Annotated in this window: 104 protein-coding genes (1 of these 104 running past the window's edge); 51 read left to right on the top strand and 53 right to left on the bottom strand. The window is 73.2% G+C overall.

Going from position 1 to position 98,942, the window contains the following annotated elements; translation table 11 throughout:
* Positions 1-300 carry the start of a helix-turn-helix transcriptional regulator gene (locus ACFWI8_RS03610; protein ID WP_387085102.1) on the bottom strand. The gene continues 657 nt to the left of window position 1, outside the view, so 300 of the gene's 957 nt are visible here — the first part of the coding sequence; the start codon lies at positions 298-300; its stop codon lies off the left edge, out of view.
* A 120-nt stretch (positions 301-420) separates the two neighbouring features.
* Between ACFWI8_RS03610 and ACFWI8_RS03615 the strand changes: the two genes are divergently transcribed.
* From ACFWI8_RS03615 to ACFWI8_RS03625, 3 genes are all read left to right on the top strand, one after another.
* The gene (locus ACFWI8_RS03615) at positions 421-1,107 is read left to right on the top strand and encodes an alpha/beta fold hydrolase (protein WP_387085104.1); all 687 of its coding nucleotides are present in this window, start codon (positions 421-423) and stop codon (positions 1,105-1,107) included.
* 191 nt (positions 1,108-1,298) lie between these two features.
* On the top strand, positions 1,299-1,739 hold the full coding sequence (locus ACFWI8_RS03620) for a MarR family winged helix-turn-helix transcriptional regulator (protein ID WP_387085106.1): 441 nt from the start codon (positions 1,299-1,301) through the stop codon (positions 1,737-1,739).
* A gap of 305 nt (positions 1,740-2,044) precedes the next feature.
* A complete protein-coding gene (locus ACFWI8_RS03625; protein ID WP_387085108.1) occupies positions 2,045-3,286 on the top strand; it encodes an AMP-binding protein in 1,242 nt (413 codons plus the stop codon).
* Positions 3,287-3,398: 112 nt separating this feature from the next.
* On the opposite strand, the gene ACFWI8_RS03630 is transcribed toward ACFWI8_RS03625, so the two are convergent.
* A complete protein-coding gene (locus ACFWI8_RS03630) occupies positions 3,399-5,066 on the bottom strand; it encodes an FAD-dependent monooxygenase (RefSeq protein ID WP_387085110.1) in 1,668 nt (555 codons plus the stop codon).
* Between the two features lie 312 nt (positions 5,067-5,378).
* On the opposite strand from ACFWI8_RS03630, the gene ACFWI8_RS03635 reads away from it, so the two are divergent.
* From ACFWI8_RS03635 to ACFWI8_RS03655, 5 genes are all read left to right on the top strand, one after another.
* The gene (locus ACFWI8_RS03635; protein ID WP_387085112.1) at positions 5,379-6,503 is read left to right on the top strand and encodes a ScbA/BarX family gamma-butyrolactone biosynthesis protein; all 1,125 of its coding nucleotides are present in this window, start codon (positions 5,379-5,381) and stop codon (positions 6,501-6,503) included.
* 41 nt (positions 6,504-6,544) lie between these two features.
* Positions 6,545-7,231 (top strand): HAD family hydrolase, encoded by a 687-nt coding sequence (locus ACFWI8_RS03640; protein WP_387085114.1) that lies wholly within the window; start codon positions 6,545-6,547, stop codon positions 7,229-7,231.
* The gene (locus ACFWI8_RS03645) at positions 7,228-8,268 is read left to right on the top strand and encodes a 3-oxoacyl-ACP synthase III family protein (protein WP_387085115.1); all 1,041 of its coding nucleotides are present in this window, start codon (positions 7,228-7,230) and stop codon (positions 8,266-8,268) included. The genes ACFWI8_RS03640 and ACFWI8_RS03645 overlap by 4 nt, the downstream gene beginning before the upstream one ends.
* A 73-nt stretch (positions 8,269-8,341) precedes the next feature.
* The gene (locus tag ACFWI8_RS03650) at positions 8,342-9,775 is read left to right on the top strand and encodes an MFS transporter (protein WP_387085117.1); all 1,434 of its coding nucleotides are present in this window, start codon (positions 8,342-8,344) and stop codon (positions 9,773-9,775) included.
* 29 nt (positions 9,776-9,804) lie between these two features.
* On the top strand, positions 9,805-10,794 hold the full coding sequence (locus ACFWI8_RS03655; protein ID WP_387085119.1) for a cyclase family protein: 990 nt from the start codon (positions 9,805-9,807) through the stop codon (positions 10,792-10,794).
* A 21-nt stretch (positions 10,795-10,815) separates the two neighbouring features.
* Here ACFWI8_RS03655 and ACFWI8_RS03660 read toward each other — a convergent pair whose 3' ends face one another.
* Positions 10,816-11,247 (bottom strand): MarR family transcriptional regulator, encoded by a 432-nt coding sequence (locus ACFWI8_RS03660; RefSeq protein WP_311599494.1) that lies wholly within the window; start codon positions 11,245-11,247, stop codon positions 10,816-10,818.
* A 162-nt stretch (positions 11,248-11,409) separates the two neighbouring features.
* Here ACFWI8_RS03660 and ACFWI8_RS03665 point away from each other — a divergent pair, with 162 nt between their 5' ends.
* The 3 genes from ACFWI8_RS03665 to ACFWI8_RS03675 are packed head-to-tail and all read left to right on the top strand — an operon-like array spanning position 11,410 to position 14,187.
* Positions 11,410-12,117: a DUF2271 domain-containing protein gene (locus ACFWI8_RS03665; RefSeq protein ID WP_387085121.1), complete on the top strand. Its 708-nt coding sequence runs from the start codon at positions 11,410-11,412 to the stop codon at positions 12,115-12,117.
* A gap of 10 nt (positions 12,118-12,127) precedes the next feature.
* The gene (locus ACFWI8_RS03670) at positions 12,128-13,012 is read left to right on the top strand and encodes an FAD:protein FMN transferase (protein ID WP_387085123.1); all 885 of its coding nucleotides are present in this window, start codon (positions 12,128-12,130) and stop codon (positions 13,010-13,012) included.
* The gene (locus tag ACFWI8_RS03675; protein WP_387085125.1) at positions 13,009-14,187 is read left to right on the top strand and encodes a ferric reductase-like transmembrane domain-containing protein; all 1,179 of its coding nucleotides are present in this window, start codon (positions 13,009-13,011) and stop codon (positions 14,185-14,187) included. Before ACFWI8_RS03670 ends, ACFWI8_RS03675 begins: the two co-directional genes overlap by 4 nt.
* 39 nt (positions 14,188-14,226) lie before the next feature.
* Here ACFWI8_RS03675 and ACFWI8_RS03680 read toward each other — a convergent pair whose 3' ends face one another.
* The 3 genes from ACFWI8_RS03680 to ACFWI8_RS03690 all read right to left on the bottom strand — a co-directional run bounded on the left by ACFWI8_RS03680 (position 14,227) and on the right by ACFWI8_RS03690 (position 17,174).
* Positions 14,227-15,051: a hypothetical protein gene (locus ACFWI8_RS03680; RefSeq protein WP_387085127.1), complete on the bottom strand. Its 825-nt coding sequence runs from the start codon at positions 15,049-15,051 to the stop codon at positions 14,227-14,229.
* A gap of 89 nt (positions 15,052-15,140) precedes the next feature.
* Entirely contained in the window at positions 15,141-16,355 is a 1,215-nt protein-coding gene (locus ACFWI8_RS03685; protein ID WP_387085129.1) for a glycosyltransferase, read from the bottom strand.
* Positions 16,356-16,505: 150 nt separating this feature from the next.
* Positions 16,506-17,174, bottom strand: coding sequence for a TetR/AcrR family transcriptional regulator (locus ACFWI8_RS03690; protein WP_387085131.1), 669 nt, complete (start codon positions 17,172-17,174; stop codon positions 16,506-16,508).
* 154 nt (positions 17,175-17,328) lie between these two features.
* Here ACFWI8_RS03690 and ACFWI8_RS03695 point away from each other — a divergent pair, with 154 nt between their 5' ends.
* The 6 genes from ACFWI8_RS03695 to ACFWI8_RS03720 all read left to right on the top strand — a co-directional run bounded on the left by ACFWI8_RS03695 (position 17,329) and on the right by ACFWI8_RS03720 (position 26,125).
* Positions 17,329-18,360, top strand: a complete 1,032-nt coding sequence (locus ACFWI8_RS03695) for a medium chain dehydrogenase/reductase family protein (protein ID WP_387085133.1) — start codon at positions 17,329-17,331, stop codon at positions 18,358-18,360.
* Positions 18,361-18,582: 222 nt separating this feature from the next.
* The gene (locus tag ACFWI8_RS03700; protein ID WP_387085135.1) at positions 18,583-20,301 is read left to right on the top strand and encodes a cellulose binding domain-containing protein; all 1,719 of its coding nucleotides are present in this window, start codon (positions 18,583-18,585) and stop codon (positions 20,299-20,301) included.
* A 225-nt stretch (positions 20,302-20,526) separates the two neighbouring features.
* A complete protein-coding gene (gene fxlM, locus ACFWI8_RS03705) occupies positions 20,527-21,714 on the top strand; it encodes a methyltransferase, FxLD system (protein WP_387085137.1) in 1,188 nt (395 codons plus the stop codon).
* A 72-nt stretch (positions 21,715-21,786) separates the two neighbouring features.
* A complete protein-coding gene (locus tag ACFWI8_RS03710) occupies positions 21,787-21,966 on the top strand; it encodes a hypothetical protein (protein ID WP_311603758.1) in 180 nt (59 codons plus the stop codon).
* Positions 21,967-22,077: 111 nt separating this feature from the next.
* Positions 22,078-24,906 carry a lantibiotic dehydratase gene (locus ACFWI8_RS03715; RefSeq protein WP_387085139.1) on the top strand — a complete coding sequence of 943 codons (2,829 nt, stop codon included), beginning with the start codon at positions 22,078-22,080 and terminating at the stop codon, positions 24,904-24,906.
* Positions 24,899-26,125 (top strand): lanthionine synthetase C family protein, encoded by a 1,227-nt coding sequence (locus ACFWI8_RS03720; protein WP_387085141.1) that lies wholly within the window; start codon positions 24,899-24,901, stop codon positions 26,123-26,125. Before ACFWI8_RS03715 ends, ACFWI8_RS03720 begins: the two co-directional genes overlap by 8 nt.
* Before the next feature lie 84 nt (positions 26,126-26,209).
* Here the strand turns inward: ACFWI8_RS03720 and ACFWI8_RS03725 are convergent, their stop codons facing one another.
* Entirely contained in the window at positions 26,210-26,416 is a 207-nt protein-coding gene (locus ACFWI8_RS03725; protein WP_387085143.1) for a DUF397 domain-containing protein, read from the bottom strand.
* Positions 26,413-27,246, bottom strand: a complete 834-nt coding sequence (locus ACFWI8_RS03730; RefSeq protein WP_387085145.1) for a helix-turn-helix domain-containing protein — start codon at positions 27,244-27,246, stop codon at positions 26,413-26,415. Before ACFWI8_RS03730 ends, ACFWI8_RS03725 begins: the two co-directional genes overlap by 4 nt.
* 184 nt (positions 27,247-27,430) lie before the next feature.
* On the opposite strand from ACFWI8_RS03730, the gene ACFWI8_RS03735 reads away from it, so the two are divergent.
* The 3 genes from ACFWI8_RS03735 (at position 27,431) to ACFWI8_RS03745 (ending at position 29,595) form a co-directional block, all read left to right on the top strand.
* On the top strand, positions 27,431-27,856 hold the full coding sequence (locus ACFWI8_RS03735) for an ATP-binding protein (RefSeq protein ID WP_387085147.1): 426 nt from the start codon (positions 27,431-27,433) through the stop codon (positions 27,854-27,856).
* 121 nt (positions 27,857-27,977) lie between these two features.
* Entirely contained in the window at positions 27,978-29,144 is a 1,167-nt protein-coding gene (locus ACFWI8_RS03740; protein WP_387085149.1) for an ABC transporter substrate-binding protein, read from the top strand.
* A gap of 82 nt (positions 29,145-29,226) precedes the next feature.
* Complete coding sequence (locus tag ACFWI8_RS03745; RefSeq protein ID WP_387085151.1) at positions 29,227-29,595, top strand: PPOX class F420-dependent oxidoreductase; 369 nt, start codon at positions 29,227-29,229, stop codon at positions 29,593-29,595.
* Positions 29,596-29,623: 28 nt separating this feature from the next.
* On the opposite strand, the gene ACFWI8_RS03750 is transcribed toward ACFWI8_RS03745, so the two are convergent.
* Positions 29,624-30,805: a hypothetical protein gene (locus tag ACFWI8_RS03750; protein WP_387085153.1), complete on the bottom strand. Its 1,182-nt coding sequence runs from the start codon at positions 30,803-30,805 to the stop codon at positions 29,624-29,626.
* A 197-nt stretch (positions 30,806-31,002) separates the two neighbouring features.
* On the opposite strand from ACFWI8_RS03750, the gene ACFWI8_RS03755 reads away from it, so the two are divergent.
* Positions 31,003-31,395: a VOC family protein gene (locus ACFWI8_RS03755; RefSeq protein ID WP_387085155.1), complete on the top strand. Its 393-nt coding sequence runs from the start codon at positions 31,003-31,005 to the stop codon at positions 31,393-31,395.
* Here ACFWI8_RS03755 and ACFWI8_RS03760 read toward each other — a convergent pair.
* The 5 genes from ACFWI8_RS03760 to ACFWI8_RS03780 form a co-directional block, all read right to left on the bottom strand.
* The gene (locus ACFWI8_RS03760) at positions 31,389-31,778 is read right to left on the bottom strand and encodes a VOC family protein (protein WP_387085157.1); all 390 of its coding nucleotides are present in this window, start codon (positions 31,776-31,778) and stop codon (positions 31,389-31,391) included. The genes ACFWI8_RS03755 and ACFWI8_RS03760 overlap by 7 nt on opposite strands.
* Positions 31,779-31,838: 60 nt before the next feature.
* Entirely contained in the window at positions 31,839-31,967 is a 129-nt protein-coding gene (locus tag ACFWI8_RS03765; protein ID WP_311603743.1) for a DUF6126 family protein, read from the bottom strand.
* Positions 31,968-31,984: 17 nt separating this feature from the next.
* Entirely contained in the window at positions 31,985-32,590 is a 606-nt protein-coding gene (locus ACFWI8_RS03770; protein ID WP_387085160.1) for a helix-turn-helix domain-containing protein, read from the bottom strand.
* 143 nt (positions 32,591-32,733) lie between these two features.
* Positions 32,734-33,534: a MerR family transcriptional regulator gene (locus ACFWI8_RS03775; protein WP_387085162.1), complete on the bottom strand. Its 801-nt coding sequence runs from the start codon at positions 33,532-33,534 to the stop codon at positions 32,734-32,736.
* 114 nt (positions 33,535-33,648) lie between these two features.
* Positions 33,649-34,305 (bottom strand): transglycosylase SLT domain-containing protein, encoded by a 657-nt coding sequence (locus ACFWI8_RS03780; RefSeq protein ID WP_387085164.1) that lies wholly within the window; start codon positions 34,303-34,305, stop codon positions 33,649-33,651.
* A gap of 478 nt (positions 34,306-34,783) precedes the next feature.
* Here ACFWI8_RS03780 and ACFWI8_RS03785 point away from each other — a divergent pair, with 478 nt between their 5' ends.
* The 4 genes from ACFWI8_RS03785 to ACFWI8_RS03800 all read left to right on the top strand — a co-directional run bounded on the left by ACFWI8_RS03785 (position 34,784) and on the right by ACFWI8_RS03800 (position 37,916).
* Positions 34,784-34,996 carry a ferredoxin gene (locus tag ACFWI8_RS03785; RefSeq protein ID WP_387085166.1) on the top strand — a complete coding sequence of 71 codons (213 nt, stop codon included), beginning with the start codon at positions 34,784-34,786 and terminating at the stop codon, positions 34,994-34,996.
* 52 nt (positions 34,997-35,048) lie between these two features.
* The gene (locus ACFWI8_RS03790; RefSeq protein ID WP_387085168.1) at positions 35,049-36,272 is read left to right on the top strand and encodes a cytochrome P450; all 1,224 of its coding nucleotides are present in this window, start codon (positions 35,049-35,051) and stop codon (positions 36,270-36,272) included.
* Between the two features lie 91 nt (positions 36,273-36,363).
* Complete coding sequence (gene wrbA / locus ACFWI8_RS03795) at positions 36,364-36,981, top strand: NAD(P)H:quinone oxidoreductase (protein WP_311603732.1); 618 nt, start codon at positions 36,364-36,366, stop codon at positions 36,979-36,981.
* A 98-nt stretch (positions 36,982-37,079) separates the two neighbouring features.
* A complete protein-coding gene (locus ACFWI8_RS03800; protein WP_387085171.1) occupies positions 37,080-37,916 on the top strand; it encodes an EamA family transporter in 837 nt (278 codons plus the stop codon).
* Here the strand turns inward: ACFWI8_RS03800 and cutA are convergent.
* From cutA to ACFWI8_RS03840, 8 genes are all read right to left on the bottom strand, one after another.
* Entirely contained in the window at positions 37,903-38,229 is a 327-nt protein-coding gene (cutA, locus tag ACFWI8_RS03805; RefSeq protein WP_387085173.1) for a divalent-cation tolerance protein CutA, read from the bottom strand. The genes ACFWI8_RS03800 and cutA overlap by 14 nt on opposite strands.
* Before the next feature lie 25 nt (positions 38,230-38,254).
* A complete protein-coding gene (locus ACFWI8_RS03810; RefSeq protein WP_387085175.1) occupies positions 38,255-39,238 on the bottom strand; it encodes an alpha/beta fold hydrolase in 984 nt (327 codons plus the stop codon).
* Positions 39,239-39,353: 115 nt separating this feature from the next.
* On the bottom strand, positions 39,354-39,944 hold the full coding sequence (locus ACFWI8_RS03815) for a Uma2 family endonuclease (RefSeq protein ID WP_387085177.1): 591 nt from the start codon (positions 39,942-39,944) through the stop codon (positions 39,354-39,356).
* An 88-nt stretch (positions 39,945-40,032) separates the two neighbouring features.
* Positions 40,033-40,416, bottom strand: a complete 384-nt coding sequence (locus ACFWI8_RS03820) for a VOC family protein (RefSeq protein WP_387085179.1) — start codon at positions 40,414-40,416, stop codon at positions 40,033-40,035.
* Between the two features lie 23 nt (positions 40,417-40,439).
* Positions 40,440-40,862 carry a protein-tyrosine phosphatase family protein gene (locus tag ACFWI8_RS03825; protein ID WP_387085181.1) on the bottom strand — a complete coding sequence of 141 codons (423 nt, stop codon included), beginning with the start codon at positions 40,860-40,862 and terminating at the stop codon, positions 40,440-40,442.
* On the bottom strand, positions 40,859-41,437 hold the full coding sequence (locus ACFWI8_RS03830) for a CGNR zinc finger domain-containing protein (RefSeq protein ID WP_387085183.1): 579 nt from the start codon (positions 41,435-41,437) through the stop codon (positions 40,859-40,861). Before ACFWI8_RS03830 ends, ACFWI8_RS03825 begins: the two co-directional genes overlap by 4 nt.
* 66 nt (positions 41,438-41,503) lie before the next feature.
* Positions 41,504-42,223, bottom strand: coding sequence for an ABC transporter permease (locus ACFWI8_RS03835; protein WP_387085185.1), 720 nt, complete (start codon positions 42,221-42,223; stop codon positions 41,504-41,506).
* Between the two features lie 38 nt (positions 42,224-42,261).
* On the bottom strand, positions 42,262-43,146 hold the full coding sequence (locus ACFWI8_RS03840) for an ABC transporter ATP-binding protein (protein WP_387085187.1): 885 nt from the start codon (positions 43,144-43,146) through the stop codon (positions 42,262-42,264).
* Positions 43,147-43,279: 133 nt separating this feature from the next.
* On the opposite strand from ACFWI8_RS03840, the gene ACFWI8_RS03845 reads away from it, so the two are divergent.
* The 4 genes from ACFWI8_RS03845 (at position 43,280) to ACFWI8_RS03860 (ending at position 46,484) form a co-directional block, all read left to right on the top strand.
* Positions 43,280-44,416: a sensor histidine kinase gene (locus ACFWI8_RS03845; protein ID WP_387085189.1), complete on the top strand. Its 1,137-nt coding sequence runs from the start codon at positions 43,280-43,282 to the stop codon at positions 44,414-44,416.
* A 26-nt stretch (positions 44,417-44,442) separates the two neighbouring features.
* A complete protein-coding gene (locus tag ACFWI8_RS03850; RefSeq protein WP_387085191.1) occupies positions 44,443-45,045 on the top strand; it encodes a response regulator in 603 nt (200 codons plus the stop codon).
* 70 nt (positions 45,046-45,115) lie between these two features.
* Positions 45,116-45,559, top strand: coding sequence for a pyridoxamine 5'-phosphate oxidase family protein (locus tag ACFWI8_RS03855; RefSeq protein ID WP_387085193.1), 444 nt, complete (start codon positions 45,116-45,118; stop codon positions 45,557-45,559).
* A 127-nt stretch (positions 45,560-45,686) separates the two neighbouring features.
* Positions 45,687-46,484 carry an SGNH/GDSL hydrolase family protein gene (locus ACFWI8_RS03860; protein WP_387085195.1) on the top strand — a complete coding sequence of 266 codons (798 nt, stop codon included), beginning with the start codon at positions 45,687-45,689 and terminating at the stop codon, positions 46,482-46,484.
* Between the two features lie 316 nt (positions 46,485-46,800).
* On the opposite strand, the gene ACFWI8_RS03865 is transcribed toward ACFWI8_RS03860, so the two are convergent.
* Positions 46,801-49,200 carry a helicase-associated domain-containing protein gene (locus tag ACFWI8_RS03865; RefSeq protein WP_387085197.1) on the bottom strand — a complete coding sequence of 800 codons (2,400 nt, stop codon included), beginning with the start codon at positions 49,198-49,200 and terminating at the stop codon, positions 46,801-46,803.
* Positions 49,201-49,413: 213 nt separating this feature from the next.
* Between ACFWI8_RS03865 and ACFWI8_RS03870 the strand changes: the two genes are divergently transcribed.
* Positions 49,414-50,268: a helix-turn-helix transcriptional regulator gene (locus ACFWI8_RS03870; RefSeq protein ID WP_311600097.1), complete on the top strand. Its 855-nt coding sequence runs from the start codon at positions 49,414-49,416 to the stop codon at positions 50,266-50,268.
* 23 nt (positions 50,269-50,291) lie between these two features.
* Here ACFWI8_RS03870 and ACFWI8_RS03875 read toward each other — a convergent pair whose 3' ends face one another.
* Positions 50,292-51,212 carry a DMT family transporter gene (locus ACFWI8_RS03875; protein ID WP_387085199.1) on the bottom strand — a complete coding sequence of 307 codons (921 nt, stop codon included), beginning with the start codon at positions 51,210-51,212 and terminating at the stop codon, positions 50,292-50,294.
* Positions 51,213-51,276: 64 nt separating this feature from the next.
* Here ACFWI8_RS03875 and ACFWI8_RS03880 point away from each other — a divergent pair, with 64 nt between their 5' ends.
* Complete coding sequence (locus ACFWI8_RS03880) at positions 51,277-52,110, top strand: AraC family ligand binding domain-containing protein (protein WP_387085201.1); 834 nt, start codon at positions 51,277-51,279, stop codon at positions 52,108-52,110.
* Positions 52,111-52,122: 12 nt separating this feature from the next.
* Here ACFWI8_RS03880 and pstS (ACFWI8_RS03885) read toward each other — a convergent pair whose 3' ends face one another.
* The 6 genes from pstS (ACFWI8_RS03885) to ACFWI8_RS03910 all read right to left on the bottom strand — a co-directional run bounded on the left by pstS (ACFWI8_RS03885) (position 52,123) and on the right by ACFWI8_RS03910 (position 58,474).
* Positions 52,123-53,211, bottom strand: coding sequence for a phosphate ABC transporter substrate-binding protein PstS (pstS, locus tag ACFWI8_RS03885; RefSeq protein ID WP_387085203.1), 1,089 nt, complete (start codon positions 53,209-53,211; stop codon positions 52,123-52,125).
* Positions 53,212-53,245: 34 nt separating this feature from the next.
* Positions 53,246-54,025, bottom strand: a complete 780-nt coding sequence (pstB, locus tag ACFWI8_RS03890; RefSeq protein ID WP_387085205.1) for a phosphate ABC transporter ATP-binding protein PstB — start codon at positions 54,023-54,025, stop codon at positions 53,246-53,248.
* Between the two features lie 26 nt (positions 54,026-54,051).
* Entirely contained in the window at positions 54,052-55,152 is a 1,101-nt protein-coding gene (pstA, locus tag ACFWI8_RS03895; RefSeq protein WP_387085207.1) for a phosphate ABC transporter permease PstA, read from the bottom strand.
* On the bottom strand, positions 55,152-56,096 hold the full coding sequence (pstC, locus tag ACFWI8_RS03900) for a phosphate ABC transporter permease subunit PstC (RefSeq protein ID WP_387085209.1): 945 nt from the start codon (positions 56,094-56,096) through the stop codon (positions 55,152-55,154). Before pstC ends, pstA begins: the two co-directional genes overlap by 1 nt.
* Before the next feature lie 176 nt (positions 56,097-56,272).
* Positions 56,273-57,385 (bottom strand): phosphate ABC transporter substrate-binding protein PstS, encoded by a 1,113-nt coding sequence (pstS, locus tag ACFWI8_RS03905; protein WP_387085211.1) that lies wholly within the window; start codon positions 57,383-57,385, stop codon positions 56,273-56,275.
* Positions 57,386-57,634: 249 nt separating this feature from the next.
* Positions 57,635-58,474, bottom strand: a complete 840-nt coding sequence (locus tag ACFWI8_RS03910) for a response regulator transcription factor (RefSeq protein WP_387085213.1) — start codon at positions 58,472-58,474, stop codon at positions 57,635-57,637.
* 242 nt (positions 58,475-58,716) lie between these two features.
* Here ACFWI8_RS03910 and ACFWI8_RS03915 point away from each other — a divergent pair, with 242 nt between their 5' ends.
* Positions 58,717-59,646 carry a hypothetical protein gene (locus tag ACFWI8_RS03915; protein ID WP_387085215.1) on the top strand — a complete coding sequence of 310 codons (930 nt, stop codon included), beginning with the start codon at positions 58,717-58,719 and terminating at the stop codon, positions 59,644-59,646.
* 286 nt (positions 59,647-59,932) lie between these two features.
* On the top strand, positions 59,933-60,559 hold the full coding sequence (locus ACFWI8_RS03920; RefSeq protein WP_387085217.1) for an HAD family hydrolase: 627 nt from the start codon (positions 59,933-59,935) through the stop codon (positions 60,557-60,559).
* 143 nt (positions 60,560-60,702) lie between these two features.
* Here ACFWI8_RS03920 and ACFWI8_RS03925 read toward each other — a convergent pair whose 3' ends face one another.
* Complete coding sequence (locus ACFWI8_RS03925) at positions 60,703-61,425, bottom strand: nitroreductase (RefSeq protein WP_387085219.1); 723 nt, start codon at positions 61,423-61,425, stop codon at positions 60,703-60,705.
* 98 nt (positions 61,426-61,523) lie between these two features.
* Between ACFWI8_RS03925 and ACFWI8_RS03930 the strand changes: the two genes are divergently transcribed.
* Positions 61,524-62,117: a TetR family transcriptional regulator gene (locus tag ACFWI8_RS03930; protein WP_387085221.1), complete on the top strand. Its 594-nt coding sequence runs from the start codon at positions 61,524-61,526 to the stop codon at positions 62,115-62,117.
* Positions 62,118-62,137: 20 nt separating this feature from the next.
* On the opposite strand, the gene ACFWI8_RS03935 is transcribed toward ACFWI8_RS03930, so the two are convergent.
* Positions 62,138-62,371 (bottom strand): hypothetical protein, encoded by a 234-nt coding sequence (locus ACFWI8_RS03935; RefSeq protein WP_387085223.1) that lies wholly within the window; start codon positions 62,369-62,371, stop codon positions 62,138-62,140.
* Positions 62,368-63,063 carry a hypothetical protein gene (locus ACFWI8_RS03940; RefSeq protein ID WP_387085225.1) on the bottom strand — a complete coding sequence of 232 codons (696 nt, stop codon included), beginning with the start codon at positions 63,061-63,063 and terminating at the stop codon, positions 62,368-62,370. Before ACFWI8_RS03940 ends, ACFWI8_RS03935 begins: the two co-directional genes overlap by 4 nt.
* Positions 63,064-63,264: 201 nt before the next feature.
* On the opposite strand from ACFWI8_RS03940, the gene ACFWI8_RS03945 reads away from it, so the two are divergent.
* Positions 63,265-64,098: a helix-turn-helix transcriptional regulator gene (locus ACFWI8_RS03945; protein WP_387085226.1), complete on the top strand. Its 834-nt coding sequence runs from the start codon at positions 63,265-63,267 to the stop codon at positions 64,096-64,098.
* A complete protein-coding gene (locus ACFWI8_RS03950; protein WP_387085228.1) occupies positions 64,095-64,301 on the top strand; it encodes a DUF397 domain-containing protein in 207 nt (68 codons plus the stop codon). The genes ACFWI8_RS03945 and ACFWI8_RS03950 overlap by 4 nt, the downstream gene beginning before the upstream one ends.
* Before the next feature lie 16 nt (positions 64,302-64,317).
* Here the strand turns inward: ACFWI8_RS03950 and ACFWI8_RS03955 are convergent, their stop codons facing one another.
* Positions 64,318-64,542 carry a hypothetical protein gene (locus ACFWI8_RS03955; RefSeq protein ID WP_387085230.1) on the bottom strand — a complete coding sequence of 75 codons (225 nt, stop codon included), beginning with the start codon at positions 64,540-64,542 and terminating at the stop codon, positions 64,318-64,320.
* Between the two features lie 166 nt (positions 64,543-64,708).
* Here ACFWI8_RS03955 and ACFWI8_RS03960 point away from each other — a divergent pair, with 166 nt between their 5' ends.
* Positions 64,709-65,089, top strand: coding sequence for a cold-shock protein (locus ACFWI8_RS03960; protein ID WP_132929506.1), 381 nt, complete (start codon positions 64,709-64,711; stop codon positions 65,087-65,089).
* 7 nt (positions 65,090-65,096) lie between these two features.
* Here ACFWI8_RS03960 and ACFWI8_RS03965 read toward each other — a convergent pair whose 3' ends face one another.
* Genes ACFWI8_RS03965 through ACFWI8_RS03980 form a run of 4 tightly spaced genes read right to left on the bottom strand, consistent with a single transcriptional unit; the run spans position 65,097 to position 68,705 of the window.
* Positions 65,097-65,978 (bottom strand): 1,4-dihydroxy-6-naphthoate synthase, encoded by an 882-nt coding sequence (locus tag ACFWI8_RS03965; RefSeq protein ID WP_387085232.1) that lies wholly within the window; start codon positions 65,976-65,978, stop codon positions 65,097-65,099.
* Positions 65,975-66,703: a futalosine hydrolase gene (locus ACFWI8_RS03970; protein ID WP_387085234.1), complete on the bottom strand. Its 729-nt coding sequence runs from the start codon at positions 66,701-66,703 to the stop codon at positions 65,975-65,977. Before ACFWI8_RS03970 ends, ACFWI8_RS03965 begins: the two co-directional genes overlap by 4 nt.
* Before the next feature lie 36 nt (positions 66,704-66,739).
* A complete protein-coding gene (locus ACFWI8_RS03975) occupies positions 66,740-67,324 on the bottom strand; it encodes a hypothetical protein (protein WP_387085236.1) in 585 nt (194 codons plus the stop codon).
* Between the two features lie 28 nt (positions 67,325-67,352).
* Positions 67,353-68,705, bottom strand: a complete 1,353-nt coding sequence (locus tag ACFWI8_RS03980; RefSeq protein WP_387085238.1) for an MFS transporter — start codon at positions 68,703-68,705, stop codon at positions 67,353-67,355.
* 336 nt (positions 68,706-69,041) lie between these two features.
* On the opposite strand from ACFWI8_RS03980, the gene ACFWI8_RS03985 reads away from it, so the two are divergent.
* The 7 genes from ACFWI8_RS03985 (at position 69,042) to ACFWI8_RS04015 (ending at position 76,790) form a co-directional block, all read left to right on the top strand.
* Positions 69,042-69,824, top strand: a complete 783-nt coding sequence (locus ACFWI8_RS03985; RefSeq protein ID WP_387085329.1) for a DUF3027 domain-containing protein — start codon at positions 69,042-69,044, stop codon at positions 69,822-69,824.
* Between the two features lie 52 nt (positions 69,825-69,876).
* Positions 69,877-73,026 carry a sacsin N-terminal ATP-binding-like domain-containing protein gene (locus ACFWI8_RS03990; protein ID WP_387085240.1) on the top strand — a complete coding sequence of 1,050 codons (3,150 nt, stop codon included), beginning with the start codon at positions 69,877-69,879 and terminating at the stop codon, positions 73,024-73,026.
* A gap of 110 nt (positions 73,027-73,136) precedes the next feature.
* Positions 73,137-73,973 (top strand): endo alpha-1,4 polygalactosaminidase, encoded by an 837-nt coding sequence (locus tag ACFWI8_RS03995; RefSeq protein WP_387085242.1) that lies wholly within the window; start codon positions 73,137-73,139, stop codon positions 73,971-73,973.
* Between the two features lie 134 nt (positions 73,974-74,107).
* Positions 74,108-74,512 (top strand): GntR family transcriptional regulator, encoded by a 405-nt coding sequence (locus ACFWI8_RS04000; RefSeq protein ID WP_387085244.1) that lies wholly within the window; start codon positions 74,108-74,110, stop codon positions 74,510-74,512.
* A gap of 17 nt (positions 74,513-74,529) precedes the next feature.
* Complete coding sequence (locus ACFWI8_RS04005) at positions 74,530-75,426, top strand: ABC transporter ATP-binding protein (protein ID WP_387085245.1); 897 nt, start codon at positions 74,530-74,532, stop codon at positions 75,424-75,426.
* Entirely contained in the window at positions 75,423-76,391 is a 969-nt protein-coding gene (locus tag ACFWI8_RS04010) for an ABC transporter permease (RefSeq protein WP_387085247.1), read from the top strand. Before ACFWI8_RS04005 ends, ACFWI8_RS04010 begins: the two co-directional genes overlap by 4 nt.
* Before the next feature lie 72 nt (positions 76,392-76,463).
* Positions 76,464-76,790 carry an antibiotic biosynthesis monooxygenase gene (locus ACFWI8_RS04015; RefSeq protein WP_311600135.1) on the top strand — a complete coding sequence of 109 codons (327 nt, stop codon included), beginning with the start codon at positions 76,464-76,466 and terminating at the stop codon, positions 76,788-76,790.
* On the opposite strand, the gene ACFWI8_RS04020 is transcribed toward ACFWI8_RS04015, so the two are convergent.
* Positions 76,681-79,092, bottom strand: coding sequence for an HAD-IC family P-type ATPase (locus ACFWI8_RS04020; protein ID WP_387085250.1), 2,412 nt, complete (start codon positions 79,090-79,092; stop codon positions 76,681-76,683). The genes ACFWI8_RS04015 and ACFWI8_RS04020 overlap by 110 nt on opposite strands.
* 27 nt (positions 79,093-79,119) lie before the next feature.
* Entirely contained in the window at positions 79,120-79,410 is a 291-nt protein-coding gene (locus tag ACFWI8_RS04025) for a DUF2530 domain-containing protein (protein ID WP_387085252.1), read from the bottom strand.
* Positions 79,411-79,547: 137 nt separating this feature from the next.
* On the opposite strand from ACFWI8_RS04025, the gene ACFWI8_RS04030 reads away from it, so the two are divergent.
* On the top strand, positions 79,548-79,991 hold the full coding sequence (locus ACFWI8_RS04030) for a MarR family transcriptional regulator (RefSeq protein WP_311600139.1): 444 nt from the start codon (positions 79,548-79,550) through the stop codon (positions 79,989-79,991).
* Between the two features lie 94 nt (positions 79,992-80,085).
* Entirely contained in the window at positions 80,086-81,423 is a 1,338-nt protein-coding gene (locus tag ACFWI8_RS04035) for an MFS transporter (protein WP_387085255.1), read from the top strand.
* Between the two features lie 610 nt (positions 81,424-82,033).
* On the opposite strand, the gene ACFWI8_RS04040 is transcribed toward ACFWI8_RS04035, so the two are convergent.
* The 4 genes from ACFWI8_RS04040 to ACFWI8_RS04055 all read right to left on the bottom strand — a co-directional run bounded on the left by ACFWI8_RS04040 (position 82,034) and on the right by ACFWI8_RS04055 (position 83,857).
* A complete protein-coding gene (locus tag ACFWI8_RS04040) occupies positions 82,034-82,561 on the bottom strand; it encodes a GNAT family N-acetyltransferase (RefSeq protein WP_387085258.1) in 528 nt (175 codons plus the stop codon).
* Between the two features lie 125 nt (positions 82,562-82,686).
* Positions 82,687-83,079, bottom strand: coding sequence for a VOC family protein (locus tag ACFWI8_RS04045; protein ID WP_387085265.1), 393 nt, complete (start codon positions 83,077-83,079; stop codon positions 82,687-82,689).
* 3 nt (positions 83,080-83,082) lie between these two features.
* Positions 83,083-83,436 (bottom strand): ArsR/SmtB family transcription factor, encoded by a 354-nt coding sequence (locus ACFWI8_RS04050; RefSeq protein WP_387085268.1) that lies wholly within the window; start codon positions 83,434-83,436, stop codon positions 83,083-83,085.
* A complete protein-coding gene (locus ACFWI8_RS04055; RefSeq protein ID WP_387085271.1) occupies positions 83,423-83,857 on the bottom strand; it encodes an SRPBCC domain-containing protein in 435 nt (144 codons plus the stop codon). Before ACFWI8_RS04055 ends, ACFWI8_RS04050 begins: the two co-directional genes overlap by 14 nt.
* Before the next feature lie 148 nt (positions 83,858-84,005).
* Between ACFWI8_RS04055 and ACFWI8_RS04060 the strand changes: the two genes are divergently transcribed.
* A complete protein-coding gene (locus tag ACFWI8_RS04060; RefSeq protein WP_387085275.1) occupies positions 84,006-84,995 on the top strand; it encodes an aldo/keto reductase in 990 nt (329 codons plus the stop codon).
* A gap of 81 nt (positions 84,996-85,076) precedes the next feature.
* Here the strand turns inward: ACFWI8_RS04060 and ACFWI8_RS04065 are convergent, their stop codons facing one another.
* Positions 85,077-85,568 (bottom strand): hypothetical protein, encoded by a 492-nt coding sequence (locus ACFWI8_RS04065; protein WP_387085278.1) that lies wholly within the window; start codon positions 85,566-85,568, stop codon positions 85,077-85,079.
* Positions 85,569-85,699: 131 nt separating this feature from the next.
* Positions 85,700-86,233 (bottom strand): hypothetical protein, encoded by a 534-nt coding sequence (locus ACFWI8_RS04070; RefSeq protein WP_387085281.1) that lies wholly within the window; start codon positions 86,231-86,233, stop codon positions 85,700-85,702.
* Positions 86,234-86,343: 110 nt separating this feature from the next.
* Between ACFWI8_RS04070 and ACFWI8_RS04075 the strand changes: the two genes are divergently transcribed.
* The gene (locus ACFWI8_RS04075) at positions 86,344-87,423 is read left to right on the top strand and encodes a hypothetical protein (protein WP_387085284.1); all 1,080 of its coding nucleotides are present in this window, start codon (positions 86,344-86,346) and stop codon (positions 87,421-87,423) included.
* A 7-nt stretch (positions 87,424-87,430) separates the two neighbouring features.
* Here ACFWI8_RS04075 and ACFWI8_RS04080 read toward each other — a convergent pair whose 3' ends face one another.
* The gene (locus ACFWI8_RS04080; protein ID WP_387085287.1) at positions 87,431-88,189 is read right to left on the bottom strand and encodes a TetR/AcrR family transcriptional regulator; all 759 of its coding nucleotides are present in this window, start codon (positions 88,187-88,189) and stop codon (positions 87,431-87,433) included.
* Positions 88,190-88,265: 76 nt separating this feature from the next.
* Between ACFWI8_RS04080 and ACFWI8_RS04085 the strand changes: the two genes are divergently transcribed.
* Both ACFWI8_RS04085 and ACFWI8_RS04090 read left to right on the top strand, forming a co-directional pair.
* Positions 88,266-89,270, top strand: a complete 1,005-nt coding sequence (locus tag ACFWI8_RS04085; RefSeq protein WP_387085290.1) for an ATP-binding cassette domain-containing protein — start codon at positions 88,266-88,268, stop codon at positions 89,268-89,270.
* A complete protein-coding gene (locus ACFWI8_RS04090; protein WP_387085293.1) occupies positions 89,267-90,082 on the top strand; it encodes an ABC transporter permease in 816 nt (271 codons plus the stop codon). The genes ACFWI8_RS04085 and ACFWI8_RS04090 overlap by 4 nt, the downstream gene beginning before the upstream one ends.
* A gap of 210 nt (positions 90,083-90,292) precedes the next feature.
* On the opposite strand, the gene serC is transcribed toward ACFWI8_RS04090, so the two are convergent.
* The 6 genes from serC to ACFWI8_RS04120 form a co-directional block, all read right to left on the bottom strand.
* A complete protein-coding gene (gene serC / locus ACFWI8_RS04095) occupies positions 90,293-91,411 on the bottom strand; it encodes a phosphoserine transaminase (protein WP_387085296.1) in 1,119 nt (372 codons plus the stop codon).
* Between the two features lie 81 nt (positions 91,412-91,492).
* Entirely contained in the window at positions 91,493-92,821 is a 1,329-nt protein-coding gene (locus tag ACFWI8_RS04100) for a cytochrome P450 (RefSeq protein WP_387085299.1), read from the bottom strand.
* Positions 92,818-93,453, bottom strand: a complete 636-nt coding sequence (locus ACFWI8_RS04105; RefSeq protein WP_387085302.1) for an ATP/GTP-binding protein — start codon at positions 93,451-93,453, stop codon at positions 92,818-92,820. Before ACFWI8_RS04105 ends, ACFWI8_RS04100 begins: the two co-directional genes overlap by 4 nt.
* Positions 93,434-93,790 carry a DUF742 domain-containing protein gene (locus tag ACFWI8_RS04110; protein WP_387085305.1) on the bottom strand — a complete coding sequence of 119 codons (357 nt, stop codon included), beginning with the start codon at positions 93,788-93,790 and terminating at the stop codon, positions 93,434-93,436. Before ACFWI8_RS04110 ends, ACFWI8_RS04105 begins: the two co-directional genes overlap by 20 nt.
* Positions 93,787-94,248: a roadblock/LC7 domain-containing protein gene (locus ACFWI8_RS04115; protein ID WP_311600161.1), complete on the bottom strand. Its 462-nt coding sequence runs from the start codon at positions 94,246-94,248 to the stop codon at positions 93,787-93,789. The genes ACFWI8_RS04110 and ACFWI8_RS04115 overlap by 4 nt, the downstream gene beginning before the upstream one ends.
* Positions 94,245-95,861 carry a sensor histidine kinase gene (locus tag ACFWI8_RS04120; protein WP_387085308.1) on the bottom strand — a complete coding sequence of 539 codons (1,617 nt, stop codon included), beginning with the start codon at positions 95,859-95,861 and terminating at the stop codon, positions 94,245-94,247. The genes ACFWI8_RS04115 and ACFWI8_RS04120 overlap by 4 nt, the downstream gene beginning before the upstream one ends.
* Positions 95,862-96,056: 195 nt before the next feature.
* Between ACFWI8_RS04120 and ACFWI8_RS04125 the strand changes: the two genes are divergently transcribed.
* Entirely contained in the window at positions 96,057-98,912 is a 2,856-nt protein-coding gene (locus ACFWI8_RS04125) for an FAD-binding and (Fe-S)-binding domain-containing protein (RefSeq protein WP_387085311.1), read from the top strand.
* Positions 98,913-98,942: the final 30 nt, after the last annotated feature.

The following is a 98,942-nucleotide window of genomic DNA, read 5'->3' on the forward strand; positions in this document are numbered from 1 at the left end:
GCCGCCGTCGACGGCGGCCGGCTGCCCGTCGAGCACGGCCATGACAAGCCCCAGCGCCTCGGCCTGGGTGAAGACGATCGGGGGCAGCCTGGTGCCGCGCCCGAGCCGGTACCCGCCGTGCGGTCCCCGGCTCGACTGGACCGGTATGCCGGCCTCCCGCAGGATCCCGACGTACCGGCGCGCGGCGCGTTCGCTGACGCCGAGGCGCTCGGCGAGTTGGTCCGCGGTGGTGCCGGGGCGGGTCTGGAGCAGCTCCAGGACGCGCAGGGCCCGGGCGGTGGGGCTGGTCTCGATCGGCACGGGGGCAACCTAGACGGTTCGGTCACATACCGGAAGTGGATCGTCCGGAATCGGTCCTAGGGTGACGTGCGCGATCGCGTTCGGCGGCCGGCCGACCGCGGGGGAGAACGGAGAAGGATCATGGACATCCTGCTGATCGGGGGACTGTGGCTGGACGGGTCCGCCTGGGACGACGTCGCCGCCGGGTTGCGGGCGCTCGGGCACCGCCCCGTGCCGCTCACCCTCCCCGGGCAGGGGGACGGCGCCACGTCCGCCACGCTGGACGACCAGCTGGCCGCGGTACTGGCCGCGGTGGACGCCGCGGCCGAACGGCCCGTCGTGGTGGGGCACTCCGCCGCCTGCACGCTGGCCTGGCTGGCCGCCGACGCGCGCCCGGGGCGGATCGCCCGCGTGGTCCTGGTCGGCGGTTTCCCGGCCGCCGACGGGCGGCCCTACGCCGACTTCTTCGCCGTCCGGGACGGCGCCGTGCCCTTCCCCGGCTGGGCGCCCTTCGAGGGGCCCGACGCCGCCGACCTGGACGAGGCGGCCAGGCGGCGCTTCGAGTCCCGCGCGATCCCCGTCCCCGAGGGGGTGGCCACCGGGGTGGTGCGGCTGACGGACGAGCGCCGGTTCGGGGTGCCGGTGGCGCTCGTCTGCCCCGAGTACACGCCCGCCCAGGCCAGGGAGTGGATCGACGCCGGCGAGATCCCGGAGCTGACCCGGGTCGAGCGGCTGGAGATGGTCGACCTGGACTCCGGCCACTGGCCCATGTTCAGCAGGCCGCGTGAGTTCGCCCGGCTGCTCGCGGAGCTGGCCGGCGGGGCCTGACGGGCCGTCGGTCGGGCGAGGGGAGCGCCGTCCGCCCGCGGGCATCCGCCCAGGGCGGACGGCATTGCCGTTGATACTCTTTGCCTTATCCTTACCTGAAGCCCCATCCCACATGCACCCATTCCCTGGCATCCGGCACCGGTCGAACGCGGTCTTGTCCAACGGGAAACCATCTACATAGCGTGGTTGATATGCCCCCTACTGTTAACGAGCGCATCGGCCACCGCATCAAGAGGGTCGAGCAGGAGCTGGTCTCGGCGAAGCACTCGGCGCTGCGCCCCTTCAAGGTCAGCGTGCCGCAGTACAACGTGCTGCTCGCGCTGGGCCAGGAGGCCGGGCTCTCTGGTGCGGCGCTCGCTCGCCGGTGCATGGTCACGCCGCAGACCATGTCCTCGGTCCTCGCCACGCTGGAGAGCCGGGGTCTGGTGGAGCGCAAGCCCCACCCCGTGCACCAGCACGTCCTGGAGAGCCGGCTCACCCGGGCCGGGCGCGCGCTGCTCAACCGCGCCGACGCGGCGGTCACCGAAGTCGAACAGAAACTGACCGATGCCTTCACGGCGCCGGAGGCGGAGCTTTTCCTCACGCAATTGGACCGATGTCTGGAAGCACTCGGTGACGGGTCGGCCGGCTAGCCGCCTCCGTGTGACCTGGCGGGCTTCCGCCGCGCAGCGTGCACGGGCCCGTGAAGTGGTACGGACCTAAACCGTGAGGTATCGAGGCCATGAAGGAATTCCAACGGCCTCACCCGGGGGAAACCGGACGGTAGATCTCCGTTTTGCAACATGGCGCTGGATGTTTCCTCGCGCGATTCGCCAGCCGCGCACAAGATGCACCTATCGGAAACCAAATCCAGCCATCCGAAGGGTATCTTCTCCATAGCTGTGAGGGGCCGTTGCTGCCGGTCCGCCCGTTCGTCAGTGGTGGAGGTCTTAAGAGAATGTCGTCCACGAAGCAACCACCCAGGGAATCCCAGGCGGAGATATCGACCACCCACCTACGGTTGATCCTTCGTGGGGCGCGACGTATCCCCTCGCTCCACCGCAAGTACCTCGACAACCTCGACCCGCAGCAGCCGTTGTCCCTCGCAAACCTGCCGGTGCTGACGCCGCACGAGTTGTCGGTCGCGACCGGTGAACTGCTGCGCGACCGGGGCCCGGACGACGGCTCGGTCATCTACGTGGGCGGCGGCACGCACGCGAGACCCAGCATGAGCCTGTTGCCCCAGGGCATGTTCGTGGAGGAGATCCACGGTTCCTGGGGCGCCCTGAAACCCGGCGACGTGCTGGCCAACTTCTTCCCGGCCGGGCGGACGTTCCCCACCCACTGCTTCTACAACCGGCTCGCCACCCACGCCGGCGCCTCCGCGCTCTCCGTCGGCGACGTGCAGGAGGGCCAGTTCGACCGCTGGTTGGACTTCTGCGCCGAGTACGGGGTGAGCGTGATCGCCGCCCCGCCCGACATCGTCGGCCGGCTGCTGCGGCACGTCGCGGCCGGCCACTCGGTGCCGTGGCTGCGGAAGCTGCTGATCGGCGGCGCGTTCCACGACCCCACGCCGCAGCGGGAGATCGCCGAGCGGCTGCCGGACGTCGAGGTCTGGCAGCTCTACGGCTCGGCCGAGGCCTGGATGGTCGGCCATCGCGGCCCCGGCTGCGCCGAGGGGGTCTTCCACCTGCTGCCGCACCAGTACGCCGAGATCGACGGCGGCCGGATCCTGGTCACCACGACCGGGGTGCACCGGGCGCCGCCGTTGATCCGTTATCTCATCGGCGACCGCGGGGCGTTGGCCGACTGCGGGTGCGGGCGTCCTGGGCGGGTGATCCGGGTGCTCGGCCGGATCACCCCCGCCGTCGTCTACCAGGGGCGGCCGATCCGGGCCCGCGAGCTGGTGGACCTCGCCCTGGAGACCGGCGAGGTGACCGCCGCCCAGGTGGCGGTCGTCACCACCGAGGGCGGCGACGAGACCACGGGGGCCCTGGAGTTAAGGGTCGTCCTGGCGGACGGGGTGCCGGACGACCACTACACGCGCGAGTGGATCAGGTTCCAGGCGCTGAGCGGCCACCTGGCCCTGGACCCCAGGGCCGCCGAGCACGCCGAGGGGTTCCAGGTGGTCGTGGTGGACAGGTTGGCCGACGACGGCTCGGGCGAGCCGCCGGCGCTGGTGGTCGAAGAAGCAGGGTGACGCCGACACGTCGGCGTGCGTACGGGGGTACGCGGCTCACGGTCGCGCCGGTTGGGCGCGGTGAGCCGCCTCTCGCTGTCGCGGGAGGGCGGCCGGTGGGACACCGGCCCGGTCAGGCCGTCAACGGCCGGGCCGTGACGCGGCCGTGGGCCGCGGCCCCGGGCAGCGTCTTCCGCGAGGCGTCCGGCTCCCCGAGCAGGACGGTCAGTTCGGTCCGCAGCCGGTCCACGTCTCCCGAGTGCCCGTGCGCCGCGATATGACCGTCGGGGCGGACCAGGTAGTACCCCTGCTTCCCGCAGCCGGTGACCCGACGCGCCGTGTGGGCCGGCAGTTCGACCAGGCCGAGCCGCTTCCGGTCCGACACCACCGCGTCGAGCCGCGCGTGCCAGGCGGCCGCGCCGGCCTCGGCGACCGCGACCAGGCTCCAGCCCATCGGGTCCGCGTCGGGTCCCGCGATGCCGAGCGACACCGCCAGCTCCCGGGGGAAGACGGCGCCGATCCGCACCCGTCCCGGGAGCCGGCCGAGCAGGCGGCAGGACGACTGGCGGCCGCCCGGGCGCTGGGTGTCGCGCACCGGCGGGTAGGCGATGCGGCGGCCGGCCATCACCGGCGCGTAGAAGCGGGACATCGCCCCGGTGCGGTCCCCGATCCGGAACGCGGCGTCGCGGACGACCACCTCGGAGCGCCGCTTCACCATCCAGGCCCGCGTCTGGATGTCGGTGTCCCTGACCACCTGCCGCGCCACGGCCGCGCGTTCCGGGCCGTAGCTGAGCAGCAGTTCGGAGGGCGCCTCGTCGTGGATGACCGCGGCCAGCTTCCAGGCCAGGTTGTGGGCGTCCTGCATGCCGGTGTTGAGGCCCTGACCGCCGGCCGGGCTGTGGATGTGCGCGGCGTCGCCGGCGATGAACACCCGGCCCAGCTGGAAGTCGTTGGCGTGCCGCGCGTGCACCCGGAAGACGCTCTCCCAGACCGGGTCCGTGATCCGCACGCCCCGCGGGCCGCGTTCGTCCACGATGCGCTGCATGCTCGCCACACTCACCGGCTCGCCCGGGGTCAGGCTGCTGAAGAAGCGGAAGACGCCGTCCGGGAGCGCCACGATGACCAGCGCGCCGGCCGGCGACTGGTAGTACAGGGCCTGGTCCTCGGGGAGCGAGCCCTCGATGCGCGCGTCGACGAGCGCGAAGGCCGACTCGTAGGTGGAGCCGGTGAATCCGGTGCCGATGAGGCTGCGGACCGTGCTGCCGGCGCCGTCGGCCCCGATCACGAACGGCGCCCTGGTGCGCTCGATCCGGCCGTCGGCGTGCTCGAGGATCGCGGTGGGGCCCGACACGCCGTCGATGCGTCCTGAGAAGTCGAGGCCGTCGAAGTTGAGCAACCGCACCCCGCGTTCCACGGTGCCGCCAAGGCCTTCCAGGGCGCCGCGCAGGATCCGCTCGGTCTCGTTCTGCGGCAGGCACACCGGTACCAGCGGTGCGGGGAAGTCGAAGGTCGCCAGGCGCTGACGGTCCGAGAAGTAGCTGAAGGCGTTGATCGCGAGGCCGGCCGCGCGCAGCTCGTCCAGCGCCTCCAGGTCCTCGAAGAGGTCGAGGCTGCGCGGCCACATCAGCAGTGCCTTGGGGAAGGGCGAGGGCTCGGGCGCGCGGTCGATGATCCGCACCCGGACGTCGCGGCGCAGCAGCTCGCAGGCGGCCATCATGCCGACCGGCCCGCCGCCGACGATCAGGACGTCGTACTCCTTCTCCGGTGTGTCGTCGTGCGGTGTCTCATCAGCGCTCGACATGCCCCGTGACTCCTATCCGATTGACGACGACCATCAGATCTCTTATGGTCGTACGCGATCATATGACGTATCGACCCCTGAGGCTAGGGAGCGTCTCGACGTCCGACCAACGTCGAGGCAGGGGGTCTGATCGTCGGCCCGGTCGACGCGGACCGGGCGAGAAACGGGGAACAGCGGCGCAGCGCACGGCTCGACCAGCCGTGGCCACGCGCTGCCTCGGCGCCTTGACGTCGCCCCGGGATCACCCTGCTCAAACCAAGTACGGCCAGTACCAGTGGTGAAGGACTACCCCGGACAGAAAGGTCGCACGTCATGAGCACCACCTCGTTCACCCGCCGGCAACCGCAGGCGGCGACCCCGCTGGACGATCTCGATCTCGACTTCAGCCGCACGGTGGACCGACTCCTGGTCCACCGGGACGCGCTGGGCGAGGTCTTCCTCACCGACCTCCGGCGGATCGACGACGAGAGCTACGCGGCGGCGGCCCAACTGCCGCGGTCGCACGCCTACTACGGGGACCACCAGCTGCGCCCCAGCTTCCACGACCCGCTGCTCCTCCTGGAGGCCTGCCGGCAGGCCAACCTCGCCGGCGCGCACCGCTTCTACGGCGTGGCCGAGGACGACAAGTTCATCCTGACCCACCTGCGGCTGACCCTGACGCACCTGCCCTCGCTGGTGGTCGGCCCGGCGCCGCTCCCGCTGGTGATGCGGGTCCGGGTGGTCAACCGCAAGGAGCGGGACGGCCGGGTCACCGGCCTGGACTACGCGATCGAGCTGTGGGTCGACGACACGGTCGTCGGCACCTCGGAGATGGGCCTCCGCTTCAAGACGCCCACCGACTACCTGACGCTCCGGCTGAACAACCGCGGCGGCCGCGCCCTGCCGTCGTCCGCCACCCTCCCGCACGTCACCCCCGGCACCCCCGTGCCGCCGCACCTGGTGGGACGGCACGCGGCGCAGAACGTCGTCCTGGTCGACGCGGCCACCACGGGCGCGACGGGCCACGCGGCGCTGCGCACCCCGGCCGACCACCCCAGCATGTTCGACCACCCGCAGGACCACCTGCCGGGGATGGTGATCGCCGAGGGCGCCCGCCAGCTCGCGCTCTTCACCGCCCTCGACGTGTGCGGGATGTCCGCCGCGAAGGTCTTCCCGACGGACATCGACGTCCACTTCACCCGCTTCGGCGAGCTGGAGGACGAGACGGTCCTGACGGCGGAGGCGAACGAGCGGGTGCGGATCCCGTCCGAGCCGACCGACCCGGGGGTCTACTACACGCAGGGGGGCCTGCTCGAACTCCCCGAGTCCGGCGAGGAGTCGCTCTGGAACGGCGGGGGCGCCGCGCTGGAGCAGCTGCCGGTGCGGGTGGAGGCGCGGCAGCGGGACGAGCTCCTGTGCGTCGTCAACCTCACCCTGACCCGGGTGTCGCTCGGCTGACGACCGGCCAACGAGGCAGAAGCGCGGAAGGGGAGAAGCAGATGCCGAATTCGATGGTGTTCTCGGACGTCGACGAGACCGTGATCCGGATCAAGAGCATGTTCCGGTTCCTGGAGTTCTACCTGTCACGCCGTGGCGAACCGGCCGGCACGTACGACCGGTTGCTCGGCGAGATACGGCGCGGGGCCGACAGCGGCGTGCCGCGCCAGGAGATCAACCGCAGGTACTACCGCTTCTACGCGGGCGAGGAGGCCGACCGGCTGGCGGCCGTCGGCAAGGACTGGTTCGCGCACGAGTCGGAGCGGGGGCTCTTCGTCCCCGGGACGCGGCGCGCCCTCGACGCGCACACCGCGGCGGGCGAGCCGATCGTGCTGATCTCCGGTTCCTTCTTCGCCTGTCTCGACCCGATCGCGGAGGCCACGGGGGCCGAGTGGGCGATCGGCACCCGGCCCGTGATCCGCCGGGGGCGCCTCACCGGGGAGGTGCTCGTGCCGATGATCGGCGCCGCCAAGGGGCGGGCCGTGCGCGTCGCGGCCGCCGTGCGGGGCGTGGACCTCGCCGACTGCACCGCGTACGGGGACCACATCAGCGATCTCGACCTCCTGGGCGCAGTGGGGCACCCGGTGGTCGTGGGCGCCGATCCCGCGCTGAACGCCCATGCGCGGGAAGCGGGTTGGCGACGCCTTCCCGTGGACGACGTGCCGTTCGGAGAACTGGAGACCGCATGAGCGCCATAGGAATCCTGGGCACCGGATCGATGCTGCCCAGCGTGGTCGTGACCAACGAGGAGATCGGCAACGGCGCCGGCGTCACCGACGAGTGGATCATCAGGAAGACCGGGATCCGCGAGCGGCGCAGGGCCCAGAAGCACCAGGCCACCTCGGACCTGGCCGCGGCGGCGGCCGAACGGGCGCTGCGGCAGGCGGGGGTGCTCCCGCACGAGGTGGCGTACATCGTCCTGGCCACCTCCACACCCGACCAGCCGCAGCCGCCGACGGCCAGCTTCGTCCAGCACCTGATCGGCGCCGTCAACGCGGTGGCGTTCGACGTCAACGCCGTGTGCAGCGGCTTCGTCTACGCGCTGTCCCTGGTGGAGCGGGTGCTGCGCACCGAGCCGGCGACCGAGGCCAGGTACGGCCTGGTGATCGGCGCCGACATCTACTCCCGCATCCTCGACTACTCGGACCGCAGGACGGCCATCCTCTTCGGGGACGGCGCCGGCGCCGTGGTGCTCGGCCGGACCACGGAGGGCGACCGCAGCGGCATCCTCGCGACCAGCCTGGTCAGCCGCGGCGACCAGCACCGGCTCATCGGGGTGCCGGCCGGCGGCAGCCGGATGCCGGCCACCGCCGACACCGTCGAACAGGGCGCGCACTTCTTCCAGATGGACGGCCGCGGGGTGCGGAGCTTCGTCCAGGAGAACCTGCCCAAGGCGGTGCACAAGCTGCTGGCGGACGCCGGGATCGGCGCCGACGAGGTGCGGCACTTCGTCCCGCACCAGGCGAACGGCGTGATGCTGCGCGAGGTGTGGCCCGAGCTGAAGCTCATCAACGCCGAACTCCAGCTCACCGTCGAGCTGCACGGCAACACCGGCGCGGCCTCCGTGCCCATCGCCCTGGACGCCGTGCACCGGGGCGGCGAACTCGCCGAGGGGGACGTGGTGTTGCTCTCCGCGTTCGGCGGCGGCATGGCGATCGGCTCCGCCCTGGTCAGCTGGGGCAGGACCCGGCACGCGCGGCCGGTACGCGAACTGCAGAGCACGTGACGCGGGTCCGCACGAACACAAGGTGTCTCATGTCCGTAAGAAGTCTTATGCCCGCCCGTGAGGGGTTGACCTCATGACGTCCGAATCCGCGCGTGAGCCATGGCCGGTGGCGGCCGTGGTGTGCCTGGCCGCCGCGCTGCTGCCCATCTCGCTGACCGGCGGCGCGCTGGCCGCGCCGGAGGTCGGCTCCGAGTTCGGCAGCGGCGTCGCGGCGACCCAGTGGGTGGCCAACGCCTACATGCTGACCTTCGCCGCGTTCATGGCCGTCACCGGTTCGCTGGCCGACCGGATCGGCCGGCGCCGGGTCTTCCTCGCCGGCCTCACCACCTTCGCGGCGGCGCTCTTCCTGGCCGCGGCCGGCCCCTCGGTGGCCGTGGTCGACCTGGCCAGGGCGCTCGCCGGCGCCGGCGCGGCCAGCGTCATGACCTCGGGCAGCGCGATCCTCGCCGACGCCTACACGGGACCCCGGCGGGCCCGGGTCTTCGCCATGCTGGGCACCGGCATCGGCCTCGGACTCGCGCTCGGCCCGCTGATCGGTGGCGGGCTGATCGCCCTGGGCGGCTGGCGGACGCTGTTCGCCGTGATCGCGGCGGTGGCGACCGTGGTGCTGCTGGTCAGCCCCATGGTGGTGCGGGAGTCCCGCGGCCCGGAAGGCGATGTCGACTGGGCCGGCGGCCTCACCTTCACCGCCGGTCTCTCCGCGCTGATCTTCGCCCTGGTCGAGGTCCAGCAGCGGGGCTGGACCGACCCCCTGGTGCTGGCCGCCGTGGCCGCCGCGGTCGGGCTGCTCGGGGCGTTCGGCGCCGTCGAACGGCGCCGCCCCGAGCCGCTGTTCGACGTCTCGCTGCTCGCCGTGCCCAGGTTCGCGGCCGTCTGCGTGGTGCCGACCGTGCTGGCCTTCGGCTTCGTCGCCCTGCTCGTGGTGCTGCCGCCGTACCTGGAGTCGGTGGAGGGCGCCGACTCGGGCCAGATCGGCCTGTCGCTGGCGATCATGACCATCCCCGCCCTGGTGGTGCCCATGTTCGCCGGGCTCATCGCCGCCCGGCTCGCGCCCCGCACCATCCTCATGCTCTCCCTGGTGGCCCAGGGCCTGGGCGCCGCCTGGCTCACCACCGGCTTCAACCCCGCCGCCGTCGCCCTGGTGGGCGCCGGCTTCGGCTTCTCGCTCGCCGTCCTGGACGGCACCGCCGTCTCGGTGGTGGACCCGGGACGGAGCGGCATGGCGGCCGGTCTGTTCAACACGGTCCGGCTCACCAGCGAGGCGGTCGGCATCGCCGCCGTGGGCGCCGCGCTGTCGACGTTCCTGCACGGCAGGGTCGGCGAGGAGTCGGCGGCCGCCCTGCTGCGTGGCGAGGCCGTCGAGGGGCTCGCCGCCGACTACACCGGAGCCCTCGCCGTCGTCCTGTGGGCGGTGGCCGGGCTCTCCGCCGCCGGAGCCGCCGTCGTGTGGCGGCTGCTGTCCCAACCCACCGCCGAGCCGGTCCCCGAGCCGGCCCTCCAGCACTAGCCCGCACCCGTCACAGCGAAGGAAAGCCCATGTGCAGTCCAGCCCTGATGCGTCAGGTCCACATGCCCGCGCACGTCACGCCGCCGCACGTCCACGGCGCGGTGGTGGCGGAGCGCGCCCACCCCGAGCCGCACGAGGAGCACGAGGAGCACGGGCCCGACGAGGGCGGCGCCGAGCTCGCCGCCGCCGCCCCCGGGCGGCGGGTCGGGCGGCGCGCGCTGTTCCGGATGTCCGCGATCGGCGGCGCCGGCATCGCCGCCACCACGGCGCTCGGCGGCGTCGCCAGCGCGGCGACCGCGACGGGCCGGGGCGCCGGCCCGAGCGGGCGCTCGCCGCGGGTCGTCGACCTGACGCACGAGCTCGGGGAGGACTTCCCCGTCGTCTACAAGCTCGTCGAGCAGCCCGAGATCGAGCAGATCAAGTTCCTCGACGTCGACGGCTTCAACGCCAACCAGCTCACGGTCAACGAGCACTCGGGCACCCACATCGACGTCCCCGGGCACTTCAGCCCCGGCGCGCCCACGCTCGAACAGCTCTCCGCCGAGCTGCTCGTGGTCCCGCTCGTCGTGATCCGGATCGCCGACCGCGCCTCCCGGGACCACGACGCCCGCCTCACGGTGAACGACATCCGGAAGTGGGAGAGCCGGTACGGGCGGCTGCCGGCCCGGTCGTTCGTCGCGGTGGACTCCGGCTGGTGGCGCCGGGTCAACACCCCGGGCGCCTTCCTCAACGAGGACTCCAGCGGGGTCTTCCACTTCCCCGGCATCAGCCCGGAGGCGGCCGCGTTCCTGGTCCACGAGCGGAACGTGGTCGGCGCGGGCACCGACACCAGCAGCCTCGACGGCGGCGCGGCGGCCGTTCCGCTGACCCACCAGACGCTGCTGCCCGCGGGCAAGTACGGGATCGAGAACCTGGCGGCGCTCGACTCGGCCCCCGACAGCGGCGCCACGCTGATCGTCGGCGCCCCCAAGCACCGCGGCGGGTTCGGCGGCCAGATCAGGGCGCTCGCGCTCGTCTGACCGCCTGGCGTCCGCGGGGAGTCAGTTCTCCAACGCCGCGGAGCAGCGGCCGAGATACTCCAGGAACGACTCGCGTTCCTCCGGGGTGAACAGCTTGCTCAGCCGCTGCTCCACGGCGACCGCCGCCCTGTCCGCCTTGCGGAGCCGGCCCTTCCCCAGCGGGGTGAGCCGGGTCTCCAGCACGTGCTGGTGGGTCGGGTGGGGCAGTCGCTCGACCAGGCCCACCCGCTCCATGGTGTTCAGCACGGCGGACATGGTCTGCGGCGTCACCAGGCAGCGGCGGGCCAGGCCGGCCCCGGTGAGCCCGGGCTCGGTCGACAGCACCAGCAGCACGGTGTACTGGGAGACTGTCAGCCCGAACTCCTGTACGGCGGAGTGCTTGGCGGCGATGAGGTGCTGCTCCGCGCGCTTGACGTGATGGCCGATGCGTTCATCGACCGGGAGATCGGTCACGGTGATTCCTGCGTCAGGGGATCGTGCATGGCCGTCAGTATGTGCCCGCGCGGGCCCATGGGTGGTGCTGCGCATGGTAAATGCTCTGAAAAGACGTACTGATATACGTATTCCTGCGACCATAAGATAGCGAACAGTCAGCAGGATGTTGAGGGAGGGCTCATGCCGGACCGCACGAGTCGGGTGATCGTGCCGATCGTGGTCATCACCGGCGTCGCGGCCACCGCGACCGGCGCCTACCTCCACCAACTGCCCGACCCGCCGGCCGCCGTCGCGGCCGGGGAGGCCGGGGAGCGGCCGGCCCCGGCGACCACGGCGCTGCTGCCGGAGACCGCCGAGAGCCTCGGCCTGGTCCGCGTCTCCTACCGGCTCCACCGCATACCGACCCACGCCAGCAACCAGATCGCGGTCTGGATCGAGGACGCCGACGGCGCCTACGTCCGCACCCTCTTCGCGACCAGCTTCACCGCGAACGGCGGCTACGACCGCCGCCCCGAGTCCCTGCCCCGCTGGCGGCAGACCGCCGGCTGGTCGGACGCCTCCACCGAGGAGATCGAGTCGGCCAGCCGCCCCGCCCAGGACGAGGGCGAGCACACCCTCTACTGGGACGGCACCGACCGCGACGGCGTCCCGGTCCGCCCCGGCCGCTACACCTACCGCGTCGAGGGCAACGTGCTGTGGGAGCGACGCGTGCTCCACACCGGCACGATCGAACTCGGCACCGTCGCCAGCGCCTCCCGCGCCGAGGTCGAGTACCTGCCGGAGGAGGCCCGCGAGGAGCCCGTCCTGGTCGAGGACGTCCGGGCCAGCTTCACCCCCGGCGAGCCGCTCGACCCGGGGGCCGTCACGACCTACACCCGCGGCTCCTGACGTGCGCGCGGTGCGCGAGCGCGTGATGGGCACCGAGCTGCTCACCGTCCTCCCGCCGGGTGAGACGGCGGCCGTGCTCGGCTGGCTCCGCCAGGCCGAGGCGGTCTTCAGCAGGTTCAGGACCGACAGCGACGTCTCCCGCGCCAACGCCGGCGGCCGGGTCGCCGTCTCGGACCTGTTCCTGCTCGTCCTGGCCGAGGCATGCGCCCACCAGGAACGCACCGGCGGCCTCTTCAGCCCCTTCCTCGGCGCCGAGCTGGCTCGCCTCGGATACGCGGTCGACTTCGACTCCGTCGGCGTGGCGGACCCGGCACCCCGCCCCGCCGCGACCGACGCCACCGCACGGCCCCGGGTGCACCTCGACCACGAGCACGGCACCGTCCGGCTGCCCGCCGGGGTGGCGGTCGACCTCGGCGGGTTCGTCAAGGGCTGGAGCGTGCAGGCGGCCGCCGACGCCCTGCGCTGCGGGCGCGGACTCATCGACGCCGGCGGCGACCTGGTGGCCTGGCGCGGCCCGGCCGACCCGCCCTGGCGTGTCGGCGTCGAGCACCCGCTGCGTCGGGAACCCGTCGGCGTGCTGGAGCTGCCCCGCTCCGCCGCCGTCGCGACCAGCAGCGTGGTGCGCCGCAGCTGGCCGAGCGCCACCGGCGGCCGACTGCACCACGTCATCGACCCGCGCACCGGCGAGCCGGCCGACTCGGACTGCCTCCAGGCCACCGTCCTGGCCCGGAACCTGGCCACGGCCGAGGTCCACGCCACCTGCCTCGTCATCCTCGGCACCGTCGAGGGCCCCCGCTGGCTGGCGGAGCAGGACCCGACCGCCGGCTGGCTCACCGTGGACCGCGAAGGAGCCGTCCGCCACTCGCCGGAACTCCCCCTGGAGCGAGCCGCGTGACCCGACTGACCGCCGTCATGCTCCTGACGGCCCTGCCCTTCCTCGCCCTGCTCGGCCGCACCGACGACGTCGGGGACGCCGCCAACCTCGTCGGCCTCGGCGGCGCGCTCGCCCTGTGGTGGCAGGTGGTGCTCGGCGCCCGGCAGATCTCGGAACGCCTCTGCCGCGACCGGCTGCGCGTCGTCGCGCTGCACCGCTGGCTCGGCGGCTGCGGCGCGTTCCTGGTGCTGCTGCACCCGCTGCTGGAGACGATCGCCAACCGCCAGGACCTGACCTACCTGGTGCTGCTCGACTTCTCCTGGGTCGAGTCGAGCTACACCTCGTACGGCCGTGTCGCCCTGCTGCTCTTCCTGGCGCTGTGGCTCACCAGCACCCTGCTGCGGGGCGCGATCCGGCACCGCCTCTGGCGCCACGTCCACTACGTGTCCTATCCGCTGACCGGCCTGGTGTTCCTGCACGCCCACGGCATCGGCACGTTCCTGGCCGAGCTGCCCTGGCTGCGCGCCTACTGGCTGGCGCTGGCCGGCTGCCTCGCGCTGCTGGTCGCCTGGCGCCTCGCGGTCCCGCTGTGGTCGCACCGCTACCGCCTCGTCGCGAGGGACCGGCTCTCGCCCACCGTCACGCAGTACACGCTCGCCCCGCTCGGGAACCGCCGCGCCCGCCGCCCGGCGCCGGGACAGTTCTGCTACCTCCGCCTGGGGCCGCTGTCCCGGGCGCACCCGTTCAGCGTCGTGGGACAGGGCGAGGACGGCACGCTGGCCTTCGCCGTCAAGCGCGCCGGCCCGTTCACCGCCCGGCTCGACGGCCTCGAACCGGGCGCGGTGCTGCGCCTGGACGGCCCCTACGGCAGGTTCACCCGGCAGGCCAGGCTCGACGACCGGCCCGCCGTCCTCATCGCCGGCGGCATCGGGATCACCCCGTTCGTCGACCTGCTCCGCCGGCACGCCGGCCCGCACATGTCCCTGCTCCACGTCGTCTCCTCCCCGGCGGAGGCCGTCTTCCGCGACGAGCTGCGCGACCGCCTCGGCCCCCGCTACACGGAGGAGCGCCGCCTGGTGCCGCGCGCCCGCTACTTCGTCTGCGGCAGCCCGGGCTTCGTGGAGTCCACGGTCGGCGGCCTGCGGGCCGAGGGGGTCGGGCGCGACCAGCTCTTCACGGAGCACTTCGACTGCTGAACGCCGTGGGGGCGGCCGGCCGCCCCCACGGCCCTGCGGTCAGGCGCGCCCGCGGCGCCGGACCAGGAGGACGCCGCCGCCCGCCGCGACGGCGAGCGCGCCGACGGCGCCGACGGCCGGGAGCGCGCCCCCGGAGCCGGTCTCGGCCAACTGCGGCCTGTCGTCGGGGGTGGCCGACGGCCGGGTCGGCTCCGGCTCGCTCGGCGTCGGCTCCGGCTCGGTGGGCGTGGGCTCGGGCTCGGTCGGCGCCGGTTCGGTGGGCGTCGGCTCGGGCTCGGGCTCGGTGGCCGCGATGTCGAAGAACAGCTCGGAGCTCTCCGCGGCCCGGGAGCACGCTCCCTCGGGGCTCACGTGCCTGGCACTCAGGAAGCCGTGCATCGCGCCGCTGGCCTCCTCGCCGAGCCGGACGCGCACCTGGGGCTCGATCCAGTCCCCGGGCTGAAGGTCGGCCACGGCGGCGAAGTTGCCGCCGTAGGCGTCGGACTCGAACTGGATATCCCGCCAGCCGGTGGGCCCCAGCCACTGGAGCGAGTAGGTCCAGCGCTCGTCCGGCTCCCGGTCCTCGGTGGGCCACAGGTCCGCGTAGACCAGGAGGTTGGGCAGCGGATCGGTGCCCGTGTTGGTGACGCGCAGGGAGAACTCGGTCCACTCGCCGGGCACCAGCGCCTCGGGCGCGTCGCGCACCTCCCAGCCGACGTGCACGGGCACCTCGTCCCCTCCGACGCACTCGCCGTCCCAGTCGACCACCTCCCCGGGCGGCAGCGGGGTCACCTCGGCCGCCTGCGCCGTCCCCGTCAGCGCGCCCAGTGACACCGCCCCGGCCGCCACGGCGACCGCGCCCCACCGTCCGATACGTCCTCGCATGAACGATCCCCCTCATAGAGATGACATCTGAATGAATGTCCCTGTCACCCATATGACGGTCCGGGGGGCCGTTATGTTGTGCCGGCGGCTCAACCCGTCACGATTTTCACCAGATCCCCGACCGCGTTCTCGACCGGTGGCAGCGTCAGCATCGCGAGCCGCGCCCGCCGCGCCCGGGCCGCGGTCCGCCGGTCCGCCAGCACGGCGCGGCAGTCGGCGGCGACCCCCTCCGGGGTGCGCGTGGTCACGCACCGGCCGAGGCCCAACTCCTCGACCCGCCTGGCGTTCGGGTACTGGTCGGCGAACTGCGGCAGCACCACCATCGGCGTCGCGGTCCGCAGCGACTCCCGCACGCTGTTGAAGCCGCCGTGCGTCAGGAAGACGTCCGCCGCCTCCAACAGCAGCGGCTGCGGGATCCGTTCGACGACGTGGACATGCGGCGGCGGCTCACCGGGTCCCGCGTCGACGCCCCCGGTCGCCAGGACCACGACGCAGTCGTCGAGCCGCGCGACGGCCTCGGCCATGGTGCGCAGCGTCTCCCGCGCGTCCGGGAACAGGACGGGCGGCGCGGGGGAGGAGGCCCGCTCGCACGTCGCCGGCAGCACGGTGCCGAGGGCCGCGAAGACCAGCGGGCGGTCGGCCCCCAACTCCGCGACCCACGCCGGAAGCGCGGCGCCGCGCGCCACGTCGACGGTCTGCCGGTACGCGAGCGGCGACGGCTCCAGGTACCGGGCGAAGGACAGCGCCGGCGGCACGTAGTCGATCCGCCCGTACGGCAGGAGCGACAGCGGGTCGTCCCTGACGGGCAGCCCGACCTCCTCCCGGGTGGCGTTGAGCGGACCGAGGATCTTGGCGGGGTTGAGGACGTTGGTGGTCCCGGACGGGGTGGGCAGGTGGGGCACCCCGAGCCGCTCACCGACCAGACAGGCGCCGAGGTCCATGCCGTCCCGCAGGATCAGGTCGGGCTGGAACTCCTCGGCGACCGGCAGCACGGCCGCGTAGGAGTCGGCCGCGCCCTCGCGCGTCATGCCGCGGAACAGGGCCGGCATCAGGTCGCGTTGGAACGCCTCGGGATCACCGTCCGGCGGCTGGCCCCCGCCGCCCCGGTACCGCTCGACCCACCCGCCGGGATCGAGGTCCGGCATGCGCGTCACCACCCGGACGTCGTCCTCCCGGAACACCGGGGCCAACACCTCGTCGGTGACCACGAGCACCTCGTGCCCGGCGGCGGCCAGGGCGCGCAGCAGCGGAAGTTGGGCCCGCCCGTGGGAGGGGCTGCCCATCGTCGTACACATGACCCGCATCGGTGATCGGCCTCCGTATCGCTCTCCGGCAACGGCGATACGAACCTGGCCCGGCGACGCCCGGAAGATCCCCCTCCCACCCCAGGACAATCCGATCGGGCGACGCCGAACGGGCGCGGCGCGCGCCCGGGGGGCCGTCAGCCGGCGGGCTCACCGGGTGAGGTCGGCCACCTCGGCCTCGAAGAGCAGCGCGGGGTCGAACCGCATCCCCGTGAAGTGGCCGGCGAGTTCGAGCGAGAGCACGCCGTGCAGCCGGGTCCAGAAGGCGAGGGCGCGGCGCAGGGCGGCGGGCGGGGCGGGGTGGTCGGCGGCCCAGGCGCGGTGCCGCTCGATGTGTGCCTCGAACCGGGTGATCGGCGCGGCGGGCGGGGCCGGTCGGTCGTCCGGGAGCGCGGCACAGGCGTCGAGGAGGGTGGCCATGATCTCGGACGCGATCGCGGTGACGTCGTCCGGCGCGTGGTAGCCGGGGACCGGCGTGCCGTAGATCAGCAGGTACCGGTGGGGGTCGGCCAGGGCCCAGTCGCGCAGGGCGTGGGCGAGCGCGGCGGGGTCGGCGCCCGAGCCGGCCGCGGCGGTCGCCCGGACGGTGTCGGCGAGGCTCCGGTACGCGTCCCTGATGAGTTCGGTGATCAGCTCGTCCCGGTTGGCGAAGTACCGGTAGAGGGCCGGGCCGCTCAGGCCCATCCGCTTGGCGATCGCGTTGAGCGAGAGCGCCGAGGCGCCCGCCGTGGCGATCTGCTCCCACGCGTGCTGCTTCACCTCCGCGCGCACCTGGGCGCGGTAGCGCTCGCGGGGGGTCCGCGTGTCCGTCTCCGCCATCGGTCCCTCGCCCTCCGCTGTGGTCCGCCCGGTCGCCCGTCGCCCCCAGGTGAGTTAGAGGCTATCACGATCCCTATTGACACTCACTCAACGTAGAGGTTAGAACATCTAACGAACACGAAAGCGCCTAGCGGAGAGCGTGGTGGAGAACGTCATGAACGCCGAGGAACTCGTCGAGGTGGTGCTGCCGGGCACCGTGGAGCCGGAAGGGCTGCGGATCAGGCGCGGCGCCGTCCCCACCGCCGGGCCCGGGCAGGTGCTGGTCGCGATGGAGGCGACCGGCGTCTCCTTCGCCGAGCAGCAGATGCGCCGCGGCCGCTACTACGACCAGCCGGCCTTCCCCTTCGTGCCCGGCTACGACCTGGTCGGCACCGTCGTGGCGGCCGGCGCGGGCGCCGCCCCAGGGCTGGTCGGCACCCGGGTGGCCGCGCTGCTCAAGGTCGGCGGCTGGGCCAGCCACGTCCTCGTCGACGCCGCGGACGTCGTCCCGGTGCCGGACGGGATCGGCGCGGCCGAGGCGGAGACCCTGGTGGTCAACGGCGTCACCGCCTGGCAGATGCTGCACCGCGAGGCCCGGGTCCGCGCCGGGCAGACCGTCCTGGTGCTCGGCGCCAACGGCGGCGTCGGCTCCGTCCTGGTCCAGCTCGCCCACGCCGCCGGCGCCCGCGTCATCGGCACCGCCGCCGCCCGCCACCACGACGCGCTGCGGGCGCGCGGCGTCAGCCCCGTCGACCACCGCACCGAGGACGTCGCCGCGCGCGTCCGCGAACTCGCCCCGGACGGGGTGCACGCCGTCTTCGACCACGTCGGCGGCCGCGGCATCGTCGACTCCTGGCGGCTCCTCGCCCCCGGCGGCACGCTCGTCTCCTACGGCACCGCCGCCACCAGGGACGACACCGGGTCCAAGCAGTGGCCCGTGCTGAAGCTGCTCGGCCGCGTCTGGCTGTGGAACGCGCTGCCCAACCGCCGCCGCGCCCACTTCTACAACCTCTGGGCCGGCCGCGCCCTCGCCAGGGACCGCTTCCGGGCCCGGCTGCGCGCCGACCTCACCGAGGTCTTCGAGGCCCTGCGGCGCGGCGACATCACCGCCCAGATCGCCGCTCAACTGCCGCTGAGCCGCGTCGCCGACGCGCTGCGGCTCGCCGAGTCCGGCACGGTCCTCGGCAAGGTCGTCCTCACCCCGTGACCCGCCCGGGCGGCGGCGGGATACGGCCAACCTCGGTCGAACCCCGTTCGACTGTTGTCACGGTCGGGGCCCACTCCTACGATGGGAGCGCTCCCATGACCTGGTTCCGGCGCCTCGCGCCCCCCTCAGGACGCACCCGCTCGGCCGGCACCGGGCGCACCCGGGCGCACGCACTCCCCCCAACCGTCAAGCGTGCAGCGTGCCTTCCTCAAGGAGGTCCCCATGCGCATCCCCCGACACCGGCCCCGGCCCTGGTCGGTGGCGCTCCTCGGCGCCGTCGCGAGCCTGCTGACCGTCGCCCTCGTCCCGCAGTCCGGCGCCGCCGGCGCCCGCCCGGCCGACCCGGTCGCGAGCGTCGCCGTCGCCGCCGCGGACGAGGACGACGGCGCGAACTGCGCCGTGCCGAGCCCCGGCACCCCGACCGCCAACTCCCTGCTCCCCGACCCGTTCACCAGGATCGACGGCACCCGCGTCACCAGCAGGTCCGACTGGCGGTGCCGGCGGGCGGAGATCAGGGAGCTGGCCGAGCGGTACGTCTACGGCGACAAGCCCGCCCGGCCGGACAGCGTCACCGGCACGGTCTCGGCGACCAACATCACGGTGAACGTGTCCCACCAGGGCCGCACCGCCAGCTTCTCGGCCGGCGTGCAACTGCCAAGCGGCAACGGTCCGTTCCCCGCCATGATCGTCTTCGGCGGCCTCGGCGCCGACACCGCCACCATCAGGTCGTCGGGCGCCGCCGTCATCAGCTTCGACCCCTACACGGTGGGCCGGGAGGGCACGCCGCGCAACAACAAGCAGGGCGCCTTCTACAGCCTCTACGGCTCGTCGAGCGGCACCGGGCTGCTGATGGCCTGGTCCTGGGGGGTGAGCCGGATCATCGACGTCGTCGAGCAGTCCGGCGGTTCCGTGCTGCGCGCCGACGCCACGGGCGTCACCGGCTGTTCGCGGTTCGGCAAGGGCGCGCTGGTGGCCGGCGCGTTCGACCAGCGGATCGGCCTCACCATGCCGATCGAGTCGGGCACGGCGGGGGCGCCCGTCTTCCGGGGGGTCCCGGGCGAGAGCGGCTCCCAGCCGCTGAGCAGCGCCTACTCGGAACAGCCGTGGCTGGGCGACGCGTTCGGCTCCTTCACGGGCAACCCGGCGACGCTGCCGGTGGACACCCACGAGATCCTGGGCATGGTGGCGCCGCGCGGCCTCCTCGTGATGGAGAACCCGCACATCGACTGGCTGGGCGCCAGGTCGGGGAGCGTGGCGGCGCTCGGCGCGGCCGAGGTCTACCGGGCGCTGGGCGCGACGGCCAACATCAGCTACTGGTCCGACGTCCAGGACGGCAACCACTGCGCGGTCAGGTCGGAGTGGCGGGCGCCGTTGCAGCAGAGCATCCAGCGGTTCCTGCTGAACACGGGAACCGCGCCCGGGGTGTTCCGGATCTCGCCGGCGAAGGCGGGCAACCTCGCCACCTGGCGGAACTGGCAGACGCCGACCCTCCCGGAGACCGGCGGGACGGGCGGCACCAGCACCGGGACGACGAGCGGCACGACCAGCGGCACGAGCAGCGGTACGTCCACCGGGACCTCGGAGGGCGCGGGCGGCGGTGACGCCGGTGGGACGGGCGACCCCGGCGGCCCGGGCGACGCCTGCACGGCCACCTACCGCACGGTCAACAGCTGGTCGGGCGGCTACCAGGGCGAGGTGGCGGTCACCAACAACTCGACCAGCACGCTGGGCGGTTGGAGTGTCGGCCTGACGCTCGCCGCCGGGCAGTCCATCACCAACCTGTGGAACGGCCAGGGGACCGGCACCAGCGGCTCGGTCACGGTCCGCAACACGGCCTGGAACGGTGCCGTCGCCGCCGGCGCGACCCTCACCTTCGGCTTCACCGTCTCCGGGTCCTCCTCGGCCACGCCGAGCGGGCTCAGCTGCGCCGCGACGAGCTGACCCGCCGTCGCGCCGTCGCGCCGGCCGCCGGGCCGGGAGCGCGGCGCGCCGGTCAGCCGAAGCCAGGGGCGAGGGCTTCTCCGCGCGATGAGATGTGTCCGATCCGCCGTGGGGGATCGACCGGGCTGAAAGTGGCTTTCGCGGCTGAGAGTCATCGCCTCTCTCGACTCTGAGCCACGAAGCTGTGACACTGAGTTCTTCGGAGCGAGAGGTGTTGGGTTACTGGTGGAGACTGTTGCCGTTGACCGGAATGCTGCTCTGGTCGAAGAACTGCGGGGCAGCGGCCAGATCGTGAGTGAGCGGGTCGCGGCGGCCTTCCTCGCCGTTCCACGGCACCGGTTCCTTCCGGGAGTGGGACTCCAGGACGCTTACCGGAACGACAGTGTGTTCACGAAGCGGGGTGCCGACGGGAAGCCGGTGAGTTCGGTCTCCGCGCCGTGGCTGGTGGCCACGATGCTGGAGCGCTTGGCGCCCCGCCCCGGTGATCGGGTGCTGGAAGTGGGGTCCGGCGGCTACAACGCTGCCCTGTTGCGCCACATGGTGGGGCCCGAGGGGGCGGTGACCAGCCAGGACATCGATGCTGAGGTCATCGCGCGTGCCGCCGGCTGCCTGGCGGATGCCGATGTGCGGGATGTTCGGTTGGTGACGGGGGATGGCCGGTTCGGCGTCCCGGAGGGTGCTCCCTACGATCGCCTGATCGTCACCGTGCAGGCCACGCACGTGGAGCCGGCCTGGCTGGAGCAGCTGACCGACGAGGGTCGGCTGGTGGTTCCGCTGCGGCTTCGCGGGCTGTCACGGCTGTTGACCTTCACCCGTGAGGAGGGCCACTGGCGTGGCGATGGCTGGGAGCAGTGTGGATTTGTTCGGATGCGTGGGGAAGGCGTTTGGGGCCCGATGGCCAGCGCGGTTCTGGCCGATGGTGTGCGGCTGCGGTGGGATGGCGGCTCGCCGCCTGACGGCGCGGCGTTGACGGCCGCATGGAACAGCGAGCGCCGCGAGCTGTGGAGTGGCGTGATGGTCGGCGTCACCGAAGGCACCCGCCCGGTGCTCGACCTGTGGCTGGCTACGATGCTCGATGCGTTCGGGCGGATCCACACCGCGGCTGGGGCGCCTCCGGGATTGCCGGTGCTGCCCGGAGGCAGCCCCGCTACCTGGAGCCGCGAGTCCCTGGCCTACCTGACGATGCGCCCGGCGAACGCGGACGGCACGCGCTTCGAGTACGGCGTCGCCTGGCACGGCCCCCACGCGGCCTTGGCCGAGGAGTTCGTCAGCCAGCTGCGGGTGTGGGACCGCGACCAGCGCGGCGGCCCGGGCCCATCGCTCATAGTGTTCCCCGAGGGCTCGACCGAGGAGCCGACAGTCGGGCGGGTGCTGCGGCGGCCCGGTGCTCGCATGGTGCTCACCTGGCCCTGACAACCCCCCTGGTGCTTCCCGGCCCGTCCGAGGACCGGGACATTCCCTTCAACGCTGAGGAGGAAGGCCGACATGAGTGATCTCCTGGAAGTGTTCCGGCTGGATCCCGTCAACACCGATCTGTCGGAGATCCGGGCTGCCACGGACACCGATGGGGACGACAACGACGACGGCGACACCACGGGCGATGGGTGCGGTCCCTCCGCGCCGCAGGGCCCCACGAGCGGGTGCCTGTTGCCCGACGGCCCCTAGCCTCAGGAGCAGCGCCGCTGGTCCTCGTCGGGCGGCGCGCGGGCCAGGAAGGCAGGGCGTTGTCGGGCAGCCGGCTTCTCGTGGGATACCGGTGACAGGGAGGGACATCGCATGGCGGGCCGCCTGCTCTTCGCCCCTGGGCCGATGGCACTGGCCCGCGTCCCACTTCTGCCCTTCCACCCCGCGCGGCAGGATGAGGCCGACGGTGTGGCGGCCGAGGGCATCTTTCTGGCGTCCCGCGCCTTGGATGAGACGGTCAGTGACGGGCCGAAGGCAGCGGCGTCGCGCGCCGCGTACGCGATCCGGGCCCGTTCGCGCACCGTGCCGCACAGCGTGTGGTGCGGCGTGGCCGCGGCCCGGATCGAGGGCGAAGAGCCGGGCCGGCTTGGGTTGGGCGAGGCCCACCGCGCGGTCACCCATCCCGCCCCACAGTTCCTGTGGAGCCTCGGGGACCGCCTGATCGGTGAACCGGGCGTGGTGGAGGCGGTGATGCTGACGGCGAGCAACCTGGTGGTGCGCCGCGGCGACCGGTTCGAGGCCGAACACCCTGGCCCTAAGGTCGGGCAGCTCGGTAGTGTCCGCGCCGGCGAGTTGTCGGACTGGCTGATCCACCTGTGCGTCGGCGGCGCCCGTGGCAGTGACGTTCTCGCCGCCGTCCTTGAGCGCTACCCCGGCGCCAGCGTCGAGGCCGCGCGGGGCGCTGTGGCGGAGATGGTGCGTACCGGCATCCTGCTGACCGACCTGCTGCCCGAGGACCTTCGCGATGACCCGCTTGGGCATCTCGTGGACCGCCTGCCCGAGGAGGTACCGGAACGTGCGGCGCTGGTGCGGCTACGACAGTCGCTATGTGCGGCCGATCATCTGCCGCCGGGCGTCGCATCTCGGCTGAAGCTGCTGCGTTCGGCGCGCGAGCTGGCCGACGGTCTCCACCCTGTGGAGCGCCCGCTCGTCGTCGACACCCTCATCGACGCCGAGTTGAGGCTGCCCACGCGCGTGGGTGAGGAGGCTGCTGCCGCCGCGACGGTTCTGTGGCGGATCAGCCACCGCACCGGCCCTCTGCACGCGTGGACCGGGAAGTTCGCCGACGTCTACGGCCGGCACCGTCTCGTGCCGCTACTGGAGGCGACTGACCCGGCCGTCGGCATCGGCCCTCCTGGGCGGGGGGACGCCATCGCCGCCACCGCCGAGCTTGATGAGCGTCGCACACGACTGCTCGCCTCGCTGCTGGGAGAGGCCCTGGCCCATGACCGCACCGAGGTGGAACTGGCCGACGCCGACATCGACCGGTTGCAAACCAGGGGTGGCCTGCCGCCCCGTACCGCCGAGATCCACGTGCGCGTCCTACCGTGCCGTGACGGCTCCTTCCAGCTGATGATCGGCCAGCACGCTGCTCAGGAAGCAGGCTCGGCCGCCGGCCGGTTCGCCCGGTGGCTCCCCGAGCTCGCCCCCTCCGGCAAGGACCACGACGAGGCGGTGGTCGCGGAAATCGTGTGTCGGCCCCTGACCCACCGGGCCGCCACCCTCGCTGTCGAGACCCGTTTCGCTCCCTATCGCATTCCGATCGGCACACCGCCGCGGGAAGGCGACCTGCTCCCGCGCGACCTGGCGATCAGGTTCAGCGGCCGGCGCCTGATCCTGTGGTCGCACGCCCTGAACAAGCCAGTGGTGCCGGTACTGTTCAGTCGCATCAGCCGTGACCTTCTGCCGCCCGCAGCCCGGCTGCTTCACCTGCTCGGCCATGCCGACGAACGCCCCTGGCACACCTGGTCCTGGGGCTCGGGCGACGCCATGCCCTACACCCCACGCGTCACCTACCGCACGACGGTGCTCGCCCCGCAGCGCTGGCTCCTTCCCGACGAACTCACGGCAGCCGCCAGCCGGAGAGCCACCTGGCAGAGGCGGCTCACCCGGTGGCTGGCCGAAACCTGCCCGCCGCTGCCTCAGCTCGTCGTGGCCCAGGAGTCCGACCGGCACCTGCCCCTTAATCCGCGCGACCCGGTCCAGGCTGAGATCCTGCGGCGCAGCGTGGTGCGCGGTACCCGGGCGCTGACCGAAGCCATCGGATACGGCCCGCAGGACCTAGCCGTGCAGGGTCCCCAGGGCCGCCACCCCCTGGAACTCGTCATCCCGCTGCACCGCCTCACCACCCTGCCCGCCCCATCCGTCGAGCCGCGCGCCGCAGCCCGGAGGCTCGCCAAGGACTCCGAGACTCCCGGGCACAGCGCATGGTTGTCGGCCGCCATCGCCATCCCCGCCCGCCACCAGGACGCGGCCCTGGCCAGCCTCCCCGATACGTCGGAGGGCGTGCGGATGTTCTGGCTGCGCTACGACACTCCCGACCTGGGTTCACACCTACGCCTGCGCTACCACACCGACAACCCGGAAGCCCGCGCCCGCACATCCCGTCACCTCGCAGCGTGGACGGCCGATCTCGCGCAGCAGCGGCTGAGCAACGGAACTCTCCGCTTCGAGCCGTACGTCCGCGAAACGCAGCGCTACGGCGGCCCTCGTGCGATCGCCGTAGCCGAAGAGGTTTTCGCCGCCGACAGCGCCCTCGTCCTGACCACCCTCCGCCACGGGCCGCCACCGGAAGCCGAACGGCTGATCATCGCCGCTCACTCGGTGGCGACCATCGCCCAAGCCCTCGACGCCCCCGATGCCGCCCGCCCCGCCCCTCTCCCGCCGGCAGAACGCCGCATCCGAGACCAACTGCGCCCCGCAGCCCGCTCCTACGCCCTCCCACCTGGTCTCGCCGCAACCTGGGACGCCCGCCACCAGGCACTGACCAACTACCGCGCGACGCTCTTCACCCCGGACATCGCCCGACTGTGCGCGTCGGATGTGATCCACCTGCACGCCAACCGGCTCCTCGGCATGCGCGCCGACCACGAACGCATCGCCCGCTCCCTGGCCACCGACCTGCTGCACACCCGTGGCTGACCCCACCGTGGCCATCGAACAGGCCATCCGGGCCACCATCGATCCCACCCAATACGCCGCCCACCTCTCCCGATCGGTCGCGGGAACCCTGAACGACGGCCTGCCCGGCACCGCCCTGCTGCTCGCCACCCTCTCCACAACCGACCACACCCTCGCCCGCGCGGCCGAGCGTCACTGGGAGGCCGCAGCCCCACTGCTGACCAACTCACCACCCGACGGCATCTACCGCGGCCCCGGAGCACTCGCCGCCTCGCTGATCATCGGCAGCGCCTACCTTCCCTCCGCACCCACCCGACGAGCAGCTCTCGACCACGCCACCGCGTGGCTTGCCGCCCGCGCCCAGGGGCTGGCGCGCCACCAACAACGCCGCCGTGCTGCCGGGCACCTCGGAACGCCATGGGGTGTCTACGACGTCATCAAGGGCCTCGCCGGCATCGGCCGCATCCTCCTGACCGCCATCCGCACCCATGACAGCGCCGCCCAGCAAGGACTGGACGCCGCGCTCACCACCCTCACCGAGATGATCAACACCCCCGCTGACCTGCCCGGTTGGTGGCTTCCCGCCGAAGAACACGTACTGCCCGTCCCCGGCACGCTCCCGGCCTCCGGAGCGGCCACCACCGGCATGGCCCACGGCATCGCCGGCCCCCTCGCCCTGCTCTCCCTCGCCACCCGCGCCGGTCACACCGTCCCCGGACAGCGAAGGGCGATCCGCTCCGCAGCCGCCTGGCTCCTGCACTGGTCCACGTCCGGCCCCGCGTGGCCGCCGAATATCAGCGGCGAAGCCCTCCGCCATGTCCCCGACATGGCTGGCCTGGCCACATCACTGGGGCGCCGCGACGCCTGGTGCTACGGCACCCCGGGCATCGCCACCGCGCTCGTCCACGCCGCCCAAGCGCTCGACGACGACGAACTCCACCACACCGCCCAGGCGGCGATGGACGTCCTTGCCCGCCGCTCCGCTGACTCCTGGGACATCACCGGCCCAGGTTTGTGCCACGGCAGCGCCGGCATCCTCCAGGCCGCCCACCGGACCGGTCACGCCGAACTCGCCCAACATGCCGCTCTGCGGACGGCCGGACTCCTCCTTACTGCCGAGTCGAGAGCCGCCGGCTACCTCACCGGCACCGCTGGTGCGGCCCTCGCCCTCGCAGACCACCATGGACTGCTGCCCGCTCCACGAGGCGCGGCCTGGGACGCGCCTCTCGTTCTCCAATAGGCGACGCACGCTCATGCCTTATTGGAGGAAGCCCACCCGTTGGCCGTGGCAACCCCTGGGGTTCGAGGCGGATGTTCGGGGGCCCTAGTAGCCCTTGAGGTGTTCCACGAACGCGTTCCAGGTTTCCGCGGGCAGGACGAGTGCGGCGTCCGGGTTCTTGCTGTCCCGCACTGGGACTATGTCGAGGAAGCCGTCAGCGACCTCGACGCAGTTCCCGTTGGCCTGGCTCCTTCGGGGCTTGCGCCATCCGGCCTGGGCGAGGTCGAGGGCCACGCCCCCTTCGCTGTTCATAGCTCCTTCATCCTGTTCTTGATCATTGCCAGCGTCTGAGGGGTGCTCACGGCGTTGGCTCGGAGGTTGTCGAACAACACCTCGTAACGCTGCGAGTCGCTGACATAGGGGTCGGTGTTGGCTTCGACGTACACGACATCCGGATCTTCTGGATGTGCGAACCGCAGAATAACGAACGGTCCTACCAGTGTCCCCGGATGGGCGCCATGGGTGAAGGGGATTACTTGGAGTAGTACGTTCGGGCGAGCGGCCAGTTCAAGCAGGTGCGCGAGCTGCTCATGCATGACCTCTCGCCCACCGACCTGGCGGCAGAGGGCCGACTCGTCGAGCACGGCTCTGACTTCCACTGGCTGGGCTTGCTCAAGAAGCTGCTGACGTTGCATCCGCACGTCATGCCTCTGCTCCAGCGCCTCGTCGCTGAGGCCGGGGCCGGTGGCCCGGTTGATCGCTTCGGCGTACCTGCTGGTCTGAAACAGACCCGGCACCACGGTCTCGTAGGTGAGGATCGCCTTGGCCTCTGCCTCCAAGCCGATGTAGGTGGAGTACGGGATGTCGCTGTAGAGCTGCCACCATCCCTTCTTCCGAGCCTCACGCGTCAGCTTCTCCAGCTTCTCGCGTCGCTCCGGGGCATCCACGCCGTAGAGGTCAAGAAGTCGGGTCACGTCGGCCGGCGTCGGTGCGGACCGGCCGGCTTCGATGCGAGACAGCTTCGAGGCCGACCAGCCCAGACTCTTCGACGCTTCGGCTCCCTTGAGGTTGGCCGTCTCGCGAAGCCGCTTGAGCTCCTGGCCCAGACGGCGCTTCCGGACCATCGGGCTTGCAGTCGTCATGCGCACCAGTGTGCCATCCGTCGACGGACTTCTAGTCGGATATGCAATTGCATTCTTTGGTGGGATTGCATCTAACTCGTCAATGACGGCATGCTGTTCAACGGCGAGGGAGCCCGCAAGTGACTGGTCGTTGGCTCCGTACGTCATCCCCAGCTCTCGGAGTGCGATCGCCGTGGAGATGCCTATGCGAGTCACTGAGCGAACCCCCAAGGACGCCCGTAGTTGGTCACTCACCGCACGGGTCGACGAGATCCCGATCTGGCGTCACGTCGTGGCGGACGTCCTCCAGAGTTGGCGGGCGGACCAGAGAGCCGTCGAGCTGGCCGCGTTCGGCATCTCGGAGTTGCTCTCGAACGTGGTCAAGCACGTTCCTGATCGGCGGTGCCGCCTCCGAGTCGTTCGGCTTGGGGAGCAGGTCTACATCCAGCTCTTCGACAGCTCAGCCGTGCCACCCGTCATGGGAGAGCCGGCATGGAACGCCGAGTCGGGGCGGGGCTTGTGGCTGCTGCGGGAGATGTGCCCGCAGTTCGGGTGGGAGACGGCGCCGCGCCGTCTGGGCGCGAAGTGTGTCTGGTTCTCATGCCGGTTGACGAGCGAGGGCGAGCGGTGAGCGTCGTTGTCCGGGCGGCCGGTCACCCACACGGGTGGGCCGTCGCACCCGCCGGCCGCGGCACGCCGTTAGCCGGCTGTCGGTCGGCGCGAGCGGGAGGCGGTGCGGGATGCGGGGATCGGTGGCGACCGTGGGGGTCGTGGTGGCGCGGTCCGGGCGGCTGGCGGCGTTGGGGGACCCGCTGGCGTTCGCGATGTCGTGGCTCGCGCCGAGGTTGGGCGGGGCGCTGCGGCTGGTGAGCCGGGACAGCCGGTCGTCGGCGGAGGGCGCCCGGCGGGCGGTGCGGGAGCTGGTGCGGGACGAGGGGGCGGTGCTGGTCCTCACCCTGGCCGGCACCGAGGTGCTGCCGGCGGTCGCCGACGTCTGCGAGGAGTCGGGGGTGCCGTGCGTGTCGAGCGCCTTCCCCTGGCAGGTCTACTACTACGGGCGGGGGGCCGAGGACGGGACGCCGTTCCGCTGGACGTACCACTTCTGCTGGGGTCTCGACGCGATCGCGGAGACCTTCGCCGACCTGTGGGAACTGGCCGGCGGCCCCGGCCAGTCGGTGGGCTGCCTGTGGAACTCGGGGCCGCAGGGCGGCTGGTCGCGGCACCGGACGCGCGGCTTCGCGCCGGTCGCCGCCGCGCGCGGGCACCGTCTGGTGGACCCGGGCGGCTACCAGGAGCCGGCGGACGACCTGTCCGAGCACGTGAAGGTGTTCGCCGCGGCGGGCGCCGAGGTCGTGACGAGCGCCGCGACCGCCCGCGACCTGGGGCACTTCCGTGAACTCGCCGCCGAACACGGGCACCAGCCCCGGCTGATCACCTGCTCGCGGTGGCTCGCCTACCCGCCGTCGGTCACCAGCGGCGGTGCCTGGCCGGCCCAGGCGGACGTGGCGACCCTCGTCTACTGGACGCCGGAACACCCCTACCGGTCGTCGCTCGACGGCATGACCGCCGCCGAGTTGGCCGAGGCGTACGAGCGGGACACCGGGCGCCAGTGGCTCCAGCCGCTCGGCCCGGCCTACGCGCTGTTCGAGGTCGCCGCGCACGCGCTGGCCACCGCCGCGGATCCCCGGGACCCGGCGGCGGTGGCCGAGGCGATCGGCCGGGCGCGGCTCGACACCATCGCGGGGCCGCTGGACTGGCCGGCGGGACCGGTGCCGAACGTCGCGACCGTGCCGCTCGCGGGCGGGCAGTGGCAGCGCGGCACCCGGCACGACTACGAGCTGGCCGTGGTGAGCAACCGCCGGGTGCCCGGCCTGCGGGTGACCGCGGAGCTGGTGCCACCGCGTCCGTTCCCGGCCTGACCCCCCCGCGTGGCGCCCGGCCGGGTGACCGGCCGGGCGCGCGTCGCCCACCGGCGACGACCTCGGGGGAAAGGATGCGCACATGACACACTTCACCGACGCGCAGCGCGCGTACCTCGGCACCCAGCGGCTGGCCAGGCTGGCCACCGTCGACCCCGGTGGCCAGCCCCAGAACAACCCGGTCGGCTTCTTCCTCCAGGACGACGACACGATCCTCGTCGGCGGCCTGCGCATGGGCGCCACCAAGAAGTGGCGCAACCTCCAGGCCAACCCACGGCTCTCGCTCGTCGTCGACGACGTGGTCAGCGTCGACCCCTGGAAGGTGCGGTTCGTCGAGATCCGGGGCACCGCCGAGCTGCACGTCGGCCCGCACGACCTCGGGGCGCACTTCAGCCCGGAGGTGATCCGCATCCATCCCCGGAAGGTCCACAGCTGGGGCCTGGAGGACTGACCCCCCGCGGTCGTGCCGCCCGGCGCCCTCAGTCCGTGACCCGCTCGAAGGGGGTCGGGTTGGCGCCGGTCCAGCGGTAGAGGTAGACCTCGCCGAGCTGCCGGCGCTGGCCGTCCACGGTGACCGCGCGGCCCTCGGCGGCGTAGTAGTAGCCGTCGCCCAGGGCCTCAAGGCCGTAGTTGCCGTGGAAGTCCCAGCCGTACACGCCGGTCGCCGGGTCGTGTCGGCCGTCGCGCACCAGGCTGAGCAACTGGCCGCGCTCGCGCTGCGGTTGGCCGGTTATCTCGCCGCGGCGCGGCGGCACGTCGCCGTCGACCACGAAGAAGGAGTAGTTGGGGAACTCCGCCTTGGTGCCGGTGTAGACCGCCATCATCCAGTTCCCGGTGTACGGGTCGTACTGGAGGTTCTGCACCCCGTAGGTGGTGTTGCCGGTGCGGACGAAGTACTTGCCGTTCGGGCGGTGCGGGCCGCTGCGGTGCGGGTCGCTCTGTGAGAGCGGCCGCTCGTAGCGGGCCCAGTTCCGCACGTCGTACTCCAGGATCACCTGGTGGTCGTTGTCGGTGCGTCCGGTGTTCGCGTACACCCCGTAGGCGACCATCAGCCGCTGCCGCCCGCCCCGGTCGTCGCCCCGGTCGTCGCCGCGCGAGCCGAACGACGGGCCGAAGGAGACGCCGTCGATGCCGCTGCACCCGTAGCGGTGGTCGGCCGTGTTCGCGGTGTCGCCGTCGAAGACGCCGTCGCCGTCCATGTCGGCGGTGAAGTCGTCGACGACCTCCTCCAGGTGGACGGCCGTCATCACGCCGTCCGTCTCCGCGTTCATGCCGACCCGGTCGATGGCGTCGACGTCGAAGACGGCGATGTAGAACGCCTCCTCCGCCTTGTACTCGAGCGAGCCGTAGACCCGGCCGTCCTCCGGGTTGAGGTCGATGTCGCCGAGGTGCCCGGTGAGCCCCTCGACCGTGCCGATCACGTTGCCCGCCAGGTCGGTCTTCACCAGCATCTGCGTGAACGACCAGTAGACGAAGCCGCCTTCGGTGTCGACGGTGACGCCCTGCACGTGACTGGTCGGCCAGGCGCCGCCGTTGATGTGCGTCGGCAGCTCGCCGGCGTCCGGCCGGACCTCGCCGGGCGACGCGGCGAGGGCGGGACCGGCGACGGCCGTGGCGGCCATGGCGACGGCGGCGACCAGGATCGTTCTGACGCGTGGCATGGGGAGTGCCTCCTTGTCCGGTGAGCGGCGCAAAACAGACCGGACCCTAGGAAGCGTCGGTTAGCGGGCCGCCGGTTCCCGAGAACGTCCGGTCGACGCCCTGGTGAACAGCACCCGGGCGTCGGGAGTTCTGGTGCCCCGCCGGGCGCGGCGCAAAGCGGTGGCGACGTCGCCGCCGGTCAGGCAGGCTGACCGGCATGGCATCTTTCGTGGAGAACGTGGCGATCGACTGCGCCGACGCCTATGCGCTGGCCCGCTTCTGGAGCGAGGTGACGGGCGCTCCCCAGCACCCGGAGGACCGTCCCGGCGACGAGGAGACGCAGGTCCTGCTGCCGACCGGGGCCATCCTCCACTTCAACCAGGTGCCGGAGCCGAAGACCGTCAAGAACCGGATCCACCTGTGCCTGCGCCCCGACACCACCCGCGAGGCCGAGACGGAGCGCCTGCTCGCCCTCGGCGCCACGCTGGTCGCCGACCGCCGCAATCCGGACGGCACGGGCTGGGTGGTGCTCGCCGACATCGAGGGCAACGAGTTCTGCGTGCTGCGGAGCGAGTCCGAGCGGGCCGCGACCACGCCGGGGGATCAGTAGCGGAGCGGGTACAGGCAGAACTCGTTGCCCTCCGGGTCGGCCAGCACGTGGTGATCCGCGTGGCGGGCCAGGACGGTGGCCCCGAGGGCGACGAGCCGGGCCGTCTCGGCCTCCGGGTCGGCGGCGAGCAGGTCCAGGTGGAGGCGGTTCTTGACGCGCTTGGGCTCCGGCACGAGCTGGCACCACAGGCGCGGGCCGGCATCGCGCGGCTCGACGAGCACGGTCGGGTCGTCCTCGGGGCCGGCGATCCCCGCCGCGCGCAGCCGGGCGAGCTCCGCCTCGTCGTACGGGGCGACGGCGTAGCCGTCCAGGGCGGCGGCCCAGAAGCGGGCGGTGGCCGCGGGATGTGCGCAGTCGATGACGATGTCGCGGAGTCGGGCCATCCGAGCAGCATGGACGCCGGCGGCCGTCGCCGTCACCTCCGTTTCGGGTCCGCGTCGTGGTCAGGCGCCGAGCGAGAAGAGGAAGATCAGGAAGGCGGCGAAGAGGTGGCCGACCAGGCCGTAGGCGAGGAGGCGGATCCACAGGCTTCTGGGGATCCGTTCCTCGCGGTCGGGGGAGCGGGGCGTCACGGGGTCTCCTTCGTGGCTCAGCGGCGGATGGCGCCCAGGCACAGCTCGGTGCCGGCGCTCCGCAGCAGGGTGTGGACGAAGAGCAGCTCGACCCCGGAGGCGGTGACGGCGCCGAGGCGGTGCGGGGTGAGGGAGTCGAAGTGGGCGCTGTCGCCCTCGCCGAGCAGGTGCTCGGCGTCGCCGAGCCGCAGCCGCAGCCGGCCGCGCAGCACGTGCAGCCACTCCTCGCCGGGGTGCACGCGGACCAGCTCGTCCTGGCCGTCGCCGTGCGGTACCCGCACCCGCAGCGCCTGCAGCGCGCGGCCCGGGGCGCCGGCCTCCCAGTAGGTCCAGCCGCCCGAGCGGCGGGCCACCGCGTCGCCCGCCCTGACCACCGGGTCCGGGTCCGGCACCGCCTCGCCGAGCAGCCCGGAGACGGTCGTACCGTAGGTCCTGGCCAGGCCGAGCAGCACCGGCAGCGAGGGCTGGCGCCGCCCGGTCTCCAGCCGGGAGAGGTGCGCGGGGGAGAGCCCGACGCGGCCGGCCGCCGCCTCGAGCGTCAGCCCCGCGCGACGGCGCAGCGCGCGCAGCCGCGCGGCGACGAGTGACGGCTCACCGGCCGCCCCCGGGGGAACGGGGTCCATGGCACCGATTGAGCCAGAGCCTTACCCAATGGGCAAGGCGGCTTGCCTTTGAGGCAAAAACCTACGCCGGGTGGCCCAGCGCAGGGTGCTGGTGGTCAGGAGCAGCTCGTGGCGGGCGAGCCGCGGGGCGGCCCTGGTGGCGGTCATGGGGCCGGCTCCCGCAGCAGCTCCATGGCGCGGTGGATCGCGGCGGCCTGCGCGGGCGTGAACTCGGCGAAGAAGGCGTCGGCGAAGCCGCCGGCCGTGTTCTCCGGGGACAGCGCGCCCGGGGTGGCCAGCGCCTCGCGTGCCTCCTGGGGCAGGCCGTCGACGACGGCGCGGGCCGTCAGCTCGACCCGGGGGTCGTCCACGGCCGCGTCCACGAGCTCGTCGAACATGGCGTAGACCGCGTAGGCCCGGGTGACGGCCTCGGGGTCGGTGGTCAGCGCGGCCAGCAGCCCGTCGAGCCAGCGGTGGCCGCCGCCCCGGGGGCCGGTCTCCAGCAGCGCGAGCAGGGCCCGCTCCTTGGCGGCCCAGGCCGGCTCAGGCCCTTCGAGGCCCGTGGTGACGCGGGCCATGTCCTCGAAGAGCGCGGTCAGCTCGAACGAGACCGGCGCCTCGGCGCCGAGCCCGCCGGTCTCCTCGGCCTGCCGCAGCAGCCACGCCAGGTGGGCGCGCCGGCGCCGGATGTCCGCCTCCTGGCGTGCCAGGTCGGCGTCCAGCTCGGTCAGCACCTCGACCAGGTCCTTGCCGGCGTCCTCGGCCAGCACGTCCCGGATCTCGTCGAGGCTGAGTCCCAGGTCGCGCAGCCGCCGGACGCGGGCGAGCGTGATGGCGTCGCGCAGCGTGTAGTGGCGGTAGCCGTTGGGGTGCCGCGTGGGCTCGGGCAGCAGGCCGACGCGGTGGTAGTGGCGCACGGCGCGTGGGGTGGTGCCGACGAGGTCGGCGAGCTCTCCGATCCGCATGACCCCAGTGGAACCCCTGTCGCTGCGACAAGGTCAAGCGGGTGCGCGCACGCGGACGCCCCGCCGGCGGGGCCGGCGGGGCGTCGGGTCACGGGGTGGCGGTGGCGACCCCGATCAGTAGGCGCTGTTCACGTTGTCCATCGAGCCGTACTTGTCGGCGGCGTAGTTGCAGGCCGCGACGATGTTGGCCACCGGGTCGTAGATGTCCTTCTTGGTGCCGTCCACGTGGTACTGCTCGAAGGTCGGGTCGATGACCTGGAGCAGGCCCTTGGACGGGATGTTCTTGTGGGCGTTGGTGTCCCACATGTTGATCGTGTACGGGTCACCGGAGGACTCGCGCATCAGGTTGCTGTAGATGCCCTGATAGCTACCCGGAATGTCGTTCTTGTCCATGACCTTCAGGGCTTCCTTGATCCACTTGTCGATGTCCTCGCGGCTGGCGGGCACCGGGTCCGGCTGCTCGTGGTGCGCGATGGGTATCAGCTTGCCGTCGTCGTCGAACTCGGCACCGCGACCCGGGTCCTCGGCCTGCTTGTCGGCCTGCTTGTCGCTGTTGTCGGTGGCCTTCTCGACGGCGGTCCTCGTCGTCGACTCGTTGACCTGCTGGGTGACCTCCTGGGTCGAGGCGGTGGCCTCGGCCGGGCGCTCGGAGGCGTGGGCCGGCAGCGTCAGGGAGACAGCCACGGCCGCCGAGGCGGCCGCGAGGCAGGCCACCCGCGCCGGGCGGCGGCGCAGCGCGGTCGCGGTGGCGGTCGTCGTGATGGCGGGCATGGAACAACCTTTCGAAGCGGGATGGGGATCGGCTGCCGGTCTGGTGCGCGGCAACGTCGCCCAGCATGGAAAGTGCTCGGGCTCGGAGGCAAAGGTGTGACCTACGAAGGCAAACCGTGCAGAAGTCGGGCGAACCGCTCGTCGAGCGCCATTGCGGGCGCTCCGGACGTGTCGCCCGCCTACGACCCCGCATCGGACGTGACGGCCGTCTCATCGCCGAGGTCACACGGGACCCCCCTCCCGACCACGTTGCGTCCATCGGTCGGGTGCGAGGTGTGAGAGTTCGGCGGCCGGAGAAGTTGCCCACCGTGCGTGCCGCGAAACGGATCGCAATCAGCCCTCGGGCGTTCCCTATCGGTCAGTGTCCACGCGCTCGCTTGACGTGACCGGGCGGCGCTCGATTCGCTGGAGGGGCCGTCGCCGGGACGAGCGGCGAGGAGCGAGGGGTCGAGGGTCGAGGGTCGAGGAGAGGGTCGCCGTGCGGGTGAGCGTGGACGCGGACAGGTGCTGCGGCTCGGGCCAGTGCGTGCTCCAGGCGCCCGAGGTGTTCGACCAGCGCGAGGAGGACGGGATCGTGCTTCTGCTCGAACCCCGCCCCGGGCCCCCGCTGCACGCCGCGGTCCGCGAGGCCGCCGGCGTCTGCCCGGCCACGGCCATCACCGTCGCGGAGGGTTCCGACGTGGAGCCGTGACCGTCCGACCAGGACCACGGGGGCCGAAGGAAGAGGAGGCGAGGACGCCACCATGACCAGCGCGCTCGAACCCGTGGCCGAGGACACGGCCGAGATCCCCCCGTTCCCCATGGCGAGGGCCGCGGGCTGCCCCTTCGACCCGCCGCCCGGCCTGCGGGCCAGCCGCGAGGCGGCCCCGCTGACCCGCGTCCGGCTCTGGGACGGCAGCACCCCCTGGCTGGTGACGACCCACGCCGAGCAGCGGGCGCTGCTGGCCGACCCCCGCCTCAGCTCCGACGTGACCAGCCCCGGCTTCCCGAAGACCGTCCCCAGCTCCGGGGGCGGGCTCAGCTTCATCACCAAGGACGACCCCGAGCACGCCCGGCTGCGCCGCATGGTCACCGGTGCCTTCACCGTCCGCCGGGTGGAGGCGCTACGGCCCGCCGTGCGGCGGATCGTGGACGACCGGATCGACGAGCTGCTCGCCGGTCCCCGGCCGGCCGACCTGGTGGCGGCGTTCGCGCTGCCGGTGCCGTCGCTGGTGATCTGCGAGCTGCTGGGGGTGCCCTACGCGGACCACCCCTTCTTCCAGGAGAACAGCAGGATCCTGATCACCAGGACCACGACCCCCGAGGAGCGCGCCGCCGCCCTCGCCAGGCTCACCGACTACCTGCGCGAGCTCGTGACCAGGAAGCTCAGGGACCCGGCTGACGACCTGCTGTCCGGGCTCGTCGGCCGGATCGGGGCGGGCGAGCTCTCGGTCGCGGAGGCGGCCGAGATGGGCGTGCTGCTGCTGGTCGCGGGCCACGAGACGACCGCCAACATGATCGCGCTCGGCACCGCGCTCCTCCTCCAGCACCCCGACCAGCTCGCCCTCGTCCGGGACGCCGAGGACCCGGCGGTGGTCGCCTCGGCCGTCGAGGAGCTGCTGCGCTTCCTCAACATCACCCACAGCGGGCTGCGGCGGCGCGCGCTCGCCGACATCGAGATCGCCGGCCGGGTGATCCGCGCCGGCGAGGGCGTCATCCTGCCCAACGACATCGGCAACCGGGACCCCGACGCCTTCCCCGAGCCCGACCGGCTCGACGTGCGACGCAACCCGCGCCGCCACATGGCGTTCGGCTTCGGCGTCCACCAGTGCCTGGGGCAGCCGCTGGCGCGCCTGGAGCTCCAGGTCGTCTACGGCACGCTCTACCGCCGCGTCCCCACCCTGCGGCTCGCGGCGGACGTGGACCGGCTGCCCTTCAAGCACGACGGGTCCGTCTACGGCGTCCACGAGCTGCCGGTGACCTGGTGACCCGGTGACCCGGTGACCCGGGGCCATCCGTGCGTGGTTTAATCTTCAACGACAAGTTGACGGACCCATCACCAGTCACGGGAGCCACGCCATGTCCACCCCGGTCAAGCTCGCTGTCATCTACTACTCCTCCACCGGCTTCAGCGCCGAGATCGCCAGGGAGATCGCCGACGCCGCCGAGAAGGCCGGCGCCGAGGTGCGCGTCCGTCGGGTCGCCGAGCTCGCCCCCGCCGAGGCCATCGCCGCCAACGAGGCGTGGGCCGCGCACGCCGCCGCCAGCGCCGACATAGCCGAGGCCACCCCGGACGACGTCGAGTGGGCCGACGCCGTCGTCTTCGGCACCCCGACCCGCTTCGGCAACGTCGCCTCCCAGCTCAAGCAGTTCCTCGACACCCTCGGCGGCCTGTGGGCCCAGGGCCGGCTGGCCGACAAGGTCTACAGCGGCTTCGTCACCACCGCCACCCAGCACGGCGGCCAGGAGTCGACCCTGCTCGCCCTCTACAACTCCATCCACCACTTCGGCGGCCTGATCGTCTCGCCCGGCTACACCGACGCCGTCAAGTTCGCCGACGGCAACCCCTACGGCACCTCGCACGTCGACGCCCAGGGCAACAACCCGATCAACGACACCACCCGCGACGCCGCCCGCCACCAGGCGCAGCGCGTCGTCCGCGTCGCCGCCGCCCTCAAGGCCGGCCTCTCCGCCTAGGACAGGGCCTGAGCCCTCCCTGAGGCCCGGGCCCTCCGACACCCGCCGCCCGAGTGTCGGAGGGCCATGACGCGGCCGACTCCGGGCAGCCTCGTCGAATGGGTGCTGTTCTCGCGCTGGCCTCCGCCGTCTGCTACGGCGTCGTCGACTTCGCCGGCGGGCTGCTGTCGCGCCGCGTGCACTTCGCCGTCGTCACCTTCGTCGGGCAGCTCGGCGGCCTCGCGCTCGCGCTGCTCGCCGCCCTGCTCGTGCCCGCCGACGCCGTCTCCTCGGCCGACCTGGCCTGGGGCGCGCTCTCCGGCGTCGGCAGCGGCATCGCCATGCACTTCCTCAACCGGGGCCTCAGCCGCGGCGCCATGAGCGTCGTGGTGCCGGTGAGCGCCGTCACCGGCGTCGCGCTCTCCGTGCTGTGCGGCGTCTGCCTCCTCGGCGACCGGCCGACGCCGCTGGCCTGGTTCGGCATCGTCCTCACCGTGCCCGCGCTGTGGCTGGTCGCCGGCGGCGACGGCGGGCCGCGCGGGCCCGAGGGGCGGGCCTCCGTCGACGGCCTGATCGCCAGCCTCGGGGTCGCGGTGCAGTACATCGGGCTGGCCCAGGCGGACCCGGCGAGCGGCGTGTGGGCCGTGGCCGCCGGCCGGGTGGCCGCCGTCCTGATCCTGCTGCCGAGCGCCGCGCGGCACGCCCGCCACTTCCGGATCCCGGCCCGGCCGCTGGCCCAGGCGGCCCTCATCGGGGCCGGCGCGGCCTGCGGCCTCATCCTCTACCTCTGGGCGACCCAACGACAGATGCTGGCCGTCGCCGTCGTCCTGGCCTCCCTCTACCCGGCGATCCCCACCGTCCTCGGCTTCGTCCTGCTCGGCGAGCGGGCCACCAGAACCCAGTCCACCGGCCTGTTCGGCGCCACCGCCGCGGTCGTCCTGCTCACCCTGGGGTGATGGTCTCCTCGTCCACCCAGGCCAGGTAGGCGGCGCTGCCGGCCGTGATCTCCGCCGCGACGATCTCGGGCACGTCGTAGGTGTGGGCGGCCCTGACATGCGCCTCCAGCGCCGGGTAGCCGGTGGCCGGCAGCTTGTACAGCACCCGCCACTCCTGGTCCGCCCGCACCGCGCCCTCCCACCGGTACACGCTGGTGATCGGCCCGTCGACCTGCGCGCACGCCGCCAGCCGCGCCTCCACCGCCGAGCGGGCCAGCGCCTCGGCGGCCGCCCTGCTGTCCGTCGTCGTCGACACCGTGATGTGATCGGCCATGCGCGGAACTGTACCGACGCGCCGCTCAGCCCGGCAGGGCGTCCAGCCAGTCCACCAGCAGGTGGTTGACCTCGGCCGGGCGCTCCTGCTGCACCCAGTGGCCGCAGCCCTCCAGGACGTGCGAGCCGACCAGGCCCGGGAGGGTGGTCGGGAAGGCGGCGATCGCCTCGCCCATCCACGTCGTGGAGGCGTCCAGGCCACCGCCGACGAACAGCGAGGGCTGGGTGACGGGCGCGCCCGCGTGGTCGGCCAGGTCCTCCCAGTCCCGGTCCATGTTCCGGTAGCGGGCCAGCGCCCCGCTCAGCCCGGTGCGCTCGAACTCGCCGGCGAAGACGTCGAGGTCGTGCTCGCCGAGCCAGGCCGGCAGCGGACCGGCCGGGAACCGGTCCCGCATCCGCCCGCCCCGGCCGACGAAGTGCGGGTCGGGCGCGCCAGGCGCCGGCATGGTGTCGGCGGACAGCGCGGCGTAGAGGCCGGCGAGCCAGCCGCGCACGTCGGGCTCGATCTCCGCCTCGGCCCGCCCCGGCCGCTGGAAGTAGGAGACGTAGAACTCCTCGTCGCCCCCCATGGCCGCGAAGACCTCGCTCGGCCGCGGTCCGCCGGGCGGCGCGTACGGCACGCTGAGCATCCCGACCGCGCGGAACACGTCGGGCCGCAGCAGCGCGGACGTCGCGGCGATGTTCGCACCCCAGTCGTGCCCGACGACCACCGCGTCCGACTCGCCGAGTCCGTGCACGACGGCCACGGCGTCCGCCACCAGATCGAGCATCCGGTACGCCTCCACCGCCGCCGGCCGGGACGACCGCCCGTACCCCCGGACGTCGACCGCCACCGCCCGGTACCCGGCGGCGGCCAGCGCGGTCAGCTGGTGGCGCCACGAGTACCAGGACTCAGGAAACCCGTGCACCAGCAGCACGAGCGGCCCGTCGCCCACCTCCACCAGATGCGTCCGCCCGACGGGCGACGCCACGAACCGGTGCCGGAACTCGGCGGCGGGTGTCTGCGACATGGTTCCTCCCGAACACGCACGGCGCGCGGGCCCTCTCCGGCGCGCCTGCGGGAATCATGCGGCGGGGAGGATGACGCGGCACCGAGCCGTTGCCGATCCGGCAAACCGGCGCGGGTCAGTCGTGGGGGAAGTCGTGGGTTGGGACGACCATGTCGACGACGGTGCCCGTGAGATCGATCGGATCACCGAACTTCACTGTGACCTCCTCGCGGTACCTGTCTCCCTCCGGCTCCGTCGAGACCAGACACTTGCGGGTGTACGGGTCGGCGATGACATGCACGGGGACGCCGGCCGAGGCGTACACCTCACGCTTCTTGCCGTAGTCGTTCTGGGCCGTGGCCCGGGAGATGACCTCGGCGACGAACTCCACGTCCTTGTAGCGCCAGTGGCCGTGCTCGTCCTTCTCCGCGTCAGCCGAGAGCTTCACCACGTCCGGGCAGAAGGCGTTCTTGTACCCGGGGAAGTCGATGCGCATATCCGTCTTCACCTTGACGCTCTTCCGCCCGAAGCGGTCCTCCAGTGCCCAGATGAACCTCCGGATGATTTCCCAGTGGGTGTCCCGCTGTGGCGACACGAAGATGCCCCCTCCGACGATCTCGGCCCTGAAGCCTTCGGGGACCATCCGCTCCAGCAACTCGAACAGCTTGTCCAAGCTCATGTCGTCGGTGTCGGCCATCTGAATCCTGTCGGTCATGACGACGGTCATCGTGCCGCTCCTCCCCAGCGCGCCCATCGCGCGCAGCCGCCGTGTCCAACGATACGTACGTATGGTGAGTCACGCCCGAGAACGCGCGTCAGGGCCACGTGTTGGCCCCGGCCTCGAAGACCTCCGGAGCGCTGTGCACGGGCAGGACGCAGAGCAGGTGGCCGCCGGGTGCGCGCAGCACCTGGCAGTCGAGCCACGTCGTGACGCGCTCCGCGCCCAGCGCCAGTAGGCGTTCCGTCTCCGCCGCCAGGTCGTCGGTCTCGATGTCGATGTGGAAGCGCGGCGAGTCGTCGCCGGTCTCCTGGATCGCGGTGACGATGCCGGGTATGGCCTCGTGCACCACGGTGAACTGCGGTTGGTCGGGGTCGCGTTGGGCGGGGGCGCCGAGGGCCGCCGACCAGAAGGCGGTCGCGGCGGCGGCTTCCGGTTCCGGGGTGTCGATGAGGAGGGCGTAGACGCGGCTTCGGTGCATGGGCAGACCGTATCCGCCACGGTTCAGCCCGCGAAGCGGGTGATCCAGCGGCGCTGCCAGGGGGTTTCGACGGCGCGTGGGTGGTGGTGTGCGCGGACCCAGGCGACGGCCTCGGTCGGGGGGAGGCCGGCCAGGACGGCGAGGCAGGAGAGGACGGTGCCGGTGCGGCCGACGCCGCCGTCGCAGGCGACCTCGACCGTCTCGCCGGCGAGGGCGCGGGCGTGCAGGTCGCGGATCAGGCGGCCGGCGAGTGCCGGGTCGCGGGGGAGAAGGAAGTCGGGCCAGTCGAGCCACTCGTGCGGCCAGTCGAGCCGCGCGTCGTGGCGGCGGCGGAGGCGGGCGGTGCCGAGGTAGAGGCCGTAGTCGGGGGCGGGGCCCTCAGGCCACGGCTTGCGGAGGCCGCGGGCGCGCACGGCGGCCCCGTCCGGGAGGAGCAGCGCGGTCATCGGACGGCCTGCCGGGCACGGTGGTTGGCGACCTTGACGCGGTTGCCGCACAGCTCGGGCCGGCAGAACCGGCGTCGCCCGGTGCGGCTGGTGTCGGCGAACACGCCCCGGCAGCCCGGCGCGGCGCAGTCGCGGAACCGGCCGTGGCCGAGGGCGCGGACGACGCCGGCGAGGCCGGCCGCGAGGAACGCCGCCAGCTCGTCGGCGAGCGCGGCGCCCGGCGCGGTCGGCACGTGCCAGCGCCACCGGCCGTCGACGCCCGCCTCCGCGTCCCGCCGCAGCACGGGGCCCAGCGCGGCGCGCCGCATCAGCACGGCGCAGCCGGCGACGGCCTGGTCCGCGGTCTCGGTCTCGATGATGCCGCGCGCCTCGCGGCGCAGCAGCTGCACCTGGAAGAGGTCGGTGGCGGTCGGCGGCGGCGCGTCGAGCCTCAGGTCGTGGTCGGCGAGGAACGCCGCCAGCGCCTCGGGGTTCGGCAGGCCGTCGCCGGCCGGGCCGCGCACGGTGGGCGAGGTGGTGACCAGGTCGGTCGCCACCCGCGCGCCCGCCACGTAGTCGTGCAGGGGGAACTCCACGGACCGCCCCTCCGAAGATCGGTAACGTGTGTGGAGTGACTATACAGGTTACCGGTCGAGGGTTCGTCAACTCCGCGGTTCCCAGCGGAAGAGCCGGGAGGCCAGCGCCACGGCGGCGACGACCCAGCCCAGGGTGGGCACCAGCAGGACCAGCGACTCCCCGACGGGCACGCCGCCGTCCCAGGCGTCGAGGATCAGCTCGGTGGCGGAGCCGCCGGGCAGCAGCCGCTTGAGCGGGGCGAGATCATCGGTGCCGGAGAGCCCCACCCAACTGGCGACGGCGATGACGCCGAGGCTGACGGGCAACGTGGTGACCTGGGCGTGCTCGGGGGAGTTCGTCAGCCCGGCCGTGGCCAGGCCGAGGCCGAGCATCATGGCCACGATCGCGAGGACCGCCACGACCAGCAGCGGCACGTTGGCCGGCCGGCCGGAGACCGCCGCGAGCACGGCGAGGATCGCGGCCACCTGGACCAGCGCGAGGACGGTGACCGGGAGCAGCAGCCCGGTGAGGATGTCGACGTCGCCGGCCGCGGTGGAGCGCAGTCGCTTGAGGAACAGGTTCTGCCGGCGGGCGGCGAGCGTGGTCACCGCGGTGGTGTAGAGCCCGAAGGCGCCGATGGTGAACGAGATCACCGCCGCGATGTAGCCGAGGCTGCCCAGCTCGGCGAAGGCCTCGTGCTGGTGGACGAAGTACGCGGCGACCGCCGTCGGCATGATGAGGCTGGTGACCAGGACCAGCCGGTTCCGGAAGATCTGGACCAACTCGCTGAGCGCGATGGGAAGCATGGCAGAGGGCGTCCTTGTCTGGGGGCGGGGTGGGCGGGCTACGCGTCGGTGAGGGCGCGGAAGACGTCGTCGAGCCGGGTGGGCCCGACCTGGAGTTCCCGCAGCTCCAGACCGTTGTCGTGCGCCCAGCCGAGCAGCACGTGCAGGTCCTTCTGGAGCTGGAAGGTCTGGACGAGGAAGGTGCCGTCGCTCTCGCGGGCGGCCGGCAGCGGCAGCGCCGTCGCGAGCACCGGCAGGGTGAAGCGGATGGTGGCCGGCAGCGTCCGCGTCAGCTCGAAGACGGTGCCCTCCTGGTGGAAGGCGCCCCGGTGCATGAGCCCGATGCGGTCGGCGCGCTGCTGCGCCTCCTCCAGGTAGTGCGTGGTGAGCACGACCGTGGCGCCGTCCTCGCGCAGCCGGTCCACGGCCTCCCAGAGGGCGTCCCGGGACTGGATGTCGAGACCTGTGGTGGGCTCGTCGAGGAAGACGAGGTCGGGCGTTCCGTAGACGGCGGTGGCGAAGTCCAGGCGTCGCTTCTCGCCGCCGGAGAGCTGGGACACCCTGGTGCCGGCCTTGCGCGTGAGGTCGACGACGCCGAGCACGCGGTCTACCTCGTCGACGCGCCCGCTGAGCCTCCCGATCAGCCGGACCGACTCCCGCACCGTGAGGTCCGGCGAGAACCCGCTCTCCTGGAGCATGATGCCCATCCGGGGCCGCACGGCCCGCCGGTCCCGCGGGCTCTGCCCGAGGACCCGCACGGTGCCGGAGGTGGCGGTGCGGTGGCCCTCGACCACCTCCAGGGTCGAGGTCTTGCCCGCCCCGTTCGTGCCGAGCAGCGCGTACAGCTCACCGCGCCCGACCTGGAAGGACAGGTCCTTGACGGCGTGGAAGTCGCCGTAGAAGAGGTTGAGACGTTCGACGTCGATGACCGGTGTCGCGTTCATGCGTCGATCCCACCCGCCGCCGCGCCCGTCCGGCAGTGCCGCCGTGTCACCACCCTGCGGTGACGTCCGTCAGGTCGGGAGGTGACGTGGCGTCACTGGTGCCACGACGGAACCCGGCGGAATACTCCGAGGCGTGATCTACGACTGGCCCGCGGCGCACACCATGCTGGAGCACAACGTGGCGACGCGGGGCCGGCTGCGGCGGCTCAACCTCGCCATGCTGCTGCCGCCGCTCGCCGCCGTCGGCGCGCTGCTGGTGGCCGTCGAGGCCCGCACCTGGTGGGACGCCGCCGTCCTGACGCTGAGCGCGGCGGCGGCCCTGCTCGCCGTCGAGCGGTGGACGGCGGGCGGCCTGGCCCGTGTCGCGCTCCCCTGCCTGGTGGTCACCGCGGCGGCGTGGCCGTACGGGGTGCTGGTGGCCGACACCGACGCGGCCGCCTACGGGATCATGATCGTGGGCCCCCTGGTCATCCCCCAACTGCCGCGCCGCCGGCGCGCGGCGTCCCTGGCGCTGGTCGGCTTCGTCGCCGCGGTGGGAGCGGCACGGCCGCTGGTGTCGGGGGACGACGCCGGCGCCCTGGTCGGCTACCTGCTCGTCCCCACCGGCGTCGTCGTCATGGCGACCGGCCTCAACTTCGCCAACCAGAGGTTCTACCAGCTCATCGAGCAGTCGCGGGAACGCGAGGCCGAGCTGGCCGTCATGCGGGAGCGGGTGCGGTTCGCCAGCGACCTGCACGACATCCAGGGCCACACGCTGCACGTGGTGAAGCTGAAGATCGCGCTGGCCGACCGGCTGGTGGACGCCGACCTGGCGGGCGTGCGGCGGGAGTTGCGGGAGGTGTACGCGCTGCTCGGCGACACCATCGCCCAGACCAGGGAACTCGCCTACGCGCAGCGGCGGCTCAACCTCTCGGCGGAGCTGGAGAACGCGAAGAACCTCTTCGAGGCCGCCGGCATCCGGGTGCGCGTCGACCGCGAGGCCGAGGTCGACACGCGGACGGGCGAACTGCTCGGCCAGGTGCTCCGCGAGACGACGACCAACATCCTGCGGCACGCGCGGGCCGAGCGGGTGCGGATCACCCTCGCGGAGCGGGGCATCACCATCGTCAACGACGGCGCGCCGGACGGGCCGACCCCCGAGCTCAGGGGGCTCGCGGTTCTCGGGGAACGGGTGGCGGGGGACGGCGGGGAACTGCGGGTGGAACAGCGGGACGGGCGGTTCGAGACGGCCGCGGAGTTCCCGCGCCCGTGCTCCGGCGCCACCCGCTGAAGGCTTGCGAACCGGAAGGACGACCGATGACCACCGTGGTGCTCGCGGACGACGAGGCCCTGCTCCGCAAGGCGTTGGCGGCGTTGCTGCCCATGGAGGGGGAGATCACCGTGCTCGCCGAGGCGGCGGACGGCGCGGCGGCCGTCGAGGCCACCCTGCGGCACCGGCCCGACGTGCTCGTCGTCGACCTGGAGATGCCCGGCGTGGACGGACTCGGCGCCGTCTCGGCGATCCGGCGCGCGCTGCCCGAGCAGGTGATCCTGATGCTGACCAGGCACGCCAGGCCGGGGGTGCTCCGCAGGGCCCTGAAGCTCGGCGTCCAGGGCTTCGTCAGCAAGTCGGCGGAGCCGGCCCACATCGCGTCGGTCGTCACGACCCTGCACCAGGGCGGGCGGTGGATCGACCCGGAGGTCTCCGTGCTGGCCGTCGTCGACGACTGCCCACTCACCGACCGGGAGCTCGACGTGCTGCGGGTGACCCGCGACGGGTACTCGGTCGCCGACATCGCCGCCCGGCTCCACCTGGCGGAGGGCACGGTGCGCAACTACCTCTCCCGGGCCATGCAGAAGACCGGGACCCGCACCCGGCACGAGGCGGCGCGGTACGCGCGGGAGCACGACTGGCTGTGAGGCTCCCGCGCGCGGGACCCAGGACTCGCGGCGCTGTCGGTCCGGGCGGCGGCCGGGCAGCATGGGGCGGATGAGCCAACACGACTTCGACGTGGACGAGTTCCTCGCCCAGCCGCTGACCGCGCGGATCGCGACGGCCGGGCCGACCGTGCGGCCGGTGTGGTTCCTGTGGGAGGGCGGCGCGTTCTGGATCCTCACCGGCCCGTGGGCCCGGCTCAGCGGGCTGGTGGCCAGGGACCCGGCGGTCGCGGTCGTGGTCGACGTGTGCGAGCCGGCGACCGGCCTCGTGCGGCAGGTGGTGGCGCGCGGGCGGGCCGAGCTGGTGCCGTTCGACGTGGCGCGCGGGCGGCGGAAGCTGGCGCGATACCTGGGGGAGGACGAGGCGCGGTGGGACGCGCGGTTCGTCCACTACCTGTACGACGACCCGGGGGAACGCGGCACGGTCTGGCTGCGGTTGGCGCCCTCCTCGCTCCGGGCGATGGACCTGAGCTACTCGGTCGGGGGCGGTCGCTGAGCGGGGCGACCGCCCGTCAGTTCCGGTTTGTTTCAGGGATCTTCACCCCGAAGATTGGCATGAACACTTCCTTCAACGCGCGTAGCTTGCTACAAGTGCGGGCAGAGACTCTGCCGTTGGAGGTCGCGTGAGACTCAGAAGGTCCCTGTCAGCCGTCTTCGTGCTCGTATCCGCCCTCGTCGTCGGCCTGTTGGGCGCCGGCACCGCCCAGGCGGCGGCGCCGGTGTACGTGGCCCTCGGCGACTCGTACTCGTCCGGCAACGGAGCCGGCAGCTACATCTCGTCGAGCGGCGACTGCCACCGCAGCAACAACGCCTTCCCGGCGCGCTGGGCCGCCGCCAACAGCCCGTCCGGCTTCGCCTTCGTGGCCTGTTCGGGCGCGGTGACCACCGACGTGCTCAACAACCAGCTGGGCTCGCTCAACTCCTCGACCACGCTGGTCAGCATCACCATCGGCGGCAACGACGCCGGCTTCGCGGACGCGATGACGACGTGCGTCACCGGCTCCGACAGCACCTGCCTCAGCCGGCTCAACACGTCCCGCACCTACATCAACAACACGCTGCCCGGCCGGCTCGACGCCGTCTACAGCGCGGTGCGGTCCCGGGCGCCCAACGCCCGGGTCGTAGTGCTCGGTTACCCGCACATGTACATAGAGCCCTCGCCCTGGTACTGCCTGGGGCTCAGCAACACCAAGCGGGAGGCGATCAACGACACGTCGGACGCCCTCAACTCGGTGATCTCCGCCCGGGCCGCCGCCCACGGCTTCCGCTTCGGCGACGTCCGCCCGACCTTCAACGACCACGAGCTCTGCTCCGGCGACGACTACCTGCACGACGTGCGGATCCCGGTCTGGGAGTCCTACCACCCGACCAGCGTGGGCCACGCCAACGGCTACCTGCCGGTCCTCAACGCGAACGACTGACGCACGAACGAACCACCGGGGCCCCGCCGTCCGACGGACGGCGGGGCCCCGCGCCATGACACACGCACCGGCACCGGTCGCGACGCCCCGGCACGGGCCGCCGGCCGCTGGGCCGGGGCAGCCGCAGGCGGCGCAAGGCCCGCCCGCCGGGGTGGGTGGGGCGGGCCTGCGGCCCGGGGTTCGTCCCCGGGCTCGCCGGGCCGAGCCGCCGGCTCCTGGCCCCGGGGCCAGTCGCGCGCGGCGCGGCGCCGTGGTGCCTCCGCTCAGGCCGAAGCGCAGCGCACCGGCACGGGGCCACCAGGCCCCGATGCCCGGCCTAGGCCGAGCGCAGCGGCACCGCTCCCGTGACGCGGTGCAGTGGGTACGTGCGGATCTCGTCCGCCGTGTGGTCGAAGGCGGTGACGAAGCCGGCCTCGACGCGGACGGGGGAGAGGACGTGGTGGGCGGCGACGCCGTCGGCGGTGACGTAGCCGACGTGGACCTGGGTGCCGGCGCGGGCCGCCGCGCGGAGGGTGGCCAGGGTCTCCACCGCGGGCGTGCGCGGTGGTGGTCCCGCCGGCTCCGCGAGGCGGGTGGTGGGGGAGGCGGAGGGGCCGGCCGCGCCGGCGGCGTGGTCGCCGGCGCGGATGGCGCGGACGGCGGCGGCGAGCAGCGTGTCGTCGGCGGGCGGCGGCCCGTCGGGGGCCGGCTCGGGGGGCGTGCGGGGCGGGGTGCGGCGTGCCTCGGCGCGCAGCGTGACCAGCGCCCCCTCGGCGGTCTCGGCGGCCGGCGCGAGGCCGAGGTCGCGGAGCCGGGTGAGCAGCGTGTCGGGGGCGAGCTCGGAGATCAGCACCGTGGGCGCGAGCCGGCGCAGCCGCAGCGGTGCCGCGCGGCGGTCGGCGACGAGCTGGGTGAGCAGCGCCTCGTCCTCGCACCGCAGGTAGCTGGTGGCGGCGCCGACGCGGAGCCGGCCGTGCCGGCGGGCCATGTCGTCGACGAGGTAGCTGAGCGGCTGCGGCACGGGCGTGCGGGAGTGCTCGGCCAGGAAGGCGTGGAGCTCGTCCGGCGTCCAGCCGGCGTCGAGGGCGCGGCGGACGGTGCCGGCGGTGAAGCGGTAGACCGTGGCGCCGCCCTTGGACTCGACGTCGGCGGCGGCGTCCATGACCCGCCGCACGTCGGGCCGCAGCGGTCCGGGCGCGATGGCGGTCAGGTCGGCCTGGAGGAGGAAGTGGTCGAGTGGTTCGGGGAGTTGGTCGCGCAGCAGCTCGGCGGCGGCCGGACCGTCGGGGCGCGGGGAGGACAGCAGGGGGCGGGCGAAGGAGGCGAACGCGCCGCGCCCGGTGACGCCGAGGCGCTCGGCCTCGGCCAGCACCGCGTCGCACAGCTGGATCCTGGTCTCCTCCGGCATCCGCCGGGGCAGCTCCCAGCCGACGCGCCGCTGGACGCCCTCGGCGGCCGGCGCGTGGCCCGGCGGGAGCGCGGCGAGCAGGGCGAGCACCCGGCGGCGCAGCGCGGCTGCCGGGCCCCGGTCGAGCCCTGGGCCGAGCGCGGCCAGCAGCCGGCCCTTGGAGTCGCGGGTGCCGACGAGCCCGGGGACGCGGGTGGTGGCGAGCCAGGCGGTGACCAGCGCGGTCCAGCGCTCGGCGGCGGGCAGGGCCAGCCACTCGTCGTAGCCGGGGGTCGGCGCGCACCGCTCGTCGGCCTCGCCGTCCGGGGCCAGCAGCCCGGCGGCGAAGGCGAGCTCGACCCAGAACGCGGCCTCCGGCTCTGGGACGTCGAGGAGCACGGCGGTCCGCTTGAGCTCGCGGGCGCCGAGCCCACCGGCGCGCAGCACGGCGGGGCCGTCGGTGGACCAGCCGGTCGCCAGCTGTTCGACGAGGGCGAGCGCGGCCTGCGCGGCGCCGGCCGCCGCCGCGTCCACGGTGTCCGGCCGGTGCTCGACGAACGGTCCTGGGTCCGGCGGTTCGGCGACGAGTTCGCGGTGGGCGCGGCCGCCGCGCAGCGCGAGCGCCACCTCGCGGGGCAGCACGACGGTGCCGGGCGCGGTCGGCATCAGCAGGGCGCGGTCGAGCAGCCAGCGCACGGGCGGGCTGGGGCGGGCCGACACCTCGCCGTACGGGGGTCCCCAGGTGAGCCGGTCGAGTACGGCGCGGGCGGCGTCCGGGGCCTGGTCGAGCAGGGCGGTGAGCCGGTCCCGGTCGGCGAAGAGGCCGGCGAGGGCGGCGAGCGCCGAGACCGGGTCGTGGGTGGCGGGCAGCCCGGCGCCGGTCAGCAGCTCCTGGATGCGGCTGGGCGAGATGCCGGTCGCGGTCTCGGCGAGGGTGGGGCCGAGTCCGGTGGGGCTGGGGCGGGCGGGCCCCGGGGCGAGCAGCTCCTGCGCGGTGCGGACGAGCCGCAGCCCGTCGTCCCTGCCCCAGAGCAGGGCGCGGTCGCGGAGGGCGTCGAGGGCGAGCGGGAGCCGTTCCTCGCCGCCGGGCAGCAGCGCGGCCAGGGTCTCGACGGGGCAGGGCTGGGGCGCGACGGCCAGGGCCTCGGCGACGCGCAGCGTGAAGGTGTCGAGGCGCTCCAGGGCGCGCAGCACGGAGGTCCTGGTGCCGGCGCGGGTGGCGAGCTGGGACAGGTCGCCGGGGAGCGGCGAGAGGAGATCGGCGCGTGCCCGCAGCAGCCGCGCCAGCCGCGCGTCGGAGCGGGCGCGCAGCTCGTCGGCGAGGGTGCGGGGGGCCGGCGGCCTTGTCATCCACCCAACGCTACCCGGACGGCGTCGGAAGAGCACCGGACGGGACGGAACGAGACGTGAACACCACACAACACCGCACAGGCCCTCGCCACCCGAACAGGAGCATGGTTGCGCCGGTGCAAAGCTGCATATGCCAAGATCTGTAGGCGAGTGGACTCAGGGGGTGATGGGGCGGCAGACTCGGGGCCAGTCGATGGAAGGACACGAGTACCGATGCCGCCGAGGGAGAACCCCACCTACCGACAGGGGCGTCTGGGCGCGGAGTTGCGCAAGCTGCGGGAGCGCGCCGGCCGGACCGCGCGGGAGGCCGCCGGGATGTTGGGGACGGACCAGGGGAAGATCAGCCACATAGAGTCCGGCCGCATCGGAGTCAGCGAGGAGCGCATCCGCAAGCTCGCCACCTTCTACGAATGCACAGATCAGCCCCTGCTCGACGCCCTGTGCGCGATCGCCCGCGAACACCGGGGGCAGTTCTGGTGGGACGAGTACCGTGGCATCCTTGCCCCTAGCTGGCTGGACATCTCGGAGCTCGAACACCACGCGTCCAGCATGCAGATCTGCTGCACCGTCACCATTCCCGGGCTGATGCAGACCGAGGACTACGCGCGGGCCCTGTTCAGCGGCGGGCTGATCGAACTCCCGCACGAGGAGGTGGAGGCCCGCCTGGAGCACCGGATGCGGCGAAAGGTTGTCCTGGAGCGGGACAACCCCATGCCCTTCCACGTCTTCCTGCACGAGGCCGTGTTGCGCATGCGCTACGGCGGCCGGGCCGTCGCCAGGGCCCAGCTCGACCAGCTGCTGCGCGACACCGAGCGGCCCAACATCCGGGTGCGGGTGATCCCCTTCACCAACGAGGACTTCTTCGAGGCCACCACGGCCGTCTCCTACGCCCGGGGCATCGTGCCCGAGCTGGACACCGTGCAGATCGACACCCCGATCGGCGGCTTCTACCTCGACGCGGACGCCCCGCTCTCCCGCTACCGGATGTTCTTCGACCGGGCCCTGAAGGTCTCGCTGCCGCCCGACGAGTCCCGTCAGCTGATCTACCACGTCGCCCGCGAGATGTGACCCGCCCGCGGCCGCCGGGCGCCTCACCTGGCGGCGCGCCCGGGCAGCCGGCCCCGGGCCACGGCGAGCACCGCACCCGCCAGCAGCACAAGCGCGCCCGCCCCCTGCAGCGCGCCGAAGGACTCCCCCAGGAAGAGCGTGGCGCACAGGGTGTTGACGACCGGGACGGTGAACATCATCAGCGACGCCTTCGCCGGCCCCACGGCCCCCACCCCCCGGTAGTAGAGCAGGTTGGCCACGGCGGCGGGCCCGACGGCCAGGTACGCGGCGTTCCACCAGACGCCGGCCGGCAGGGCGCCCCAGTCGACCCCACCCAGCTGTGGGGCCGCGAGCACGCCGAGCAGCACCGCTCCCGCGCAGGTGGCGTAGGTCGTCGCGCGCAGCGGCTCGATGCCGGCCAGCACCCGCGGCCCGGCCAGCGTGAACGCGGCCCAGCACACGGCGCTGAGCAGGAACAGCGCGTCCCCCGCGAGGCGCGTCGAGCCACCGCCCGAGGAGCCGCCCGCCCCCAGGAAGAAGATCCCGGCTCCGACGAGCCCGAGCCCAAGACCGGCCAGCCGGCCGGCCGAGGCGCGTTCCCTGCCCGTCACCAGCAGGTAGCCGCTGGTGAGCACGGGACTCATGACCGGGATGAGGATGCCGCCGTCCAGGGACGGCGCCAGCGAGAGTCCCCAGAAGAAGAAGCCGTTGTAGGCGAAGACCCCCAGCACGCCCGCGCCGGCCGCCCGCCACCCGCTGCCCGGCACCCTGCCTGTCGCCCGCCCGCCGAACAGCGACAGGGCTATGAGCAGGGCGAGCGCGCCCCCGCCGAACCGCAGCAGGGCGGCCACGGCGGGCGGCAGGTGCTCGACCACCGCCTTGGAGCTGGAGAAGGCGCTGCCCCACAGCAGCATGGTGACCGTCAGGAGCAGGTACGGGCTGCCCGGCCCTCGTCGCGTGTCCATGGGTCCGACTGTGGCCGCGGGGGGCTCCCGTGGCTTGAACGCTGGTGCGCGCCACAATCGGGGCATGGGAACACGGCACAACTGGGTGGGGTACTGGCGGGACGCGGCACGCCCCCTGGAGGCCATGCACGCGCGTTTCGTGGACCACGTCTACACGCGGCACAGCCACGACGCCTACTCCTTCGGCATCACCGACGCCGGCGCCCAGGGCTTCCGGTGCCGTGGCGCCGAGCACGTCAGCGGCGCGGGCATGGTGATGGCGTTCAACCCGGACGAGGCGCACGACGGCCGGTCGGCGGCGGACCTCGGCTACCACTACCGCATCGTGCACCTGGGCCCCACACTGGTGCGCGAGGTCCTCGCCGACGCGGCCGACGGACGGTCAGGCGGGCTGCCGCTCTTCGTCCGGCCCGTGCTGACCGACCCCGTGCTCGCCGACGCCCTGGCCCGCCTGCACGCCGCCCTGGTGGGCGGCGCGAGCGACCTGGAGCGCGACGAACTGCTGACCGCCGCCGTCGTCGCGATGGCGGACCGCGGCGCGACGCGCGCGCCACGCGTGCGCACGTTGGCCGGGCGGGCGCAGCGGCAGGCGGCTCGCCGGGCCCACGCGCTGCTGACCGAGGCCGGCCAGGAGACCGTGACCGCCGAGCTGCTGGCGCACACCGCCGGGTGCAGCAGGTTCGCCCTCTACCGGGCGTTCAGGGCGGAGTTCGGCATGCCGCCGAGCGACTACGAACGCCAGTTCCGGCTGCGCCGGGCGCGCGCCCTGCTGGCCGCGGGCGCCACCGCGGCCGACGCCGCGGCGGCCACCGGCTTCGCGGACCAGGCGCACCTCGGCCGCTGGTTCAAGCGCGCCTACGGCATCACCCCGCGCGTCTTCCAGCGCGGCCAGGCGTGAGCGCTCCCGCTCCTACTCGCCGTTGATCCGGGCGATCTCCTCGATCACCCGGCGCTTCAGCTCCCGGCCCATCGGCGCGTAGCCGAGCTCCGCCGCCAGCCGGTCGGCCTCCACGTCCGTCAGCACCCAGGTCCAGAAGTCCCGCAGCACGGCGGCCGTCTCGTCCTCGTAGCCGCACTCGTAGGCGAAGATCCAGTTGGCGCCTGTGATCGGGTAGCCGCTGCCGCCGATGTCGTCGATGTCGAACTGGAAGTCGTCCGGGATCGACGCCTCCTCCGAGGCGGCCGTCGTCGCCTCCAGCGTCGGCTCGATCGGCCGCCCGTCCGCGTTCACCACCCGCGCCGTGGCCAGGTCGTTGGCGAGCGCGTAGGACTGGTTGACGTAGCCGATGCCGCCCGCGTTCTCCTGCACCGCCCTGGTCACCCCCTCGTTGCCCTCGCCGCCCAGGGTGTCGTCGTGCCAGTCGATGTCCGTGCCCTCCGCGTACCGCTGCGCCCAGAACGGCACCTCGGCCGTCAGGTAGCGGGTGAACACGTAGGTGGTGCCCGAGCCGTCCGAGCGGTGCACCGGCAGGATCTCGGCGTCCGGCAGCGCCATCCCCGGGTTGAGCGCGGCGATCGCCGGGTCGTCGTAGCGGGTGATCCGGCGGTCGTAGATGCCGGCGATCACGTCAGGGTCGAGCACCAGGCCGTCCAGCGCGTCGTCGTGCAGCGCCAGCACCACGGCGCCGAACAGCACCGGGAACTGCACCGCCGCGCAGCCCCGCACCTCGCTCGCCACGGTCAGCTCGCCCTGCCGCAGGTAGCGCTCGGACGAGCCGAAGTCGACGGCGTCGGCCAGGAACTGCTCGATGCCGCCGCCCGAGCCGACCGCCTGGTAGCCGATGTCGACGCCGGTCTCGACCCGCCCCTCGTAGTGGGTGATCCACTCCTGGAACAGCGGGTCGGGGAACGTCGCCCCGGCGCCGGTGACGGCGCCGGAGAGCGAACCCCTGGTCACGGTGGGCCGGTCGTCCCCGCCGGCCAGGCAGCCGGCGAGGACGAGGCCGGCCGCCGTGCCGAGCGCGACGGATCGGGCCGGCCTGAACGAACGGTTCCGCATGGTGCCCCCCTCGCGGCCTCGGTCGCCGGGACCGTCAGCCGAACCGGCCGGAGATGTAGTCCTCGGTGGCCTGGACCGACGGGTTCGAGAAGATCTTGTCCGTCGCGTCCACCTCGACCAGGCCGCCGGGCTCGCCGACCGCCTTGAGGTTGAAGAACCCCGTGGTGTCGCTGACCCGCGCCGCCTGCTGCATGTTGTGGGTCACGATGACGATCGTGTACTCGGACTTGAGCTGCATCATCAGGTCCTCGATGGCCATCGTGGAGATGGGGTCGAGCGCCGAGCACGGCTCGTCCATCAGCAGCACCTCGGGCTGCACGGCCACCGCGCGGGCTATGCACAGGCGCTGCTGCTGTCCGCCGGAGAGGCCGGAACCCGGCTTGGCGAGCCGGTCCTTGACCTCCTCCCACAGGTTGGCCGAGCGGAGCGAGCGCTCCACAAGCTCGTCCATGGCGGCCTTCTTCATGCGCTTGCTGTTCAGCTTCACGCCCGCCACCACGTTGTCGTAGATCGACATCGTCGGGAACGGGTTGGGCCGCTGGAAGACCATGCCTATCTGGCGGCGGACGTTGACCGGGTCGACGTCCGCCCCGTACAGGTCCTGGCCGTCCATCGTCACCTTGCCCTCGACGCGCGCGCCGGGCACCAGCTCGTGCATGCGGTTGAGGGTGCGCAGGAACGTCGACTTGCCACAGCCCGAAGGACCGATCAGGGCGGTGACCGACTTGGGCTGGATCGTCATCGACACGCCCTGCACCGCAAGGAAGTTGCCGTAGTAGATGTCGAGACCCTCGACCTCGATGCGCTTGGCCACTGTGCTTCTCTTCTCTCAGCTGTTCGTCAGCGGGTCTTGGGGGCGAAAAGGCGGGCGATCAGTCGCGCCACGAGGTTGAGCACCATCACGACGAGGATCAGCGTGAGGGCCGCCGCCCAGGCGCGGTCGAGGCTGAACTCCGGAGGCACCCCGGGCGAGGCGTACTGGCTGTACGAGAACACCGAGAGGGTCGCCATCCGCCCGTCGAACGGGTTGAAGTTGTCGCTCGTGGTGAGGCCGACCGTGACCAGCAGCGGGGCGGTCTCGCCGATGACGCGGGCGATGGCCAGCGTCACACCGGAGCCGATACCGGCCGCCGCGGTGGGCAGCACCACCTTCATGATCGTGCGCCACTTCGGCACCGCCAGCGCGTACGACGCCTCGCGCAGCTCGTTGGGCACCAGCTTCAGCATCTCCTCGGTGGAGCGCACCACGATCGGGATCATCAGCACGCTCAGCGCCACGGCGCCCATGAAGCCCATCCGGACCGCCGGGCCCATGAACAGCTGGAACAGCGCGAAGGCGAACAGGCCGGCGACGATCGACGGGATGCCGGTCATCACGTCCACGAAGAAGGTGATGTAGCGCGCCAGCCGGCCGCGCCCGTACTCCACGAGGTAGATCGCGGTCAGCATGCCGACCGGCACCGAGATCAGCGCGGCCAGCGCGGTGATGATCAGCGTGCCGAACAGCGCGTGGTGGGCGCCGCCGCCCTCGCCGACGATGTTGCGCATCGAGTAGGTGAAGAACTCGGCGTCGAACCGCTCGAAGCCGCGGTCGAAGACCGTGAAGAGCACCGAGACCAGCGGCAGCAGCGCCAGCAGGAACGCCGAGGTGACCACGGCGGTCACGAAGCGGTCGAACGCCTTCCGCGGGCCCTCGACCGAGCGGGACCACAGGTAGATCCCGGCCGTGTAGCCGACCGCCGCCAGCAGGGCGGCCGCCACCGGGCCCAGGACGCCGGGCAGCCACAGCGCGACGCCGACCAGTGCCGCCGCGCCCAGCACGAGCTGGGCGGCCCGCCGCGGGAGCGTGCCGTGGGTCAGCCGCGCCGGCTGCAGCTCGGCCTTGCCGGGGCCGACCGGCTCGGTCTCACGGCTCTCGGAGGTGGTGGGGGAGGTGGACATCAGTTGGCTCCCGAGAATTCGCGACGCCGGTTGATCACCGCGCGGGCACCCATGTTGACCAGGAGCGTGACGGCGAAGAGGACGAGGCCGGAGGCGATCAGGACGTTGATCGTGAGGCCGGAGGACTCGGGGAAGGTCAGCGCGATGTTGGCCGCGATGGTCGACGGGTTGGCGCTGCTGATCAGGTTGAACGAGACGTCGCCTGAGGGCGACAGCAGGATCGCCACCGCCATCGTCTCGCCCAGCGCGCGGCCCAGGCCGAGCATCGCGCCGCCGATGATGGCCGAGCGGCCGAACGGCAGCACCGCCATCCGGATCATCTCCCAGCGGGTGGCGCCCAGCGCCAGCGACGCCTCCTCGTGCAGCCGGGGCGTCTGCAGGAACGCCTCACGCACGACGGCGGTGATGATCGGCAGGACCATCACCGCGAGCACGATGGAGATCGTCAGCATGGTGCGGCCGGTCGCCGACGCCGGGCCCTCGAACAGCGGGATGAAGCCCAGGTTCTCCTCGAGCCAGCGGGTCGGCTCCACGGTGCGGGGCGCCAGCTCGGCGATGCCCCACAGGCCGAAGATGATGCTGGGCACCGCGGCGAGCAGGTCGATCACATAGCCGAGCGCCGTGGCGAGCCGCCGCGGCGCGTAGTGGGTGATGAACAGCGCGATCGCCACCGCGAGCGGGGTGGCGATCAGCAGGGCGAAGAACGCCGAGAGCAGGGTGCCGAAGAGCAGCGGCCACACGTAGACGACGAAGGTGTCGTCGCCGGGTATGTCCTCCGCCGGCGCCGTCATCGCCGGCCACGCCTCGGTGACCAGGAAGGCCGCGACGCCGGCCAGGATGACCAGGATCAGCACGCCTGCCCCGGTCGAGGCGCCCGCGAAGATGCGATCGCCCGGCCGCTGTGGCGCCCCGCGGGTGCGCGTCTTCTCTGTGGTGGGGGGCACTCCTTGTCCCTTTCTTACGACTACTCGCGACTTCTCGCGGCTTTCGCTGCTCGGTACGACGTGCGGTCGGCCGGCGCGTGGGCCCGGGCCTGGCCTGGCCCGCGCGCCGGGAAGCCCACGGGCCCGGGCGGCACCCCGCTTGAAGGTGACCGCCCGGACCGCGGGGAGTGGCGGACTCAGCCGGCGTTGCCGATGGCGTCGACGGCGGGCTGGATCTGCTGGCGCAGCTCGTCCGAGATCGGGGCGGAACCGGCGGCCTCGGCGGCGGCGGCCTGGCCCTCCTCGCTCACGATGTAGGACAGGTAGGCGCGGGCCAGCTCGCCCTGCGCGGCGTCGTCGTAGGAGCCGCAGGCCAGGCCGTAGGAGAGCAGGACGATCGGGTAGGTGCCGGCCTCGGTGGTGTCCCGGGCCAGGTCGAAGGCGAAGTCGTGCTCGCCACGGTCGGCGACCCGCTCCGAGACGCCGAGCACGGCGGCCGCGGCCTCGGGCGAGTAGGGCACGAACTCCTCGCCCACGCCCACGTTGACGGTGCCGAGGTCGCCGGCCTGGCTGGCGTCGGCGTAGCCGATGGTGCCCTCGCCGCCGGTGACGGCGGCCACGACGCCGGAGGTGCCCTGGGCGGCCTCGCCGCCGCCGACCGGCCACTCGCCGCTGACCTCGTGCGGCCAGTCGTCACCGGCGGTCTGCGACAGGTAGTCGGCGAAGTTCTCCGTGGTGCCCGACTCGTCGGAGCGGTTCACCGGGGTGATCGCGAGGTCGGGCAGCTCGACGTCGGGGTTGTCGGCGGCGATCGCCTCGTCGTTCCAGTTGGTGATCTGCTGGTTGAAGATCTGGGCGATGGTGCTCGGGGAGAGGTTGAGCGAGTCCACACCCGGCAGGTTGAAGATCACGGCGATCGGCGACACGTAGACCGGGACCTCGACGACGTCCCCACCGCACTGCTCGGTGGCGGCGGTCAGCTCCTCGTCGTCCAGGTAGGCGTCGCTGCCGGCGAAGGCCACACCACCCGCGATGAACTGCTCACGCCCGGCACCGGAACCGGCCGCGTCGTACGAGACGGTGACATCGGGGTTGGCGGACTGGAAGCCGGCCATCCAGGCCTGCTGCGCCGCCTCCTGCGAGCTGGCGCCCGCGCCCGCCAGGGTGCCGGACAGGCTCGACCCGCCGTCGGTGGGCTCGCTGCCGTTGCCGCCGGTGTCGCCGCTCTCGTTCTCGCTGCTGCAGGCCGTGACCAGGGCCAGGGCGGAAACCACGGCTATCGCGGCGGTCTTGGCGCGCATGTTGCGCATGACCTTGCTCCTTGTTCATGTCCAGCCGGCCGGCTGGGTGCAGATGACTTGAATATGTCGTGCTGAACGTAGGAGGGGTCAGCGAAGCGGGGCGGGCCAGAAGGTGAACAGAAAGATAGGTTCGGTGGAACCGGCAGTTTCACAAAAAGTGTTGGAATCGTTAAGGACCGGGCGGGTGCGGATGCTCCCCGGCGCCCGGGTACGCCACGGGCCCGGCGGGCGCGCCACCGGGCCCGAGCCCTTGTGCCATCAGCTCTCCGGCGGCACCAGGCGGTAGCCCACGCCCCGCACGGTCTGGATGATCTCGGGGTGGTGCGGGTCGTCACCGAGCCGCTCCCGAAGGCGCCGAATGTGAACGGTGATGGTGTTCGACCGCCGGGCCCCCTCGCCCCACAGCTCGGTCCTGATCCGCTCCCGGGTGATCACCTTCTCGGCGTGCAGCATCAGCAAGTGAAGCAGCTGGAACTCACGCAGCGGCAACCGGGCCGTCGAGACGCCGTGCATCCGCACCTCGTAGGTGCTCGGGTCCAGCGTCAGCGGCCCGCACACCAGGGGCTGGTCCCAGCCACGCGGACCCCGGTCCGCCAGGCTGAGCAGCTGCGCCACCTCACGCGGCCGATAGGGGCGCGCCACGCAGGCGCTCGCGCCGGCCGCCAGGGCCGGGCCCACCTGCGCCGTGTCGTCCGGGCCCACGCCGAGCACCACCGGGATCGAAAGCCGCTTCCGCACAAGACGCAGCACCGTCGCCCCGTCGATCACCGGCAGCTCCGCCGACACCAGCAGCACGTCGGGCTTCCGCAGCCCCGCCTCCAACAGCGCCGCCGCACCGTCCGCGCAGTGCACCACCGACACCTGGTACTTGGCGAGCTGCGCGGTCAGCCCCTGCCGGATCCGCTCGTCCGAGTCGGCCAGCAGCACCACCGGGTTGGAACCGAGCGGTATGGGCGCCGGCGGCTCCTCGGGGAGCTCCGCGTCCACCGGCACGGAGAAGATCCCGCGCGGCTCGATCCTCGGCTCGATCCTCGGCTCGCTCGTCGGGGAGGAGGACGTCGAACGTCGCGGTCTGGTCGTGCTCAACCATGCGCCCATGGCGCTCTCCCTCGCTGTCGCGGTCGGCAGTGAAGAAACGCGGTGCGGTCGCGCTCCCGGGGGCGTGGTGTCGGTGTCGTTTCCGGTGTGAGGTGGGGACGTTCACATGTAACGAGCTGTGGGTAGCGGGTTGTACGGCGTTCGGTGAACCCCCGATGAACAACGGCGTTCTCTCAGGTTCGCCCGCCCCGCGAGTAGCATCGGGTGGGGTTCTGGCCGATGCGGACGCAGGGGCAGTTGGCGTGGGAATCGAGAGTGAACAGCTGGTCTTCGACTATCTGAGCCGGGTCGGCGACCTCGCTCACGGCACCACCATGTCGGCGGCGGAGCGCGCCGCGCTGGTGAACCGGCTGCGGGACGAGATCGGCCGCCAGCGGTCGGCCGCCACCGGCGGCCGCGAGAGCCGCGCCGCGGTGAAACGCATCCTGGGCCGGATGGGCACCCCGGAGGACGTGGTCGCCGCGGCCGCCGAGACGTCGACGCCACCGCCGGCGGCCGCACCGGTCCCCCCGCCGCGCATCCCGGGCCCGGGCCTGGGCCCGACGCTTGAGAAGCCGCTGCCCGACACGTACTGGCCCGACGGCGACATCGGCCGCTTCCGCGGCGGCATCGAGATCCCCGAGATCCTGCGGCCAGGGCTTGACGACGAGCCGGAGGAGGAACCCGAGTCCGAGGCCGAGGAGGAGCCCGAGCCCCGGCCCGAGAAGCGCACCGGCAAACGCGCCGCGAAGCCGGTCGCGAAGCCGGTGGCGGAGCCTCCGCCCGCCCGCCCCTCACCCAGCCGCCGCCTGGCCCGCGCCGCCCTCGGCGGCAAACGCGTCGGCGGCCTCGTCGAGCTCCTCGGCGTCCTCCTGCTGGTCGCCGGCACGGTCGCCGGCTCCATCGTCGTGCTCGCCCTCGGCTGGCTCACCTGCTACTGGTCCCCCCGGCTCAGCCGCCGCGAGGCCCAGTGGGCCACCTTCGGCATGCCGGCCGCCGTGGCCGGCGCCTACACCCTCTGGCTCCTCGGCCGCGCCGGCGGCTACTGGGGCGAACTCCTCGCCGAGGGCGAGGCGGAGGCGCTGCTCTCCGACCACTGGCCATGGCTGCTGAGGGCTGCCGCCCTCGCCAGCGCGGCCTTCCTCCTCTACCGTGCCCGCCGCCACGCACCGCCGCCGAAGTCCGACGGCTGACGACCGCCGCGCCGCGTCCACCCACCCGCCCGTCGGCGGGTGGCCTCGCGCGGCCCGCCCCGTGCCCCCGGGTGGGGGCAGGGGATACCGCGGCACGGAGTGCCCGGGCACCCGGCGGCGGAGCCGCCGTGGCCCCCGCCCGCGCGCAGCGCGGAAAGGGGCGGGCGGGTGGGGGCCAACGGGACGAACCCCCCGACGCGTAGCGCCGGCCTCAGCGGCTCGCTCCGGCGCTACGCGCCGGCTCGTACGGGCCCGCCCACCAGGCACGGACGCCGGTTCGGGCAGAATGTTTCATATGCCAAGCATTCCGCTCACCGTCGGCTTCGATCTCGACATGACGCTCATCGACTCCCGTCCCGGGATCCGCAGCGTCTACCTGGCGCTCGCGCGCGAGACCGGGATCCCGATCGACGCCGACCTGGCCGTCACCCGGCTCGGGCCGCCGCTGGAGGTCGAGCTGGCCAACTGGTTCCCGGCCGAGCGGATAGCCGAGGCGGCGGACCGCTACCGCACCATGTACCGGGACTACGCGATCGCCGAGACGCCCGCCATGCCGGGCGCCCGTGAGGCCATCGCGGCCGTGCGGGAGCGCGGCGGCCGGGTGATCGTCGTCACCGCGAAGTACGCGCCGAACGCCGAGCGCCATGTGGCCCACCTCGGCCTGGGGCCTGACGTCGTGATCGGCTCGCTCTGGGCGGAGGGGAAGGCCGCCGCGCTGCGCGACCACGCCGCCGGCGTCTATGTCGGCGACCACGTCGGGGACGTCCGCGGTGCGGTCACGGCCGGCGCGTACTCCGTGGCCGTCGCCACCGGTCCGTGCAGCGCCGAAGAACTGCGGCGCGAGGGCGCCGACGTCGTGCTGCCGGACCTCACCGACTTCCCGGCCTGGCTCGACGGCCACCTGGCCGGCTAGTCCCTGTCCGGACGATCGTGTGACGGTCTTCTGATCTGGTCGTCGTTCCGCCGGCGGGATTCCGCACCGTCGGGGACTGTTGGGCCAGGAGTGATCACGCGCGGATCGTCGCAGCGCCGCCGATCCACGGCCCCCGCGTCACCTCAGCCGGCCTCTCGTGATCGACTGGACCGGGCCTGGCCGTGGAAGGTCGTGACCTCTTCGAGCGGGGCCCGCTCGGTCGTGACGTGGTTCACCGGCGCGGATTCGTCGGCATAGCCGAAGGAGACGCCCACGAGCAGCTTTCCCTCGGTGAGCCCGAGTTCGGCGCGGACCGTGTCGGCGTAGAAGCTCAGCAGCCCCTGCGGGCAACTCGCCACTCCGTCCGCCGTCATCGCCAGGAGCAGCGTCTGCAGGTAGGCGCCGACATCGGCGGCCAGCCGGGGCCCGCCGTCCCCGGTGACGAACAGGAACGCGGCGTGCGGCGCGCCGTAGAAGCGCAGGCTCTCCGCGTCGTAGGCGGCCCGCGTCGCGTGATCGTCGGGGCCGATGCCCAGCGCTCCGTACAGCCCGGCGCCGAACGCCGCCCGCCGCGCCTGATGCACCGGCGCGTACATGTCCTCGGAGTAGGCGAAGTCGACCGAGGTGCGGTGTTCGGCGTGGGCCGCTCGCAGGGCGTCCGCCAGACGCTCACGTGTGGCGCCGCTGGCCACCTCCACCCGCCACGGCTGGGCGTTGGAGTTGGACGGCGCGGCGCCGGCCAGCGAGAAGATCGCCCGCATCGTGTCGTCGGGTACGGCTTCCGGGCGGAACGCACGGGTCGCGCGGCGGCCGCGTATCAGCTTCTCCGCGTAGTCACTCAGCTCGGTGGGGACGGGCAGGCGCATGGATCACTCCTCGACATTCGATGTAAACGGAATCGTTTACATGGCGCGACTATAGCTGGCGCCGGCCGGCGGAGTAAACGCCGGCGTATAGTTAAGCCATGAGTGTGACGGCCACGGCATCGCAGGGGCGGGGACGCGGCGGGCGGGAGCGCATCCTGGCCGCCGCCGCCCGGCTGTTCGCGACCCAGGGGATCAACGCGACCGGCATGGAGCAGGTCGCGGAAGCGGCGCCGGTCTCCAAGCGCACGCTCTACGCGCACTTCCGAGCCAAGAACGACCTCGTGATCGCGCATCTCCAGGACCTCGCCTCGTCGGGCGCCACCCTGGAGAGCGTGCTGACCCGCGAGGACCTCCCGGCGCGGGAGCGCATCCTCGGGCTGTTCGACCAGCCCGCGCCGGACGAGACGCCGGTACGCGGGTGTCCGTTCATCGACGCCGCGGCGGAGTTCCCCGACCCGGAGAGCGCGGTGCACGCCTACGCCCGCGAGCAGAAGCTGCGCATGGTGCGGCTGGTCACCGCACTGGTGACGGAACTCGGCTGCCGCGAACCCGCCGTCCTCGCCGAACAGTTGGTCACTCTCGCGGACGGGGCGGCCAGCCGTGCCATGGTGCTGGGCGACGCCGACTACGGCCGGCACGCCCGAGCGGCAGCGGAGATCCTCCTCGCGCACGCCCTGCCGGGGGCAGGGTGATCCGCACCCGGGTGGCGTCGTCAGGCCGACTGGTGGCGACCGAACGCCGTCCGGTAGAGCCGTTCCCACGCCCGCGCGCAGTCGGCGCAGACGAACAGCGGCACGGTGCCGAACTCGCCGGTGACGTCGCCGCCGACCGTCAGTCGGCTCTCGGTGGCGCCGCAGCGCCAGCACTCCAGGCTGCACCGCAGCGCGGCGCCGACCCGCCGCAGCGTCTCCGCCGAGTCGTCGCACGCACCCCAGTCCGCGGTCATCGACGAGGGAGCTCGGTCAGCAGGCATTCGAGGAGCCCGCCGCCGTGCGTCGTCGGGGTGCGGTGTGGTTCCAGGCGGGTGAGCCATCGACGGCCGCAGCGGGCTCGCCGTCCCTCCGTGACCGACATCCCGGGGGAGGGGAGTCGGCTGGCGCCACCCGCACCGACGCAGAAGACGCCGCGCACCCCGGGCCAGGTGGCCGCGGTGCCGCGCGGCACCAGGAACTCGACCGTCTCCCGCGCCGGGACTTCCAACACCGGGCCGACCGCGCGCACATGCTGCGGCAGCCGGCTGAGGATCGTCAGCCCCACGGAGCGGGTGACGCGGACCACGTCCCACAGCCGCCCCGTGGGCACAGACACCGAGCGGCGCCACCGCCAGGCGGTCAGGACGTCGTCCTCGACGGCCCCGGCCGCCACCACCCAGGCGACGGCCGCCGCGTTGTCGCAGGTCGCGGACGCGGGCGGACACGTCTGGCAGACCCGGACCGCCCACCCCAGGGACCCGCCATCCGGAGTCGGGGTGACGGCGTGCCCGCCGGGCCGCAGACCGGCGGTGGAACCACACCGGGCGCACTCCCGACCGTCGAGCCGCCGCTGCGCGCCGAGGCTCACCCAGGCGAGCGGCAGGAAGAACGAGAGGACGTCGGGGGCGTGTTGGACGTTTGCCGGTTTCGTGGTGTTCGGGGCCATGGGTGCCTCCAGCTGTGTGTGTCCCCCGTTTCTGTGCGTCACTATGACAGTCGCAGACAGCCAGTAGCGGCTACTTTTTGCAGGGATCACTCTTTCGAGATGGCGGCAGCGCCGAGTCCTCGGCCGTGCGTAGGCTCGCCTTGTCCGAAGGGGCTTGCGACGAAGGGCGGACGGCGTATGGCATCACCGGCGGGCCCAGCGGTGAGGTTGCAGATCTCTCGCGGGCTGGAGCGCCTACGTGAACGCGCCGGCCTCACCCAGATCGAGCTGGCCGAGCGGACCGGGTTCAGCCGAGCCACTGTCAGCCGCTACGAGGACTGGAGTGACCGGCGCAAGGTCAAGTGGGGCACCGTCCGGACGCTGGCGGAGGCGTGCGGCGCCACAGCCGAGGAGCGCGACGCCCTGATCGAGATGGCCAAGTCGCAGGACGCCGGGTGGTGGGTTCGCAATCCCGCCGTGCCTGAAATCCTCAACCCGTTGGTGAGTTTCGAGGCCGCGGCCGAGTACGAGCGCGTCACCTCCACGACCCTGGTTCCCGGACTGCTCCAGACCAGGGAGTACGCTCGCGCGCTCCTCCGTGCCCAGGGCGTGCATGACGACGACCGCCTGGAGCAGGAGGCAGAGGCCCGGATGAAGCGCCAGGAGATCCTGGATCGCGGCTTGCGGTACTGGGCCGTCCTGGACGAGGTGGTACTCCGCCGTGTGGTCGGGAATGACCGCATCATGGCCGACCAGCTCGGCCACCTGTGCGAGATGGCTCAGCGGCCCACGGTGGACATCCAGGTCCTGCCGTTTCGCGCAGGACCACCGTCGGCGCCCGGCCAGTTCCTGATCCTGGGCCGCGACGACGAGCGCGACCCGAGGAACTCCATGGCCGTCGTCTATTTGGAGTTGCCACGTCGAGGTGTCTACCTCGACGATCCAGACGACGTCACCGCCTACAAGAACATGTTTGACCGGCTCCGTGCCCAGGCGGCTGGGCCGGATGAGACGGCACAACTGCTGAACACCGTTCGACAGGAGTACATCCGATGACGCAGCCCGCTCCCTCCCCGGCCGAACTCGCCACCGCCAACTGGTTCACGAGCAGCTTCACGAACGCAGGCAACGAGTGTGTCGAGGTCGCCCACCTCGGTCCCTGGACCGGGGTCCGTGACTCCAAGGATCCCGCGCGGGCGACGGTCATAGTGCCGGCCGGCGCCTTCGCCCACCTCGTCTCGCACCTCGCGCGCGGCTGAGCCCCGGCGGCCGGCGCTAGCGCGAACGTTGCGCCGCGATGGAGCGCAGCAGGCCGGTGCCGGCCACCAGGAAGCCGACGCCCATCAGCATCGACACCACGTACGCCGCCGTCGGCAGCGGGTCCGCGCCGATCAGCAGCGGGACCATGGTGACCAGCGTCGCCACCGCGCCCACCGCGAAGATCACGCCGCCGATCCGCACCAGCGTGTCCCCCGGGGACCGCTCACTCGCCTCACTCATCCCTACAGAGTGGCAGACGCAGGGTTATCGGCCATACGGCGGGGGCAGTGATCCTCCGAAACGGCCCGGCGGCATCTTGTCACCGGGCAGGGGGCGGTTAGCCTGGAGTGAAAGGCGGGTCCTGGGGCCCGCCGTCTTGTTATGACGAGTGCGAGGACGAGGACACGTGCCTACCGGCAAGGTCAAGTGGTTCAACACCGAGAAGGGCTTCGGCTTCCTTTCCCGTGACGACGGCGGCGATGTCTTTGTGCACTCCTCAGCGCTGCCCGGGGGCGTCGAGTTGAAGCCGGGCCAGCGTGTGGAGTTCGGCGTGGTCGCCGGTCAGCGCGGGGACCAGGCGCTCTCCGTCACCCTGCTCGACCCCGTGCCGTCGGTGGCCGCCGCGCAGCGCCGCAAGCCGGACGAACTGGCCTCGATCGTCCAGGACCTGACGACCCTGCTGGAGAGCGTCACGCAGCAGTTGGAGCGCGGCCGCTACCCGGACCGGCAGAACGGCCGCAAGATCGCCGGCATGCTGCGTGCCGTCGCCGACCAGTTGGACGTCTGAGCCGGGGTCAGGCGCCGACCGGTCCCGGCACGGCCAGCGCCTCCGCCGGCAGGCGCGGCACGAGGCCCTCGTCGGCCGCCCTGGTCAGCAGCTCGTGGATGGCGGCGTAGCCGGCCTCCCCCAGGTCGGCGGTGAACTCGTTGACATAGAGGTCGATGTGGGCCCGGGCCACCTCCGGGTCCATCTCCTGGGCGTGCGCCAGCACGTAGTCGCGGCTCGCCTCCGGGTCCGACCAGGCCCGCCGGACCGAGGCGCGGATGGCGTCGGTGACGGCGGCGAGCCGCTCGGGCCCGAGGGAGCGCTTGGCGATGATGGCGCCGAGCGGGATGGGGTGGCCGGTGCTCGCCTCCCAGAACTCGCCCATGTCGGCGAGCTGGTGCAGGCCGAACCGCTGGTAGGTGAAGCGGGCCTCGTGGATGACGAGGCCGGCGTCCACGGCCCCGTCCCGCACGGCCGGCATGATCTCGTGGAACGGCAGCACCCGCACCTCGCCGACGCCGCCCGGCACGTGGGCCGCCGCCCAGAGCCGGAACAGCAGGTAGGCGGTGGACCGTTCGCCCGGCACCGCGACCGTGCGGCCGGCGAGGTCGGCCGCGGTGGCCGGCTCGCGGGTCAGCACCAGCGGTCCGCAGCCGCGGCCGAGCGCGCCGCCGCACGGCAGCAGCGCGTACTCGTCGAGCACCCACGGCAGCACGGCGTACGACACCTTGAGCAGGTCGCCCTCGCCGCGCTCGGCGCGGCCGTTGGTGATGTCGATGTCGGCGAAGTCCACGTCGACGGCGGGGGCGCCGGGCAGCAGGCCGTGCGACCAGGCGTGGAAGACGAAGGTGTCGTTGGGGCAGGGCGAGTACGCGATGCCCAGCGGCCCGGGCGCTGCTTCGGCGGTCATGACGGCTCCCTCTGGTGCCTCTGCTGGTGCCAGTCCTCGATGACGGGCCCGACGGCGGCGAACGCGGCGGCGAGCGCGTCCAGCGCGTCCGGGATGCGCCAGGCCTCGCGGTCGCGCGGGCCGACGGCGTTGGAGACGGCGCGGATCTCCAGCGTCGGCACGCCGTGCAGGTCGGCGGCGGTGGCCACCGCGAAACCCTCCATCGCTTCGGCGGCGGCGCCCCGGTGGCGGGCGGCGAGCTCGGCGCGGCGCTCCTCGGTGCCGGTCACGGTGGACACGGACAGCACCGGTGCGAGGACGCCGCCGGTGGCGGCGGCCACCGCCGCGGCCAGCTCCGGGGGTGGCTGGTGGGCGACCACGCCGAAGCCGAGCTCCGCCACGTCGGAGAACCCGGCCCTGGTCTGCGCCCCCAGGTCGACGACGAGGACGCTGGAGGCCACGACGAGACCGCCGACGGGCACCCGCTCGGCGAAGCCGCCGCCGATCCCGGCCGACACCACGAGGTCGTAGGTCTCGTCTGCCACGGCCAGCACGCTCCCCACGACGGCGGCCGCGGCCGCGGAGCCGACGCCCACCACGACGACGTCGGACACCACGCCGCCCAGGCGGATCCGGTGCAGGTCGCCGCCGAACGGCAGGGGGACGACGGTCGGGGCCTCCGCGCCGGAGGCGCGGGTCACGGCCCGGCGCTCGGCCTCGACGGCCGTCGCGATCAGCACCCGCACGTCGCGTCCTCCCTGCTCAACTCCGCGTGAGAACGCTTAGTGGCCCTCGTGCGGTTCGAGCTCGACGTTCCAGACACCGTCGACCGCGCCGAACATCTTCGACTCGTACTCCTCCTGCGTCTGGGAGTTGAGGATCTCGTCGGCGTCGTAGTCGTCCGACACCTCGACGATGTTGAGCCGCAGGGTCTCCGCCGCGGGCTGCTGGCTCTGGTTGGCCTGCTGCTCGGCGGCGCGGTACAGGTCGTCGCTGGGGAAGCTGTGGTACGTCGTCGTGAACGGCTCGGTGTCGTAGAGCAGGCCGTTGACGAACAGCAGCCAGCCGTTGTCGGCGATGCGCGGGTCGACGCCGACGCGGAAGGTGTCGCCGGCGCGGGTCGTGAAGCGCGGCACGTCGTCGGTGCTCTCCGTGCAGGACCGCGCCCGCTCGGCGCCGAGCGCGTCGCCGTGGCCGTAGCAGTCGTCGGGGGCCTCGCGCGACTCGGTGTCGGAGTTGAGCGTGAAGTGCGCGTTCGGGCTCGGCTTCTCGCACGCGGAGAGGGCGACCAGTCCCAGCGAAACAGCGCCGAGGGCGAACGTGGTGCGGAAGGCCCGGCGGCCCCGGTTCGTTGAGATCGCAGTCATGCGGGCAGGTTACCCGCGCGCCCGCCGATCACCTGACGCGGGGGTGGGCCGTGCCACGCCGCACCGCGGCGGCCAGGCTGCGGGCGGAGGCGAGCACTCCGGTCAGCACCAGCAGGGCCGCCACCCACATGCCGAGCGGGCCGTGGAGCGGCAGCGAGATGCCGATCGCGCCGCCCAGCACCCAGGACATCTGCACCGCCGTCTCGGTGCGGGCGAACGTCGAGGTGCGCACCACCTCGGACACGTCCCGCTGGATCATCGCGTCGAGCGACAGCTTGCCCATGGCCTGGCAGATGCCGGCCGCAGCGCAGACGGCGACGACCGTGAACGCGTTGTAGCTGACGGCGGCCACGGCGGTCACGGTGAGCGCGAGCAGCAGTATCACCAGCAGGTTCAGCTCGGGGGTGCGGTCGCGCAGCAGGCTGCCGAGCAGGTTGCCCAGCGCGTTGCCGCCGCCGGCCGCGAGTCCGACGAGGGCGAGCGAGAACGCCGCGGTGAGCCCGGGCAGCGCCTCGCCGCGCAGCAGGAAGGCGAGGAAGAACAGGAGGAAGCCGGAGAGCGCGCGCAGCGAGCCGTTGGCGACCAGTGCCTTGACCACCGGCGAGTCGGCGGCCGCCCGCAGTGGGCTGGCGCCGCCCCGCCCGTCCCGCTCCCTGGCGAGCGCGGCGCGTGTCTCGGCGAGCTCGGCCAGGTGCACGTCCCGTTCGCCGCGCGCCAGGTCCACCTTGTGCGGCAGCCGGAAGGAGAGGAAGGCGCCGATGATGGTGACCAGGCAGGCGGCGTAGAGGGGGAGCCGCTCGCCGACGGCGTTGAGCAACAGGCCGAAGGGGGCCATCGCGCCGGCCGAGACGAGGCCGGTCAGGGTGATGCGGGCGTTGGCCTTCACCAGCGAGATGGTGCTGGGCAGGAGTCGGGGGACGACGGCGGCCCGCACGATGTTGTACGCCTTGGAGCAGACCATGACGCCCAGCGCCGCCGGGTACAGCTCCAGGCCGCCGGTGGCCACCACGCTGGCGATGACGAGGGCGAGCATGCCGCGGGCGAGCAGCGCGCCGGCCATCGCGGCCCGCCTGCCGTGCGGGATCCGGTCGAGGAGCGGGCCGATGACGGGCGCCAGCAGGATGAACGGGGCCATGGTGACGGCCAGGTAGAGCGCGACCCGGCCGCGTGCCTCGCCGGTGGGCACCGAGAAGAAGATGGTGGAGGCGAGCGCCATGGTGATCAGCATGTCGCCGGCCGAGTGCACGGCGTGCAGCTCGATCAGCTTGCCGAGCCCGGACTCGCCCGCGCCCTGCGCGTGCGTCGTGCGCCGGATGCGGCGCCCGACGGCGATCGGGACCGACCGCAGGGCACGCCCGGTCGCCTGGACCGCCCGGGACACGCGCCCCGAACCGCCTCCGCTCCTGGTACCCGACGAGCTGCCAGCGACCACGGTCACCCAGCCTAGGCCCTTGTCGGGCGATCTTCGAGGATCAATGGGCGGCGGGTGGGGCCCTTCTGGTATAGGAGGGCGCGTGGCGGCGGTCGGGCGGGGACCGAGCTGGCCTGACCTGGGCCACGCGCCGCGCGGCTGGCCCGTGCGGTAGCGTGGGCCGGCGGTGCGCCTTGCCTCGTTCAGCGCGACGTCGCAGCGGTCCCAGCGTCCGCTCCGTCGGCTCCGTTCGCCTGAGGCGCCCGCACCGGTCAACGGCGTAGGAGAGTTCTTGTGAGTGCTGGGATGCCAGGCCCGACGCGAAGCCGCACACCCGATCGGCTCTGCGCCGAGGCGGTCGACCTCGCCCGCGACGCCGCGGCGCAGGCGGCCCATCCCCAGCCGATCGGCGAGCACCTGGGGGTGGTCGCCGAAGGCGACCGGCTCGTCACCCACTTCTTCGGCAGCCGGGACCCCGGCTACCCCGGCTGGCGCTGGGGTGTCACGGTGGCCCGCGCCGCCCGCGCCCGCTATGTCACGGTCGACGAGGTCGCCCTGACGCCGGGCCCCGAGGCGCTGTTGGCGCCGGACTGGGTGCCGTGGAGCGAGCGTCTTCGCCCCGGGGACCTGGGTCCTGGCGACCTGTTGCCCGCCGAGGCGGACGACGCGCGGCTCGAACCCGGGGTGCTCGCTGAGGCGCCGGGCGAGGAGCCCGAGGAGGAAGAGGAGCCGGCGGGCGGGCGCGGCGCGGTCACCGACGTGGCCAACAAGTTGGGGCTCGGGCGCCGCCGGGTGCTGTCCTGGGTCGGGCTGCAGGAGGCCGCCGACCGTTGGGAGGAGCGGTTCGGGCCCGAGACGCCGATGGCGCAGGCCGCGCCGGCGAACTGCGCCAGCTGCGGGTTCCTGCTGCCGATGGCCGGCTCGCTGCGGCAGGCGTTCGGGGTGTGCGCCAACGAGTACGCGCCGGCCGACGGCCAGGTGGTCTCGTTGTCCTACGGCTGCGGCGCCCACTCGGAGGCCGCCGAGGTGCCCAAGCCGCAGCGGCCGGCGCCGCCGGTCATCGACCACCTGGGCGCGGATCCGCTGTAGCGCGGCCGTCGCCGGGGAACCCGCTGTCGGTGGGACCCGGTACTGTCGCCCCGTGACCACCGACCACCACGCCGACCCCGCCGACCCGTTCGGTACCGCGCGGCTGCGGCATGGCGTCCTGACCGCCTGGGCGGCCTCACCCGCCCGTTTCCGGGAGGACGCCAACGCCGAGGAGGACCTGGCCCGCGGCGGCTACCGCGACCGGCTCGTCATCGAGCTCGCGCAGAACGCGGCGGACGCCGCGGCCCGCGCCGGCACGCCGGGCCGGCTGCGCCTGACCCTCCGGGACGGCGTGCTGACCGTCGCCAACACCGGCGCCTCGCTCGACGCGGCGGGCGTGGAGTCGCTGTCCACGCTGCGCGCCTCGGCGAAGCGTGAGCAGTCGAGCGGCGTGGGCCGGTTCGGCGTCGGTTTCGCCGCCGTGCTGGCCGTGAGCGACGCGCCCGCGATCGCCGGCGCGGCCGGCGCCGTCCGCTGGTCGCTCGGCGAGGCCGGTGAGCTCGCGCGCGCCACCGGCGCGGACAGCCCGCGGTTGCTTGCGGAGTTGGACCGCAGGGCCGGCCAGCGGCACGCGGTCCCGCTGCTGCGGTTGCCGTTCCCGTTGCCGGCGGGCGAGCCCGGCGCGGCGGTCCCGGACGGCTTCGACACGGCCGTCACCCTGCCGCTGCGGGACGCGGCGGCCGAGGACCTGGCCACCCGGCTGCTCGACGCGGTCGACGACACGCTGCTGCTCACCCTGCCGGGCCTGGTCGAGGTCGCGGTGGAGACGCCGGGCGGCACCCGCACCCTGACGCGCCGCCAGTTCGGGCCCTACACACAGATCACCGAGGAGCCGGGCCCGGCCGGGCTCGCGGTGCGCGCCACCCGGTGGCGGGTCTCGCAGGACAGCGGCGAGGCCAAGCCCGAGCTGTTCGCGGACCGGCCGATCGAGGAGCGCGACCGGCGCCACTGGTCCGTCACCTGGGCGGTGCCGGTGGACGCGGAGGGCGCCCCGGCCGCGCCCAACAGCCCCGCCGTGGTGCACGCCCCGACGCCGACGGACGACGCGCTCGGCCTGCCCGCGCTGCTGATCGCCAGCTTCCCGCTGGAGCCGACCCGCCGCCATGTGGCGCCGGGGCCGCTCACCGACTTCCTGCTCGACCGGGCCGCCGAGGCGTATGCGGCGCTGCTCGCCGACTGGCGTCCGGTCACCGGCGACATCCTCGGCCTGGTGCCGGGGCCGTTGGGCCGCGGCGAGTTGGACGGCAGGCTGCGCGCGGCGCTGCTCGACCGGCTGCCCGGCACGGCGTTCCTGCCGCGCGCCGCGGCCCCGGCCGCCGAGGCCGGGGAGGGCGAGGAGGAGGGGGCCGTCGCGCTGCGCCCCAGGGACGCGGAGCTGGTGGAGCGGGCCGGCGCCGAGACGGTGGCGGTGCTCGCCGAGCTGTTCCCGCAGCTGCTGCCCGCCGGTCTCGAGCGGCGCCCCGAGCTGCGGGTGCTCGAGGTGGCGCGGGTCTCGCTCGGCGAGGTGATCGACCGGCTGGCGGGCGTGGAGCGGCCGCCCGGCTGGTGGGCGCGGCTCTACGAGTCGCTGGCCGGCGTCGACCCGGACCTGCTGACGGGCCTCCCGGTGCCGCTGGCGGACGGCGGCACCACCATCGGGCCGCGCCGCGCGCTGCTGCCGGTGCCCGGCACGGACGCGGCGGATCTCGGCCGGCTCGGGCTCAAGGTGGTGCATCCGGAGGCGGCCCACCCGCTGTTGGAGAAGCTGGGCGCGAGCCCGGCCACGCCGCGCGCCGTGCTGGTCACCCCGCAGGTGCGGTCGGCCGTGGCGGCCTCCGCCGACGCCGAGGTGTGGGACGAGGACGCGATCCCGCCGGAGGAGCTGGCCGATCTGGTGCTCGGGCTGGCGCGGGACGCGGAGCTGGCGCCCGGCGAGGAGCCCTGGCTGGCCGCCCTGGCCCTTCCCGACGAGGACGGCGAGCTGAGCCCGGCCGCCGATCTCGTGCTGCCCGGCAGCCCGTTCGCGGAGCTCATCGAGCCGGGCGAGCTGGCCGCCGTCGACCCGGAGCTCGCCGAGCGGTGGGGCGAGCAGCCGCTGACGGCGGTCGGGGTGCAGGGCGACTTCGTGCTGATACGGGCCACCGATGTCGTCCTCGACCCGGACGAGCTGGGGGAGGACCGGGACGTCGGCTATCCGGAGCCGGACAACCTGGGGCTGCTTGAGGCCGTCGACGTCTGGTGCGAGGACGTCCTGGACGCCCTGCCGGACGCCGATCTGCCGCCGGTGGCGGCCGAGGTGGTCGCCATCCGGGACCTGGATCTGGTCGCGGACGACCAGTGGCCGCGTGCCCTGGCGCTGTTCTCCCGCGCCCCCTACCGGGAGGCGTTGACGACGCCCGTGCGGGTGCGGATGCCGGACGGCTCGGTCGAGCTGGCCCGCCCCTACAGCGCCTGGTGGCTGCGCGGCGCCCCGGTGCTCGACGGTCGGGAGCCGGTGGGCCTGCGCTCGGCGGACGGGGACCCGCTGCTGGCCGGCCTCTACGAGGACGCGGACACCGCCGACGCCGACGAGGCCGTGCTGCACGCGCTGGGCGTGCGCACCACGGCCCGGGCGCTGCTCGCGGAGCCGGGCGGCGCGGCCGAGCTGCTGAGCCGGCTCGTCGACCCGGAGTCGACGGTGGTCCCGGCCCAGCTGCACGGCCTGTACGCGCTGCTGGCCGACCTCGATCCGGCCGACGTCACCCTGCCCGACGAGCTGTGCGCGGTGGTGGACGGCTCGGTCGCGGTGGTGCCGGTGGCCGAGGCGCTGGTGGCGGACGCGCCCGACCTGTTGCCGCTGGCCGCCGGCCGGGCCCTGCTGCCGGTGCCGCCGGAGCGTGCCGCCGCGCTGGCCGCCGTGCTGGACGTGCGCCCGCTGAGCGTCGCGCTGCCCGCGCCGGCCCCGGAGGGCGGCACCCGCCGCGACACCCCCGAGGCGGCGCACGCCCTGCTGGGCCCCGACACCCCGCCCGACTACGTGGAGCACGACGAACTGGTCGTCGACGGCGTGGAGGTGGAGTGGCGTCTCACGCCGGACGGCACGCTGCACGCCGCCACCTTCGAGGGCCTGGCGGCCGGCCTGGCCTGGGCCACCGGCCAGTGGCCGCGCCGTTTCGAGCTCGCCGCCCTGCTGGAGGACCCGTCCCGGGCCGAGGAGCTGGAGACCGCCCGATGGTTCGACTGAGCGGGCGCCTGGCGGCGGGCCTGGCCCGGCCACGCGGCGGTGGCATCGTCGTTCCCTCCCCGCCACGCCGCTGCCCGGCCCGTCCAGGCTGAGGAGTTGGAGATCGCCCGATGACACGACTCACCCGCATGGCCGCGCCGCTGGCAGTGCTGCCGTTACTGTTCGCCTGCTCCGCCGGTTCCGCCGACGCGGACGGCTCTTCGTCGCCCTCGGGCGACGAGGCGGCCGTCAGCTCGGAGTTGTGGACGCCGGAGCCCGGCACCGACTGGCAGTGGCAGCTCATCGGCGAGGTGGACACCTCGGTCGACGTCCCGGTCTACGACATCGACGGCTTCGAGAACGACGCCGCCGTGGTCGAGGAGCTGCACGCGCGGGACGTGCGGGTGATCTGCTACATCAGCGCCGGCGCCTGGGAGGACTTCCGTCCCGACGCCGACGAGTTCCCCGAGGAGATCCTGGGCGAGCCCAACGGCTGGCCGGGCGAGCGCTGGCTGGACGTCCGCGCGTTGGACGTGCTGGAGCCGATCATGGCCGAGCGCTTCGACATGTGCGCGGACAAGGGCTTCGACGCGGTCGAGCCGGACAACATGGACGCCTACGCCAACGACAGCGGCTTCGACATCACCGCGGAGGACCAGCTGGCCTTCAACCGCATGATCGCGGACCTGGCCCACGCGCGGGGCCTCTCGGTCGGCCTGAAGAACGACCTGGACCAGATCCCGGAGCTCGTCGACGACTACGACTTCGCGGTCAACGAGCAGTGCTTCGAGTGGGACGAGTGCGAGGCGCTGACCCCGTTCGTCGAGGCGGGCAAGGCCGTCTTCCACGCCGAGTACAACGTGCCGACCGAGGAGTTCTGCCCCACCACCACGGCGCTCCGCCTGAGCTCGCTGCTGAAGAACCTGGACCTGGACGTGTGGCGCGAGACCTGCCCGGCGGCGGCGTGACGTAGCCGGGCCGGGCGGCCCCCGGCGGCGGGGGCCGTCGTCGGGGCCGCCGTCGTGCCGATTCTCGGAGACGATTGACATCGGGCACGCCCACGCCCACGCTGTCTTACTGTCATAGGACAATAGGAGAACCGGTGATCGAGTTCGTGCTCGACGGTCGCTCGAAGGTGGCCACCTACATGCAGTTGGTGCTCCAGGTGAAGCAGGCGCTCCGCGTCGGCATCGCCCGGCCTGGGGACCAACTGCCCAAGGTGCGTGAGGTGGCCAGGACGCTTGCGATCAACCCGAACACGGTCCTCAAGGCGTACCGCGAACTGGAGTTGGAGGGCCTGGCCGAGGGCCGGCCGGGGGTCGGCACCTTTCTGGTGGGGACCCTCGCCGGCGACTCGCTGGCCCATCAGGCCCAGCTGCGCGAGGAGTTGGTGGAGTGGCTGCGCAGGGCCGAGGCCGCCGGGCTCGGCCGCGAGGACATCGCGGCGCTGATCGACACCACGCTGCGGTCCGCCCTCGGTCGCCCGGTTCCCGACGACACTCCATGAACCCAGTGGGAGCACAGATGACGGAAGACGCCCGCGACACGGCGTTGGAGATGGACGCGGTGGGCAAACGCCACGGCCGCGCCTGGGCGTTGCGCGACTGCTCGCTGCGGCTGCCGGCCGGCCGGATCGCCGCGCTGGTCGGACCGAACGGCGCCGGCAAGTCCACCCTGCTGCACCTGGCCGTCGGCCTGTCGCGCCCCGACGCCGGCCACGTCCGCGTCTTCGGCCGCGACCCGCGTGGCGACACCGACACCCTGGCCGAGATCGGCTTCGTCGCGCAGGACACCCCGCTCTACCGGGAGTTCACCGCCGACGAGCTGATCACCATGGGCGCCAGGCTCAACCGCCGCTGGGACGCGGACCTCGTCCGCGACCGACTGGCCGCCGTCTCCATACCGACCGGCAAGCCCGTCGGGAGTCTCTCCGGCGGCCAGCGCGCCCAGGTCGCCCTGGGACTCGCGCTGGCCAAGCGGCCCCGGCTGCTGCTGCTCGACGAGCCGGCCGCCGCCCTCGACCCGCTGGCCCGCCACGAGTTCATGGGCGCCCTGATGGACGCGGTCGCCGAGACCGGCACCACCGTGCTGCTCTCCTCCCACCTGCTCGCCGACCTGGAGCGGGTCTGCGACCACCTGGTCCTGCTCCAGACCGCGCACGTCCAACTCACCGGCGCCGTCGACGAGCTGCTCGCCGAGCACCGCACCCTCGTCGGCCCGCGCACCGACCGCCCGGAGGCCGTCCCCGGTGTCCGGAACGTGGTCCGCGCCAGCCACACCGACCGGCAGACCACCCTGCTGGCCCGCACCACCGGCGCCGGACCGGCCGACCCCGCCTGGTCCGCGCACGAGGTCTCCCTGGAGGACCTCGTCCTCGCCTACCTCGGCGCCGCCGACACCCGCGCGGGGGTGGCCGCGTGATCTGGCTGACCTGGCGCCAACACCGCAGGCAACTCCTCTACATGGCCCTGGCGTTGCTCGCGCTCGCCGCCCTGATGGTGCCCACCGGGCTGCGCATGCACGACTCCTTCGAGGAGTCTGGGCTCGCCGACTGCCTCGACGCCCTCGGCACCGACGTGCTCGTCTCCGGCGGGGCCGACACCTGCGACGCGCTGCGCCGCCAGTTCACCGACGAGTTCAACAGCCTGACCATGGTGGCCATCCTCTTCATGGTGCTGCCGCTGCTCGTCGGCCTCTTCCTCGGCGCTCCGCTGGTCTCCCGCGAACTCGAACACGGCACCCACCGCCTCGTCTGGACCCAGGGCGTCAGCCGACGCCGCTGGGCCCTCACCAAGCTCGGGCTGCTCGGTGCCGTCACCATCCCACTCGCCGTGGCGTACGCGCTCGGCGTCACCTGGTGGTTCGGGCCCATGGCGGCCAACGGCACCGGACGCCTCGCCTACGGCTTCTTCGACGTCCAGGGCGTCGTGCCCGTCGGCTACACGCTCTTCGCCCTCGCGCTCGGCACCTTCGCCGGCACCGTGACCCGCCGCGTCATGCCCGCCATGGCCCTCACCCTCGGCGGCTTCGTCGCCGTCCGGCTGTTCGTCGAGCTCGGGCTGCGGCCCCACTACCTGCCGGCCGAGGAACTGACCTACAGCACCACCGGCGGTGAGTGGCTCAACCCGGCCGCCGCCAGCTGGGTCTACGAGAGCGGCGTCCGGAACGCCGACGGCGAACTCGTCAGCACCGGCCTGATCGGCTGCCCGCCGCACGACCCGGAGTGCCTGGACCGGGGCGGCGTCGAACCCGGCTCCTCCAACTGGCAGCTCTACCAGCCAGGCGACCGCTTCTGGCCCTTCCAGTTCATCGAGACCGGCGTCTTCCTCGCCCTGACCGCGCTCCTCTGCTACCTCGCGGTACGGCGCATCCGCCGCCTTACCTGAGCCGTCGCGGCGCCGCACGCGGCCCGGCGCGACCAACCGGGATCGCGGTGTGACGGACCGTAGAATCCGGGCATGTCGAACGAGTCGAACGTGATCGAACTGGCCCGGTTCCGGATCCTGGAGGGGGCCGAGCGGCTGCTGGTCAGCGAGCGGCCGCGGATGGTCGAGGCGTTGCACCGGCGGTTTCCCGGGTGTCTGGCGGCGTATCTCACCAGGGAGGACGACGGCGGATGGCTGGACGTGATCGTGTGGCGGAGCCGGGCGGAGGCCGAGGAGGCGGCGCGGATGATCACGACGATCCCGGAGTGCGCCGCCTGGTTCGGCCATATCTCCGAGTCAGGCGGGATCCGGCACGTCGAGGTGGTCGACGCCTGGTCGGCCACGGGTGCCGGTAGCTGAGCTCGATCAGCGCACCGGCGGCGACCGCCGCCGCCACCGCCGTCCAGGGCAGCAGCAGGCCGGCCAGGCGGAGGGCGAAGAAGTGCTGGAGGCCGGGGACCAGCAGGACCAGCGCGAAGGCGGCCGCCATCGCGGCGATGAGCAGGATCCGCCAGCCGGTCAGCGGGCGGGCGATGATGCCGAGCACCCACAGCGCGATCAGGAACAGCGTCAGCGTGGCGGCGCTGGTCTCGGCCTCCCTGGTGGCGGCGCCGGCGCCGTAGTGGGCGCGGGCGAGGAGGTAGACGCCGATGGTGGCGGCGCCGGCGATCAGGCCGAACGGGACGGACAGCCGCAGCACGCGGGGGACGAAGCCGGCGCGGGCGCGGGCCGTGTTGGGGGCGAGGGCGAGGAAGAACGCGGGCACGCCGATGGTCAGCGTGGACAGCAGGGTGAGGTGGCGGGGGAGGAAGGGGTAGGGGACGGCGGTGGCGATGACGACGACGGCGAGGACCACCGAGTAGACGGTCTTGGTGAGGAAGAGGGTCGCGACCCGTTCGATGTTGCCGATGACCCGGCGGCCCTCGGCGACGACCGACGGCAGGGTGGCGAAGCTGTTGTTCAGCAGCACGATCTGCGCCACCGCCCGGGCCGCGGCCGACCCGGAGCCCATCGAGACGCCGATGTCCGCGTCCTTGAGGGCCAGCACGTCGTTGACGCCGTCGCCGGTCATCGCGACCGTGTGACCGCCGGCCCGCAGGCCGCCGACCATCTCGCGCTTCTGCTGCGGGGTGACGCGGCCGAAGACGGTGGCGCGCTCCAGGTCCTCCGGGGTGAGGTCGCGGGCGTCGACGGCCTCGCCGGGACCGGCGCCCGGCAGGTCCAGCTTGGCGGCGACGGCGCCGACCGAGACCGCGTTGTCGCCCGAGACGACCTTGGCCGCGACGCCCTGCTCCGCGAAGTAGCGCAGCGTGTCGCCGGCGTCGGGCCGCAGCCGCTGTTCGAGGATGACGAGGGCCGCGGGCGTGACGTCGGCGGGGGCGGCGTCGAGCGGGCGCGCCGAGCCGGCGAGCAGCAGGACGCGCAGCCCGGCCGCGTTGAGCCGTTCGATATCCACAAGCTGTGGATGACCTGACGGCAGCAGCACGTCGGGTGCGCCGAGCAGCCAGACCGACTCCCGGCCGTCCGGCGCGGTGAGCGCCGCGCCCGCGTACTTGCGGGCCGAGGAGAAGGGCAGGGTGTCGACGGCGCGCCAGCCGTCGGGCGGCGGGTAGGCGTCGATGACGGCCCGCAGGCTGGCGTTGGGGCGCGGGTCCGCCGCGCCGAGGGCGCCGAGCACCTCGCCGGCGAGCCGCCGCGCCGTGTCGCCGAGCGGGCGCAGCTCGGCCACGTCCATGCCGCCCTCGGTGAGGGTGCCGGTCTTGTCGAGGCAGACGACGTCGACCCGGGCCAGGCCCTCGATGGCCGGCAGCTCCTGCACCAGGCAGAGCCGCCGGCCGAGCCGGACGACGCCAATGGCGAAGGCGACGGACGTCAGCAGCACGAGGCCCTCGGGGACCATCACCACGATGCCGGCCACCGCGCGGCGGATCGCGCCGAAGGTGTCGGTCCTGTTGAAGACCACCAGCTGGCTGACGACCAGGCCGACGCCGGCCGGCACCATCACCGTCAGGCAGATCCGCAGCATGCGCTGGATGCCGTTGCGCAGCTCGGAGTTGACGAGGGTGAAGCGGGTGGCCTCCTCGGCGAGCCGCGCCGCGTACGCCTCCCGGCCCACCCTGGTGGCCTGGAACGCCCCGCCGCCGGCGGACACGAAGCTGCCGGAGAGCACCCGGTCGCCCGGGCGCTTGAGGACCGGGTCGTTCTCGCCGGTGAGCAGCGACTCGTCGATCTCCAGGCCGTCCGCCTCGACGACGCGGCCGTCCACCACCACCTTGTCGCCGGGGCCGAGCTCGATCAGGTCGTCGAGCACGATCTCGGAGGTGGGGACGGCGCGCGGCTCGCCGTCGCGGCGCACGGTCGGGCGGGCCTCGCCGACGACGGCCAGGCTGTCCAGGGTCCGCTTGGCGCGCAGCTCCTGCACGATGCCGATCAGCGTGTTGGCCACCACGACGAAGCCGAAGAGCGCGTCCTGGATCGGGCCGACGACGAGGATGATCGCGAAGAGCGTCCCCATGATCCCGTTGAAGAGGGTGAGGACGTTGGCCCGGACGATCTCCCGCACCGGGCGGGAGGAACGCGCCGGTACGTCGTTGACCCGACCGCGCCGGACGCGCTCCGCGACCTCGGCCGCCGTGAGGCCGCCCGCCGGCGTCTGCGTCATGTTCCGACGGTACGGCGGGGCGTGGCCTCAGTCCTGCGGAGTGGTCTCCCGGGGGGTGTCGGCGGCCGCGCGGGCGGCCCGCAGGCCGGCCTCGCGGCGACGGACGAGCAGCAGGCCGAGCAGCCCGAGGCCGACGCCGGCCGCGCAGGACCAGAGCCACCGGGTGTGCCCGTGGTCCGCGTACCAGGAGTAGAACGGCAGCTGGGCGACGAACAACACGGCCCAGACGACGGTGCCCACGGTGATGGTGGCCACCACGTTGCCCTCGAGGGGCTCGGGAGCCTCCCGCTTGCCCTTGGTCAAGTCACCCCAGCGCATGGGGTCAGGGTAGCCGGCCGGTCCCTACCCGCTGGTACGGGTGTGACGTCTCACTCCAATGGACGCAAGGGAATGGACCCGAGCCTGTGATCGTCATATATTTCGTTAGGCAAGCTAATGAGCAACGGCGGTGACGCATGCCCCACGCGATGATGGACGACCCCGACGACGCCGAGGCGGTGAACACGCTCCGCATGGGCGTGTTGCGGCTGTCCCGCCGGCTGCGTCACCTCGGTGTCGACCACACGCTGAGCCTGGCCGAGCTGTCCGCGCTCGGCACGCTCTCCCGCTGCGGCGCCATGACCCCGGGGGAGCTCGCCCGCAAGGAGCACGTTCAGCCGCCGTCGATGACGCGGATCATCGCGCTGCTCCAGGAGCGCCATCTGGTGCGCCTGGAACCCCACCCCGAGGACCGCCGGCAGAAGCTCGTGGCCACCACCGACCAGGCGGCCGAGATGCTCGAGTCGAGCCGCCACCAGCGCAACGCCTGGCTGGCCAAGCTGATCGAGGAGCTCGACGAGGAGGAGTGGGCGGCGCTCCGCGAGGCGGCGCCCGTGCTGCACAAACTCGCGCACCTCTAGCCGCCCGGCCGCCCCCGGCCCTCACCCCCAGGAGACCATCCCCCACCCACGCACCGACGCACGATAGGAACCACAGCACGAAGGAGTGTTCCCCTTGAGTCCGGGACCCGGAGCCGACTCCGCACCCGCACCCACGACGACCGACAAGATATCCACCTTCAGTTCCTTCCGGGTCCGCAACTACCGGATCCACTTCCTGGGCTCCGCCGTCTCCAACATCGGGACGTGGATGCAGCGCATCGCCCAGGACTGGCTGGTGCACGAGCTGACCGACTCGGCCGCCGCGGTCGGCATCACCATGGCGCTGCAGTTCCTGCCGTTCCTGCTCTTCGGCCTCTACGGCGGCGTGCTCGCCGACCGCTTTGACAAGCGGCGGCTGCTGATCTGCACCCAGGCCGCGCTGGGCGTCACCGGCGTCCTGCTGGCGGTGCTGACGCTCAGCGGCGTGGTCGAGGTCTGGCACGTCTACGCGCTCTCGTTCGCGGTGGGCCTGGCGACCGTGGTGGACAACCCGGCCCGCCAGACCTTCGTCTCCGACATGGTCGGCCCGGGGCTGCTGCGCAACGCGGTCTCGCTCAACTCCGCCAACTTCCAGTCCGCGCGGCTCGTCGGCCCGGCCGTGGCCGGCGTCGTGATCACCTCGGTGGGCTCCGGCTGGGCCTTCCTCTACAACGGGCTCTCCTTCATCGCCCCGATCGTCGGCCTCTGCCTGATGCGGACCTCGGAGCTCATGCCCGTGGAGCGGGTGCCGCGCAGCAAGGGCCAGCTGCGCGAGGGCCTGCGGTACGTGGGCGGCAGACCCGACCTGCTGTGGATGATCGTGCTGGTCGGCTTCATCGGCACGTTCGGCTTCAACGCGGCGATCTGGCTGGTCGCGTTCACCGACCGGGTCTTCGACTCGGGAGCCGGCACCTACGGCCTGCTCAACTCGGTGATGGCGGCGGGCTCGGTCTCCGGCGCGCTGCTGGCGGCGCGGCGCGGCAGCCGGCGGATGCGGTTCACGGTGGCGGCGGGCGCGGCGTTCGGCCTGGCGTTGATGGTGGCGGCGCTGTCGCCGGTGTTCTGGCTGTTCGCGGTGTTGATGTTCCCGGTCGGCCTGGCCGCGCTGATGTTCCAGGTGACGGCGAACTCCAGCATCCAGGTGGCCAGCGACCCGGCCATGCGGGGCCGGGTGATCAGCCTCTTCATGATGGTGTTCGTGGGCGGCACGCCGATCGGCGGGCCGATGATGGGCTGGCTGACGGACGAGTTCGGCGCCCGGATCGGCATGATCGCGGGCGGCGCGATCTGCCTGGGCTCGGCGGTGGGCGTGGCCCTCGTCCTGGCCAGGATCGGTGGCCTCCGCCTCCAGATCACCCTCCGCGACGGCCGCCGCCGCGTCGCCCTCGTCCCCCGCGAAGTCCCGGCCATCCCGAGCGCGAGAGCGGCCTGACGGCCGCAGCGTGGGCGGCTCCTGACGGCCGCAGCGTAGGCGACGACCGGTGGCGCGGACCGCGCGCCCGCGCGCCCGCGCTTGCGCGCGGGAGCCGGCCGCGCGACGCGTCGGCGGGGCGACGGCTCCGCGCCGTCAGGCGGTGTATCTGCGCGCCGCAGGCGCGGAGTGCGCTCGCGCGCGGCGCCGGCCGACACGGCCGACGTTCCGCCGCGCCGGTGGCGCGGAGCGCGCAGCGCGCATCTGTTCCGGCTCGGCCGGCGTGTTAGCGGTGCGTTCCGCCGCCGGCGGGGCGTGGGCCGCGCTTGCGTGCGTGGCCGGTGGGCGGCGGCTCCGCGCCGTCAGGCGGTGCGTGGTCGCGCCGGTGGCGCGGAGCGCGCACCCGGCGCGGCCGGCGTGCTGCCTACCAACACGACCGGCAGGCGGGGCATGGCCGCCGGACCGCCCGCCCGCCCGCCCGCGCCGCGCGGGGCGGGGCGGGGCGGGGCGCGGCATCGGCTCGCGCCGTCGGGCGCGGCGCACGCCGCGCCTCACGCCCGCGCCGCAGGCGCGCACGTACGCGTCGCGCCTTACGGCGTTCCCCGCCGCGCGCAGCGCGGTACGCGGCGCGTCAGAGCCGGTCGTCGGTGAGGACTCGTTGGGCGAGGAGTTGGCCCGGCCAGTCGCCGACGGTGAAGGTGGTGACGGGGGTGAAGCCCTGGCTTCGGTAGTAGGCGACGAGGCGGCCGTCGTCGCCGGCGTAGCAGTCGACGCGGACGAGGTCGATCCGCTGGCGGCGGGCCTCGGCCACGGCGTGGGCCAGGAGCGCCGCGCCGACGCCGTGGCCCTTGAAGCGGCGGTCGGTGACCAGCAGGTGGACGTAGACCTCCGGCTCGTCGACCGGGTCGACGTACGCCGTCGGCTCGGGGGTGAGCGTGACGACGCCGGCCGGTTCGCCGTCCAGCTCGGCGATCCAGGGGGTGCCCGAGGCGACGATCTCCCGGACCCGGGCGACCGCCTTGGGACGGGTGGACCACGGTTCGGTGCCCCACTGGCCGGTGCGGCCCAGGGACGCCAGCCACGCCACGGCGCCGTCCAGCATCGCCAGGATCAGGGGGACGTCCTCGGGGCCGCCGGCCCGCATCCGTATCTCGCTCATGGAGGCGGATACTAGAGGGTGTGAATGCCAGGAGCAGGAGCCGGATCGTGACGGCGGCGTTGGTGGCCTTGCTGGCCGTGGTGGTGCTGGCGGCGGCGCTGGGATAGGCCGCCGCGAGCAGCCGTTCACCAGGCGAAGGCCTCGGGGGACCGGACGATGTGCGGGATGCCGACGGGGTCGCTGATCCAGTGGGCGTTCATTCCGGATGGGAGCGGCTCCAGTTCGTCCCGGGTGGCGACGCCGTGCGCGGCGAGGTGTGCGGTCGCCTGGTCGACGTCGTCGGTGAACAGCTCCAGCCACAGTTCCGCGTGTGAGTAGTTGTCGACCCGGTCGAACCAGAGAGTCACCGGTCCGAACGGCACCGAGGCGCTCTGTGCGACGCCCTCGGTGACGGCCTGGTCGCTCGCGTCGGTCACCTCCATGCCCAGTACGTCGCGGTAGAAGGCGACGGTGCGGTCGAACTGTGCCTTGGGAAGCTTCATGGCGATGTTGTGGCCGCCGCGGAACGTCGGGCTCATGGTTCATTTCTCCTTCGTCTGGTCGAGATGGTCACGCAGGGTGCCCAGGTGGCCGTCCCAGTCGCGCGCGAGCGCGGCGAGGAACGACTGGGCCACGGCCACCGGGCCGGCCTGCAGGCGATAGCGGATTCGGCGCCGCTCCCCGGGCTCGGCCCGGACCAGTCCGGCGGCGGCCAGCAGTCCGAGGTGTTTGGCGATCGCCTGCCGCGAGATGGGCAGCCGGTCGGCGAGGTCGGTCGCGGTCGCCGGACCGCGCGTGGCGAGTTCGGCGAGGATGCCGCGTCGGGTGGGGTCGGCCAGCGCGGTGAAGACTTCCTGGGCGATCGACTCGGCGTCGGGGTGGTCAGGCGGCGGCATCGAGATACTCGGCCAGCTCGGCCAGCTCCGTCCGCCAGCCCGTGACGTTGCCCCGGTATGCGTCGGCCAGGCTGTCGGGCAGCTGGGCGAAGCCGGTCTCCACGACCGTGAGCCGGGTGCCCGCAGGTCCCGGCTCCAGCGTGAACTCCACGTGCGTTCGGCGCGGGTCGGATGGTGGCAGCCCTTCGATCGCCCATGTGTAGGAGAACCGGCGGGGCGGATCGACGATCTGGATCCACAGGGTGTGTTCCTCGCCGTCGTTCCACCGCACCCGGGCCCGGCCGCCGGGGCGCAGGTCGTCGATCGCGGCGCCGGAGCCGAACCAACCACCGAGACCTTCGGGCGTGGTCAGTGCCGTCCACACCTTCTCGGGCGGATGGTGAAGTTCGAGTACGCGTTCGATGCGATCCGGCACGGGCATAATCCGATCCTCCTGTATGGCAACGCTTTGGTTGCCATAAGTTATCGCAAGCAATGGGTTGCGACAAGGCGTCCAGCGGAGACGACTCCTGACGGCGGCACCTGATGCGCTTGCCTGGAGCGGACTCGAAGCAGTTGGCTGGTGGCCCATGAAGTACACGCACCTCGGACGCACCGGACTCAAGGTCAGCCGACTCGTTCTCGGCACGATGAACTTCGGTCCGCAGACAGACGAACCAACCAGCCACGGCATCCTGGACGCCGCTCTCGACGCGGGTCTGAACTTCGTCGACACGGCCAACGTCTACGGGTGGGGCGAGAACAAGGGGCGCACCGAGGAGATCATCGGTACCTGGTTCGCCCAGGGCGGTGGGCGGCGCGACAGGACGGTCCTCGCCACCAAGGTGTACGGGAACATGGCGGGTGACGGAGACGCCTGGCCCAACCACGACAAGCTCTCCGCGGTGAACATCCGCCGGGCCGTCGACGCGTCCCTCAAGCGGCTGCGGACGGACTACATCGACGTCTACCAGTTCCATCACATCGACCGGGCGACACCGTTCGAGGAGATCTGGCAGGCGGTCGACGTCCTGGTGCGGCAGGGCAAGATCCTCTACGCCGGTTCCTCCAACTTCCCCGGCTACAAGATCGCCCAGGCCAACGAGACCGCCGCCCGGCACGGCCGCGTGGGCCTGGTCAGCGAGCAGTGCCTCTACAACCTCGCCGAGCGCCGCGCCGAGATGGAGGTCATTCCGGCCGCGCAGGACTACGGCCTCGGTGTCATCCCCTGGTCCCCCCTGCACGGAGGGCTGCTCGGCGGCGTCCTCAAGAAGGAGGCCACGCAGGGGCGCCGGGCGAGCGGTCGCGCTGCCGACGCGCTCAAGGACACCAGGACGCGCGAGCAGATCCAGGCGTACGAGAACCTCCTCGACGAGCACGGCCTGGAGCCCGGTGAAGCGGCGCTCGCCTGGCTGCTGACCCGCCCCGGCGTCACCGGCCCGATCGTCGGCCCTCGCACGCGGGAGCAGCTTGACTCGGCGCTACGCGCACTGGAGCTGGAGCTGAGCGAGGAAGTGCTGACGTCGCTTGACGAGATCTTCCCCGGCACCGGACCGTCTCCCGAAGCCTTCGCATGGTGAGGTAGCGGGTCCGTACGAGGGGCCGCCGCCTTCTGTTCGCCTTCGATGCGAGGTGGAGGTGGCGGCTTCCCTGACGGTGCCTCAGCCGCGGCGGGCGCGCAGGCCCACGGCGGCGATCGCGCCGAGGCCGACGAGGCCGCCGGCCAGCACCAGCCAGACGCCGACGCCGGCCGAGACGTCGAGGAGCGCGAGCAGTTCGTCAAGCTCCGCGCCCGAGCCGCCGTTCTTCTCGATCTCCGACCGCAGGGCCCGCTCCGGGGAGGCCAGGTTGAGGCCGCCGAGGACGACGAGGGCGAGCGCGGGCAGGCCGGCGACGAGCGTGAGGCGCGTCCTGACGTGCGGGGCGAGGAGGCCGGCGACCAGCCAGCCGAGCATCTTCAACGCGGCGACCAGGGTGTAGACGCCGTCGCCCTTCATGCCGCCGCTGCTCTCGGTCCCGCCGTCGACCTGGACGGTGGAGAACGCCAGGAACGAGCCGGTGACGGCGAGGGCGCCGCCCGCGAGCGCCACCCAGAGGGGCGCGGCGGGCACGCCTGCCGCGCCGCCCCCCGCAGGCGGCACGGTCGGCTGCATGGCTGGTTGGTGTTGTCCTGTGCCAGTCACGTGCAGCGACCGTACGGAGCGGCCCAGGCCGCCGCAACGCGATCGTCCGTTTTGTCGCCCGTTGCTGACAATCCTTCGCGCAATGTCCGCGCGATGCCCGCTCAACCCGTCGGTTCGGAACGGCGTCTTCCGTTGAAGCCCCGGGCGCCCGCGATGACGGCGCCGAGCGCCGCGAGCCCGGCGCCGGCCAGCACGAGCCAGGGGTAGGTGGTGAGCGAGCACTCCACGACGCTGTTCAGGATGGCCTCCGCGCGTTCTCCCGTGGCGCCCAACTCGTCAGCGATGTAGGCGCGGGCGAACCGGTCGGGGTCGGCGAGGGTGCGCAGCGCGAAGCCGACGGCGACCAGCGCGGGGGCCGCGGCGCCCAGCACGATCAGGGCGCGCTTTCCCAGGACGCCGGCCAGCAGGAGCAGCGCGGCGAGCGCCGAGGCGATGAGCGTGTAGACACCGTCGCCGTCCGTCCCGGTGAGCTCAGTGGTGCCCCACTGCTGGTGCTCGACGACCGACCAGTCGAGTAACGAGCCGGATATCGCCAGGATCGAGCCGGCCAGGGCGGCCAGTGTCGGGAGGGTCGGGGGCCGGTCGGTGGCGGCCGGGGCCGCGGTCACCGTGCTCCGGCCGTGTGCGGTAGTCATGGTCAGCGACACTATGGGTTGCGATGCGTGGCCACAAGATCGCGGAGCGCAGTTCGCCACATCGCAACCTGCAATGTCACCGTCACCCGGTCGGATGGCAGGCTTGGGCCATGCCGACCCTGACCGTTCCGCCGGTGACCGCGCCGCGCCGCGCCGTCTCCCTCGCCGCCGGGCTGCTGCTGACCGCCCTCACCCCGGGGATCGCGGTGGCCGCCGAGGACGACGCCGGCGTGCCGCCGTCCGCGTTCACCATCGAGGACCCGCGGATCACCGAGTCCAGCGGTCTCCAGGCCAGCCGGCGCCACCCGGGCGTCTACTGGACCCACAACGACCAGGACGCGGCGGGCCCCAACGTCTACGCCGTGGACTCCGCGACCGGGCAGACGGTCGCCACGGTCACGCTGAGCGGGGTGGAGGGGCGGGACCTGGAGGCCATCTCGATCGGCCCGGACGGCGACCTCTGGGTCGGCGACATCGGGGACAACTTCGACGGCGGCTGGTCGGAGGTGTGGCTCTATCGCTTCCCCGAGCCGGCCGAGCTGGCCGACGCCACGGTGACGCCCACCGTCTACCCCGTCACCTACGCGGACGGGCCGCGCGATGCCGAGGCGCTGATGGTGCATCCGGAGACCGGCCGGGTCTACGTCGTCAGCAAGAAGCAGGACGGCACGGGCGCGCTCTACGCGGCGCCGGGGGAGCTGTCGACCGAAGGCGTCACCACCCTGGAGCGGGTGGCCGACATCGGCCTGTGGGCGACGGACGGGGCGTTCTCGCCCGACGGCACGCGCCTCGTCCTGCGGGGCTACTTCGCGGCCCGCATCTACCGGTGGGAGGACGACGCGCCCGTGCCCGTCGAGCGGAGCGTGTTCCCGCCGGTGCAGCAACAGGGCGAGTCGGTGACCTTCGCCCCGGACGGCCGCACCCTGATGTTCGGCACCGAGGGCGCGGGCAGCGAGGTGGAGCCGGTCGAGCTCTCTGGGGACCTGTTGCCGGACGCCGCGGGCGCGGAGCCGGACGCCGCCGAGGAGGGGCGGGACGACGCGGGCGGCGGGGACGCGGCGACGGACGAGGGGGACGACGGCGCCGAGTCGGGGCTGCTGACCCGGGGCGCGGTGCTGGTCGGCCTCGGCGTGGTCGCGCTGCTCGGGCTGCGTCGGCTGCTGCGCGGCGGCGGGCGGCGCAGGGCCTGACGAGTCGTCAGGCCGACCGCCTCGCCGCGACGAACGCCGCGAAGCCGTCGAGCAGCAGGGCCAGGCCGAAGTCCAGGCCGTACTCGACGCTCTCCTGGGTGAAGGTGTCGTCCTCCAGCGCGAACACCCGGGGGTAGGCGCCGCTGGCCAGCGCCAGCTCCATCACCGGGCCCTGCGCGGCCCAGAACTCCTCCTGGCTCAGCTCCGCGTCCTCGTTGGCCTGGGCGGTCAGCACGTGCTGCCGCGCCAGGCCGCTGACGTACGCGTCGAGCGTGGTGATCAGGCCGATCTTCTCCCGGCTGGTCAGCCCGAGGTCGTCGAGCGCGGACAGCGCGAACTCGAAGTTGGTCAGCGCGTTGGGGCCGAGCAGCGGGCGGGCCCGGTTGACCTGGAGCAGCCAGGGGTGCCGCAGGTAGAGCTGGTAGGTGTTCCGGCCGATGAACTCCAGCGTGGCGCGCCACTCCCTGCCGCGCCACTCCGCCAGGTCGTCCCCCGGCGCCTCGACGTGGTCGAGCATCAGGTCGAGCAGCTCGCTCTTGCCCGGCACGTAGCGGTAGAGCGACATGGTGCCGACGCCGAGCGCGGCGGCCACGTTGCGCATCGACAGGGCCGCGATGCCGTCCCGGTCGGCGAGTTCGACGGCGGCCTCGACGATGCGCTCCAGGGTGAGCCCCGGCTTGGGGCCCCTGGTCGACCGCTCGCGGCCGCGCCACATCAGCTCGAGGCTGCGGCTGATGTCGCCGCGTCCGCTGTGTGCCGATGTCATGGCTGGTCATTGTAGGGCCGCCCCGATCGGGGAAATAAATGGGTACGGCGTACGCGGTAGTGGCTACACTGGCCGCATGCCACCCGTTTCCGAAACCTCCGAGTACTCCGTGATCGCCGAGGGGCTGCGTAAGCGCTACGGCGACAAGACCGCCGTCGACGGCCTCGACCTGCGGGTGCGGCGCGGCACCGTCTGCGGCCTGCTGGGGCCGAACGGCGCGGGCAAGACCACCTCGGTCCGCATGCTGTCCACGCTGGTGCGGCCCGACGGCGGCCGCGCCGAGGTGGGCGGCCACGACGTGGTGCGCCGCCCCGACCTGGTGCGCCGCCGCATCGGGCTCACCGGCCAGCACCCGGCCGTCGACGAGATCCTGACCGCCCGGCAGAACCTCCGCATGTTCGGCCGCCTCTTCCACCTCGGCCACCGGGAGGCCAGGGCGCGGGCCGAGGAACTGCTGGCCCAGTTCAGCCTGGGGGAGGCCGCCGACAAGCAGGTGCGGGGGTTCAGCGGCGGCATGCGGCGCCGGCTCGACCTGGCGGCCAGCATGATCCTCGCGCCCGAGGTGTTGTTCCTCGACGAGCCGACCACGGGCCTCGACCCGCGCGGCCGGCGCGAGGTCTGGGACGCCGTGCGCCGGCTGACCGCCACCGGCACCACCGTGCTGCTGACCACCCACTACCTGGACGAGGCCGACAAGCTCTCGGACTGGATCTGCGTCGTCGACCGGGGCCGCAAGGTCACCGAGGACACCCCGGCCGGGCTCAAGCGCGCGGTCGGCGGGGACCGGATCGAGGTGGTGCTCGCCGACCCGGCCGACCTGCCCGTCACCACCGGGGCCGTGGCCCGGGTGTCCGGCGGCCGGCCACCGGAGACGGACGAGGCCGAGCTGCGGGTGCACGCGCCCGTGACCGACGGCGTGGCCGCCCTGACCGAGGTCGCCTGCACCCTCCAGGAAGCGGGCGCCGCCGTGCTCGACATCGGGCTGCGCCGACCCACCCTCGACGAGGTCTTCCTGCGGCTGACCGGCGACCGGCCGGACGCGGAGACCGACCAGGAGAAGCAGAAGGAGAACGCGGCATGAGCACCGCCATCGAAGGGGACGAGCGCCGCCTCTACTGGGCGTTCGCCGACTGCGGGACGATCGTCCGGCGCGAGCTTGGCCACCTGGTGAAGCAGCCCTCGCTGATCGCCTGGCAGCTGGGCTTCCCGATCGTCTCCGTGCTGCTGTACGTCTACGTCTTCGGCAGCGCCATGGACGTCGGCGGGGGACAGGACTACACGACGTTCGTCATGCCCGGCATGTTCGCCATGACCATGGCCTTCGGCTTCATGAACACGGCGGTGGCGGTGACGGTCGAGAAGGACCGCGGCGTGATCGACCGCTTCCGGTCGATGCCGATGGCCCGCTCCGCCGTCGTCGCGGGGCGCGGGGTGGCCGACGTGCTGCACGCCGGCATCGACCTCGCCGTGATGGCGCTGATCGCGCTCGCCATCGGCTGGCGCTCGGACGGCACGCTCGTCGAGACCGGCTACGCCTTCCTGCTGCTGCTCCTGCTGCGGTTCGCGCTGATCTGGATCGGCGTCTACCTCGGGCTGCTGGTGCCCAACCAGGAGGCGGCCGGCAACCTGTTCGCCGTCGCCTTCCCGTTCGGCATGATCTCCAGCGTCTTCACGCCGCCCTCGCTGATGCCGGACTGGCTGGGCGCCGTCGCCATGTGGAACCCGGTCTCCTCCACGGCCACGGCCGTCCGCGAGCTCTTCGGGCTGCCGTCCACGGCCGGCGACAGCTGGATAGAACAGCACGCGCTGCTGATGTCCCTGGTCTGGCCGCTGGCCATCACGGCCGTCTTCCTGCCGCTCGCCGTCCGCCGCTACCAGGCGCTGGGGAGGTGAGCGGCACGGGCCGGCGGCGCGCGCCGCCGGCCCGTTTCGCACGCCAGGCCCTGTCCGGGCGATCTTCTTCGGGCCCGCGACGCCATACACGGCACCTCGCTGCGTTACCGAATCGCGCGAATACGGCCAAGTATGAGCTGCGATCCGGTGCCTTGCGATGCACCGCGTCTGACGCCGCGGGCTGATCCTCGAAGATCGCCCGGACAGGACCTAGAGGCGCTCGATGACGTGGTCGACGCAGCGGGTCAGGGCCTCCACGTCGGCGGGGTCGACCGCCGGGAACATCGCGATGCGCAGCTGGTTGCGGCCCAGCTTGCGGTACGGCTCGGTGTCCACGATGCCGTTGGCGCGCAGGACCTTGGCGACCGCCGCCGCGTCCACGCCGTCCGCGAAGTCGATGGTGCCCACGACCTGCGAGCGCTGGGCCGGGTCGGTCACGAACGGGGACGCGTACTCGGCCTTCTCCGCCCAGCCGTAGAGCCGGGACGCCGAGTCGGCGGTGCGCTCGGTGGCCCAGGACAGGCCGCCCTGGCCGTTGATCCACTCCAGCTGCTCGTTCAGCAGGAACAGCGTGGCCAGCGCCGGGGTGTTGTAGGTCTGGTTCTTCCGCGAGTTGTCGATGGCGGTGGTCAGCGAGAAGAACTCGGGGATGTGCCGGCCGGAGGCCGCGATCCGCTCCGCCCTGGCGACCGCCGCCGGCGAGAACACCGCCACCCACAGGCCGCCGTCCGCCGCGAAGGACTTCTGCGGGGCGAAGTAGTAGACGTCGGTCTCGGTGATGTCGACCGGCAGGCCGCCGGCGCCCGAGGTGGCGTCCACCAGCACCAGCGAGCCCTCGTCGGCGCCCGGCACCCGGCGGATCGGGGCGGACACGCCGGTGGAGGTCTCGTTGTGGGTCAGGCCGTAGGCGTCGGCGCCGCGCTCGGCTCGCGGCTGCGGGTGGGTGCCGGGCGTGGCCGTGATGACCGTCGGCTCGTCGAGCCAGGGCGCCTTGCTGGCGGCCTTGGCGAACTTCGAGGAGAACTCCCCGAAGGAGAGGTGCTGCGACTTGGCCTCGATCAGGCCGTGCGTCGCGACGTCCCAGAAGGCGGTGGAGCCGCCGTTGCCCAGCACGACCTCGTACTCCTCGGGCAGCGAGAACAGCTCGCGCACCCCGGCGCGCACCCTGCCGACCAGGTCCTTGACGGGGGCCTGACGGTGGGAGGTGCCGAGCAGGGAGCTCCCGGTCGCGGCCAGGGCGCTCAGCGCCTCGGTGCGCACCTTGGAGGGGCCGGAACCGAACCGGCCGTCGGCGGGCTTGATGTCAGCGGGAATCTGGATATCGGCCACGGCCGGAGCGTAGCCCCTCCGGCGCCGGTACCGCACATCTGGTGTACCTCGGCAGCCTGACCCCCGCCCCGGGCCCGGGGATCAGCGCCGTCCGACCACCGGGGCGAAGCGGGTCGGCAGCGCGTCGAGGCCACGCAGCCACGACGACGGCCGGTAGGTCAACTCCTCGGTGGCGACGGCGAGTTCGATGTCCGGGAGGCGGTCGAGCAGCACCTCGGCGCCGGTCCGCGTGACGGTCTCGGCGATCTCCTGGGCCGGGAACGGGCAGCGGCGATCGCCGTGCCCGAAGGAGAGGTAGGCGCTGTTCGCGGGGCCGCCGGCGACCGGCTCCGGCACCGGCTCCGGGTCGGGCTCGCTGACGAGCCCGGAGAGGCCGTAGAGCGCGGCCGCCGTGGCCACCGGGGCGCTGGTGCCGTGCACCAGCGGGTCGCCGTTGGCGCCCTGGAGGCCGAGCAGCAGCAGGTCGCCGGCGCGCACCTGGCGCGGGCCGAGCCGGACGTCGCGGGTGGCCCAGCGGCCCACCACCGTCTGCGTCGGGGTGTCCCGCCACAGCACCTCGTTCATCGCCCGCTCCACGCCGAACCGGCCGCCGGCGTCCGAGGCGGCGTAGCGGGCGTCGGTCAGCATCAGCCGCAGCGTGTTGCCGAGCCAGTCGGCGGTCGGCAGGTGGCCGGCGGCGAACAGCACCGCCAGATCTTCGGCCAACACCGTTTCGGCCAGCTCTCCCTCGCCCGCCCCCGGTGAGGCGGCCAGCACCCGGGACGGCACGTCGGCGCCGGGCTCCTCGCGCCGGGCGGTGAGCAGCCGCCGCATGGTCTCGACGAGCAGGCCGCGCGCCCGGTTGGCGGCCGCGCCGCCCGCCATGCCCTGCCGGAGCGCGTCGCCGAGCTCGGGCGCCTCGTCCGCCGGCAGCCCGAAGAGCTCGGCCAGCACGAGGAACGGCAGCCGGGCCGTGTAGGCGGCGACCAGGTCGGCCCGGCCATCGAGGCCGAAGCCGTCGACCAGCGCGTCGGCGATCCGCTCGGCGTGCCGGCGCAGCTCGCCCGGCTCCACGGCCTCCAGCGCGTCGCTGAGCACGGTGGCGCGCCGGGCGTGCGCCGTGCCGACCGTGTGCAGCAGGGACGCGCCGCGCGGCGCGATGAGCGGCAGCAGCGGCCAGTCGGCCGGCACGCTCGCCCACTGGTTCCAGCGGGCCGGATCCCTGGTGTAGGTGTCGGCGTCGCCGCTGACCCGGTGCACCTCGCGGTAGCCGATGACCAGCCAGGCCGGGATGTCCGAGGGCAGCAGCACCGGGACCACCGAGCCGTGCCGGTGCCGCAGCTCGCGGTAGAGGGGGACCGGATCGGTGTGGAAGCGGTCCGTGTCCAGCGGCACCGCGTCCGGGGCCAGGGGGCGGGCCGGCACGGTCACCTGGCGGCCCCCCGGGCGCCGACGGCGCCGCCCGCCCGGGCCGTGGAGAGCCGGTGCAGGTGGCTGACCAGCTCGATCAGCACGCTCTTGCTCGACGCGCGGGACCTGGCGTCGCAGTCGATCAGCGGCACGTCCGCCGGCAGGTCGAGGGCGTCGCGGATCTGCTCGTGGGTGTGGGACGGGCCGCCGAAGTCGTTGTGCGCCACGATGAACGGGGTGCCGTGGTGCTCCAGGCGGTCGATCGCGTACCAGGAGTCCTGGAGCCGCCGGGTGTCGACCAGCACCACCGCGCCGAGTGTGCCGGAGAACAGCCGGTCCCACAGGAACCAGAACCGCTCCTGCCCCGGCGCGCCGAACAGGTAGAGCACCGTCTGCTCGTTGAGGCTGATGCGCCCGAAGTCGAAGGCGACGGTGGTGGAGGTCTTGCCGCTGACGCCGGTCAGGTCGTCCACCTCCCGCCCGGCCCTGGTCATGATCTCCTCCGTGTTCAGCGGCCGGATGTCGCTGACGGAGCGGACCATGGTGGTCTTGCCGACGCCGAAGCCGCCGACGATCACGATCTTCAGCCCGTTGCTCGCCTGGCTGCCCAGGTGGGTGCGCACGGCGGGGCGGTCAGAGGTTGCGGAGTCCAACGAGCACCTGCTCAAGGAGATGGGAGTCGGGAAGTCCGTCGGCCCGGGCGGCGACGGCACGGGGGTGGCGGGCGCTGATCAGGCCCTGTTCGAGCAGGTCGCTCAGCATGATGCGGACGATGGTGACCGGCAGCCTGAGCTCGGCCGCCACCTCCACCACGGCGGTGGGGTAGCGGCACATCCGCAGGATCCGCCGGTGCTCCGACTGCATGCCGGGCACCGGCTCGGACTCACTCACCACGAGCGTGACCAGGTCGAACTCGTCCGAAGCCCGGCTGCGGCCCCTGGTGAGGGTGTACAGCCGGTCGGGATCCTCGTCCCGGCCCCGCCGGCTCATGCCGATTCGCCGCCCTCGGCGGCGTGCCGCGGCGGAGCGCTCAGGTGCTCGCCGAGCTGCTCGACGAGCTCGCTCATGTTGTGGCCGATGAGCCCGACGTCGGCGTCCTCGTCGGCGACGATCGCCAGGTGGGCGCCGTCGCCGGCCTCCACGATGAACAGGATCCCGCCGTAGAACTCGGTCATGGACTGCCGGACGCCGCCCGTGCCGTCGCCGAACTCGATGGAGGCGCCGTGCGAGAGGCTCTGGATGCCGGCCGAGATGGCGGCCAGCTGGTCCGCCTGGTCCTCGGACAGCTCCGGGGTGCGACAGAGCTTGAGGCCGTCCCTGGAGAGGACGAGCGCGTGCCGGGCGCCCGGCGTGCGGCTCAGGAGGTTCTCCAGCAGCCAGTCCAGCTTGTCGTCCGCGGCGCCGGTGCCCGTCGCGTTCTGGTGGGCCCCCGTGGATGGAGCGGTCATGGGGTGTCGTCCTCCGGTTGGGCGGTGTTGGCGGTGGGAGCGGAAGGCGTGGGGGAGTCGGCTGGGGGAGTAGCTGTCTGGTCGGCGCCGGGGGCCTGGGCTCGGGCCTGGGGCTGTCCCTGGCTCTGTCCCTGGCCCTGCTTCTGGACGGCCTGGCGGAAGGTGCGGAAGCGGGTGCCCGACTCGGCGGGCGGCGGGGTCCCATGGCCGGCGTCCCGCGGCCGGTCGAGGCCCTGCGGATGTGCCTTGGCCAGGGTCCGGCCGCGGCGGCGCTTGGGCAGCCCCGCCTCGTTGAGCTGGGGGAATTCGCCGGTCTCGGTGGGGTCGCCGCCGTCCCCTGCGGGCGCGTGCTCGGCGGTGGGGCGCGGCTCGGCGCGGCCGCCGGCGGTCGCCAGGGCCACGGCCCCGCCCGGGGCCGCCGGCGCCTTCGCGTCCTGCGGGGTGCCGTCGCCCGAGGGGCGCAGCCGGACGGTGCGGGCCGGCCGGGTGGTGCCGCTGTCGGCGTCGTCGATGCGCTCCGTCCTGGGCCGGGTGATCAGGTCCTGCGGGATCATCAGCAGCGCACCCGTGCCGCCGCGCGCGGACGGCCGGAAGGAGACCGAGAGGCCGTGCTTGCGGGCCAGCACGCCCACCACGGCAAGGCCGAGGCGAGTGCCGGAGAGGGTCGTCAGGTCGAGCGCCTCGCTGGAGACGGCCCGCTCGGCGCGGCGCAGCGCCACCTCGCTCATCACCAGGCCGCTGTCCTCCACGGTGATGACGACGCCGGCCGGCACCTCCTCCGCGTAGACGTGCACCTCGGAGTTGGGCGGCGAGAAGTTGGCCGCGTTGTCCATCAGTTCGGCGAGCGCGTGCATCACGCCCTCGGCGGCGTGGCCCGCGACGGCGACGCCGACCGCCGAGTGCAGCCTGACCCGCTGGTAGCCGCCGATCCGGCCCATCGCGCCGCGCAGGATGCTCTCCATCACGATCGGCTTGCCCCACCGGCGGCCCGACCTGGCGCCGGTGAGCACCGCGATGCTGTCGGCGAGCCGGCCGGCCTGGGCGGTGCGGTGGTCGAGGTGCAGCAGGTCCTCGAGCACGTCCTCGTCGGTGTGCCGGTGCTCCATCTCGCGCAGGCTGGCCAGCATGCTGGTGGCCAGCGCCTGCATGCGGCCCGCAGCGTTGGCGCAGGCGGCCATGGCGGCGGCCTTGGTGGCCTCGCCGCGGGCGATCTCCTCGGCCATGGTGCGCAGCACGCGCTGCGTGTGCGCGTCGGCCGGCCGCTCGACGGCGGCGATCGCGGTCTCGGCCGAGGCCCCGCCGCGCAGCCGCTCCACCAGGCGGGGCACCGAGGTGTCGACGAAGCGGGCCACGGCGCGCTCGTGGGCCTCCACCCGCTCCCGCAGCGATCGGTACCTGCCGGCCTGCACGGCCGCGGTGACCACGGCCGCGCACAGCGCGAGCGCCGCGAGGCCGCCGCCGGCGGCCACCGGGGTGCGGAACGAGTCGGGGGCCGCGGCGAGGGCGGCGGCCCAGGCGGCGCCGGCGACGGCGGCCGAACCGAGCAGGGCGATCACTATCGGCCGCAGCGGGGGGCGCACCGCCCGGTGGTGCGGAGGTATGTGCGCTGTCATGAGCCGGTGACCTCGCTGACGGGGGGCCTGTTCAATTCGCCCACACTATAGGTGACTTCTCACCCCCGGATGAGAAGCTCGGTATGGAACTGATATGGAGACCGTTTCGACGTCGCGTGCCGTTTCTGTGTGGTCGACGCGTGTTTCCCTCCGTTGACGATCGATTCCCGCCGGCTCAGCGGGCAGGCTGTGCTCATGCGTGATCAATCGGGACAAGTACGGGGACGGGACGGATCGGCGTCGGCGACGGAGCTGGCGGCGGCGCTGCGCGCCACCGTGCGCGGCGAGGTCGAGTTCGACGCGGCCGGCCGGGCGCTGGTCACCATGGACGCCTCCAACTACCGGCGGGTGCCGGTCGGCGTCGTCGCCCCGCGGGACGCCGACGACGTGGCCGCGGCGCTCGCCGTCTGCCGCGCGCACGGCACCCCCGTGGTGCCCAGGGGCGGCGGCACCAGCATCGCGGGGCAGGCCACCGGCACCGGCGTCGTCCTCGACTTCACCCGCCACATGGACCAGGTGCTGGCCATCGACCCGGAGGCCCGCACCGCCGTCGTCCAACCCGGCGTCGTCTGCGACACGTTGCGCGACGCCGCCGCCCCGCACGGCCTGACCTTCGGCCCCGACCCCTCGACGCACAGCCGCTGCACCATCGGCGGCATGATCGGCAACAACGCCTGCGGCTCGCACTCCGTCGCCTGGGGCACCACCGCCGACAACACCCTTGCCCTCGACGTCCTCACCTACCGCGGCGACGCCGCCCGCCTGGACCGCGGCGGGCAGGGGGTGCCGGTGCCGCTGCGCTCGGCCGTCGAGTCGCTGGTCGCCGACCGGCTCGCGCTGCTGCGCACCGGCTACCCCGAGCTGCCCCGCCGCATCTCCGGCTACGCGCTCGACGAACTGCTGCCGGAGAAGGGCCGTGACTGGGCCCGCGCCTTCACCGGCAGCGAGGGCACGCTCGGCGTGCTCACCGCCGCCACCGTGCGCCTGGTGCCGTCCCCGGCGGCGCGGGCGCTGGCGGTGCTCGGCTACCCGGACGAGTCGGCCGCCGCCGAGGCGGCCTCCGGACTGCTCGGCCTCGGGCCGCTGACCGTCGAGGGCATGGCCGCCGACCTGGTCGACGAGCACGCGCTCACCGTGCTGCCGGCCGGCGGCGCCTGGCTGTTCGTCGAGACCGGCGGCGCCGACCGGGCCGAGGCGACCGCCGCGGCCGAGGCCGTCTGCCGCGCCGCGGGATCCTCGCTCACCGGCCGCACCGTGGTGGCGGACCCGGCCGGGCAACGGGTGCTGTGGCGGGTCCGGGAGGACGCCTCCGGCACCGCCACCAGGCTGCCGGACGGCGGCGAGGCCTGGCCAGGATGGGAGGACTGCGCCGTGCCGCCGGCCAGGCTCGGCCCCTACCTCCGCGAGTTCCGCGGCCTGCTGCGCGACCACGGGCTGCGCGGCGCGCCCTACGGCCACTTCGGCGACGGCTGCATCCACATCCGCATCGACTTCGACCTGCTGACCACCGAGGGCGTCGCGCGGTTCCGGGAGTTCAGCGTCGAGCTGGCCGACCTGGTGACAGAGCACGGCGGCTCGCTCTCCGGCGAACACGGCGACGGGCTGGCCCGCGCCGAACTCCTGCCCCGCATGTACGGGCCAGAACTGGTCGACACCTTCGGCGAGTTCAAGGACCTGTGGGACCCGGACGGCGCGCTCAACCCGGGCGTGCTGGCCCGCCCCGAACCGCTCGACGCCAACCTCCGCTTCACCGGACTCCCGGTGAAGCCAGGCCCGTTGGCCTTCTCCTACCCCGACGACGGCGGCGACTTCTCGGCGGCCGTCCGGCGCTGCGTCGGCGTCGCCCGCTGCCGCGTCACGACACCGGGCGCCGACGTGATGTGCCCGTCGTTCCGTGCCACCCGCGACGAGACGCACTCCACCAGGGGCCGGGCCAGGCTGCTGCACGAGATGCTGCTCGGCGAGGTCGTCACGGACGGCTGGCGCTCGACCGAGGTGCGGGACGCGCTCGACCTGTGCCTGTCCTGCAAGGGCTGCCGCAGCGACTGCCCGGTCGGCGTCGACATGGCCACCTACAAGGCGGAGTTCCTGCACCACCACTACGCCGGCCGGCTCCGCCCCGCCTCGCACTACGCGCTCGGCCGCCTCCCGAGGTGGCTCGACCTCGTCTCCGCGGCACGTCTCGCGCCGTTGGCCAACGCGGCCGTCGGGATCGGCCCGCTCGCCACCCTCGCCAAACGCCTCGCCGGCATCGCCCAGGAACGCGCCATCCCGCCGCTGCCGACCACGTCGTTCACCCGCGGCTGGCGGCCGGAGCCGGCCGCCTCGGGGCGGCCCGTCCTCCTCTTCCCCGACACCTTCACCAACCACCTCGCCCCCTCGGCGGGACACGCCGCCGCGACCGTCCTCTCGGCCGCCGGCCTCCGCCCCACCGTGCCGCGGCGGGCGGTCTGCTGCGGGCTCACCTACGTCACCACGGGACAACTCGACCAGGCCCGCGCGGTGATGCGCCGCACCCTGTCCCGGCTCGCACCGGCCCTCGCCGGTGAACTCCCCGTCACGGTGCTGGAACCACCGTGCGCGGCGGCGCTCCGCACCGACCTCCCCGAGCTCCTCCCCGACGACCCCCGCGCCGCCCGACTCGCCTCCCTGGTCCGCACGTTCGCCGAGACGCTGGAGCAGTACGCCCCGGACTGGGAGCCGCCGCGCCTCGACCGCCCGGTCGTCGGCCAGACCCACTGCCACCAACACGCGGTCCTCGGCGACGCCCCCGACCGCCGGCTCCGCGAACGCGCCGGCCTGGTCGGCGACCTGTCCGCCGGCTGCTGCGGCCTCGCGGGCAACTTCGGCTTCGAGAAGGGCCACTACGACGTCTCCGTCGCCTGCGCCGAGGACCACCTGCTCCCCGCACTCCGCTCCGCCCCACCCCACGCGACGGTCCTCGCCGACGGCTACTCCTGCCGCACCCAACTCACCCACCTCGCCCCGGAACACCACCCGGTCCACCTGGCGGAGGCACTGGCCGCGGCGCTGCGAGACCGCTCGCGCTGAAGCCGGGCGGCGCGGCGCGCCACGCCTCGC

The organism is Streptomyces sp. NPDC127098, from assembly GCF_042722465.1.
Lineage (GTDB): Bacteria > Actinomycetota > Actinomycetes > Streptomycetales > Streptomycetaceae > Streptomyces > Streptomyces millisiae.

What these genes read in the sequence shown, in the direction of transcription:
- ACFWI8_RS03800 (WP_387085171.1), top strand. Translation starts at nt 37,080, where the DNA reads ATGGGTGCTGTTCTCGCGCTGGCCTCCGCCGTCTGCTACGGCGTCGTC.
- cutA (WP_387085173.1), bottom strand. Translation starts at nt 38,229, where the DNA reads ATGGCCGATCACATCACGGTGTCGACGACGACGGACAGCAGGGCGGCC.
- ACFWI8_RS04065 (WP_387085278.1), bottom strand. Translation starts at nt 85,568, where the DNA reads ATGCAGCCGACCGTGCCGCCTGCGGGGGGCGGCGCGGCAGGCGTGCCC.
- ACFWI8_RS03725 (WP_387085143.1), bottom strand. Translation starts at nt 26,416, where the DNA reads ATGAACAGCGAAGGGGGCGTGGCCCTCGACCTCGCCCAGGCCGGATGG.
- ACFWI8_RS03810 (WP_387085175.1), bottom strand. Translation starts at nt 39,238, where the DNA reads ATGTCGCAGACACCCGCCGCCGAGTTCCGGCACCGGTTCGTGGCGTCG.
- ACFWI8_RS03710 (WP_311603758.1), top strand. Translation starts at nt 21,787, where the DNA reads ATGAGTGATCTCCTGGAAGTGTTCCGGCTGGATCCCGTCAACACCGAT.
- ACFWI8_RS03925 (WP_387085219.1), bottom strand. Translation starts at nt 61,425, where the DNA reads ATGCGCCTGCCCGTCCCCACCGAGCTGAGTGACTACGCGGAGAAGCTG.
- ACFWI8_RS03840 (WP_387085187.1), bottom strand. Translation starts at nt 43,146, where the DNA reads ATGAACGCGACACCGGTCATCGACGTCGAACGTCTCAACCTCTTCTAC.
- ACFWI8_RS03700 (WP_387085135.1), top strand. Translation starts at nt 18,583, where the DNA reads ATGCGCATCCCCCGACACCGGCCCCGGCCCTGGTCGGTGGCGCTCCTC.
- ACFWI8_RS04005 (WP_387085245.1), top strand. Translation starts at nt 74,530, where the DNA reads ATGACGGAAGACGCCCGCGACACGGCGTTGGAGATGGACGCGGTGGGC.
- ACFWI8_RS03910 (WP_387085213.1), bottom strand. Translation starts at nt 58,474, where the DNA reads ATGGGCGCATGGTTGAGCACGACCAGACCGCGACGTTCGACGTCCTCC.
- ACFWI8_RS03650 (WP_387085117.1), top strand. Translation starts at nt 8,342, where the DNA reads ATGACGTCCGAATCCGCGCGTGAGCCATGGCCGGTGGCGGCCGTGGTG.
- ACFWI8_RS04120 (WP_387085308.1), bottom strand. Translation starts at nt 95,861, where the DNA reads ATGACAGCGCACATACCTCCGCACCACCGGGCGGTGCGCCCCCCGCTG.
- ACFWI8_RS03825 (WP_387085181.1), bottom strand. Translation starts at nt 40,862, where the DNA reads ATGACCGCGCTGCTCCTCCCGGACGGGGCCGCCGTGCGCGCCCGCGGC.
- ACFWI8_RS04025 (WP_387085252.1), bottom strand. Translation starts at nt 79,410, where the DNA reads ATGCGCTGGGGTGACTTGACCAAGGGCAAGCGGGAGGCTCCCGAGCCC.
- ACFWI8_RS03685 (WP_387085129.1), bottom strand. Translation starts at nt 16,355, where the DNA reads ATGCGGGTCATGTGTACGACGATGGGCAGCCCCTCCCACGGGCGGGCC.
- wrbA (WP_311603732.1), top strand. Translation starts at nt 36,364, where the DNA reads ATGTCCACCCCGGTCAAGCTCGCTGTCATCTACTACTCCTCCACCGGC.
- ACFWI8_RS04110 (WP_387085305.1), bottom strand. Translation starts at nt 93,790, where the DNA reads ATGAGCCGGCGGGGCCGGGACGAGGATCCCGACCGGCTGTACACCCTC.
- ACFWI8_RS03635 (WP_387085112.1), top strand. Translation starts at nt 5,379, where the DNA reads ATGAGCACCACCTCGTTCACCCGCCGGCAACCGCAGGCGGCGACCCCG.
- ACFWI8_RS03645 (WP_387085115.1), top strand. Translation starts at nt 7,228, where the DNA reads ATGAGCGCCATAGGAATCCTGGGCACCGGATCGATGCTGCCCAGCGTG.
- ACFWI8_RS04090 (WP_387085293.1), top strand. Translation starts at nt 89,267, where the DNA reads ATGAGCACCGCCATCGAAGGGGACGAGCGCCGCCTCTACTGGGCGTTC.
- ACFWI8_RS03835 (WP_387085185.1), bottom strand. Translation starts at nt 42,223, where the DNA reads ATGCTTCCCATCGCGCTCAGCGAGTTGGTCCAGATCTTCCGGAACCGG.
- ACFWI8_RS04115 (WP_311600161.1), bottom strand. Translation starts at nt 94,248, where the DNA reads ATGACCGCTCCATCCACGGGGGCCCACCAGAACGCGACGGGCACCGGC.
- ACFWI8_RS03820 (WP_387085179.1), bottom strand. Translation starts at nt 40,416, where the DNA reads ATGCACCGAAGCCGCGTCTACGCCCTCCTCATCGACACCCCGGAACCG.
- ACFWI8_RS03935 (WP_387085223.1), bottom strand. Translation starts at nt 62,371, where the DNA reads ATGACCGCGGACTGGGGTGCGTGCGACGACTCGGCGGAGACGCTGCGG.
- ACFWI8_RS03790 (WP_387085168.1), top strand. Translation starts at nt 35,049, where the DNA reads ATGACCAGCGCGCTCGAACCCGTGGCCGAGGACACGGCCGAGATCCCC.
- ACFWI8_RS04055 (WP_387085271.1), bottom strand. Translation starts at nt 83,857, where the DNA reads ATGCCCGTGCCGGATCGCATCGAACGCGTACTCGAACTTCACCATCCG.
- ACFWI8_RS03680 (WP_387085127.1), bottom strand. Translation starts at nt 15,051, where the DNA reads ATGCGAGGACGTATCGGACGGTGGGGCGCGGTCGCCGTGGCGGCCGGG.
- ACFWI8_RS04070 (WP_387085281.1), bottom strand. Translation starts at nt 86,233, where the DNA reads ATGACTACCGCACACGGCCGGAGCACGGTGACCGCGGCCCCGGCCGCC.
- ACFWI8_RS03615 (WP_387085104.1), top strand. Translation starts at nt 421, where the DNA reads ATGGACATCCTGCTGATCGGGGGACTGTGGCTGGACGGGTCCGCCTGG.
- pstS (WP_387085203.1), bottom strand. Translation starts at nt 53,211, where the DNA reads ATGCGGAACCGTTCGTTCAGGCCGGCCCGATCCGTCGCGCTCGGCACG.
- ACFWI8_RS03950 (WP_387085228.1), top strand. Translation starts at nt 64,095, where the DNA reads ATGACGCAGCCCGCTCCCTCCCCGGCCGAACTCGCCACCGCCAACTGG.
- ACFWI8_RS04015 (WP_311600135.1), top strand. Translation starts at nt 76,464, where the DNA reads ATGTCGAACGAGTCGAACGTGATCGAACTGGCCCGGTTCCGGATCCTG.
- ACFWI8_RS03695 (WP_387085133.1), top strand. Translation starts at nt 17,329, where the DNA reads ATGAACGCCGAGGAACTCGTCGAGGTGGTGCTGCCGGGCACCGTGGAG.
- ACFWI8_RS03850 (WP_387085191.1), top strand. Translation starts at nt 44,443, where the DNA reads ATGACCACCGTGGTGCTCGCGGACGACGAGGCCCTGCTCCGCAAGGCG.
- ACFWI8_RS03775 (WP_387085162.1), bottom strand. Translation starts at nt 33,534, where the DNA reads ATGCGGATCGGAGAGCTCGCCGACCTCGTCGGCACCACCCCACGCGCC.
- ACFWI8_RS03955 (WP_387085230.1), bottom strand. Translation starts at nt 64,542, where the DNA reads ATGAGTGAGGCGAGTGAGCGGTCCCCGGGGGACACGCTGGTGCGGATC.
- ACFWI8_RS03715 (WP_387085139.1), top strand. Translation starts at nt 22,078, where the DNA reads ATGGCGGGCCGCCTGCTCTTCGCCCCTGGGCCGATGGCACTGGCCCGC.
- ACFWI8_RS03985 (WP_387085329.1), top strand. Translation starts at nt 69,042, where the DNA reads ATGCCAGGCCCGACGCGAAGCCGCACACCCGATCGGCTCTGCGCCGAG.
- ACFWI8_RS04080 (WP_387085287.1), bottom strand. Translation starts at nt 88,189, where the DNA reads ATGACATCGGCACACAGCGGACGCGGCGACATCAGCCGCAGCCTCGAG.
- ACFWI8_RS03870 (WP_311600097.1), top strand. Translation starts at nt 49,414, where the DNA reads ATGCCGCCGAGGGAGAACCCCACCTACCGACAGGGGCGTCTGGGCGCG.
- ACFWI8_RS03940 (WP_387085225.1), bottom strand. Translation starts at nt 63,063, where the DNA reads ATGGCCCCGAACACCACGAAACCGGCAAACGTCCAACACGCCCCCGAC.
- ACFWI8_RS04085 (WP_387085290.1), top strand. Translation starts at nt 88,266, where the DNA reads ATGCCACCCGTTTCCGAAACCTCCGAGTACTCCGTGATCGCCGAGGGG.
- ACFWI8_RS04040 (WP_387085258.1), bottom strand. Translation starts at nt 82,561, where the DNA reads ATGAGCGAGATACGGATGCGGGCCGGCGGCCCCGAGGACGTCCCCCTG.
- ACFWI8_RS03875 (WP_387085199.1), bottom strand. Translation starts at nt 51,212, where the DNA reads ATGGACACGCGACGAGGGCCGGGCAGCCCGTACCTGCTCCTGACGGTC.
- ACFWI8_RS03995 (WP_387085242.1), top strand. Translation starts at nt 73,137, where the DNA reads ATGACACGACTCACCCGCATGGCCGCGCCGCTGGCAGTGCTGCCGTTA.
- ACFWI8_RS03880 (WP_387085201.1), top strand. Translation starts at nt 51,277, where the DNA reads ATGGGAACACGGCACAACTGGGTGGGGTACTGGCGGGACGCGGCACGC.
- ACFWI8_RS03665 (WP_387085121.1), top strand. Translation starts at nt 11,410, where the DNA reads ATGCCGGACCGCACGAGTCGGGTGATCGTGCCGATCGTGGTCATCACC.
- ACFWI8_RS03640 (WP_387085114.1), top strand. Translation starts at nt 6,545, where the DNA reads ATGCCGAATTCGATGGTGTTCTCGGACGTCGACGAGACCGTGATCCGG.
- ACFWI8_RS04060 (WP_387085275.1), top strand. Translation starts at nt 84,006, where the DNA reads ATGAAGTACACGCACCTCGGACGCACCGGACTCAAGGTCAGCCGACTC.
- ACFWI8_RS03780 (WP_387085164.1), bottom strand. Translation starts at nt 34,305, where the DNA reads ATGCCCGCCATCACGACGACCGCCACCGCGACCGCGCTGCGCCGCCGC.
- ACFWI8_RS03655 (WP_387085119.1), top strand. Translation starts at nt 9,805, where the DNA reads ATGTGCAGTCCAGCCCTGATGCGTCAGGTCCACATGCCCGCGCACGTC.
- pstS (WP_387085211.1), bottom strand. Translation starts at nt 57,385, where the DNA reads ATGCGCAACATGCGCGCCAAGACCGCCGCGATAGCCGTGGTTTCCGCC.
- ACFWI8_RS03920 (WP_387085217.1), top strand. Translation starts at nt 59,933, where the DNA reads ATGTTTCATATGCCAAGCATTCCGCTCACCGTCGGCTTCGATCTCGAC.
- ACFWI8_RS04125 (WP_387085311.1), top strand. Translation starts at nt 96,057, where the DNA reads ATGCGTGATCAATCGGGACAAGTACGGGGACGGGACGGATCGGCGTCG.
- ACFWI8_RS03630 (WP_387085110.1), bottom strand. Translation starts at nt 5,066, where the DNA reads ATGTCGAGCGCTGATGAGACACCGCACGACGACACACCGGAGAAGGAG.
- ACFWI8_RS03965 (WP_387085232.1), bottom strand. Translation starts at nt 65,978, where the DNA reads ATGACCGCCGAAGCAGCGCCCGGGCCGCTGGGCATCGCGTACTCGCCC.
- ACFWI8_RS03625 (WP_387085108.1), top strand. Translation starts at nt 2,045, where the DNA reads ATGTCGTCCACGAAGCAACCACCCAGGGAATCCCAGGCGGAGATATCG.
- ACFWI8_RS04030 (WP_311600139.1), top strand. Translation starts at nt 79,548, where the DNA reads ATGCCCCACGCGATGATGGACGACCCCGACGACGCCGAGGCGGTGAAC.
- ACFWI8_RS03855 (WP_387085193.1), top strand. Translation starts at nt 45,116, where the DNA reads ATGAGCCAACACGACTTCGACGTGGACGAGTTCCTCGCCCAGCCGCTG.
- ACFWI8_RS03770 (WP_387085160.1), bottom strand. Translation starts at nt 32,590, where the DNA reads ATGGACCCCGTTCCCCCGGGGGCGGCCGGTGAGCCGTCACTCGTCGCC.
- ACFWI8_RS03620 (WP_387085106.1), top strand. Translation starts at nt 1,299, where the DNA reads ATGCCCCCTACTGTTAACGAGCGCATCGGCCACCGCATCAAGAGGGTC.
- ACFWI8_RS03930 (WP_387085221.1), top strand. Translation starts at nt 61,524, where the DNA reads ATGAGTGTGACGGCCACGGCATCGCAGGGGCGGGGACGCGGCGGGCGG.
- ACFWI8_RS04075 (WP_387085284.1), top strand. Translation starts at nt 86,344, where the DNA reads ATGCCGACCCTGACCGTTCCGCCGGTGACCGCGCCGCGCCGCGCCGTC.
- ACFWI8_RS04045 (WP_387085265.1), bottom strand. Translation starts at nt 83,079, where the DNA reads ATGAGCCCGACGTTCCGCGGCGGCCACAACATCGCCATGAAGCTTCCC.
- ACFWI8_RS03730 (WP_387085145.1), bottom strand. Translation starts at nt 27,246, where the DNA reads ATGACGACTGCAAGCCCGATGGTCCGGAAGCGCCGTCTGGGCCAGGAG.
- ACFWI8_RS03735 (WP_387085147.1), top strand. Translation starts at nt 27,431, where the DNA reads ATGCGAGTCACTGAGCGAACCCCCAAGGACGCCCGTAGTTGGTCACTC.
- ACFWI8_RS03755 (WP_387085155.1), top strand. Translation starts at nt 31,003, where the DNA reads ATGGCATCTTTCGTGGAGAACGTGGCGATCGACTGCGCCGACGCCTAT.
- ACFWI8_RS03750 (WP_387085153.1), bottom strand. Translation starts at nt 30,805, where the DNA reads ATGCCACGCGTCAGAACGATCCTGGTCGCCGCCGTCGCCATGGCCGCC.
- ACFWI8_RS03975 (WP_387085236.1), bottom strand. Translation starts at nt 67,324, where the DNA reads ATGACTGCGATCTCAACGAACCGGGGCCGCCGGGCCTTCCGCACCACG.
- ACFWI8_RS04050 (WP_387085268.1), bottom strand. Translation starts at nt 83,436, where the DNA reads ATGCCGCCGCCTGACCACCCCGACGCCGAGTCGATCGCCCAGGAAGTC.
- ACFWI8_RS03745 (WP_387085151.1), top strand. Translation starts at nt 29,227, where the DNA reads ATGACACACTTCACCGACGCGCAGCGCGCGTACCTCGGCACCCAGCGG.
- ACFWI8_RS03760 (WP_387085157.1), bottom strand. Translation starts at nt 31,778, where the DNA reads ATGGCCCGACTCCGCGACATCGTCATCGACTGCGCACATCCCGCGGCC.
- ACFWI8_RS03815 (WP_387085177.1), bottom strand. Translation starts at nt 39,944, where the DNA reads ATGACCGTCGTCATGACCGACAGGATTCAGATGGCCGACACCGACGAC.
- ACFWI8_RS04020 (WP_387085250.1), bottom strand. Translation starts at nt 79,092, where the DNA reads ATGACGCAGACGCCGGCGGGCGGCCTCACGGCGGCCGAGGTCGCGGAG.
- ACFWI8_RS03690 (WP_387085131.1), bottom strand. Translation starts at nt 17,174, where the DNA reads ATGGCGGAGACGGACACGCGGACCCCCCGCGAGCGCTACCGCGCCCAG.
- ACFWI8_RS03865 (WP_387085197.1), bottom strand. Translation starts at nt 49,200, where the DNA reads ATGACAAGGCCGCCGGCCCCCCGCACCCTCGCCGACGAGCTGCGCGCC.
- pstA (WP_387085207.1), bottom strand. Translation starts at nt 55,152, where the DNA reads ATGTCCACCTCCCCCACCACCTCCGAGAGCCGTGAGACCGAGCCGGTC.